General features: G+C 72.3%; 103 protein-coding genes, 7 tRNA genes and 3 pseudogenes (1 of these 113 only partly in view). 75 read left to right on the top strand and 38 right to left on the bottom strand.

The window, feature by feature from the left end:
- The 3 genes from ACIOWN_RS08940 to ACIOWN_RS08930 all read left to right on the top strand — a co-directional run.
- A protein-coding gene (locus tag ACIOWN_RS08940; RefSeq protein WP_362346930.1) for a PadR family transcriptional regulator crosses the window boundary here: on the top strand, positions 1–356 show its 3' portion. It extends 292 nt beyond the left edge of the window; the window shows 356 of its 648 coding nt (coding positions 293–648); its start codon lies off the left edge, out of view; the stop codon is at positions 354–356.
- Between the two features lie 196 nt (positions 357–552).
- Positions 553–1,581 carry an ATP-binding cassette domain-containing protein gene (locus ACIOWN_RS08935; protein ID WP_362346931.1) on the top strand — a complete coding sequence of 343 codons (1,029 nt, stop codon included), beginning with the start codon at positions 553–555 and terminating at the stop codon, positions 1,579–1,581.
- Positions 1,578–2,354, top strand: coding sequence for an ABC transporter permease (locus ACIOWN_RS08930; protein WP_362346933.1), 777 nt, complete (start codon positions 1,578–1,580; stop codon positions 2,352–2,354). Before ACIOWN_RS08935 ends, ACIOWN_RS08930 begins: the two co-directional genes overlap by 4 nt.
- A 56-nt stretch (positions 2,355–2,410) precedes the next feature.
- Here the strand turns inward: ACIOWN_RS08930 and ACIOWN_RS08925 are convergent, their stop codons facing one another.
- A complete protein-coding gene (locus ACIOWN_RS08925; protein WP_362346935.1) occupies positions 2,411–3,256 on the bottom strand; it encodes a siderophore-interacting protein in 846 nt (281 codons plus the stop codon).
- A 100-nt stretch (positions 3,257–3,356) separates the two neighbouring features.
- Positions 3,357–4,286: a 5'-3' exonuclease gene (locus ACIOWN_RS08920; RefSeq protein ID WP_362347232.1), complete on the bottom strand. Its 930-nt coding sequence runs from the start codon at positions 4,284–4,286 to the stop codon at positions 3,357–3,359.
- A 203-nt stretch (positions 4,287–4,489) separates the two neighbouring features.
- On the opposite strand from ACIOWN_RS08920, the gene ACIOWN_RS08915 reads away from it, so the two are divergent.
- The 4 genes from ACIOWN_RS08915 (at position 4,490) to ACIOWN_RS08900 (ending at position 9,764) form a co-directional block, all read left to right on the top strand.
- Positions 4,490–5,578 carry a glycine betaine/L-proline ABC transporter ATP-binding protein gene (locus ACIOWN_RS08915; protein WP_362346937.1) on the top strand — a complete coding sequence of 363 codons (1,089 nt, stop codon included), beginning with the start codon at positions 4,490–4,492 and terminating at the stop codon, positions 5,576–5,578.
- The gene (locus ACIOWN_RS08910; RefSeq protein WP_401981234.1) at positions 5,571–8,186 is read left to right on the top strand and encodes an ABC transporter permease/substrate binding protein; all 2,616 of its coding nucleotides are present in this window, start codon (positions 5,571–5,573) and stop codon (positions 8,184–8,186) included. The genes ACIOWN_RS08915 and ACIOWN_RS08910 overlap by 8 nt, the downstream gene beginning before the upstream one ends.
- Positions 8,187–8,478: 292 nt before the next feature.
- Entirely contained in the window at positions 8,479–9,045 is a 567-nt protein-coding gene (locus ACIOWN_RS08905) for a helix-turn-helix domain-containing protein (protein ID WP_100567780.1), read from the top strand.
- Positions 9,045–9,764, top strand: coding sequence for a helical backbone metal receptor (locus ACIOWN_RS08900; protein ID WP_362346940.1), 720 nt, complete (start codon positions 9,045–9,047; stop codon positions 9,762–9,764). Before ACIOWN_RS08905 ends, ACIOWN_RS08900 begins: the two co-directional genes overlap by 1 nt.
- Here ACIOWN_RS08900 and ACIOWN_RS08895 read toward each other — a convergent pair.
- Positions 9,676–10,848, bottom strand: coding sequence for a TDT family transporter (locus ACIOWN_RS08895; protein ID WP_401981230.1), 1,173 nt, complete (start codon positions 10,846–10,848; stop codon positions 9,676–9,678). The genes ACIOWN_RS08900 and ACIOWN_RS08895 overlap by 89 nt on opposite strands.
- 70 nt (positions 10,849–10,918) lie before the next feature.
- Between ACIOWN_RS08895 and ACIOWN_RS08890 the strand changes: the two genes are divergently transcribed.
- Complete coding sequence (locus ACIOWN_RS08890; protein ID WP_362346943.1) at positions 10,919–11,878, top strand: LysR family transcriptional regulator; 960 nt, start codon at positions 10,919–10,921, stop codon at positions 11,876–11,878.
- Positions 11,879–12,025: 147 nt separating this feature from the next.
- Here ACIOWN_RS08890 and ACIOWN_RS08885 read toward each other — a convergent pair whose 3' ends face one another.
- Entirely contained in the window at positions 12,026–13,228 is a 1,203-nt protein-coding gene (locus ACIOWN_RS08885; protein WP_362346945.1) for an amino acid deaminase/aldolase, read from the bottom strand.
- 1,383 nt (positions 13,229–14,611) lie between these two features.
- Here ACIOWN_RS08885 and ACIOWN_RS08880 point away from each other — a divergent pair.
- Both ACIOWN_RS08880 and mycP read left to right on the top strand, forming a co-directional pair.
- The gene (locus ACIOWN_RS08880; RefSeq protein ID WP_362346947.1) at positions 14,612–15,442 is read left to right on the top strand and encodes a hypothetical protein; all 831 of its coding nucleotides are present in this window, start codon (positions 14,612–14,614) and stop codon (positions 15,440–15,442) included.
- On the top strand, positions 15,439–16,650 hold the full coding sequence (gene mycP, locus ACIOWN_RS08875; protein ID WP_401981226.1) for a type VII secretion-associated serine protease mycosin: 1,212 nt from the start codon (positions 15,439–15,441) through the stop codon (positions 16,648–16,650). The genes ACIOWN_RS08880 and mycP overlap by 4 nt, the downstream gene beginning before the upstream one ends.
- Before the next feature lie 29 nt (positions 16,651–16,679).
- Here the strand turns inward: mycP and ACIOWN_RS08870 are convergent, their stop codons facing one another.
- Entirely contained in the window at positions 16,680–17,402 is a 723-nt protein-coding gene (locus tag ACIOWN_RS08870) for a hypothetical protein (RefSeq protein WP_401981391.1), read from the bottom strand.
- A 138-nt stretch (positions 17,403–17,540) separates the two neighbouring features.
- On the opposite strand from ACIOWN_RS08870, the gene ACIOWN_RS08865 reads away from it, so the two are divergent.
- A complete protein-coding gene (locus ACIOWN_RS08865) occupies positions 17,541–18,341 on the top strand; it encodes an SseB family protein (protein WP_362346949.1) in 801 nt (266 codons plus the stop codon).
- Between the two features lie 47 nt (positions 18,342–18,388).
- Here ACIOWN_RS08865 and ACIOWN_RS08860 read toward each other — a convergent pair whose 3' ends face one another.
- Positions 18,389–18,757 (bottom strand): DUF1844 domain-containing protein, encoded by a 369-nt coding sequence (locus tag ACIOWN_RS08860; protein ID WP_100567787.1) that lies wholly within the window; start codon positions 18,755–18,757, stop codon positions 18,389–18,391.
- A gap of 379 nt (positions 18,758–19,136) precedes the next feature.
- Here ACIOWN_RS08860 and infC point away from each other — a divergent pair.
- From infC to ACIOWN_RS08815, 9 genes and pseudogenes are all read left to right on the top strand, one after another.
- Positions 19,137–19,800, top strand: a pseudogene (gene infC / locus ACIOWN_RS08855) (translation initiation factor IF-3).
- A gap of 111 nt (positions 19,801–19,911) precedes the next feature.
- Complete coding sequence (rpmI, locus tag ACIOWN_RS08850) at positions 19,912–20,106, top strand: 50S ribosomal protein L35 (protein ID WP_007829094.1); 195 nt, start codon at positions 19,912–19,914, stop codon at positions 20,104–20,106.
- A gap of 114 nt (positions 20,107–20,220) precedes the next feature.
- Positions 20,221–20,604, top strand: a complete 384-nt coding sequence (gene rplT, locus ACIOWN_RS08845; RefSeq protein ID WP_004002577.1) for a 50S ribosomal protein L20 — start codon at positions 20,221–20,223, stop codon at positions 20,602–20,604.
- Positions 20,605–20,771: 167 nt separating this feature from the next.
- The gene (locus ACIOWN_RS08840) at positions 20,772–21,635 is read left to right on the top strand and encodes an RNA methyltransferase (RefSeq protein ID WP_362346951.1); all 864 of its coding nucleotides are present in this window, start codon (positions 20,772–20,774) and stop codon (positions 21,633–21,635) included.
- A gap of 50 nt (positions 21,636–21,685) precedes the next feature.
- Complete coding sequence (locus ACIOWN_RS08835; RefSeq protein ID WP_362346952.1) at positions 21,686–22,831, top strand: ATP-binding protein; 1,146 nt, start codon at positions 21,686–21,688, stop codon at positions 22,829–22,831.
- A gap of 158 nt (positions 22,832–22,989) precedes the next feature.
- On the top strand, positions 22,990–24,111 hold the full coding sequence (gene pheS, locus ACIOWN_RS08830) for a phenylalanine--tRNA ligase subunit alpha (protein WP_362346954.1): 1,122 nt from the start codon (positions 22,990–22,992) through the stop codon (positions 24,109–24,111).
- A complete protein-coding gene (pheT, locus tag ACIOWN_RS08825; RefSeq protein ID WP_362346956.1) occupies positions 24,111–26,624 on the top strand; it encodes a phenylalanine--tRNA ligase subunit beta in 2,514 nt (837 codons plus the stop codon). The genes pheS and pheT overlap by 1 nt, the downstream gene beginning before the upstream one ends.
- 373 nt (positions 26,625–26,997) lie before the next feature.
- Positions 26,998–28,338 (top strand): transcriptional regulator, encoded by a 1,341-nt coding sequence (locus ACIOWN_RS08820; RefSeq protein WP_100567793.1) that lies wholly within the window; start codon positions 26,998–27,000, stop codon positions 28,336–28,338.
- Positions 28,339–28,433: 95 nt separating this feature from the next.
- Entirely contained in the window at positions 28,434–28,979 is a 546-nt protein-coding gene (locus ACIOWN_RS08815) for an NUDIX domain-containing protein (protein ID WP_362346958.1), read from the top strand.
- Between the two features lie 18 nt (positions 28,980–28,997).
- Here ACIOWN_RS08815 and ACIOWN_RS08810 read toward each other — a convergent pair whose 3' ends face one another.
- Together ACIOWN_RS08810 and ACIOWN_RS08805 are read right to left on the bottom strand one after the other, a co-directional pair.
- Entirely contained in the window at positions 28,998–29,255 is a 258-nt protein-coding gene (locus ACIOWN_RS08810; RefSeq protein WP_100567795.1) for a hypothetical protein, read from the bottom strand.
- A gap of 182 nt (positions 29,256–29,437) precedes the next feature.
- Positions 29,438–30,310, bottom strand: a complete 873-nt coding sequence (locus ACIOWN_RS08805) for a 3-hydroxybutyryl-CoA dehydrogenase (RefSeq protein WP_141362612.1) — start codon at positions 30,308–30,310, stop codon at positions 29,438–29,440.
- A 171-nt stretch (positions 30,311–30,481) separates the two neighbouring features.
- On the opposite strand from ACIOWN_RS08805, the gene ACIOWN_RS08800 reads away from it, so the two are divergent.
- The gene (locus tag ACIOWN_RS08800) at positions 30,482–31,726 is read left to right on the top strand and encodes a glycoside hydrolase family 10 protein (RefSeq protein ID WP_401981220.1); all 1,245 of its coding nucleotides are present in this window, start codon (positions 30,482–30,484) and stop codon (positions 31,724–31,726) included.
- A 1-nt stretch (position 31,727) separates the two neighbouring features.
- Here the strand turns inward: ACIOWN_RS08800 and ACIOWN_RS08795 are convergent, their stop codons facing one another.
- Both ACIOWN_RS08795 and ACIOWN_RS08790 read right to left on the bottom strand, forming a co-directional pair.
- A complete protein-coding gene (locus tag ACIOWN_RS08795) occupies positions 31,728–31,928 on the bottom strand; it encodes a DUF1918 domain-containing protein (protein ID WP_100567798.1) in 201 nt (66 codons plus the stop codon).
- A gap of 184 nt (positions 31,929–32,112) precedes the next feature.
- Positions 32,113–33,027 carry a DMT family transporter gene (locus ACIOWN_RS08790; protein WP_362346962.1) on the bottom strand — a complete coding sequence of 305 codons (915 nt, stop codon included), beginning with the start codon at positions 33,025–33,027 and terminating at the stop codon, positions 32,113–32,115.
- Here ACIOWN_RS08790 and ACIOWN_RS08785 point away from each other — a divergent pair.
- The gene (locus ACIOWN_RS08785; RefSeq protein ID WP_362346964.1) at positions 33,026–34,471 is read left to right on the top strand and encodes a PLP-dependent aminotransferase family protein; all 1,446 of its coding nucleotides are present in this window, start codon (positions 33,026–33,028) and stop codon (positions 34,469–34,471) included. The genes ACIOWN_RS08790 and ACIOWN_RS08785 overlap by 2 nt on opposite strands.
- Positions 34,472–34,502: 31 nt before the next feature.
- Here ACIOWN_RS08785 and ACIOWN_RS08780 read toward each other — a convergent pair whose 3' ends face one another.
- Complete coding sequence (locus ACIOWN_RS08780) at positions 34,503–34,976, bottom strand: DUF6314 family protein (RefSeq protein ID WP_401981389.1); 474 nt, start codon at positions 34,974–34,976, stop codon at positions 34,503–34,505.
- Positions 34,977–35,067: 91 nt separating this feature from the next.
- On the opposite strand from ACIOWN_RS08780, the gene argC reads away from it, so the two are divergent.
- The 5 genes from argC to ACIOWN_RS08755 all read left to right on the top strand — a co-directional run bounded on the left by argC (position 35,068) and on the right by ACIOWN_RS08755 (position 40,116).
- On the top strand, positions 35,068–36,096 hold the full coding sequence (gene argC / locus ACIOWN_RS08775) for an N-acetyl-gamma-glutamyl-phosphate reductase (RefSeq protein WP_362346968.1): 1,029 nt from the start codon (positions 35,068–35,070) through the stop codon (positions 36,094–36,096).
- Positions 36,093–37,244: a bifunctional glutamate N-acetyltransferase/amino-acid acetyltransferase ArgJ gene (gene argJ / locus ACIOWN_RS08770; RefSeq protein WP_362346970.1), complete on the top strand. Its 1,152-nt coding sequence runs from the start codon at positions 36,093–36,095 to the stop codon at positions 37,242–37,244. The genes argC and argJ overlap by 4 nt, the downstream gene beginning before the upstream one ends.
- A 163-nt stretch (positions 37,245–37,407) precedes the next feature.
- The gene (gene argB, locus ACIOWN_RS08765) at positions 37,408–38,337 is read left to right on the top strand and encodes an acetylglutamate kinase (RefSeq protein WP_362346971.1); all 930 of its coding nucleotides are present in this window, start codon (positions 37,408–37,410) and stop codon (positions 38,335–38,337) included.
- 35 nt (positions 38,338–38,372) lie between these two features.
- Entirely contained in the window at positions 38,373–39,557 is a 1,185-nt protein-coding gene (locus tag ACIOWN_RS08760; RefSeq protein WP_362347237.1) for an acetylornithine transaminase, read from the top strand.
- Between the two features lie 19 nt (positions 39,558–39,576).
- On the top strand, positions 39,577–40,116 hold the full coding sequence (locus ACIOWN_RS08755) for an arginine repressor (protein WP_100567805.1): 540 nt from the start codon (positions 39,577–39,579) through the stop codon (positions 40,114–40,116).
- A gap of 24 nt (positions 40,117–40,140) precedes the next feature.
- On the opposite strand, the gene ACIOWN_RS08750 is transcribed toward ACIOWN_RS08755, so the two are convergent.
- The 5 genes from ACIOWN_RS08750 to ACIOWN_RS08730 form a co-directional block, all read right to left on the bottom strand.
- Complete coding sequence (locus tag ACIOWN_RS08750) at positions 40,141–40,878, bottom strand: FAD:protein FMN transferase (protein ID WP_401981387.1); 738 nt, start codon at positions 40,876–40,878, stop codon at positions 40,141–40,143.
- 55 nt (positions 40,879–40,933) lie between these two features.
- A complete protein-coding gene (locus ACIOWN_RS08745) occupies positions 40,934–41,794 on the bottom strand; it encodes an FMN-binding protein (protein ID WP_401981215.1) in 861 nt (286 codons plus the stop codon).
- A 73-nt stretch (positions 41,795–41,867) separates the two neighbouring features.
- Positions 41,868–43,250 (bottom strand): ferredoxin reductase family protein, encoded by a 1,383-nt coding sequence (locus tag ACIOWN_RS08740; protein ID WP_362346975.1) that lies wholly within the window; start codon positions 43,248–43,250, stop codon positions 41,868–41,870.
- 73 nt (positions 43,251–43,323) lie between these two features.
- A complete protein-coding gene (locus ACIOWN_RS08735; protein ID WP_362346977.1) occupies positions 43,324–43,791 on the bottom strand; it encodes an FMN-binding protein in 468 nt (155 codons plus the stop codon).
- A gap of 7 nt (positions 43,792–43,798) precedes the next feature.
- A complete protein-coding gene (locus ACIOWN_RS08730; protein ID WP_362346979.1) occupies positions 43,799–45,151 on the bottom strand; it encodes a ferredoxin reductase family protein in 1,353 nt (450 codons plus the stop codon).
- Between the two features lie 154 nt (positions 45,152–45,305).
- Here ACIOWN_RS08730 and ACIOWN_RS08725 point away from each other — a divergent pair, with 154 nt between their 5' ends.
- Positions 45,306–46,055, top strand: coding sequence for a response regulator transcription factor (locus ACIOWN_RS08725; RefSeq protein ID WP_362346980.1), 750 nt, complete (start codon positions 45,306–45,308; stop codon positions 46,053–46,055).
- Positions 46,056–46,057: 2 nt separating this feature from the next.
- Positions 46,058–47,596, top strand: coding sequence for a HAMP domain-containing sensor histidine kinase (locus ACIOWN_RS08720; protein ID WP_362346982.1), 1,539 nt, complete (start codon positions 46,058–46,060; stop codon positions 47,594–47,596).
- Here the strand turns inward: ACIOWN_RS08720 and ACIOWN_RS08715 are convergent.
- The 3 genes from ACIOWN_RS08715 to ACIOWN_RS08705 form a co-directional block, all read right to left on the bottom strand.
- Positions 47,583–48,281, bottom strand: coding sequence for a L,D-transpeptidase family protein (locus ACIOWN_RS08715; RefSeq protein ID WP_362346984.1), 699 nt, complete (start codon positions 48,279–48,281; stop codon positions 47,583–47,585). The two genes, ACIOWN_RS08720 and ACIOWN_RS08715, sit on opposite strands and share 14 nt — an antisense overlap.
- Positions 48,282–48,284: 3 nt before the next feature.
- Entirely contained in the window at positions 48,285–48,872 is a 588-nt protein-coding gene (locus ACIOWN_RS08710; protein ID WP_362346986.1) for a pyridoxamine 5'-phosphate oxidase family protein, read from the bottom strand.
- A gap of 117 nt (positions 48,873–48,989) precedes the next feature.
- Positions 48,990–49,859: a hypothetical protein gene (locus ACIOWN_RS08705; RefSeq protein ID WP_401981209.1), complete on the bottom strand. Its 870-nt coding sequence runs from the start codon at positions 49,857–49,859 to the stop codon at positions 48,990–48,992.
- 237 nt (positions 49,860–50,096) lie between these two features.
- On the opposite strand from ACIOWN_RS08705, the gene ACIOWN_RS08700 reads away from it, so the two are divergent.
- From ACIOWN_RS08700 to ACIOWN_RS08680, 5 genes are all read left to right on the top strand, one after another.
- Positions 50,097–51,290: an argininosuccinate synthase gene (locus ACIOWN_RS08700; protein WP_362346989.1), complete on the top strand. Its 1,194-nt coding sequence runs from the start codon at positions 50,097–50,099 to the stop codon at positions 51,288–51,290.
- Between the two features lie 108 nt (positions 51,291–51,398).
- Complete coding sequence (argH, locus tag ACIOWN_RS08695; protein WP_362346991.1) at positions 51,399–52,826, top strand: argininosuccinate lyase; 1,428 nt, start codon at positions 51,399–51,401, stop codon at positions 52,824–52,826.
- A 73-nt stretch (positions 52,827–52,899) separates the two neighbouring features.
- Entirely contained in the window at positions 52,900–53,871 is a 972-nt protein-coding gene (locus ACIOWN_RS08690; RefSeq protein WP_401981205.1) for an aldo/keto reductase, read from the top strand.
- Between the two features lie 92 nt (positions 53,872–53,963).
- Positions 53,964–54,530 carry a helix-turn-helix domain-containing protein gene (locus ACIOWN_RS08685; protein ID WP_362346995.1) on the top strand — a complete coding sequence of 189 codons (567 nt, stop codon included), beginning with the start codon at positions 53,964–53,966 and terminating at the stop codon, positions 54,528–54,530.
- Positions 54,527–56,038 carry an MFS transporter gene (locus ACIOWN_RS08680; protein ID WP_362346997.1) on the top strand — a complete coding sequence of 504 codons (1,512 nt, stop codon included), beginning with the start codon at positions 54,527–54,529 and terminating at the stop codon, positions 56,036–56,038. The genes ACIOWN_RS08685 and ACIOWN_RS08680 overlap by 4 nt, the downstream gene beginning before the upstream one ends.
- Before the next feature lie 40 nt (positions 56,039–56,078).
- Here the strand turns inward: ACIOWN_RS08680 and ACIOWN_RS08675 are convergent, their stop codons facing one another.
- On the bottom strand, positions 56,079–56,750 hold the full coding sequence (locus tag ACIOWN_RS08675) for a lysophospholipid acyltransferase family protein (protein WP_362346999.1): 672 nt from the start codon (positions 56,748–56,750) through the stop codon (positions 56,079–56,081).
- Between the two features lie 483 nt (positions 56,751–57,233).
- On the opposite strand from ACIOWN_RS08675, the gene ACIOWN_RS08670 reads away from it, so the two are divergent.
- Positions 57,234–58,424: a glycerophosphodiester phosphodiesterase gene (locus ACIOWN_RS08670; RefSeq protein ID WP_362347001.1), complete on the top strand. Its 1,191-nt coding sequence runs from the start codon at positions 57,234–57,236 to the stop codon at positions 58,422–58,424.
- Between the two features lie 226 nt (positions 58,425–58,650).
- Complete coding sequence (locus ACIOWN_RS08665; protein WP_401981202.1) at positions 58,651–59,148, top strand: GNAT family N-acetyltransferase; 498 nt, start codon at positions 58,651–58,653, stop codon at positions 59,146–59,148.
- A gap of 21 nt (positions 59,149–59,169) precedes the next feature.
- Here ACIOWN_RS08665 and ACIOWN_RS08660 read toward each other — a convergent pair whose 3' ends face one another.
- A complete protein-coding gene (locus ACIOWN_RS08660; RefSeq protein ID WP_100567820.1) occupies positions 59,170–59,601 on the bottom strand; it encodes a hypothetical protein in 432 nt (143 codons plus the stop codon).
- 1 nt (position 59,602) lies between these two features.
- The gene (locus ACIOWN_RS08655; protein WP_362347005.1) at positions 59,603–59,962 is read right to left on the bottom strand and encodes a hypothetical protein; all 360 of its coding nucleotides are present in this window, start codon (positions 59,960–59,962) and stop codon (positions 59,603–59,605) included.
- Positions 59,963–60,567: 605 nt separating this feature from the next.
- Here ACIOWN_RS08655 and ACIOWN_RS08650 point away from each other — a divergent pair.
- From ACIOWN_RS08650 to ACIOWN_RS08615, 8 genes are all read left to right on the top strand, one after another.
- Entirely contained in the window at positions 60,568–61,614 is a 1,047-nt protein-coding gene (locus ACIOWN_RS08650) for a methionine ABC transporter ATP-binding protein (RefSeq protein ID WP_401981199.1), read from the top strand.
- Entirely contained in the window at positions 61,611–62,348 is a 738-nt protein-coding gene (locus ACIOWN_RS08645) for a methionine ABC transporter permease (RefSeq protein ID WP_362347009.1), read from the top strand. Before ACIOWN_RS08650 ends, ACIOWN_RS08645 begins: the two co-directional genes overlap by 4 nt.
- Before the next feature lie 79 nt (positions 62,349–62,427).
- Positions 62,428–63,270 (top strand): MetQ/NlpA family ABC transporter substrate-binding protein, encoded by an 843-nt coding sequence (locus ACIOWN_RS08640; protein WP_362347011.1) that lies wholly within the window; start codon positions 62,428–62,430, stop codon positions 63,268–63,270.
- A gap of 176 nt (positions 63,271–63,446) precedes the next feature.
- Positions 63,447–64,085, top strand: coding sequence for a GNAT family N-acetyltransferase (locus ACIOWN_RS08635; RefSeq protein ID WP_362347013.1), 639 nt, complete (start codon positions 63,447–63,449; stop codon positions 64,083–64,085).
- Positions 64,086–64,215: 130 nt separating this feature from the next.
- Positions 64,216–65,424 (top strand): precorrin-6y C5,15-methyltransferase (decarboxylating) subunit CbiE, encoded by a 1,209-nt coding sequence (cbiE, locus tag ACIOWN_RS08630; RefSeq protein ID WP_362347015.1) that lies wholly within the window; start codon positions 64,216–64,218, stop codon positions 65,422–65,424.
- Between the two features lie 346 nt (positions 65,425–65,770).
- A complete protein-coding gene (cobT, locus tag ACIOWN_RS08625) occupies positions 65,771–69,529 on the top strand; it encodes a nicotinate-nucleotide--dimethylbenzimidazole phosphoribosyltransferase (protein ID WP_401981196.1) in 3,759 nt (1,252 codons plus the stop codon).
- Between the two features lie 427 nt (positions 69,530–69,956).
- Entirely contained in the window at positions 69,957–71,189 is a 1,233-nt protein-coding gene (cobA, locus tag ACIOWN_RS08620; protein ID WP_401981193.1) for a uroporphyrinogen-III C-methyltransferase, read from the top strand.
- Positions 71,190–71,232: 43 nt separating this feature from the next.
- Positions 71,233–72,051, top strand: a complete 819-nt coding sequence (locus tag ACIOWN_RS08615; RefSeq protein WP_362347020.1) for an RNA methyltransferase — start codon at positions 71,233–71,235, stop codon at positions 72,049–72,051.
- A gap of 57 nt (positions 72,052–72,108) precedes the next feature.
- Here the strand turns inward: ACIOWN_RS08615 and ACIOWN_RS08610 are convergent, their stop codons facing one another.
- The gene (locus ACIOWN_RS08610; RefSeq protein WP_401981190.1) at positions 72,109–73,455 is read right to left on the bottom strand and encodes a protein kinase; all 1,347 of its coding nucleotides are present in this window, start codon (positions 73,453–73,455) and stop codon (positions 72,109–72,111) included.
- A gap of 569 nt (positions 73,456–74,024) precedes the next feature.
- Here ACIOWN_RS08610 and ACIOWN_RS08605 point away from each other — a divergent pair.
- The gene (locus ACIOWN_RS08605) at positions 74,025–74,219 is read left to right on the top strand and encodes a hypothetical protein (protein WP_100567830.1); all 195 of its coding nucleotides are present in this window, start codon (positions 74,025–74,027) and stop codon (positions 74,217–74,219) included.
- A 205-nt stretch (positions 74,220–74,424) separates the two neighbouring features.
- On the opposite strand, the gene ACIOWN_RS08600 is transcribed toward ACIOWN_RS08605, so the two are convergent.
- The 5 genes from ACIOWN_RS08600 to ACIOWN_RS08580 all read right to left on the bottom strand — a co-directional run bounded on the left by ACIOWN_RS08600 (position 74,425) and on the right by ACIOWN_RS08580 (position 74,887).
- Positions 74,425–74,496: transfer RNA gene (locus tag ACIOWN_RS08600), tRNA-Val, on the bottom strand.
- Between the two features lie 37 nt (positions 74,497–74,533).
- Positions 74,534–74,605, bottom strand: a tRNA-Val gene (locus tag ACIOWN_RS08595).
- 25 nt (positions 74,606–74,630) lie between these two features.
- Positions 74,631–74,702 (bottom strand) — tRNA-Val (locus ACIOWN_RS08590).
- A 1-nt stretch (position 74,703) separates the two neighbouring features.
- Positions 74,704–74,777: transfer RNA gene (locus ACIOWN_RS08585), tRNA-Cys, on the bottom strand.
- A 37-nt stretch (positions 74,778–74,814) separates the two neighbouring features.
- Positions 74,815–74,887, bottom strand: a tRNA-Gly gene (locus tag ACIOWN_RS08580).
- Positions 74,888–75,064: 177 nt separating this feature from the next.
- Between ACIOWN_RS08580 and ACIOWN_RS08575 the strand changes: the two genes are divergently transcribed.
- The 3 genes from ACIOWN_RS08575 (at position 75,065) to ACIOWN_RS08565 (ending at position 77,927) form a co-directional block, all read left to right on the top strand.
- The gene (locus ACIOWN_RS08575; RefSeq protein ID WP_401981187.1) at positions 75,065–76,114 is read left to right on the top strand and encodes a chorismate-binding protein; all 1,050 of its coding nucleotides are present in this window, start codon (positions 75,065–75,067) and stop codon (positions 76,112–76,114) included.
- A gap of 5 nt (positions 76,115–76,119) precedes the next feature.
- Complete coding sequence (locus ACIOWN_RS08570; RefSeq protein WP_362347026.1) at positions 76,120–76,941, top strand: aminodeoxychorismate lyase; 822 nt, start codon at positions 76,120–76,122, stop codon at positions 76,939–76,941.
- Between the two features lie 161 nt (positions 76,942–77,102).
- Entirely contained in the window at positions 77,103–77,927 is an 825-nt protein-coding gene (locus ACIOWN_RS08565; RefSeq protein ID WP_362347028.1) for a GNAT family N-acetyltransferase, read from the top strand.
- A 59-nt stretch (positions 77,928–77,986) separates the two neighbouring features.
- Here ACIOWN_RS08565 and ACIOWN_RS08560 read toward each other — a convergent pair whose 3' ends face one another.
- On the bottom strand, positions 77,987–78,517 hold the full coding sequence (locus ACIOWN_RS08560) for a DsbA family protein (protein ID WP_401981186.1): 531 nt from the start codon (positions 78,515–78,517) through the stop codon (positions 77,987–77,989).
- Positions 78,518–78,704: 187 nt separating this feature from the next.
- Here ACIOWN_RS08560 and ACIOWN_RS08555 point away from each other — a divergent pair, with 187 nt between their 5' ends.
- Positions 78,705–79,157, top strand: a complete 453-nt coding sequence (locus tag ACIOWN_RS08555; RefSeq protein WP_362347032.1) for a hypothetical protein — start codon at positions 78,705–78,707, stop codon at positions 79,155–79,157.
- 138 nt (positions 79,158–79,295) lie between these two features.
- Positions 79,296–79,448: a hypothetical protein gene (locus ACIOWN_RS08550; protein ID WP_361412767.1), complete on the top strand. Its 153-nt coding sequence runs from the start codon at positions 79,296–79,298 to the stop codon at positions 79,446–79,448.
- 104 nt (positions 79,449–79,552) lie between these two features.
- Here the strand turns inward: ACIOWN_RS08550 and ACIOWN_RS08545 are convergent, their stop codons facing one another.
- Both ACIOWN_RS08545 and ACIOWN_RS08540 read right to left on the bottom strand, forming a co-directional pair.
- Positions 79,553–80,113 carry a CGNR zinc finger domain-containing protein gene (locus ACIOWN_RS08545; RefSeq protein ID WP_362347033.1) on the bottom strand — a complete coding sequence of 187 codons (561 nt, stop codon included), beginning with the start codon at positions 80,111–80,113 and terminating at the stop codon, positions 79,553–79,555.
- A 226-nt stretch (positions 80,114–80,339) separates the two neighbouring features.
- Positions 80,340–80,753: an SsgA family sporulation/cell division regulator gene (locus tag ACIOWN_RS08540; protein ID WP_004002642.1), complete on the bottom strand. Its 414-nt coding sequence runs from the start codon at positions 80,751–80,753 to the stop codon at positions 80,340–80,342.
- Between the two features lie 192 nt (positions 80,754–80,945).
- Between ACIOWN_RS08540 and ACIOWN_RS08535 the strand changes: the two genes are divergently transcribed.
- The 4 genes from ACIOWN_RS08535 to ACIOWN_RS08520 all read left to right on the top strand — a co-directional run bounded on the left by ACIOWN_RS08535 (position 80,946) and on the right by ACIOWN_RS08520 (position 82,448).
- Positions 80,946–81,410: a TIGR02611 family protein gene (locus ACIOWN_RS08535; protein WP_401981183.1), complete on the top strand. Its 465-nt coding sequence runs from the start codon at positions 80,946–80,948 to the stop codon at positions 81,408–81,410.
- Between the two features lie 80 nt (positions 81,411–81,490).
- A tRNA-Val gene (locus tag ACIOWN_RS08530) sits at positions 81,491–81,562 on the top strand.
- Between the two features lie 328 nt (positions 81,563–81,890).
- On the top strand, positions 81,891–82,337 hold the full coding sequence (locus tag ACIOWN_RS08525) for an SRPBCC family protein (protein ID WP_362347036.1): 447 nt from the start codon (positions 81,891–81,893) through the stop codon (positions 82,335–82,337).
- Between the two features lie 39 nt (positions 82,338–82,376).
- Positions 82,377–82,448, top strand: a tRNA-Val gene (locus ACIOWN_RS08520).
- A 45-nt stretch (positions 82,449–82,493) separates the two neighbouring features.
- Here ACIOWN_RS08520 and ACIOWN_RS08515 read toward each other — a convergent pair.
- Entirely contained in the window at positions 82,494–83,222 is a 729-nt protein-coding gene (locus ACIOWN_RS08515; RefSeq protein WP_100567839.1) for a 3'-5' exonuclease, read from the bottom strand.
- A gap of 184 nt (positions 83,223–83,406) precedes the next feature.
- Between ACIOWN_RS08515 and ACIOWN_RS08510 the strand changes: the two genes are divergently transcribed.
- From ACIOWN_RS08510 to ACIOWN_RS08495, 4 genes are all read left to right on the top strand, one after another.
- The gene (locus ACIOWN_RS08510) at positions 83,407–83,973 is read left to right on the top strand and encodes a DUF4365 domain-containing protein (protein WP_362347240.1); all 567 of its coding nucleotides are present in this window, start codon (positions 83,407–83,409) and stop codon (positions 83,971–83,973) included.
- Positions 83,970–85,196: a hypothetical protein gene (locus ACIOWN_RS08505; protein ID WP_362347037.1), complete on the top strand. Its 1,227-nt coding sequence runs from the start codon at positions 83,970–83,972 to the stop codon at positions 85,194–85,196. Before ACIOWN_RS08510 ends, ACIOWN_RS08505 begins: the two co-directional genes overlap by 4 nt.
- Before the next feature lie 135 nt (positions 85,197–85,331).
- The gene (gene thrS, locus ACIOWN_RS08500) at positions 85,332–87,308 is read left to right on the top strand and encodes a threonine--tRNA ligase (protein WP_362347039.1); all 1,977 of its coding nucleotides are present in this window, start codon (positions 85,332–85,334) and stop codon (positions 87,306–87,308) included.
- An 88-nt stretch (positions 87,309–87,396) separates the two neighbouring features.
- On the top strand, positions 87,397–87,942 hold the full coding sequence (locus ACIOWN_RS08495) for an HIT domain-containing protein (protein WP_362347041.1): 546 nt from the start codon (positions 87,397–87,399) through the stop codon (positions 87,940–87,942).
- 20 nt (positions 87,943–87,962) lie between these two features.
- On the opposite strand, the gene ACIOWN_RS08490 is transcribed toward ACIOWN_RS08495, so the two are convergent.
- Both ACIOWN_RS08490 and ACIOWN_RS08485 read right to left on the bottom strand, forming a co-directional pair.
- Positions 87,963–89,630 (bottom strand): hypothetical protein, encoded by a 1,668-nt coding sequence (locus ACIOWN_RS08490; protein WP_362347043.1) that lies wholly within the window; start codon positions 89,628–89,630, stop codon positions 87,963–87,965.
- A 169-nt stretch (positions 89,631–89,799) separates the two neighbouring features.
- On the bottom strand, positions 89,800–91,998 hold the full coding sequence (locus ACIOWN_RS08485) for an elongation factor G-like protein EF-G2 (RefSeq protein WP_362347044.1): 2,199 nt from the start codon (positions 91,996–91,998) through the stop codon (positions 89,800–89,802).
- Between the two features lie 225 nt (positions 91,999–92,223).
- On the opposite strand from ACIOWN_RS08485, the gene pgsA reads away from it, so the two are divergent.
- The 15 genes from pgsA (at position 92,224) to ACIOWN_RS08410 (ending at position 107,569) form a co-directional block, all read left to right on the top strand.
- Positions 92,224–92,952: a phosphatidylinositol phosphate synthase gene (pgsA, locus tag ACIOWN_RS08480; protein ID WP_362347242.1), complete on the top strand. Its 729-nt coding sequence runs from the start codon at positions 92,224–92,226 to the stop codon at positions 92,950–92,952.
- Entirely contained in the window at positions 92,949–93,878 is a 930-nt protein-coding gene (locus tag ACIOWN_RS08475) for a phosphatidylinositol mannoside acyltransferase (RefSeq protein WP_362347046.1), read from the top strand. The genes pgsA and ACIOWN_RS08475 overlap by 4 nt, the downstream gene beginning before the upstream one ends.
- Positions 93,875–95,038: a glycosyltransferase family 4 protein gene (locus tag ACIOWN_RS08470; RefSeq protein WP_362347047.1), complete on the top strand. Its 1,164-nt coding sequence runs from the start codon at positions 93,875–93,877 to the stop codon at positions 95,036–95,038. Before ACIOWN_RS08475 ends, ACIOWN_RS08470 begins: the two co-directional genes overlap by 4 nt.
- Before the next feature lie 75 nt (positions 95,039–95,113).
- Positions 95,114–95,656: a hypothetical protein gene (locus ACIOWN_RS08465; protein ID WP_362347049.1), complete on the top strand. Its 543-nt coding sequence runs from the start codon at positions 95,114–95,116 to the stop codon at positions 95,654–95,656.
- Positions 95,657–95,795: 139 nt separating this feature from the next.
- Entirely contained in the window at positions 95,796–96,710 is a 915-nt protein-coding gene (gene pdxS, locus ACIOWN_RS08460; RefSeq protein WP_358737491.1) for a pyridoxal 5'-phosphate synthase lyase subunit PdxS, read from the top strand.
- A gap of 27 nt (positions 96,711–96,737) precedes the next feature.
- Positions 96,738–97,343 (top strand): pyridoxal 5'-phosphate synthase glutaminase subunit PdxT, encoded by a 606-nt coding sequence (gene pdxT / locus ACIOWN_RS08455; RefSeq protein WP_362347051.1) that lies wholly within the window; start codon positions 96,738–96,740, stop codon positions 97,341–97,343.
- Positions 97,344–97,391: 48 nt separating this feature from the next.
- Positions 97,392–98,144, top strand: a complete 753-nt coding sequence (locus tag ACIOWN_RS08450) for a YebC/PmpR family DNA-binding transcriptional regulator (protein WP_362347053.1) — start codon at positions 97,392–97,394, stop codon at positions 98,142–98,144.
- Positions 98,145–98,319: 175 nt separating this feature from the next.
- Positions 98,320–98,922 carry a crossover junction endodeoxyribonuclease RuvC gene (gene ruvC, locus ACIOWN_RS08445; protein WP_401981175.1) on the top strand — a complete coding sequence of 201 codons (603 nt, stop codon included), beginning with the start codon at positions 98,320–98,322 and terminating at the stop codon, positions 98,920–98,922.
- Positions 98,919–99,524, top strand: coding sequence for a Holliday junction branch migration protein RuvA (ruvA, locus tag ACIOWN_RS08440; RefSeq protein ID WP_100567853.1), 606 nt, complete (start codon positions 98,919–98,921; stop codon positions 99,522–99,524). The genes ruvC and ruvA overlap by 4 nt, the downstream gene beginning before the upstream one ends.
- Before the next feature lie 15 nt (positions 99,525–99,539).
- Entirely contained in the window at positions 99,540–100,622 is a 1,083-nt protein-coding gene (gene ruvB, locus ACIOWN_RS08435) for a Holliday junction branch migration DNA helicase RuvB (protein WP_362347057.1), read from the top strand.
- A gap of 164 nt (positions 100,623–100,786) precedes the next feature.
- Entirely contained in the window at positions 100,787–101,269 is a 483-nt protein-coding gene (gene yajC / locus ACIOWN_RS08430) for a preprotein translocase subunit YajC (RefSeq protein ID WP_362347059.1), read from the top strand.
- A 133-nt stretch (positions 101,270–101,402) separates the two neighbouring features.
- Positions 101,403–103,163 carry a protein translocase subunit SecD gene (gene secD / locus ACIOWN_RS08425; protein WP_362347061.1) on the top strand — a complete coding sequence of 587 codons (1,761 nt, stop codon included), beginning with the start codon at positions 101,403–101,405 and terminating at the stop codon, positions 103,161–103,163.
- 1 nt (position 103,164) lies between these two features.
- Positions 103,165–104,283, top strand: a complete 1,119-nt coding sequence (gene secF / locus ACIOWN_RS08420; protein WP_401981171.1) for a protein translocase subunit SecF — start codon at positions 103,165–103,167, stop codon at positions 104,281–104,283.
- Positions 104,280–104,819 carry an adenine phosphoribosyltransferase gene (locus tag ACIOWN_RS08415; RefSeq protein WP_362347064.1) on the top strand — a complete coding sequence of 180 codons (540 nt, stop codon included), beginning with the start codon at positions 104,280–104,282 and terminating at the stop codon, positions 104,817–104,819. The genes secF and ACIOWN_RS08415 overlap by 4 nt, the downstream gene beginning before the upstream one ends.
- A 233-nt stretch (positions 104,820–105,052) precedes the next feature.
- Positions 105,053–107,569, top strand: coding sequence for a bifunctional (p)ppGpp synthetase/guanosine-3',5'-bis(diphosphate) 3'-pyrophosphohydrolase (locus ACIOWN_RS08410; protein WP_362347065.1), 2,517 nt, complete (start codon positions 105,053–105,055; stop codon positions 107,567–107,569).
- Positions 107,570–107,659: 90 nt separating this feature from the next.
- Here ACIOWN_RS08410 and ACIOWN_RS08405 read toward each other — a convergent pair whose 3' ends face one another.
- Positions 107,660–108,889: a DUF349 domain-containing protein gene (locus ACIOWN_RS08405; protein WP_401981169.1), complete on the bottom strand. Its 1,230-nt coding sequence runs from the start codon at positions 108,887–108,889 to the stop codon at positions 107,660–107,662.
- 146 nt (positions 108,890–109,035) lie between these two features.
- Entirely contained in the window at positions 109,036–109,869 is an 834-nt protein-coding gene (locus ACIOWN_RS08400) for a peptidylprolyl isomerase (protein WP_362347067.1), read from the bottom strand.
- A 166-nt stretch (positions 109,870–110,035) separates the two neighbouring features.
- Here ACIOWN_RS08400 and ACIOWN_RS08395 point away from each other — a divergent pair, with 166 nt between their 5' ends.
- Together ACIOWN_RS08395 and hisS are read left to right on the top strand one after the other, a co-directional pair.
- Positions 110,036–110,749 carry an MBL fold metallo-hydrolase gene (locus ACIOWN_RS08395; protein WP_362347069.1) on the top strand — a complete coding sequence of 238 codons (714 nt, stop codon included), beginning with the start codon at positions 110,036–110,038 and terminating at the stop codon, positions 110,747–110,749.
- A gap of 13 nt (positions 110,750–110,762) precedes the next feature.
- Positions 110,763–112,025, top strand: coding sequence for a histidine--tRNA ligase (hisS, locus tag ACIOWN_RS08390; protein WP_362347071.1), 1,263 nt, complete (start codon positions 110,763–110,765; stop codon positions 112,023–112,025).
- 71 nt (positions 112,026–112,096) lie between these two features.
- Here the strand turns inward: hisS and ACIOWN_RS08385 are convergent.
- Together ACIOWN_RS08385 and ACIOWN_RS08380 are read right to left on the bottom strand one after the other, a co-directional pair.
- Positions 112,097–112,450, bottom strand: a pseudogene (locus ACIOWN_RS08385) (ABC transporter permease); the annotation flags it as partial.
- Positions 112,451–112,778, bottom strand: a pseudogene (locus ACIOWN_RS08380) (ATP-binding cassette domain-containing protein); the annotation flags it as partial.
- Between the last annotated feature and the right edge of the window lie 77 nt (positions 112,779–112,855).

Raw genomic sequence — 112,855 nt, 5'->3', positions numbered from 1 at the left:
TGGCCGTGCCGGCCAAGGAGTACCCGATCTTCGAGACCGCGCTCTCCCTGCTGGGGGCGCTGCCCCCGGACGACGTCCTGCGGCTGCTGGAGGAACGGCTGACCGCCCTGGAGATGCGGGTGGCGAGCGGACGGGCGGTGCTGGACAAGCTCCACGAGACGCTGCCGCGCCTGTTCCTCATAGAGGTCGAGTACCACCAGCACATGGCCGAGGCGGAGACGGAGTGGGTCCGCGGCTTCGCCCGCGAGATCCGCGAGGGCTCGCTGCCGGGCGTCGAGGGCTGGCGCCGGTTCCACGAGACGGGGGAGATCCCCGCGGAGTTCAAGGAAGCCGAGGAACGCCACTACCAGAAGTGAACTTGTCATGAGACAGACCCCGGCAGGGCTGTTGCAGCAGTCCCGCCGGGGTTTCGAACCCCGAAGCCGAATCCACCGTGAGGCTTCTCCGGGCGATCGAGGTGCGGCACACCCAGGATAGCCCGGCGCTCTCACGTGGATCATTCGGCGATCTTCGCCACCCGTCCACGCACCACTCATCCAGGAGAGCTCCGCCATGAGTCCCACCCGGGCACCCGCCGTCGAGGCGCGCGGGCTGACCAAGACCTATTCCGGCGACGTCACCGCCCTCAACGGCATGGACATCACCGTCGAGCCGGGTACCGTCTTCGGTCTCCTCGGCCCGAACGGCGCCGGCAAGTCCACCACCGTCAAGATCCTCACCACTCTGGCCCGCCCCGACTCCGGCGAGGCGACCGTGGCCGGCCACGACGTGCTGCGCCACCCGGACCGGGTGCGGCGCGCCATCGGCGTGGTCGCGCAGAACTCCGGCGCCGACCCGGTCGCCACCGGCCGCGAGAACCTCCGGCTCCAGGGCAGGCTCTACGGTCTGAAGGGCGCCGGCCTGGACCGGCGGGCCGACGAACTGCTGGAGCGGTTCAGCCTCGCCGACGCCGCCCGCCGCCCGGTCAAGGGCTACTCCGGCGGCATGCGGCGGCGCCTGGACGTCGCTCTCGGACTGGTGCACCGGCCCGAGGTCCTCTTCCTCGACGAGCCCACCACCGGCCTCGACCCGGAGGCCCGTACGGCGATGTGGGACGAGATCGGCCGCCTGGCCGGCGAGGAGGGACTGACCATCCTGCTCACCACCCACTACCTGGAGGAGGCCGACCGGCTCGCCGAGCGCATCGCCATCGTCGACCGCGGCCGGGTCGTCGTCGAGGGCACCCCGGACTCCCTCAAGGGCGAACTGCGCGGCGACGCGGTCCACATGGAACTGCGGGCGGCGGTAGGCGAGGCCGGGCGCACGCTGCTCGCCGGCACCCTGGGCTCCCTGCCCGGCGTGCACGAGGTGCTGATCGACGGGCGCCGGATCAGCGCCCGCGCCGACGACGGAGCCGCCGCGATGCCCGCGCTCCTCGCAGGCCTGGAGCGCGCCGGAGTCACCGTGACCGCGGCGACCGTGGCCCGCCCCTCACTCGACGACGTCTACCTCCGCTACGCGGGCCGCCGTTACGCCGAGGCGGAGGCCGAGAGCGGAGCCGCCGGCGCCGAGGCCCTCGCCCTCGCCGGAGGTGCCCGATGAGCACCGCGATCTCCCAGACCTGGTACATGACCCAGCGTCAGATGATGGTGTTCGCGCGCCAGCCCGCCTACGCGGTCATCACCCTGATCCAGCCCGTGATCTGGCTGTTCCTGTTCGGCAGCCTCTTCAGGAAGGTCGTCGAACTCGGCGGCTTCGGCACCACCTCGTACCTGGACTACCTGGTACCGGGCGTGGTCGTGATGAGCGCGCTCAGCTCCAACATGTGGGCCGGCATGGGCACGTTGGAGGAGATCCAGCGCGGCACCCTCAACCGGTTCCTGACCACCCCGGTCAGCCGGGCCGCCCTGATGAACGGCAACGTGGTCCACAACGGCCTGGTCACCGCCCTTCAGTCGGTCGTCATCGTGCTGCTCGGCCTGCTGGGCGGGGCCGACTTCCCCGGTGGCGTCGGCGGCGTCCTGATCCTGGTGCTCGCCTCGGTGCTGCTCGGCACGGTCTTCGGGGCGTTGTCCAACGCGCTCGGCATGCTTGTGCAGGAGCGGGAGTCCATCATCGGCATCAACACCTTCCTGCTGCTGCCGCTGACGTTCCTGTCCTCCGCCTTCATGGCCCCCGCGCAGATGCCCGGCTGGATGCGCCACATCGCCGACTTCAACCCGCTCAACTGGGCGATGGTGGCGGGCCGTTCCGCGATGTCCGCGCATCCCGACTGGAGCGTCGTGGGGAGCCGGGGCGGCGCGCTGCTGGCCCTCGCGGTGGCCGCGGTATGGCTGTCCATACGGACGTTCCACTCCTACCAGCGGTCGGTCTGAGCCACGCGAAAGCGGCGGCGGTACCGACCCGGTACCGCCGCCGCTTCGTGCGTGGCTCACGCGGCCGGCGCCGCGCCCTCCTGCTCCGCCTCGATCCGGGCGTTCCAGTCCCGCTTGGAGGCCTGCCAGCCGTCCTCGTCGTGGCCGAGCCGCCAGTACCCGGAGATCGACAGGCTCTCGCGGGGAACGGAGTGCTCGACCCGCAGCAGCCGGCGCAGCTCCTTCACGAACCCGGCCTCGCCGTGCACGAACGCGTGCACCCGGCCCTCGGGGAACGGCAGCGCCCGTACGGCCTCCACCAGCGCCCGGCCGACCGGCCGCTCGCCGCGGTGCAGCCAGACCACCTCCACGTCGGAGTCGATCTTCTGCTCCTCCTCGGGGCCCGCGACCTCGATGAAGGCGTGGGCCGTCGCACCCTCGGGCAGTGCCTCCAGAGAGCGTGCGATCGCCGGCAGGGCGCTCTCGTCACCGGCCAGCAGGTGCCAGTCGGCGCTCGCGTCCGGGGCGTAGGCGCCGCCGGGACCGAGGAAGCGCACGGTCTCGCCGGGGCGCGCCAGCAGCGACCAGGGGCCGGCCAGCCCCTCGTCGCCGTGGATGACGAAGTCCAGGGTCAGCTCGCGGTGGCCGGGGTCCCAGGCGCGCACCGTGTACGTCCGGGTCACCGGCCACTGCTCGCGCGGCAGCTCCTCGCGGATCCGCTGGAGGTCGAAGGGCTCGGGATAGGTGACGCCGTCGGGCGGGAACAGCAGCTTGACGTAGTGGTCCGTGCAGCTGTCCGCCGAGAAGTCGGCCAGGCCGTCCCCGCCGAGCACCACGCGCTGCATGTGCGGGGTCAGCCGTTCGGTCCGGACGACCTGCGCGGAGTGGGTCCTGCGCTGCTTGCGCGCCGGACGTTCTGCCATGACGGCCTCCCAGTTCCCCTTGCTTAGGTTTACCTAAGTTAACACTTCTCCCCGGCGAGTACCCCTCCCGTCCGGGGAGCGGCGGGTGTCGCCGCGGCCGTCACGCCCCCAGCGTGGTCAGCAGCCGCTGAAGTGAACCTCCCAGGCCCCAGCGGGCCGCCAGCTCCTCGAGCGCCGCCGGATCGCGCGGGACGCGCGGCAGCGCCGTGTCCACGTCCGGCAGCGGGACGTCGGCTGCGACGCGCACGACCTTCGGCGCCACCGCGAGATACGGCCGCGCCTCGTCGAGCCGCCTGCGCTGCGACGGCGTGAGCTTCGCCTTCGGGTCGTCGACTGCCGCCATGATCCCCGCCAGGTCGCCGAACTCGGTGAGCAGCCTGGCCGCCGTCTTCTCGCCGATGCCGGGCACGCCGGGCAGCCCGTCGCTCGGATCGCCGCGCAGCAGCGCCAGATCCGCGTACCCCGGGCCGTCGACCCCATACTTCTCCCGCAGCGCCGCCTCGTCGGTGGCCTGAAGCGTGCCGACGCCCTTGACCGGGTACAGCACCCGGATCCCGCGGGCGTCGTCCACCAGCTGGTACAGGTCCCGGTCGCCGGTGACGATGTCGACCGGGCCGCCCGCCCGCGCGGTGAACGTGCCGATCACGTCGTCCGCCTCGTACCCCGCCACGCCCACCCGGGCGATGCCCACCGCGTCCAGGACCGACTCGATCACCGGGACCTGCGGGGACAGCGTGTCCGGCACCTCCTCCTCGTCCGGGCCGCCGGTGTGCTCCACGGCCACCCGGTGCGCCTTGTAGGAGGGGATCAGCTCCACCCGCCAGGCCGGACGCCAGTCCGCGTCCATGCACGCCACCAGGCGGTCGGGCCGGTGGTCCCTGACCAGCCGGTCGATGAAGTCGAGCAGCCCGCGCACGGCGTTCACCGGCGTGCCGTCCGGGGCCCTGATCGACTCCGGGACGCCGAAGTAGGCGCGGAAGTACAGGGAGGCGGTGTCGAGGAGCATCAGTCGTCCGGTCACGTCCCGCATCATGCCGTACGGCACCGACAGTCACCCGACGGCGGAAACCGTGCATTCCCGGTGGCCGTGAGGCGAGGGCATTGTGAACCAGGCCACGTTTGGTTTGAGCCAAAAGGGTCTGGGCAGGCGCGCCTCGGATCGAAGGTGGTTGCTTTCCTCAACTGTTAGCGGCCCTCTGCGTCCTGTCCCTGGCCCCGAGACAAGAGGTACGCGTGTCTTCAAGACTTCAGGCCCAGCACCTGTTCAAGGTGTTCGGCCGACGACCGGACGAGGCAGTGGAAAAGCTACGGCAGGGTGCCGACCGCGAGGATCTGCGCGCCGGCGGTACCACCGCCGCCGTCATCGACGCCTCGTTCAGCGTCGATCCCGGCCAGATCTTCGTCGTCATGGGCCTGTCCGGATCCGGCAAGTCCACGCTCCTGCGGATGCTCAACGGGCTGCTGGAGCCGACCGCGGGCACCGTCAGTTTCGACGGCCAGGACCTGACCGCGCTCAGCGACCGCGAGCTGCGCGAGGTCCGCTCCAGGAAGATCAGCATGGTCTTCCAGCACTTCGCGCTCTTCCCGCACCGCAGCGTCCGCGAGAACGCCGCCTACGGTCTGGAAGTGCAGGGCGTGCCCCGCGCCGAGCGCGAACGCCGCGCCGACGAGGCGCTCGCCCTGTGCGGTCTGGCCGGCTGGGAGTCCTCCTGGCCCGACGAGCTCTCCGGCGGCATGCAGCAGCGGGTTGGCCTGGCCCGCGCCCTGGCCACCGACGCCGACCTGCTGCTGATGGACGAGTCCTTCAGCGCCCTGGACCCGCTGATCCGGCGCGACATGCAGGACCAGCTTCTCCAGCTCCAGAAGACGCTCAAGAAGACGATCGTCTTCATCACGCACGACCTCAACGAGGCCATGCGCCTGGGCGACCGGATCGCCGTCATGCGCGACGGCCGCATCGTGCAGACCGGCACCGCCGAGGACATCCTGCTGCGCCCCGCCGACGACTACGTCGCCTCCTTCACCCAGGACGTCGACCGGTCCCGGGTGCTGACCGCGGAGTCGGTCATGGACCGCGACGTGCGCGGTGACGAGGCGGACTGCGGCTGCGACACCGCGACCCCGCACACCCCGTTCACCGAGCTGTGCGCGATCAGCGCCCGCGTGCCCCACCCGGTCGCCGTGCTGGACGAGGACCACGACCTGGTCGGCATCGTCCCGCGCCGGCGGCTCGTCGGCTTCCTGGGCGACGAGCAGAGCACCCAGGTGAGCTGCGACGCGCCGCGGGACAAGGGCGGCGACAAGGCGGTGGCCCGTGCCTAGGATCCCGCTCGGCGACTGGGTCAACTCCGCGGTCGACTGGCTGCTCGGCCACATGTCCTGGCTCTTCGACTTCTTCAAGGCCGTCTTCACCGGCACCTACGACGGCATCAACGCCGTCCTCCAGGCGCCGCAGCCGCTGCTGCTCGCGGGCATCTTCGCCGTGCTCGCCTGGTGGCTGCGCGGCTCCCTCGCCGGAGTGCTCACCTTCGTGGGGTTCGCGTTCATCGACTCCATGGAACTGTGGTCGGACGCGATGGTGACCCTGGCACTGGTCCTCGTCGCCACGATCATCGCGCTGGTCGTCTCCGTGCCGGTCGGCATCTGGGCGGCCCGTTCGGACCGGGTCAGCGCCGTCGTCCGGCCGGTCCTGGACTTCATGCAGACGCTGCCCGCGATGATCTACCTCATCCCGGCCATCCTGTTCTTCGGCACCGGAGCCTCCGCGGGCATCGTCGCCACCCTGATCTTCGCCCTCGCGCCCGGCGTCCGCATGACGGAGCTGGGCATCCGCCAGGTCGACAAGGAACTGGTGGAGGCGGCCGAGGCGTTCGGCACCACGCCCCGCAACACGCTGCTGCGCGTCCAGCTCCCGCTGGCGCTGCCCACCGTGATGGCCGGCGTCAACCAGGTGATCATGCTCGGTCTGTCCATGGCCGCGATCGCCGGCATGGTCGGCACCGGCGGCCTCGGCGGCGACGTCAACGAGGCCATCGGCCAGCTCAACGTCGGTCTCGGCTCCGAGTCCGGTATCGCCATCGTGATCCTCGCGATCTACCTCGACCGCATGACGAGCGCCCTGGGCACCGAGGTCTCGCCGCTCGGCCGGCGTGCCGCCGCCAAGGCACGGGCCGCCAAGGGCCTGAAGATCTGGTCCTACCGGCCGCAGCCGCAGATCGCCGTGATCGGCGTGGTGGTCCTCGCCCTGGTCGCGGGTGGCATGGGCCTCTTCGCGGGCGGCGGCAGCGCGACGGCCGCCGGTGACGACGGCGACGTCGGCCACGGCAAGAAGATCACCATCGGATACATCCCGTGGGACGAGGGCGTCGCCTCCACCTTCCTGTGGAAGGAGGTCCTCGAACAGCGCGGCTACCAGGTCGATGCCCGCCAGTTCGACGCCGGGCCGCTCTACACCGCGCTCGCCCAGGGCAACGTCGACTTCGAGACGGACTCCTGGCTGCCGACGACCCACGCCCAGTACTGGAAGAAGTACGGCAGCGAGCTCGACGACCTCGGCTCCTGGTACGGGCCGACGTCCCTGGAGCTGACCGTCCCCTCGTACATGAAGGACGTGAACTCGCTCGAGGACCTCAAGGGCAAGGCGTCCGCCTTCGGCGGGAAGATCACCGGCATTGAGTCCAGCGCCGGCATGATGGGCCTGCTCAAGAGCAAGGTCCTCAAGGACTACGGCCTGGACAAGGAGTACAAGGTCGTCGACAGCTCCACGCCCGCCATGCTGGCCGAGCTCAAGCGCGCCTACAGCAAGAAGGAACCGGTCGTCGTCACGCTCTGGTCGCCGCACTGGGCGTACAGCGACTACGACCTGAAGAAGCTGAAGGACCCCAAGGGCTCCTGGGGCAAGGGCGACGGCGTGCACACGCTGGCCCGCAAGGGCTTCGCGGACGAGGACCCGGTCGTCGGCGACTGGCTGAAGAACTTCAAGCTGACCGAGAAGCAGCTCACCGGCCTCGAGGCCGAGATCAACAAGGCGGGCAAGGGCCGCCAGCAGGACGCCGTGCGCGCCTGGCTCAAGGACAACCCGGGCCTCGTCGACAAGCTCGCCCCGCTGCCCGGGGGCTCCGACGCCAAGCCGGCCGAGGCCAAGCGCACCCTGAACGTCGCCTGGTTCCCGTGGGACGAGGACATCGCCGTCACCCACCTGTGGAAGAACGTCCTGGAGCGCCGCGGCTACCGGATGAACATGAAGCAGATGGACGTGGGCCCGGTCTACACGGGCCTCGCCGGCGGCGACATCGACCTCAACTTCGACGCCTGGCTGCCCTACGCCCAGAAGAACTACTGGGACAAGAGCAAGGACAGGCTCAAGGACCTCGGCACCTGGTACGAGCCGACCTCCCTGGAGATCGCCGTGCCCTCCTACGTCAAGGACGTGAAGTCCCTGGAGGACCTCAAGGGCAAGGCGTCCACCTTCGGCGGGAAGATCATCGGCATCGAGCCGGGCACCGGCGAGATGGACCTGCTGAAGACCAAGGTCCTGCCCGGCTACGGCCTGGACAAGGAGTACAAGGTCGTCGACGGCTCCACGCCCGCGATGCTCGCCGAGCTCAAGCGCGCGTACGCCAGGAAGCAGCCCGTGGCCGTGGTGCTGTGGTCGCCGCACTGGGCGTACAGCCGCTACGACCTCACCAAGCTCGCCGACGACAAGAAGCTCTTCGGCGAGGGCAACACCGTGCGCACCATCTCCAGCGCCAAGTTCCCCGAGCAGTACCCGCAGCTCACCGAGTGGATCAAGAACTTCCGGATGAGCGAGGACGAGCTCGGCAGCCTGGAGAGCGAGATCAATCAGCGCGGTCAGGGCCACGAGGACGAGGCCGTCGCCGCCTGGCTGAAGCAGCACCCCGACATCCCGGCGCGGATGACCCCGCAGTAGCCTCCGCTCCGGACACCGCCGAAGGGGCGGGCCGCCCCGCATCGTCCGCGATGCGCGGGACGGGCCCGCCCCGCACGCTTGTCCACAGGAGGATTCCGGCCAACCGTGCGGAGCCACCCCCACGCACCCCGGACCCGCGCGATCCTTACAGGCATGTGACGGCGACAGGAAACTGTTTGCCGGACATGCGTAGGGTGCAGAGAACCCATCAGAAGGAGAGCGCCCGGAACCGGGCCCGCGGGCAGTGGCCCCGCGAACAGCGGACCGACGAGCGAAGGAGGGAGCCGGAGCGATGGGCGACAACAAAGAGCGGCCCCTCCGGGTGGGCGCGGCCGTCCGGCGGCGCCGCCGCGCGCTGGGGCTCACCCTCGCCGTGGTGGCCGACCGCAGCGGTCTGTCGGTCCCCTTCCTGAGCCAGATCGAGAACGACCGGGCCCGGCCCAGCCAGACCTCCCTGGAGAAGGTCGCAGACGCCCTGCGCACCACCGCCGTGGAACTGCTCGCGGCGGCCGACCCGGCGTGCAGCGTCGACGTCGTACGCGCCGAGGTCACCGAGCTGGAACCCGAACCCCGGGTGCGCTCCCTGGTGCGCGGCCACCACCAGCTGCACGCCTCGGAGTTCACCGGCGACCACGACGCCGGCCGTGAATTCCAGCACCGCAACGACGAGTTGATGTACGTCGCCGACGGAGCGGTGGAGATCGAGGCGGAGGGCCGGGCCTACCGGCTGGTGCGCGGCGACACGATGTACCTGACCGGCGGGGTCCGCCACCGCTGGCGGGCGACCGTGCCCGACACCCGGGTGATCGTGGTCGCGGTCGCCGAGCACATCGAGGCGGTACAGGACCGGTCGCGCTGATGCGGGTCGTCTCGCTGGTCCCCTCGCTCACCGAGGCGGTGGCCGTGTCCCTGCCCGGCGTGCTCGTCGGCGCCACCGACTGGTGCACGCATCCGGCGGACCTCGAGGTGGCCCGGGTCGGCGGCACCAAGAACCCCGAGGTGGACCGGATCGCCGCCCTCGCCCCCGACCTGGTGATCGCCAACGAGGAGGAGAACCGCAAGCCCGACCTCGACGCCCTGCGCGCGGCGGGCCTGGACGTCCTGGTGACCGAGGTCAGGGACCTGCCGCAGGCCTTTCGTGAACTGGCCCGGGTGCTGCGCGCGTGCGGCGGGACCGCCCGCCCCCGGTGGCTGGACGAGGCCGAGGCCGCCTGGGCGTCGCCGCCCCTGCCGCCGCGCCGCACGACGGCCGTCGTACCGATCTGGCGGCGGCCCTGGATGGTGCTGGGCCGGGACACCTTCGCGGGTGACGTCCTGGCCCGCCTGGGCGTCGACCACCTCCACGCCGGGCACGCCGAACGCTATCCGCGCGTCCCGCTGGAGGAGTTGCGCGCGGCGGCCCCGGACCTCGTCGTCCTGCCGGACGAGCCGTACCGGTTCACCGCCGACGACGGCCCCGAGGCTTTCCCAGGACTGCCCTGCGCGCTGGTCAGCGGGCGGCACCTGACGTGGTACGGGCCGTCGCTGGCGCGGGCTCCGCGGGTACTGGGCGAGGCGCTGCGAGCAGCGCGCCGCTGACCAGCCCGCGGGCGGTGTGCACGCCCGCGGCGGCCCAGGCCGTCACCAGGACGGCGTACAGAGCGACCGCGAGGGCGCCGCAGGCGGCGAGGTGGGTGTGCCGGGCGAGGGCCGCGGCGCCGGTGACGCAGGTGCCCACCGGGAAGGTGAACGACCACCAGGTCATCGCGAAGCCCATGCCCTGGCGGACGGCGCGCAGCACCTGGGCGGCGGCGAGGGCGAACCACATCAGCGCGAACCCCATCACCGGGACGCCGTACAGGACGGCGAGCACGCCGAAGCCCCCGGCGTACGGGGCCGGCACGACACCGGGGGCCATGTCCGCGAACGCGCCGACGGCGGTCGTGGACTGCCCGAGCGGGCCGAGGACCAGGAACAGCGTCGGGGTCAGCGCGAGCGGCAGCGGGCCCGCCGTGACAAGGCGGCCGAAGATCACCGGCAGGACGACCAGGGTCGCGAGCAGGCTGAGCCCGAACATCGCCACACACGCCAGGAGCAGGGTCGCCCGCGCCTGCCCGGCCGGCAGGTGCGGCACGAGGGCGGGCCCCAGGGCGGCGGACACCATGGGCGCGACCAGCGGCAGCAGCCACACGGGCGTCGCCTGGTGCGGCTCGATCCGGTGGTGCACGACCATCAGGTACGGCACGGCGACGGCGGCCGCGAGCCCGACGGCCGTACCGGCGGTGAACAGCACGGTGTCCAGGGCCACCGCGGCGGGAACGCCGATCCAGTCCCGCCCGACGGACAGCGCGCCGCCGCCGACCGCCAGCAGGGCCATGGACAGACAGCCGTAGAACGGCGCGGCCGCCGCGTCCAGCAGATGGGCGCGGGCCTGGTCGCGGTGGTGGATCCAGTGCAGGGTGCGGGCGGTCAGCAGGACCATGAGCCACACGAGCGAGAGGGCCCACACGGCGGCGCACACGGTACGCAGTCCGGGGACGTGCGGCGGCAGCGCGGCGCCCGCCGTGCCGACGGCGGCGGTGCCCATGACGGAGGCGTACCAGTTGGGGCCCAGATGACGGACGGCGGGGACACGGGGCCGGGGTGCGGCCTGCGGGGGCAGGGAGTGGGCTGCGGTGACCATGACTCGAGGTTTTCCCGGTCCATACGCTCCCACCAGGGGGTTTGTGTCTATCACGACATAAGCTGGCTTTATGAGGAGCACCGAGAGCACCCAGAGGGCCGAGGCGAACGGAGGGGCCGGCGCGGGCCGGCGGCCGGGGACCTCGCTGGCGCACCGGGTTCCCGACCTGGGCGCGCTGGAGCTGCTGCTGGCGGTGGCGCGGCTGGGGAGCCTCGGCGGGGCGGCGCGGGAGCTGGGCATCACCCAGCCGGCGGCGAGCAGCCGGATCCGCTCCATGGAGCGGCAGCTCGGCGTGGCGCTGGTGGACCGCTCGCCGCGCGGATCGCGGCTGACGGACGCCGGGGCCCTGGTCACCGACTGGGCGCGGCGCGTCGTGGAGGCGGCGGAGGCCTTCGACGCGGGCGCGCAGGCGCTGCGGGACCGGCGGGACTCGCGGCTGCGGGTGGCGGCGAGCATGACGATCGCGGAGTACCTGCTGCCGGGCTGGCTGATCGCGCTGCGCGCCCGGCGGCCCGACACCGCGGTGTCCCTGCTCGCCGGGAACTCGGCGGTGGTGGCCGAGCGGCTGCTGGGGGGCGAGGCGGACCTCGGCTTCGTGGAGGGAGTGTCGGTGCCGTCCGGTCTCGACTCCGTCGTGATCGGCCACGACCGCCTGCTCGTGGTGACCGCCCCGGCCCACCCGTGGGCCCGGCGGCGGCGCCCGCTGTCCGCGGAGGAGCTGGCCACCACGCCGCTGATCCTGCGCGAGAAGGGCTCCGGCACCCGGCAGGTTCTGGACGCGGCGCTCGGCGGCCTGGCACGCCCGCTGATCGAGCTGTCCTCCACGACGGCGGTGAAGGCGTCCGCGGTGAGCGGAGCGGGCCCGGCGGTGCTCAGCGAACTCGCGGTGGGCGAGGAACTGTCCCTGCGCCGCCTCGTCCCCGTCCCCGTCGACGGCGTGACCCTCGAACGCGACCTGCGAGCGGTCTGGCCCACCGGCCACCGGCCGGCCGGCCCGGCCCGCGAACTGCTGTCCTTGACGCGGACGTGAGGTGAGCACCCCCCACCTGGAACGCCGGCCCGACGGCACGGTCCGGACCGGGCACCGGCGCGCCTCCGGAATGGCTGGGCAACCGTCCCCGGCACCACCCACCGGCGTGGGACCGGCGCGGGTCGCCGCCGCCCCTTGAGGCCCGGGCTACAGGAAGGTGTGTCCCTCGCCCCGGTACGTCGGCACGGCAGCCGTCACACGATCGCCCTCGACGAGACGCAGCGTGTCGAACCGTTCGCACAACTCGCCCGCCTTGGCGTGCCGGAACCACACCTTGTCGCCGATCAGCAGGTCGTCGGCGGGGGTGCCGAGCAGCGGCGTCTGCACCTCGCCCGCCCCCTCCTGAGGGTCGTAGCGCAGCCCCTCGGGCAGGTACGGCACCGGGAGCCGGTCCGCGCCGGGCGCGCCGGAGGCCGGGTAGCCGCCGCCCAGGACCGTGACGACCCCGACCCCCGGGCGCCGGACGACGGGCAGGGCGAACAGCGCCGCCGGACGGCCCCGGAACGACGTGTAGTTGTCGAAGAGCCGCGGGACGTACAGCCCGGAGCCCGCGGCGATCTCGGTCACCGCGTCCTCCGCCGCCGTGTGCTGCACACTGCCGGTGCCACCGCCGTTCACGAACTCCAGGTCCGGCGCCACGGCCCGGACCGCACGCACCACCGCGGCACGCCGCTCGGCGAGTTCCCCGCGTGCCGCGGCCTGCATCAGCCGGATCGCGCGTGAGCGCAGCGGCCGTCCCGCGACCGCGTCGCCCACGCCCGCCACATGGCCCTCGTAGGCCATGATCCCCACGAGCGCGAACCCCGGGCGGCGGGCCACCGCACGGGCCATGTCGGCGACCTGGGCGGGGGAGTGCAGCGGGGAGCGGCGCGCGCCGACCCGTACGCGCCCGCCGAGCAGCCGCAGTGAGGTGTCCAACTCCAGGCAGACCCGCACGACTTCGCCTCCGCCCCCGCGCGCGGCGTCGATCAGGTCCAGTTGCGCGGGGTCGTCCACCATCACCGTGACGGCGCGGGCGAGTCCGGGGTCGGCGGCGAGTTCGGCGTAGGCGGCGCGGTCGGCGGACGGGTAGGCCAGCAGCACGTCGTCGAAGCCGGAACGGGCCAGCCACAGGGACTCGGCGAGCGTGAACGACATGATGCCCGCGAAGCCGTCCTTCGCCAGGGCGCGTTCGAGCAGGGCCCGGCAGCGCACGGACTTGCTGGCGACCCGGACCGGCTTGCCGCCGGCCCGGCGGACGAGGTCCTCGGCGTTGGCGTCGAAGGCGTCCAGGTCCACGATCGCGACAGGGGCGTCGAGTTGGGCGGTGGCCCGGTCGTAACGGGCCCGGTCGGCGGCGCGCGGAGTCATGGACGCAGCCTGCCAGACCTGATTACCGCGGGGTAGGGGGATGTTCCGGGCAGATCCCCCCTGGCCTCGCGGACTGGTTCCCGCCGGGGCCGGGGCAGCCCGTAGAGTGACGCGCACGCACGGCTGAACCAGGAAGTGATTCCGGCCGCGGCGTTGAGCCGGGATGGCGGTTCGCTCGTACGGGTATGCGTGTCCGGTGACGACGAGTCCGCGCCGGGCGGGGCGACGAGGACGACCGTGCCCGGTGAAACGGCACGGGCACGAGGAAACGGGGGGTGCATGAGCACGGAAGCGCGCCACGCCCCCGTCCCCTCACAACCCGTCGGGCCCACGGGCGGCGACGGCGACCCGAACACACCGGCCCCCGCCACCGACGGCCCACCCGACGAGCCCACGCCCGCCGCGGGCGCGACACGGCCGGCGCCCGGCGGCGGTACGTCCGCGCAGGCGCGGGGTGCGTCAACGGGTCCCACGGCTTCGAGCCTGAACGCTCCCCGGCGTGGGACTCCGGCGGGTTCCGGCGCTTCGGGCACGGGGGGCTCCTCTCCTGTTGCGACAGACGGAGGAGCGGCTGGTCCGGACACGGACGGCCGGGCGGGGTACGGCACCGGCTTCCCGCCGCCTCGCACCGGCCCCGGCGCCGACGGCGCCCAGGCCGCCACCGACTCCCGTCCCCGTTTCCCGGACTTCCGTCCCCCTTCCCGCCGCGGCGCCACGCCCGCCGCGACACCGCCCCCCGCGACACTGCCCCCTCCCCCCGCCTCGGCCCGCTTCCCGGACGCACCGCCGACAGCCGGCAACGAGACGCGGCCGGGCACCGGGCCCGCGACGTCCGACCCCGCCGGGGGAAGCCGCGCCACGGTCCCCCAGGCGTCCCCCGACACCCGCGGCGGCGCCGCGGGCCGTTCCGCGGCCGCGCCGACGACGCCCGGGGCCGGCCCTTCGGGCGGGCGGGGCTCCGCCGACGAAGCGTCAGAAAGCGCGGCCGCCGGGGCCGGGAGGGCCACCACTCGCTTCCCCGGGGAGCAGGCGATCCCCGGCCAGCGCGAAGACGGGAACATACCCCCGCGCCCAGGACATCGCCCCTCGACGGCGGCGCGCGGCAGCGGCGCGCCCGTCGAGAGCGCGTCGGAGACGACCAGGCGTCTGCGCCCCGTCCCCGCCCAGCACCCGGCGCCGAGCGCACCGCCCCGCCCGACGACGCCTCCGTCCGCACGTGACCCCAGGCCGGACGCCGCCTTCGGTGCCTCCCCGCTCGGCGGGACGGCGAGCACGAGCCGGGCGCGACCGTCCGCTGCCTACCTGAGCGCCCCCGCCGCGACACCCCCGCGTGCCACGGGTACCGCTCCCGCACCCGACCCGGCGCTGTCCTGGAGCGCGGCCATGGCCCCGGCGACGGGACTCGGAATGGGGTTCGGGGAGCCGGAGGCGTACGACCGGAGGACCCGGGCGACCGGTGCGCTGATACGGCCGCGGGTCGCCGTCGCCGCCGCCTGCATGGTGCTGGGGCTCGGGCTCACCGGCGGCGCCGTGACCGGCAGCTGGCTCACCGGGGAACCGGGGAAGCCCGGCGCGGCGGGCGGCTTCGCCACGGCGGGCGCCATGTGGCACAGCGTCCCCGTCGACCAGCTCTTCCCGCCCACCGTGGACGGCCACGGCGCCGGACCCGGCGGAGCCGCCCGCACCTGGACCCGTGTCGCCGTCGCCCCGGACAGCGGCTGTGCGGGCGCCTTCGACCCGCTGCTGCGCAAGGCCCTCGCCCCCGTCGGCTGCGCCCGGCTGCTGCGCGCCACCTACACGGACGCCACCCAGAGCTACGTCACCACCGTGGGCCTGCTCTTCACCAAGGCCGACGCCCCCGCCATGACCTCCCTCGCCACCCGCTTCGAGAACGAGGGGCTCGCCCGGCGCACCGACCTCGTGCCGCGCCCGTACGCCGCCAAGGGCACCGTCGCCGCGGCCTTCGGCGACAAGCAGCGCGCGTCATGGACCGTCTCCGTACTGACCGAGGCCCCGGTGGTCGTCTACGCCGTCTCCGGCTGGGCGGACGGCCGCGCCGCCGGCCCCCCGGAGCCCGCCGCCGACGCGACACGGTCGGGAGCCACCACAGCCGCAGCCCAGGCAGGCCTCGGCAACGAGGCCCAGGGTCTCGCCGACCGCATCGGACGGGGCCTGCGACAGACCGTCAAGTCCGCCACGGAGGAGCCCTCGTGACAGCCGCCGTGCCGCCCGGGAACCGCAGGCCGCGCAGGACGCTCGCGGTCGGCGTACCGAGCGTGTTCCTCGCCGCCTGCCTCGCCCTCGTGCCGTCCGCCGTCGCGCACGCCGACAGCATCCGCTCCCAGCAGTGGGGCCTCGACGCCATGCACACCCAGGAGGCCTGGCGCACCACCCAGGGCAAGGGCATCACCGTCGCCGTCCTGGACACCGGCGTCGACGACGACCACCCCGATCTGCGCGGCAACGTCCTGCCCGGCAAGGACATGATCGGCTTCGGCGCGCGGCGCGGCGACCGGCCCTGGGCCCGCCACGGCACCGCCATGGCCGGCATCATCGCCGGTCACGGCCACGGCCCCGGCAACGCGGACGGCGTCCTCGGCATCGCGCCCGAGGCCAGGATCCTGCCCGTGCGGGTGATCCTGGAGGAGGACGACTCCGCCCGCGGCAAGGCCCGCAGCAGCCGGGGCAACGCCCTCGCCGAGGGCATCCGCTGGGCCACCGACCACGGCGCCGACGTCATCAACCTCTCCCTCGGCGACGACTCCGACTCCGCGCACCCCGAGCCCGCCGAGGACGAGGCCGTCCAGTACGCGCTGGGCAAGGGCGCCGTCGTCGTCGCCTCGGCCGGCAACGGCGGCGAGAAGGGCGACCACGTCTCCTACCCGGCGGCCTACCCGGGTGTGATCGCCGCGACCGCCGTGGACCGCTTCGGCACCCGTGCCTCCTTCTCCACCCGCCGCTGGTACGCGACGGTCAGCGCGCCCGGGGTGGACGTCGTCATCGCCGACCCCGACCAGCGGTACTACGAGGGCTGGGGCACGAGCGCCGCCTCCGCCTTCGTCTCCGGCGCCGTCGCCCTCATCAGGGCCGCCCACCCCGGCCTGACCCCCGCCCAGATCAAGAAGCTCCTGGAGGACACGGCCCGCAACGCCCCGGCCGGCGGCCGTGACGACTCCCGCGGCTTCGGCATGATCGACCCCGCCGCCGCCATCAGGGCCGCGGGCCGCCTCAAGCCCGAGGGCCTGACCGCGGCGTCCTACGGCGAGCGCTACTTCGGCCCCGGCCCCGACTCCGCCGAGTCGTCCGCCACCGCCTCGGGCTGGGCGGGCCCCCTCGCGGGCAGTGCGGGGGGAGTGATGCTGGTCGTGGCGATCGTCCTGTGGCGCGGCCGCCGCGAGGAGGGAAGCGGCTTCCGGCTGTAGAGCCCAGGTCTCCCGGCCACGGCCGGGGATCACGCCCTCCGGCCGTACGCCGACACCGCCGACCGGGCCGCCTCCTCCACCAGGGCGATGCCCTGCTCCTTCGTCGGGTTGCCGCTGGACAGGGCGGCCACCAGGTAGTCGTCGCCGCCGGCCGTCACCCGCCCGATGCTGTTGACGACCCACAGACCGGTCGCGTCACGCGGCATCCAGCCGTTCTTCAGGGCCCACCCGGAGCCGTCGGCGGCGGCCGACACGCCCCAGTCCTGGCCCGGGACGATCCGCCCCATGAGCCCCTGAACGTACGTCCGCGAGGCCCCGCTCAGCTCCGAGCGGGCGCCGAACACCTGCTCCAGCAGCACGAGCTGATCGGCGGCCGTGGTGCGGGTCAGACCCCACAGCGGACCGTCGCCGCCGCTGGTCCGCGTGAGTCCGAACCGCTCGTTCGCCGCGTTCAGGCCGTCGGCGCCGCCGATCTCCCGCCACAGCGCCGACGCCGAGTCGTTGTCGCTGCTCCCGATCATCTCGGCCGCGTACGTCCGCTCCCGCGCGGTCAGCCGCCGCCCCGTGTCCTGGGCCCGCAGCAGCAGGGCCGCCAGGATGTCCACTTTGACGATGCTCGCCGTGTCGAACACGGCGTCGCCGTACCCGGCGTTCACCCCGGAGCCGAGGTGGCGAACCGCCACCGCCACGGTCGCGCTCCCGGTCACCGGCACCGGCACCGGCACCGGTACCGGCCCCGGCGCTCCGCCCACCGTCTCCACCGTCCGCCTCCCCGAACCCGGCCTGTCCGCCGCCGACGATACGGGGCCCGAAGGTCCCTCGGGAGACCTCCGGCAGATGGGCCAGGGGACCCTGAGAGAGCGGCCACCGTCCCGGATAGGGTCGGCGTCGTGGCGATGAAGAACATTCCCGACTCCGGCTTCTCCGACGACGACGGCTCCGCGGATCCCGGGCTCAGCACGGCGCTCACCGCCTGGGCCGCGGACCGCACCGCCGTGGGACCCGTCCTTCAGGCGCTCAGGAGCGCCCGGCTGCTCGTGCCCGTGGTGGCCGTCCTCGGCGAGGTCGAGGAGGTCGACGAGGAGGAGCGCGAAGCTCCTCGGAAGGGTGGTGGTGGGAGACGGAAGGGCGGGCTGCGCCGCGAGAAGACCAGCGAGATGGCCGTCCCCACCCTCAAGGCCGGTCACCGCACCGCCCTGCCCGCCTTCACCTCCACCGACGCCCTGGCCCGCTGGGAGCCGGACGCCCGGCCCGTGGCCGTACGGCTGCACCAGGTCCTGGAGGCCGCCGCGCACGAGAAGGCGGACACGGTGGTGCTGGACATGGCAGGCCCGGTGCCGTTCGAGCTGACCGGACCCGCCTTGCTCGCCCTCGCCGAGGGCCGTACGACGACCGACCCGCTGGCCGACCCGGCCGTCGTCACCGCGGTGCGGGAGGCCGTCGCCGCGGAGCCCGCCGTGCTGCGCGCCCACCTCGGGCGGGGGCGGGCCGACGGAACCCTGGCGCTGGTGCTCGACCCGTCCGTCCCCACCGCCCCCGCCGAGGCCGCCCGCGCCGTCGCCGAGCGGCTCGCCGCCAGCGAGACACTGAGGGCCCGCCTGGTGCGCGGCCTCGACCTGGCACTGCTGCCGGCCGGGGCGACGCCGCCCGGCGAGCCCTTGTACGTGAAGGAGCGGGGATCGGCTGCGTGACGCAGCGCTGATCGGCTGAGACAGGATCCGGGGACCGGCGGGAGCGGTCAGCCGTAGATCGGGCCGGTGTACTTCTCGCCCGGGCCCTGACCCGGCTCGTCCGGGACGACGGAGGCCTCGCGGAAGGCCAGCTGCAGCGACTTCAGGCCGTCGCGCAGCGGTGCCGCGTGGAAGGAGCTGATCTCGGTGGCGCTCGCGTCCAGCAGGCCCGCGAGCGCGCCGACCAGCTTGCGTGCCTCGTCCAGGTCCTTGTACTTGTCGCCCTCCTCGGTCAGACCGAGCTTCACGGCGGCGGCGCTCATCAGGTTGACGGCGACCGTCACGATCACCTCGACCGCCGGCACCTCCGCGATGTCGCGGGTCATGGCGTCGAAGTCGGGCTGCTCGGCGGGGCCGGAGGGGGAGGTCTCACTCATGCCCCACACGATAGGTGCAGGACGGGGGCGTTTCGGCAGCGAGGCCCGGACAGCTTGAATTAGCCCTTCACCATCGATCCTGCTAGCCTTGTGTGACGACCGGCTGGACGTGTATGCGCGAGGTGAAAGCCAAGGCATACGGGCCCGGCCCACAAGTGGAGGCTTCGAACTCCCACCTGACCGCCCTCAGGGCGGCGGGTCACCGGTCAGACGGTCCCGTCCCAGCGGCGGTGATCCGTCCGAAGTGCGCCCCGCGGCCATCGCGGCGGTCGTTCCGGTAGTTCGAGGAGCCCCGCCTGTGATCGTCCGGGGCATTTTTCGTGCTTCGGCGCGGTTAGGTCTGTCGAACACAGAGTACGCGGCCGTCCGCCAGACCGCCGTGTGGTGCTAACCGAGGAGGATCCATCAGCGCCGAGCCCCGCATCAACGACCGGATTCGCGTTCCCGAGGTGCGACTTGTCGGTCCCAGTGGCGAGCAGGTCGGCATCGTGCCGCTCGCGAAGGCACTGGAGCTTGCGCAGGAGTACGACCTGGACCTGGTCGAGGTCGCGGCGAACGCCCGTCCGCCCGTCTGCAAGCTCATGGACTACGGGAAGTTCAAGTACGAGTCGGCCATGAAGGCCCGTGAGGCGCGCAAGAACCAGGCGCACACGGTCATCAAGGAGATGAAGCTCCGGCCGAAGATCGACCCGCACGACTACGACACCAAGAAGGGTCACGTCGTCCGGTTCCTCAAGCAGGGCGACAAGGTCAAGATCACGATCATGTTCCGTGGTCGCGAGCAGTCCCGGCCCGAACTGGGCTACCGGCTGCTGCAGCGGCTCGCGGAGGACGTCCAGGACCTCGGCTTCGTGGAGTCGAACCCGAAGCAGGACGGCCGCAACATGATCATGGTTCTCGGTCCGCACAAGAAGAAGACCGAGGCGATGGCCGAGGCCCGCCAGGCGCAGGAGGCCCGCAAGGCCGACGCGAAGGCCAACCCGGGCCGCTCGCAGAACGCCGCGGACGCCGAGGCGCCGGCCGAGGAGCACGCCGAGGCGTGACCCCCGGGACCTCCCGGTCCCAGGACGTAACCGATACAAGAGCGACGCTCCACCGTGCCCGGTTCTCGCGACCGGGCATCGGAGCGCCACCTACGAGGAGAGAACGGCGCTATGCCGAAGAACAAGTCGCACAGCGGTGCCAGCAAGCGCTTCAAGGTCACCGGCTCCGGCAAGGTGCTCCGTGAGCGCGCCGGCAAGCGCCACCTGCTCGAGCACAAGTCGTCCCGTCTGACGCGTCGCCTCACCGGCAACGCCGAGATGGCCCCGGGCGACGCCAAGAAGATCAAGAAGCTTCTCGGCAAGTGACGCGGCGGCGCGTGATCGCCCCGCGATCCCCGCGCCCCGTACGTCAGAACCGGGACCCAATCGTTTCCGGGCCGTGTGAGGACACCCACGGCCCCGCTACAAGGAGTTAATCAAGTGGCACGCGTCAAGCGGGCAGTCAACGCCCACAAGAAGCGCCGGGCGATCCTCGAGCAGGCCTCCGGCTACCGCGGTCAGCGTTCGCGCCTGTACCGCAAGGCCAAGGAGCAGGTCACCCACTCGCTGGTCTACAACTACAACGACCGCAAGAAGCGCAAGGGCGACTTCCGTCAGCTGTGGATCCAGCGCATCAACGCCGCTGCCCGCGCCAACGGCATCACGTACAACCGCTTCATCCAGGGTCTGAAGGCCGCGAACGTCGAGGTCGACCGCAAGATCCTGGCCGAGCTGGCCGTCAACGACGCCGGCGCGTTCGCCGCGCTCGTCGAGGTCGCTCAGAAGGCCCTGCCGAGCGACGTCAACGCGCCCAAGGCAGCGTGACGCGGCGCCGGCCCGGCCGGCGCGCGATCCATACGGACCCGTGGGCTCTGCCTGCGGGTCCGTCGTATGTGTGCGCCGTGCGGTGACCGAGGCACGTCCGGCACCGCCCGGGACCGCGGGCTGATCGCCGCCGCGGCGGAACGTTCCTACCGAAGGTGAAGCTCTCCATGGCCCCCGCCACCCCTGACCTGATCTCCCCCCGCTCGCCCCGCGTCTCGGCAGCGCGGCGGCTGGCCAAGCGGAACTTCCGGGGCAAGGAGCGGCTGTTCCTCGCGGAGGGGCCGCAGGCCGTGCGGGAGGCGGCGGCGCACCGGGCCGGCGACACGCCCACCCTCGTCGAACTGTTCGCCACGGTCGAGGCCGCCGAACGGTACGCCGACATCGTGGGCGAGGCCCGTGCCGCGGGAGCCCGGATCCACCTCGCCGCCGACGACGTCATCGCCGACATCTCCACCACCGTCACCCCGCAGGGACTCGTCGGCGTCTGCCGGTTCCTCGACACCCCCTTCGAGGACGTCGTCGCGGCCCGCCCGAAGCTCGTCGCCGTCCTCGCCCATGTGCGCGACCCCGGAAACGCGGGCACCGTCCTGCGCTGCGCCGACGCCGCCGGAGCCGAGGCGGTCGTCCTCACGGACGCCTCCGTCGACCTCTACAACCCCAAGGCCGTCCGGGCCTCCGTCGGCTCCCTTTTCCACCTGCCCGTGGCCGTCGGCGTCCCCGTCGAGCGGGCCGTCGCCGCGCTCAGGGACGCCGGGGTGCGCATCCTCGCCGCCGACGGCGCGGGCGAGGACGACCTGGACGACGAGCTCGACCACGGCACCATGGGCGGCCCCACCGCCTGGGTGTTCGGCAACGAGGCCTGGGGCCTGCCGGAGGACACCCGCGCCCTCGCCGACGCCGTCGTACGCGTTCCGATCCACGGAAAGGCCGAGAGCCTGAACCTCGCGACCGCCGCCGCCGTATGTCTGTACGCGTCGGCCCGTGCGCAGCGCGGCTCCGGAGGATGCCGCTCCGCCACCCGCAACCAGTAGGGTGACCAGCCCGGGGGCCTGCTGCACCGGCTGAGAGGTGGGGTGAGGGGATGAGTGTCGGCACCGGTCGCGCGCCCGGAGCGCGGGACGCGAGACGACCATCCGCGCCCCGGCAGGACGATCCCGCCGGCCTCGGCATCGACCCCGACGACCTGCCCGACGGACTGGTGATCGCCGACGAGCACGGGCGGATCATCTGCTTCAACGCCGCCGCCGCCCGGATCAGCGCCGTACCCGCCGATCAGGCCCTGGGGCAGCCCCTGGAGGAGGCGCTGCCCCTGGAGGACCTGGAGGGGCGCCGCTGGTGGCAGCTCACCGACCCCTACGGAGGCCTGGCCATCCGGGTGGGCCAGCCCGAGCGCAACCTCCTGCTGCACGGCGGCCGGGAGGTCCTCGTCTGCGCGAAGTACGTCCGCACCCACCCCACCGGCCCGGTCCGCCGCGTCGTCGTCTCGCTGCGCGACACCGAGGCTCGCCGCCGCACCGAGCGCAGCCACGCCGAGCTGATCGCCACCGTCGCGCACGAGCTGCGCTCGCCGCTGACCTCCGTCAAGGGCTTCACGGCGACCCTGCTCGCCAAGTGGGAGCGGTTCACCGACGACCAGAAGCGGCTGATGCTGGAGACCGTCGACGCCGACGCGGACCGCGTCACCCGGCTCATCGCCGAACTGCTCGACATATCCCGCATCGACTCCGGCCGGCTCGAGGTGCGCCGCCAGCCCGTCGACATGGGCGCCGCCGTCGGACGGCACGTCCAGGCGTACGTCGCCGCCGGCCAGCCGGCCGACCGGTTCCTGGTGCGGATCGAGAAGCCGCTGCCCGAGCTGTGGGCCGACCCCGACAAGATCGACCAGGTGCTGAGCAACCTCGTGGAAAATGCCGTGCGGCACGGCGAGGGATCCGTCACCATCGATGTCACACCGGCGCCGTCCCCACGGGAGGGGGACGACGCGGGCAACACCGCCACGTCGGTCACGGTGAGCGACGAGGGACCCGGCATCCCGGAGGAGTCCATGAACCGTGTCTTCACCCGCTTCTGGCGGGGCAGCAAGCGCGGCGGCACCGGTCTCGGGCTCTACATCGTCAAGGGCATCGTCGAGGCGCACGGCGGCACCATCGCGGTCGGCCGCGCCCGAGGGGGCGGCGCGGAGATCCGATTCACCCTGCCCGTGGGCACCCCGGCGCACCTGCTCTGAGCACCCGCCGAGGCCCCACGGGCGCATTCGCTTTCCCCGGCCCCGTTAGACTCGGCCTTTGGCACCTTTGTGTCCCGAAAGCCGTGACGATCTGTCCGCGAGTCGGTGCGAGTCGGTGACGGGGACCTCCAGCCAGCCAATCGGAAGCACGGGAAGAGATGTCGGCACCCAATAAGTCGTACGACCCTGTCGAGGTCGAGGCGTTGAAACCGGAAGAGATCGAGCGCATGCGGGACGAGGCGCTCGCCGCCTTCGCCGCCGCGGACTCCCTCGAAGCGCTCCACGAGGCAAAGGTCGCCCACACCGGCCCCGCCTCCCCGCTCTCTCTCGCCAACCGCGAGATCGGCGCCCTGCCCCCGCACGCCAAGGCGGACGCCGGCAAGCGGGTGGGCATGGCCCGCGGCGCGGTGAACAAGGCCCTGGCCGGCCGCCAGAGCGAGCTCGAGGCGGAGCGTGACGCCCGTGTGCTGGTCGAGGAGGACGTCGACGTCACGCTGCCGTACGAGCGCGTGCCGGCCGGCGCCCGCCACCCGCTGACCACGCTCTCGGAGCGCATCGAGGACGTCTTCGTGGCCATGGGCTACGAGGTCGCCGAGGGCCCGCAGGCCGAGGCCGAGTGGTTCAACTTCGACGCCCTGAACATCGGCCCGGACCACCCGGCCCGCGGCGAGGCCGACACCTTCTTCGTGAAGGGCCCCGAGGGCGGCAGCGAGTCCGGTGTCGTGCTGCGCACCCACACCTCGCCCGTGCAGATCCGCTCCCTGCTCGAACGCGAGCTGCCGGTCTACGTGATCTGCCCCGGCCGCGTCTACCGCACCGACGAGCTGGACGCCACCCACACGCCCGTCTTCCACCAGGTCGAGCTGCTCGCCGTGGACGAGGGCCTGACCATGGCCGACCTCAAGGGCACCCTGGACCACATGGTGCAGTCCCTGTTCGGCGAGGGCATGAAGACCCGGCTGCGGCCGAACTTCTTCCCCTTCACCGAGCCGTCCGCCGAGATGGACATGGTGTGCTACGTCTGCCGCGGCGAGTCGGTGGGCAACCCCGACCGCCCCTGCCGCACCTGCTCCTCCGAGGGCTGGATCGAGCTGGGCGGCTGCGGCATGGTCAACCCCAGGGTGCTGACGGCCTGCGGCGTCGACCCGGAGAAGTACAGCGGGTTCGCCTTCGGGTTCGGCATCGAGCGGATGGCGATGTTCCGCCACAACGTCGAGGACATGCGAGACATGGTCGAAGGTGACGTCCGGTTCACCCGGCCGTTCGGGATGGAGATCTGATGCGGATCCCGCTTTCTTGGCTGCGGGAGTACGTCGACCTGCCGGCGACGGAGACCGGGCGCGACGTCCAGGCCAAGCTCATTTCGGCCGGCCTGGAGGTCGAGACCGTCGAACAGCTCGGCGCCGACCTCAAGGGGCCGCTCGTCGTCGGCCAGGTGCTGACCATCGAGGAGCTGGAGGGCTTCAAGAAGCCGATCCGCTTCTGCACCGTCGACGTCGGGCAGGCCAACGGGACCGGCGAGCCGCAGGAGATCGTCTGCGGCGCCCGCAACTTCGCCGTCGGCGACAAGGTCGTCGTGGTGCTGCCCGGCGCCACGCTGCCCGGCGGCTTCTCCATCGCCGCCCGCAAGACCTACGGCAAGACCTCGCACGGCATGATCTGCTCCAGCGACGAGTTGGGCATGGGCGACGACGGCACCAAGGGCATCATCGTGCTGCCGCCGGAGACCGAGGTCGGCAAGGACGCCATCGAGCTGCTCGAGCTGGTCGACGAGGTCCTAGACATCGCCGTCACCGCCAACCGCGGCGACTGCCTGTCCCTGCGCGGTGTCGCCCGCGAGACCGCCATCGCCTACGGCCTGCCGCTGCGCGACCCCGCCCTGCTCGACGTACCGGCGCCGAACGCGTTCGGCTACGCCGTGCGGATCGACGAGCCGCACGGCTGCGACCGCTTCACCGCGCGCACCGTCTCCGGCCTCGACCCCGAGGCGCGCTCCCCGATCTGGCTCCGGCGCCGCCTCCAGAAGGCCGGGATGCGCCCCATCTCGCTGGCCGTCGACATCACCAACTACGTGATGCTGGAACTCGGCCAGCCGCTGCACGCCTACGACCGCAAGCTGGTCCAGGGCACGATCGGCGTGCGCCGGGCCGAGGAGGGCGAGAAGTTCACCACCCTCGACGGCGTCAAGCGGACGCTGCACGCCGAGGACCTGGTCATCACCGACGAGCGCGGCCCCATCGGCCTCGCCGGTGTGATGGGCGGCGCCAACACCGAGATCGCCGATCACGCGGACACCGAGAACGCGACCACCGAGGTCGTCATCGAGGCCGCGCACTTCGACCAGGTCTCCATCGCTCGCACCGCCCGCCGCCACAAGCTGTCCTCGGAGGCCTCCCGCCGCTTCGAGCGGGGCGTCGACCCGCAGGCCGCCTCCGCCGCCGCCCAGCGCACGGTGGACCTGCTGGTCCTGCTCGCGGGCGGCACGGCCGACGCCGGTGTCACCGAGGTCGCCGCGCCCGCGGCTCCGCGCACGATCACCGTGCCGGCCGACCACCCCGACAAGGTCGCCGGAGTCGTCTACGGCCGCGAGGCCGTCGTCCGCCGGCTCCAGCAGATCGGCTGCCAGGTGGAGGGCCAGGACGAGCTGGCCGTCACCGTCCCGTCCTGGCGGCCCGACCTGACGGACCCCAACGACCTGGCCGAAGAGGTCATCCGCCTGGAGGGCTACGAGAACCTGCCCTCCACGCTGCCCCGGCTCCCCTCGGCCCGCGGCCTCACCCACCGCCAGCGGGTGCACCGCCGGGTCGGCCGCGCGCTGGCCGGCGCGGGCTACGTCGAGGCGCCGACCTACCCGTTCGTCGGTGAGCAGGTCTTCGACCAGCTCGGCCTGGAGCCCGGCGACCCCGCTCGCCGCGTGGTCCGGCTGGTCAACCCGCTCAACGACGAGGAGCCCGCGCTGCGCACCACGCTGCTGCCGGGCCTGCTCGGCGCGCTGCGCCGCAACGACGGCCGCGGCAGCCACGACCTCGCCCTGTTCGAGACCGGCCTGGTCTTCCACCCGCGCGACGAGCAGCGGGTCGCCGCCCGGCCGCCCGTCGACCGGCGTCCCACCGACGAGGAGATCGCCGAGCTGAACGCGGCGCTGCCCGAGCAGCCGCGCCATGTGGCCGTGGTCCTCGCCGGCGCCCGTGAGCTGCCCGGCTGGTGGGGCAAGGGCCGCCCGGCCGACTGGGCCGACGCGGTCGAGGCCGCGCGGACCGTGGCCCGTGAGACCGGTGCCGAACTCGTCGTCCGCAAGGGCCAGTACGGCCCGTGGCACCCGGGCCGCTGCGCCGAGCTCGCGGTCGTCGTGGACGGCACCGAGCGGGTCGTGGGCCACGCGGGCGAACTGCACCCGCGCGTGCTCAAGGCGCTCGGCCTGCCCGAGCGCGCCTGCGCGATGGAGCTGAACCTGGACGTGCTGGAGCAGGCCGGCGACGACACCCCGCGGGCGCCGGGCATCTCCACGTTCCCGGTCGCCACGCAGGACGTCGCCCTCGTCGTCGACAGGCCGGTCCCGGCCGCCGACGTCGAGGCCGCGCTGCGCGAGGGTGCCGGTGAACTCCTGGAGTCCATCCGGCTGTTCGACCTCTACGAGAACGCCGAGCAGCTCGGTGAGGGCCGTAAGTCCCTCGCCTACGCGCTGCGCTTCCGCGCGCCGGACCGCACGCTGACCGTGGACGAGGCGTCCGCGGCCCGCGACGCGGCGGTGGCGCTGGCCGCTGAGCGCACGGGGGCGGAGCTGCGAAGCTAGTCGCTCACGCGTTTCAAGCGCGGGGGACTGCGAGTCCGTCGTCGGCCGCGGGTGGTCGGTGTCTGGTCGCGCAGTTCCCCGCGCCCCTTTGCGAGTCGGCCTTGGTCGGCAGGGCGGCCTTGCGCTGCCCGCGGCCGGCAAGGCAACCGTGGCCCCGAGGTGTTGGCCGCAGCGGAGCGGCGCCGTGCCGGGCCGCCGTGCTGTTCGAGGGGGAGCCGGCGGCCCGGACGGCCTCTTGGAGGAGGCGGTTCAGTCAACCGGCCGCGGACTCCGCGCGGCAGCGCGCGTACGGCCCGGATGCGCGTGCTCCGTTCACACCCCGTGTGAAGGCGAACGCACTACGCTGTCGCCACCGAGCCACCGGGGGGCACCCATGCAGCCCAACACACTGCTCGACGCGATCCTGGACGAGGCCGGGATCTCGCACGCGGGCCTGGCAGCGCACGTCAACCAGGAGGGGCGGGCCCGCGGACTCGCCCTCCGGTACGAACACACCGCCGTGGCACGGTGGTTGAAGGGCCAGCGACCGCGCGGCCAGGTGCCCGACCTGATCTGCGAAGTGCTGGCGAGCCGGCTGCGACGGCCGGTCACGCTCGACGACATCGGCCTCGGCGTGCCCGGCGAGCCCTCCGCGCCGCACGCCACCTCGCTGTCCGGGTTCGTCGAGCGCGCCACCGCCCTGTGGCGCTCCGACGAGCAGCAGCGCCCGCACCTCCTCGGAGCCCCCGCCGTGACCGGCACGCCCGCCGTCATGCCGGTGTGGGAGTGGGAGAACCCGCCCGAGGACGTCGACGTCTCCCGCGGTGGCCGGCACCGGGTCACCCTCTCCGACATCGAGATGCTGCGCGCCGCCCGTGCGCACTACGAGCAGATGTACCGCAAGACCGGCGGCGTCGCGACCCGCGGCCGTGTCGTGGGCTTCCTCAACGCCGAGGCCGCGCCGCTGCTGCGCGGCAGCTACACCGACGCCACCGGTCGCCAACTGCACCGTGCTACCGGGGCGTTGGTGGCGATCGTGGGCATCTGCGCCTACGACTCCGACGCGCACGGTCTGGCCCAGCGCTACTTCCACCAGGCGCTCCGGCTCGCCAAGGCCAGCGGGGACCGCGGACTTGGCGCGTATGTGATCGCGCTGCTGGTCAACCAGTCGCTGTTCATGCGGGAGTTCCGTCAGGCCGTCGCCTTCGCCGAGGCCGCGCTGCGCACCGCCGGCCAGCACATCACCCCCGCGCTCGCCTCCGACCTGTACGCGATGCAGGCCAAGGCCTACGCGCACCTGGGCGACGGCACGAGCGCCCTGGCCTGCATCCGGCGCGCGGAGTCCGCCGCCGAACGCATCAGACGCGGACACGAACCCGACGAGACGGGCTATGTCCAGCCCGGCCTGGTCAACGTACAGGTGGCGGAGGCCCTGCTCAGTCTCGGCGACCTGGCCGCCGCCGAGGAGCACGCCGCGGCCGCCGTGGACAATCCCGCGCACGACCGGGGCCGGGTGCACCGGCTGGCCATGCTGAGCACGGTCGAACTGCGCCGGGGCAACGCCGACAAGGCGGTGGACACGGCGGTGCGGATGGCCGAGCAGGCCCGCGGAATGGAGTCGCAGCGGCTGCGGGACAGACTGCGCGCGGTGCGCGAGCACCTGGTGCGCAGCGGCTGCGCCGGCACGGCGGAGGCGGCCGAACTGATCGACGGGGCCCTGCGCGTACCGCTGTGACCGCGGCGCGGTGCTCCCGGAGGCTCTTCGTGCGCCTGCTGCCGGCGCGCTCCTGCTGCGATATTGCCACTGACCCGACGGAAGGTGGCAGAACCGTGCAGTGGACGAAACAGAACGAACAAACTGTGTACGCAAACCGCTGGTTCACCGTCAACCTCGCGGATGTCGCGCTGCCTGACGGCCGGCATCTCGACCACTTCCTGATACGCCTGCGGCCCGTCGCCGTGGCCACGGTGGTGAACGAGGCGGCCGAGGTCCTCCTCCTGTGGCGCCACCGCTTCATCACCGACAGCTGGGGCTGGGAGCTCGCGGCGGGTGTCGTGGAGGACGGCGAGGACATCGCGGCCGCCGCGGCCAGGGAACTGGAGGAGGAGACCGGCTGGCGGCCGGGACCCCTGCACCACCTCATGAGCGTGGAGCCGTCCAACGGACTCACCGACGCCCGGCACCACATCTACTGGTCGGACGAGGGCGAGTACGTCGGACACCCCGTGGACGACTTCGAGTCGGACCGCCGGGAGTGGGTCCCCCTCAAGCTCGTACCCGACCTGGTCGCCCGCGGCGAGGTCCCGGCCGCCAACATGGCGGCCGCGCTACTGCTCCTGCACCACCTCAGGCCGGGCCAGGACACCCGGCCCTGACCGCTGGTGGCCGCGGCACTAGCGTCCGAGGGACTGCCAGACCGCCACGACGAGGGAACCGAGAGCGGTGAGGGCGGCGACCGCGGGCAGCGGCCAGCGCGAGTGTTCCAGTGCGACGAGCCGTGTGCTCACCTCGTCCAGCTCCTTGGCGGTCTCCTCGGTGCGGTGGCTGAGCAGCGCCAGTCCGCCTTCGACGCGGGCGTAGGCCACGTCCAGCCGCCGTCGTAACTCTGCGAGTTCTCCGGGAACGGCGGGATGCTCGGGATCAGTGGTCACAGGTCCGCTCCTTTCCGTAGTCGTCTCACATCCCTTGCATGCGCATCAGGAGTCAACTCCCCTGGTGGTCCCGTGGGGAGCGTGTGTGAGCGGCATATGCGGGCCCGGAGCGCACACGGCGTGTGAATGCCGCGGGCCCGGCACCGTCTCGGTGCCGGGCCCGCGGCCGTCGCTCTGCGTGGTCAGCCGTAGGTGTAGAAGCCGGAGCCGGACTTCCGGCCCAGCCGGCCGGCGTCCACCATGCGCTGGAGCAGCGGGGGAGCGGCGTACAGCGGCTCCTTGTACTCCTCGTACATCGAGTGGGCGACCGAGGCCACCGTGTCCAGGCCGATCAGGTCCGACAGCCTCAGCGGGCCCATCGGGTGGGCACAGCCCATCTCCATGCCGTTGTCGATGTCCTCGCGGCTGGCGATGCCCGACTCGAACATCCGGATCGCCGAGAGCAGGTACGGGATCAGCAGCGCGTTCACCACGAAGCCCGATCGGTCCTGGGCGCGGATCGCGTGCTTGCCGAGCACCTTCTCGGTGAACAGCTGCGCCCGGCTCAGCGTGCCCTCGGAGGTGGTGAGCGCCGGGATCAGCTCGACGAGCTGCTGCACCGGGGCGGGGTTGAAGAAGTGGATGCCGATCACCTGGTCGGGCCGCGCGGTGGCGACGGCCAGCCTCACCAGCGGGATGGAGGAGGTGTTGGAGGCCAGGATCGCGTCCGGCCGGGTCACCACCTGGTCCAGGACCTGGAAGATCTCGGTCTTGACCTGCTCGTTCTCCACCACGGCCTCGATCACCAGGTCGCGGTCGGAGAACTCCCCGAGGTCGGTGGTGAAGCTCAGCCGGGCCTGCGTGGCGTCCCGCTCCGCCTCGCTGATCTTGCCGCGCTCGGCCGCCTTGGCCAGGGAGTTGAACAGCCGGGTACGGCCGATCTCCAGGGCCTCGCCGGTGGTCTCGGCGACCTTCACCTCCAGGCCGGCCCGGGCGCACACCTCGGCGATGCCCGCACCCATCTGGCCGCAGCCCACCACTCCGACGCGTGCAATGTCTCCCGAAATGCCGGTCACATCGTCCCTTTCGCAGTTCCTACGGCTGTGGCAGGCGGCCCGTTGTGCGGTGCCTGCTCCGATCGTGCACGTTACCCCCGTGGTGGCCGTGATCGGTCGTCCGGGTCGTGCATGCTGGCCCGGAGAACGATCCGTGACCACGCGGATCCACGGCGTACGGGGAGTGCCCGGATGGCCCGAGTGACACGGCGGTCGTTCACCGTGGCGGCGCTGTCGACCCTGGCGGTGACCGGTGACGCGGCCACCGCGTCGGTCGGCACCGGGACCGACCGGCAGGGCCGTGCCACGGTCACCGGGATGCGCGGCATGTGGCTGGCGACCGTGCGCAACCGCGACTGGCCCTCACGCCCCGGGCTGAGCGTGGCCCGCCAGCGCGGCGAGCTGACCGCGCTGCTCGACGTGGCCGTGCGGCGCCGGCTCAACACGGTGATCCTCCAGGTGCGCCCGGCGGCCGACGCGCTGTGGCCCTCGCCCCACGAGCCGTGGTCCCAGTACCTCACCGGCACGCAGGGCAGGGACCCCGGCTGGGATCCGCTGGGCACGGCGGTGGCGGAGGCGCACGCCCGCGGGCTGCGGCTGCACGCCTGGTTCAACCCCTACCGGGTCGCCGTGCACGACGACCCGTCCGTGCTGGCCGCCGCGCATCCGGCCCGCGAGAATCCCGGCTGGGCGGTCCGCCACGCAGGGGGCCTCTACTACAACCCCGGGCTGCCCGAGGTCCGGGCCTTCGTGCTGCGGGCGATGCTCGACGCGGTGTCCAGGTACCCGGTGGACGGCGTCCACTTCGACGACTACTTCTACCCCTATCCGGTGCCGGGCCGGACCTTCGACGACGACGCCGCCTTCCAGCGGTACGGCGGCTCGTTCGCGAGCCGGGCCGACTGGCGGCGCGACAACATCGACCGGCTGGTCCGCGAGGCGGCCGCGGGCGTCGCCGCCGCCCGCCCCGGCACACCGTTCGGTATCAGCCCCTTCGGGGTGTGGCGCAACGCCTCCGCCGACCCGCGCGGCTCGGACACCCGGGCCGGCGTGCAGGCGTACGACGACCTGTACGCGGACACGCGCAAGTGGGTCACGGAGGGCTGGATCGACTACGTGGTGCCCCAGCTGTACTGGAACATCGGCTTCACCACCGCCGACTACGCCGTCCTGCTGCCCTGGTGGGCCGAGGCGGCGCGGGGCAGCCGCACGCAGCTGTACGTGGGCGAGGCGCTCAACAGGGCCGGTGACCCCACGCAGGACGCCGCGTGGCAGGACCCCGACGAACTGTCCCGCCATCTCGGCCTCGCGGCCGGGCACCCGGAGGTGCGCGGACACGTCTTCTTCGCCGCGAAGGAGGTCGCGGCCGACCCGTCCGGAGCGATGGCGCGGGTCGTCGCCGACCACTACCGCAGGCCGGCGCGACCCCCGCGCTGACTCAGTGGTGTTCGTAGTCCTTCCTGTGGCGGACCTGGCAGTCGGGGCCGGGTGACATCACGGCCTCGTGCCCGTCCGGGAAGCGGACGCGGTACGGCGGGTTGCCCTCCGTGCCCATGACCTCGACGATTTCGCTGATCTGGTCGTGCTGGCCGACCACCCTGCCGTGCTGGACGAGCTGGTCGCCCACGGTTGCGCGCATCTGCGGGGCCTCCTCACCATGTGCGGGAGCGGCGGTCCTCGACTTCCGAGTCCGGTCCTCGACTTCCGAGTCCGGTCCTCGACTTCCGAGTCCGGTCCTCGACTTCCGAGTCTACGGTGCGGAGCGCGGCCGGAACCGGTGAGCGGCCGGGCCGGTGTGCGGTCGGCACCGGGTGAACGCCGGTTCAGCCGCGCGCCCGCTGGGTGACGGCGATGCAGACGAGCACGGCGACGGCCGTCACGGGGGCGGCCGCTGTGAGGTGCTCGCCGAGCAGCAGCACCGACCACACCAGTGTGAGCAGGGGTTGGGCGAGCTGCAACTGGCTCGCCCTGGGGATGCCGACGGCGGCCATGCCCCGGTACCAGACGACCAGCCCGAGGAACTGCGAGCCCGCCGCCACCCAGAGCAGCCCGGCCACGCTGTGGACGCCCAGCCGCACGGGCTCGTGCGCCAGCGCCAGCGCGGCCACGGGCACGGTGAGCGGCAGGCACAGCACCAGCGCCCAGCCGATGACCTGCCAGCCCGGCATGACGCGGGCCAGGCGGCCGCCCTCGGTGTAGCCGGCGGCGCACACCAGCAGGGCGCCGAACAGGTAGCCGTCGGCGGTGGTCAGCGCGCCGCCGCTCTGCTGCACGGTGAAGGCCACCACGGCCGCCGCGCCCGCCAGCGCCGCCGCCCAGAACGTGCGCGAGGGGCGGATGCCGAACCGCAGCGCGGAGAGCAGCGCCGTGGTGAGCGGCAGCAGGCCCACGACGACGGCGGCGTGCGCGGTGCTGGAGGTCTCCAGGGCGAGCGTGGTGAGCAGCGGGAAGCCGAGGACCACTCCGGCGGCAACGACCGCGAGGCCGGGCCAGTGCCGGCGGGCGGGCGGCGGTACGCGCAGCGCCAGCAGGCAGCCGCCCGCGAGGACGGCGGCGAGCACACTGCGCACGGCCACCAGGGACCAGGGTCCGAAGCCCTCCAGGCCCCAGGCGGTGGCCGGGAAGGTCAGGGAGAAGGCGACCACGCCGAGGGCCGCCTGCAGGGTGCCGGCGCGCGGCTGGGCCGGGGCATCCACCGCTATCGGTGTCGCTGCGGTAGCGCTACTCTGTGCTCTCATGCAACAGCGTAGCAGCGTCGCAGAACTCGCAGAAAGGCTGCGACGGGAACTGGACCGCTACTCACCTGGTGGAAAGCTCCCGTCGAGCCGGGCCCTCGTCGAGCGGTACCGGGTCAGTCCCGTGACCGTCTCGCGGGCTCTGTCGCAACTGGCGGCCGAGGGCCTGGTGGTCACCCGCCCCGGCGCCGGTGCCTTCCGCGCGGCGGCGCGCGAGGCGGCCGCTCCCGCCGGGGACACCTCCTGGCAGGAGGTCGCGCTCAGCGCGGACGGTGCAGCCGATCTCGTGCCGCGCACGGTGGACGCCTCCGGCGTCACGGTGTCGCTGGCCGCCCCGCCGCCGGGCGTGATCGAGTTCAACGGGGGCTATCTGCACCCCTCGTTGCAGCCCGAGCGGGCCATGGCCGCCGCGCTGTCCAGGGCCGGCCGCCGTCCCGGGGCGTGGGGGCGGCCGCCGCTCGAGGGGCTGCCGGAACTGCGCGAGTGGTTCGCGCGGGACATCGGCGGACCGGGTGGGACGGTCACCGCCGCCGAGGTCCTGATCACCGCGGGCGGCCAGTCCGCGCTGACCACCGCCCTGCGCGCCCTGGCCCCGCCCGGTGCCCCGGTGCTGGTCGAGTCGCCCACCTACCCCGGCATGCTGGCCATCGCCCGGTCCTCCGGGCTGCGGCCCGTGCCCGTGCCCGTCGACGCGGACGGGGTGAGGCCGGAACTGCTCGCCGACGCGTTCCGGGCCACCGGCGCCCGCGTGTTCGTCTGCCAGCCGCTGTTCCAGAACCCCACCGGCGCCGTCCTCGCCCCCGGCCGGCGCGCGCGGGTGCTGCGGACGGCCCGCGAGGCCGGCGCCTTCGTCGTCGAGGACGACTTCGTACGGCGGCTCGCGCACGAGGACGCCGGTACGCTGCCGCCCCCGCTCGTCGCCGGCGACCCGGACGGGGTCGTGGTGCACGTCGGCTCGCTGACCAAGGCCACCGCGCCCAGCTTCCGGGTGAGCGCGCTGATCGCGCGCGGCCCGGTGCTGGAACGGCTGCGCGCCATCCAGGTCGTCGACACGTTCTTCGTGCCCCGGCCGTTGCAGGAGGCCGCCCTGGAACTGGTCGGCTCACCCGCCTGGCCGCGCCATCTGCGCATGCTCGCCGCGGAGTTGAGGAGCCGCCGGGAGGCGCTGACCAGCGCGCTGCGGCAGCACCTTCCCGAACTCGCCCTGTCCTGCGTCCCGTCCGGCGGCTACCACCTGTGGCCGCGCCTGCCCGACGGCACGGACGAGGCCGCCGTGACCGCCGCCGCCCTGCGCGCGGGCGTCGCGCTCACCCCCGGACGCCCGTACTTCAGCGCCGAACCCCCGGCCGCGCACGTGCGGTTGAGCTTCGCCGCGGTCGGCGGCACGGCGGAGATCACCGAGGGTGTGCGCCGCCTGCGGACGGCCTGCGCGGAGGCGCTGCCCTGACGGACACCCCGCCGGGGCACGGACCGCCGGGTCAACGGGGGTTTCCGTCCTCGCGCGCGTAGTCCGTCGTCAGGACCAGGTCCTTCGCCGGGCCGCCCACGCGCCACACCGTGCGCCAGTGCCCGGCGTCCCGGACGGTGAACTCGCCCCGGTAGAGATCCGCCGCGCACGGATGCCCGGCCAGGTGCCGCCCGGAGCGCAGGTCCAGGTCGTGGAAGGGCCGCCCGTCCGCGAAGCGCACGTCGGCCGTGCCCGGCACGCTCCCGGGCAGGAAGCGCAGCGTCCGCTCGGCGGGCCGGGCCACCCCCTGCCAGACGAACGTGCCGGACTCCCGGTGCAGCAGCCCGCCGCCGTCCAGGGCGCCGAACACCGTCGTGCCGGTGAACTCCCCGGTCCCGCCGCCCGCCAGATCCCGCACCGACCGCCGCACCCACCAGGTCCCGGCCAGGTACGCCAGTACGTCAGGCACCGGCAGGAACCCGCCCCGCACCGCTCGCTCGTCCATGTCCACCCGCTCACGGTACGACGGCCGCCCTCGATTCCGTTGCATAAACGTGCAGCAATACGTATAGTCATGCCATCGAGGAGGAGGGCTCATGGCTGTACGTGTGGCGGTCGCCGGAGCGAGTGGGTACGCGGGCGGAGAAGCGCTGCGCCTGCTCCTGGCGCACCCCGGGACCGAGATCGGCGCCCTGACCGGGAACTCCAATGCCGGAGAGCGGCTCGGTGCCCTGCAGCCGCATCTGCTGCCCCTCGCCGACCGCGTCCTGGAGGAGACCACCCCCGAGGCCCTCGCCGGGCACGACGTCGTCTTCCTCGCCCTGCCGCACGGCCGGTCCGCCGCCGTCGCCGAGCAACTGGGCCCCGATGTCCTCGTCATCGACATGGGCGCCGACTTCCGGCTGAAGGACCCCGCCGACTGGGAGCGCTTCTACGGCTCCCCGCACGCCGGGACCTGGCCCTACGGCCTCCCCGAACTCCCCGGTGGCCGCGCCGCGCTGGCCGGTGCCCGGCGCATCGCGGTGCCCGGGTGCTACCCGACCGCCGCCTCCCTCGCCCTCTTCCCCGCCTACGCGGCCGGACTCGCCGAGAGCGAGGCGGTGATCGTCGCCGCCTCCGGCACCTCCGGCGCGGGCAAGGCGGCCAAGCCGCACCTGCTCGGCTCCGAGGTCATGGGATCCATGTCCCCCTACGGGGTCGGCGGCCTGCACCGGCACACCCCGGAGATGATCCAGAACCTCAGCGCGGCGGCGGGGGAGCACGTCACCGTGTCCTTCACCCCCACCCTCGCGCCGATGCCCCGCGGCATCCTCGCCACGTGCAGCGCCAAGGCCCGGCCCGGGGTCACCGCCGACTCCGTGCGCGCCGCCTACGAGAAGGCCTATGCCGACGAGCCCTTCGTCCACCTCCTCCCCGAGGGGCGCTGGCCCGCCACCGCCTCCGTGTACGGCTCCAACGCCGTGCAGATCCAGGTGGCGTACGACCCCGCCGCGCACCGCGTCGTCGCGATCAGCGCCATCGACAACCTGACCAAGGGCACCGCGGGCGGCGCGGTGCAGAGCATGAACATCGCCCTCGGGCTTCCCGAGGACCTCGGACTTTCCACGATCGGAGTCGCACCGTGAGTGTCACGGCAGCCAAGGGATTCCAGGCGGCGGGCATCGCCGCCGGGATCAAGGAGAACGGCAACCCGGACCTGGCCCTCGTGGTCAACACCGGGCCCCGCCGCGCCGCCGCGGGCGTCTTCACCTCCAACCGCGTCAAGGCCGCCCCGGTGCAGTGGTCCGAGCAGGTACTCAAGGACGGCAGGCTCTCCGCGGTCGTCCTCAACTCCGGCGGCGCCAACGCCTGCACCGGCCCCAAGGGCTTCCAGGACACCCACGCCACCGCCGAGAAGGCCGCCGACGTGCTCGGCGTCGGCGCCATCGACGTCGCCGTCTGCTCCACCGGCCTGATCGGCGTCCTGCTGCCCATGGACAAGCTGCTGCCCGGCGTCGAGGCGGCCGCCGCCCGGCTCTCCGAGCACGGCGGCGAGAAGGCCGCCATCGCCATCAAGACCACCGACACCGTCCACAAGACGTCCGTGGTGACCAAGGACGGCTGGACCGTCGGCGGCATGGCCAAGGGCGCCGGCATGCTCGCCCCGGGCCTGGCCACCATGCTCGTCGTGCTCACCACGGACGCCGACCTGGAGGCCGACGCACTCGACAAGGCACTGCGCGCCGCCACCAGGGTCACCTTCGACCGGGTCGACTCCGACGGCTGCATGTCCACCAACGACACCGTGCTGCTGCTCGCCTCCGGCGCCTCCGGGGTCAGCCCGGCCCACGAGGAGTTCGCGGAGGCCGTGCGGGCCGTGTGCGACGACCTCGGGCAGCAGCTGATCCGGGACGCCGAGGGTGCCAGCAAGGACATCAAGGTCGAGGTGGTCAACGCGGCGAGCGAGGAGGACGCCGTGGAGGTGGGCCGCTCCATCGCCCGCAACAACCTCCTCAAGTGCGCCATCCACGGCGAGGACCCCAACTGGGGCCGCGTCCTGTCCGCCATCGGCACCACCGGGGCCGCCTTCGAGCCGGACCGGCTGAACGTCGCCATCAACGGCGTCTGGGTCTGCAAGAACGGCGGCGTGGGCGAGGACCGCGAGAAGGTCGACATGCGCTACCGCGAGGTCCACATCGTGGCGGACCTCGCGGCAGGCACCGAGTCAGCGACGATCTGGACCAATGACCTCACGGCCGACTATGTCCACGAGAACAGCGCCTACTCCTCTTGACGTGCCCGCTTGGTTGTCGCGGGTCCTCGCCGTCACCGACGAGGGTTCCTGTTTCACAGGCGAGTGCTCGCCCCGGGACGTGCCCGGCACAAGTCTTACCTCGCCTCCGCAGGCCAACACCGCCCGCCCGGCGGCTGATCCGAGATCTTTCCGAAAGTCGGTTATGACGGTCAATCACTCAGAAGAGGGAAAGTCCCAGACCCGTAAGCACACTGCCTTGCCCAAGGCCAAGATCCTCATCGAGGCGCTGCCCTGGCTGACCCGGCACCACGGCAAGATCGTCGTCATCAAGTTCGGCGGCAACGCCATGGTGGACGAGGAGCTGAAGGCGGCCTTCGCCCAGGACGTCGTGTTCCTGCGGCACGCCGGCCTGAGGCCCGTCGTCGTGCACGGCGGCGGCCCCCAGATCAGCCGGGCACTGGACAGGCACGGCATCGTCAGCGAGTTCAAGGCGGGTCTGCGGGTCACCACCGAGGAGGCCATGGACGTCGTACGGATGGTGCTGGCCGGGCAGGTGCAGCGGGAGCTCGTGGGCCTGCTCAACCAGCACGGGCCGTTCGCCGTCGGCCTCACCGGCGAGGACGCGCACACCATCACCGCCACCAAGCACACCCCGGAGATCGACGGCGAGCCGGTCGACATCGGGCGGGTGGGCGAGATCACCCGTATCGACACCGGCGCGATCGAGGCGCTGCTCGCCGACGGCCGTATCCCGGTCGTCTCCTCGATCGCCCGCTCCGAGGACGACGGGCATGTCTACAACGTCAATGCTGATACGGCGGCTGCGGCACTCGCTGCGGCACTGGGCGCCGAGACCCTCATGGTCCTCACCGACGTCGAGGGCCTCTACGAGGACTGGCCGCATTCCGACGAGGTGATCAGCCGACTGACCGCGAGCGAGCTGGAGAAGCTGCTGCCGGAGCTGTCCTCCGGGATGGTGCCGAAGATGCGGGGCTGCCTGCACGCGGTGCGCGGCGGCGTGACCACCGCCCGCGTCATAGACGGCCGGGTCCAGCACTCGATCCTGCTGGAGATCTTCACCGACGAGGGCATCGGCACGATGGTCGTGCCGGACGGACAGGGGGAGTCGTGAGCAATCAGGACGTGAGCAACCAGGGCAGCCAAGAACTGAGCAACCAGGCACTGGCCGCGCGCTGGCAGGGCGCGCTCATGAACAACTACGGCACCCCGCGGCTCGCCCTCGTCCGCGGCGAGGGCGCGAGGCTGTGGGACGCCGACGGCCGGGAGTACGTCGACTTCGTCGGCGGCATCGCGGTCAACGCGCTCGGCCACGCCCACCCCGCCGTCGTCGAGGCCGTCGGCCGGCAGATCGCCTCCCTCGGCCACGTCTCCAACCTGTTCATCGCCGAACCGCCCGTCGCCCTGGCCGAACGGCTGCTCCAGCTCTTCGGCCGGGACGGCAAGGTGTTCTTCTGCAACTCCGGCGCCGAGGCCAACGAGGGCGCTTTCAAGATCGGCCGGCTGACGGGCCGCCCGCACATGGTCGCCACCGAGGGCGGCTTCCACGGCCGTACGATGGGCGCCCTCGCGCTCACCGGCCAGCCCGGCAAGCAGGAGCCGTTCCTGCCGCTGCCCGGCGAGGTCACCCACGTGCCCTACGGGGACGCGCGGGCCCTGGCCGCCGCGGTCACGGAGGAGACCGCCCTCGTCGTCATCGAGCCCGTCCAGGGCGAGAACGGGGTCGTGGTGCCCCCGCCCGGCTATCTGAAGGCGGCCAGGGCGATCACGGCGGCCACCGGTTCGCTGCTGGTCCTCGACGAGGTGCAGACCGGCATCGGGCGCACCGGGCACTGGTTCGAGTACCAGGCCCACGAGGGCGTCCTGCCGGACGTCGTGACGCTCGCCAAGGGCCTGGGCGGCGGGCTGCCGCTCGGCGCCACCGTCGCCTTCGGCCGCGCCGCCGACCTGCTCCGGCCCGGTCAGCACGGTACGACCTTCGGCGGCAACCCGGTCGCCTGCGCCGCCGGACTCGCGGTCCTGGACACGATCGCGGGCGAGGGACTGCTGGAGAACGTCAAGCGGCAGAGCGAGAAGCTGCGCGAGGGGATCGAGTCGCTGGGCCACCCGCTGGTCGCCCACGTCCGGGGCGCGGGCCTGCTGCTGGGTATCGTGCTCACCGAGCCGCGCGCGCCCCAGGCGCAGCAGGCGGCTCAGGAGGCCGGTTTCCTGGTGAACGCGCCCGCCCCCGACGTCGTACGGCTGATGCCGCCGCTGAACCTCGGCGACGACGAGGTGGACGCCTTCCTCGGAGCGCTGCCCGGCGTCCTGGACGTGGCAAACGGGGACGGATGATCCGGAGAATGAGACGACGATGAGCCAGGCGCAGAACGGTCAGACCGAGGCCGGGCCGGCGGTGCCGCAGACCCGCACCGCACGCCACCGCCGGATCGTGGACATCCTCAACCGGCAACCGGTGCGCTCGCAGAGCCAGTTGGCGAAGCTGCTGGCCGACGACGGACTGAGCGTCACCCAGGCGACGCTCTCCCGCGACCTGGACGAGCTGAACGCGGTGAAGATCCGCAACACCGACGGCGACCTCATCTACGCGGTGCCGAGCGAGGGCGGTTTCCGCACTCCGCGCGCACCGCTGGGGGAGTCGGTGAAGGAGGAGCGGATGCGGCGGCTCTCGCAGGAGCTGCTGATCTCCGCGGAGGCCTCCGCGAACCTCGTGGTCCTGCGCACGCCTCCGGGTGCGGCGCAGTTCCTCGCCTCGGCCATCGACCAGGCCGAGCTGCACGACATCCTGGGGACCATCGCCGGCGACGACACGCTGCTGCTGATCAGCCGGGACCCCACGGGGGGACAGGCGCTGGCGGACCACCTGCTGAGGCTGGCCCAGAACGGTCAGTGAGCCCGGCGCGGGTCCTGCCGGTCCTCAGCCGAGACGGGCGGCGAGGCCGTGCGTGCACCTGACCTCGTCGCCCGCCGTGATCAGCAGCGCCTCCACGTCCGGCAGCGACTCCAGCCAGGCCAGGCCCTCGCGGGAGCCCATGGCGAACGCGGCCGTCGCCCAGCAGTCCGCCCAGGTCAGGCTGGGGGCGACCACGGTGACCGCGACCAGGTCGGTGACCGCCGACCTGCCGGTGCGCGGGTCGACGATGTGCGCGCCGCGCTCGGCCGTGCCCGACGTCGCCACCGCCAGCTCGCCGGCGCCCGCGGCGGAGACCACCGCCGCGAGTCCGCCGGGGCGCAGCGGGTCCGAGACACCCACGCGCCAGGGCCGGTGCACCTCGGGCGAGCCGAGCAACTGCACGTCCCCGCCACCGTTGACGCTGACCCCGCTCACCCCCGCCGCCGCGATCCGCCGGGCGGCCCGTTCGGCGGCCCAGCCCTTGACGATCCCGGTGGGATCCAGGCTGCCCTCGTAGCGCAGGCTGAACCAGCCCTCGCTGACGCGTTCGGCCTCGGCGCCCAGTTCGAGCACCTCGGCGACCTCGGGGTCGCACTCCGCCACGGTGAGCTCGCCGCGCGCCAGGCGGGAGACCTGGCTGTCGTCGCGGTAGGTGCTGAACACCTCGTCCGCGTGGTGCAGTTCGGCGACCGCCTCGTCCAGTGCCGCCGCCACCGCGTCGGACCGGCCGCCGCGCACGTCGAAGGAGAAGACGGTCCCCATGACCTCCTCCGCGTGCCGCACCGCGGCGGGACCCCCGGCCGGCCCGGACACGGCCTCAGCCACCGGCCTTGTCCAGTGCCGACTGGAGCGACTTCTTGTAGCCGCCGCTGGTGTAGGTCGCTCCGGAGACGGTGTCGATGTCCGCGCTCTGCGCGGCCACGGCCTCCTGGTTGAGCTTGGGCACGGCCAGTTCGCTCTTCTGGCCGCTGAGCCCGCCCTGCGGTGCCTGTACGGCCTCGGCCTTGGTGATCCTGCCGTCGCTGACCGTGATCCGGACCTGCACCGGGCCGTAATCGGTCTGGGCGGTGTCGCCCGTGACGGTACGGGCCTGGGCGGCTCCGGAACCGGCGGCCCCCGAGGAGGACGAACCTGACGGCGCACCGGACGAGGAACCGGACGGCGCACCGGACGAGGAACCTGACGGCGCGCCGGAGGACGAGCCGGACGGCGCACCGCTCGTCTTCATCCTGTCCAGCGCCGACTGGAGCGACTTCTTGTAGCCGCCGCTGGTGTAGGTCGCTCCGGAGACGGTGTCGATGTCCGCGCTCTGCGCGGCCACGGCCTCCTGGTTGAGCTTGGGCACGGCCAGTTCGCTCTTCTGGCCGCTGACCCCGCCCTGCGGCGCCCGCACGGCCTCCGCCGCGGTGATCCTGCCGTCGCTGACGGTCAGCCGCACCTGCACGTCGCCGTACTCGGTCCGGGCCACGTCGCCCGTGACGGACTGCGTGCCCGTCCGCTGCGCGCCGCTGCCGCCCTGCGGTGCCTCCTGGGCCGCCGCGGTCTGCTGCGGCGCCGCGCCGGCCGCCGAGGCGGAGGCGGGGTCCGAGGCCGGCTTCAGCGACAGCAGCAGCACGATGCCGGACACGGTCGCGGCGCCGGCCAGCACGGCACGTCGGATGGGATGGCTCTTCCTCATCGCCGATGAGCTCCTGAATTCCGTGAGTCCCGTAAGTCCTGTGGTGTCCGCGGACGTTCCGCGTGCCCGTCGCTCACATCTCGAACGACTCGTGATGGATGCGGCGGGCGGGGACTCCCGCGCCGCGCAGTGCCTCGTACACCGACTGCGCGAACCCGGGCGGGCCGCACATGAAGACGTCGTGGCGGTCGATGTCGGCGATCTTGCGGCGCAGCGACTCGGCGGAGATGTCGGGGCGTTCCCCGTCCGGGCTGTTCACCGCGTACATCAGCCGGGCGCCGCGCTCGTCGGCGATCTTCGCCAACTCGCCCCACAGGGCCAGCTCCTGGGTGCTGTTGGCCCGGTACAGCAGGGTGATGTCGCCGGCCGCGCCGGGCAGCGTCTCGAACAGCGCCCGCATCGGCGTGATGCCCACCCCGCCCGCCACCAGCAGCACCTTGCCGCGGCTGCGCCGGGACGCGGTGAGCGCGCCGTACGGTCCCTCCGCCCACACCCGGGTGCCGGGGGTGAGTTCGCGCAGCCCGGCGCTGTGGTCGCCGATCGCCTTGACGGTGATGCGCAGCAGTCCGGGGCGGGGCGCCGCCGACAGCGAGTAGGGGTGGGAGGAGAACCGCATGCCCGGCGCCAGGAACCGCCAGCGGAAGAACTGCCCGGCCTCCGCGCCCATCCGGTGCAGCTTGTGGCCGGCGATCAGCACCGACACGATGCCCGGCGCCTCCTCGATCACCGCCTCCACCCGCATGCGGTGGCGCAGGTTCAGCCGGATCGGGGTGATGATCCGGTACCAGAGCACCAGCGCGGTGACCACGCCGTACAGGCCGTACCAGAAGGTCCTGGCGACCGGCTCCACGGCGAAGTCGTTGCCGGTGGTGATCTGGTGCCAGAACGTCAGGAACACCGCGGCATAGGTGAACAGGTGCACGTGGTACCACGTGTCGTACGGCATCCGGCGGCGCACCGGGCCGATCGAGACCAGTCCGATGACCACCAGCAGACCGGTGCCGATCGCGGCCTTGCCCATGTCGGGCAGTTGCTCCACGGACTCCACGGTCTGCCCCACGATGTCGCTGAGCGACTTGCCGCCGAGGAGCGCGTAGCCCCACATGGTGAGGAAGACGTGCGCGAGGACCAGGCAGAGTGTGTACCGGCCGGTCATGGCGTGCCAGCGCGCGACCCGGTCGGAGCCCACCCGCCGCTCAAGGGCGGGCACCCGCGCCATCTGGAGCACGACCAGCGCCATCAGATAGCCGGCGAGCAGGCCGGTGATCCGGCCCGCGTTCAGAACCCTCCCGGCGGTGCCGTCGATGGACGGGGTGTTCGTCCACCACAGCCAGATGACGCCGGCCGCGCCCGCCCAGACGGCGGCCAGCAGCAGGACGGCGGGGGAGCGGCGCGGCCGGATGCGGCGCATCGTCTGGCGCCGGGCGGCGCGGCCGCCTGCGAGCGTGGTGGTCACGGTTCCTCCGTGGACGGAATCAAGGGGGGCATGGTCCCTTGGCCCTGGAATACGTGCCACGACGGCCCCGCGTTCAGCGTCCGGACGAGGTTCGGCGCCCGGCCGTGTCCAGCGCGGACTGGAGCGAGCGGCGGTATCCGTCACTGGTGTACGTCGCCCCCGAGACGGTGTCGATGTCCGCGCTCTGCGCCGTCAGCGCCTCCCCGCGCAGCCGCGGGACGGCGTAGCCGCTGATCTCCCGGTCCCGGGGGTTGCCGGAGGGCTGGGCGAGCGCGGTCACGTCGGTGATCCGGCCGTCGACGAGCGTGACCCGCACCTGGACCGGACCCCACCGGGTCCGCACCGTCTCACCGGTGACGGTCCTGGTACCGCCGGCCGTGCCGGACGAGCTCGAACCGCCGGACGGGGCCGGCGCGGGGTCCGCGGCGATCCGCGGCGGCGTGTGCGGCTTGAGCGACAGCAGCATCACCAGCCCGGAGACGGTGGCGGCGCCCGCCAGCACGACGCGGCGCAGCGGACGGTTCTTCCTCAACGCGTGCAACGGGGCCTCACAGTTCGAACGACTCGTGGTGGATACGGCGGTCCGGCACCCCGGCGGCGCGCAGCACCTCGTACACGTCGCGGGCGAAGGCGTGCGGGCCGCAGATGTAGACGTCGTGGCCCGCCAGGTCGGAGACGGCCGCGCGCAGCGACTTCGGGGTGAGGCGGGGGCGTTCGCCGCGCGGGCCGTTGAGCGCGTACAGCACCCGGCCGCCGCGCCACCGCGCTATCGCCTCCAACTCGCCGCCCAGGGCCAGGTCCTGGGCCGTGCGCGCCCGGTACAGCAGGGTGACGTCGCCGGGCAGCGTCTCGAACAGGGCGCGCAGCGGCGTGATGCCGACCCCGGCGGCGATCAGCAGGGACCGGTGCGACGTGCGCCGGTCGGCGGTCATCGCCCCGTAGGGACCCTCCGCCCACACCCGGGTGCCCGGCCGCAGCAGCGGCACGGCCGCGCTGTGGTCGCCGAGCGCCTTCACCGTGATGCGCAGCAGGTCCGGACGGGGCGGAGCCGACAGGGAGTACGGCGTCGAGGTCCAGCCCATGCCCTCGGCGAGGAACCGCCAGCGGAAGAACTGGCCCGGCCGCGCGCCCAGTTCGTCCAGCCGGTGGCCGCGCACGACGACGGAGTACACACCCGGCGCCTCCATGTGCACCGCCTCGACGCGCATCCCGTGGCGCAGGTTGAGCCGTACCGGGACCAGGATCCGGAACCACACCACCAGGGCCGCGACGCCCAGGTACAGCGTGTACCAGAAGGCCGTGGCCGGGCCGTGACCGGTGAACTCGGCGCCCAGCGCCACCTGGTGGCCGAAGGCCAGGAACACGGCGGCGTAGGTGAGCAGGTGCGTGTAGTACCAGAACTCGTGGCTGGCCCGGCGGCGCACCGCGCGCGCCGAGGTGACACCGACCGCGAACAGGATCACGGTCCCGGCTCCGGCCTTCAGCATCTCCGGGTAGTGCAGCACCACCGTGACCGCCTCTCGCAGGACGGAGGAGCCGTCCTGCGCGGCGTACCCGGCGAGGGTCAGCACCACGTGCACGACCAGCAGGCACACCGTGTAGCGCCCGGCCATCGCGTGCCAGCGTGCCACCCGGTCCGAGCCGATCCGGCGCTCCAGCAGCGGCACCCGCGCCATCAGGCCCACCAGCACCGCGCACGCGTACCCGCACAGCAGGCCGGCGATCCGCCCGGCGCCGGTCAGCAGGCCCGCCGTCCCCACGACGGAGTCCGTGTCCCGCCACCACAGGAGGAGCACCGCGGCGGCTCCCGCCCACAGCAGCGCCAGCACCGCGCCCGCCGGGGAGCGCCGGCGCGCCACCGGCACCGGCGGTGCCGCCCGCCGCTCGTACACCGTGGTCATCCGCTCTCCCGTCCCTTCGCCGGTCCAGGACGCCACTGTGCGGGGCGAACCTCTGAGACAGCTCTGAGCCGCGGGTCGTGTGGCCCCACTCACAGGAAACTCAGAGGGGCCCTGCTCGCCGCACGGGCCGGTCACCGGCGATGCTGGAGGGGCCATGGACACCTCCCGCCCGAGCCCTCCCGGCCTGCCCGCCCTCACCCGCCCCGACGGCACCCCCGTGCGCGTCCTCGTCGTCGACGACGACCCCGACCTCGCCGAAGTGCTGTGCGGAGCCCTTCGATACCAGGGCTGGGAGGTTCGCGCCGCGGGCGACGGGGCCTCGGCCGTCGCCGCGGCCCGCGAGGCGCAGCCGGACGCCGTCGTGCTCGACGTGATGCTCCCGGACACCGACGGTTTCGCCGTGCTGCGCGAACTGCACACCGTGCGGCCGGACGTCTGTGTGCTCTTCCTCACGGCGCGGGACGCGGTGGAGGACCGTATCGCGGGGATCACCGCGGGCGGCGACGACTACGTGACCAAGCCGTTCAGCCTGGAGGAGGTGGTCGCCCGGCTGCGCGGACTGCTGCGCCGCGCCGGCCTGGCCCGGCAGCCGGCCGACGGCCCGCGGCTGACCGTGGGCGACCTGGCCATGGACGAGGACGCCCGCGAGGTCACCCGGGCCGGAGAGCTGATCGAACTGTCCCCGACCGAGTTCGAGCTGCTGCGCTTCCTCATGCACAACCCGCGCCGGGTGCTGAGCAAGGCGCAGATCCTCGACCGTGTGTGGTCCTACGACTTCGGCGGCCGGGCCCATGTGGTGGAGCTGTACATCTCCTATCTGCGCAAGAAGGTGGACGCCGGACGCGCACCCATGATCCACACGGTGCGCGGGGCCGGGTACGTCCTGAAGCCGGCGGCACGGTGACCATGGCACCAAGCGCGTCGACACCGCGGACACGGCGGCTGCCCCGGCCGCGCACCCTGCGGGCCCGGCTCACCTTCGGCCTGGTGGTGCTGCTGGCCGTCGCCTGCGCCGCCGTCGGCGTGGCCGCGGTCCTCGAACTGAACGGCTTCCTCACCGGCCGGATCGACCAGCAGCTCCAGCAGGCCGGACCGGGCTTCCCGGAGAGCCTGGAGCACGGCACCGCCACGCCGGCCAGGCCCTCCGACCACGACGGCGACGAGCGCGGCGACACCCGCCGCCAGGCCGCCGGCACCTTCGGCGCCCGGCTCCTCGGCGGCACGGTGACCCACGCCGCCGTCGTCCCCTCCGGGTCCCGTCCCGGTTTCGACGTCACCCTCACCGGCGCCGACCGCGGCGCACTGGCCGCGCTCCCGGTGGACCGCGGCGGGCACACGGTGCGCCTGTCCGACCTGGGCGAGTACCGGCTGGCGGCCTGGCCGGGCCGGGACGGCGACGTGCTGGTCACCGGTCTGCCGATGGCGCCGGTGCGGGCCGCGGTCCACCGGCTCGAACTGGTCGCGGGGACCGTCTCGGGGCTCGCCCTGGGCGTCGCCGGGGTCGCCGGCGCCCTCTGGGTGCGCTGGTCGCTGCGCCCGCTGACGCGGGTCGCGGAGACCGCCGCCCGGGTCAGCGAGCTGCCGCTCGCCAGCGGCGAGGTCGCGCTGCCGCCCCGCGCGCCGCGCGCCGACCCGCGCAGCGAGGTCGGGCGGGTCGGCGCCGCCTTCAACCGGATGCTCCACCACGTCGAGGACGCGCTGACCAAACGGCACGCCAGTGAGGAACGGCTGCGCGGCTTCGCCGCCGACGCCAGCCACGAGCTGCGCACCCCGGTCGCCACGGTGCGCGGCCACGCCGAACTCGCCCTGCTGCACCCGGGACCGGTGCCGCCCGAGGTCACCCGGGCCCTGGAACGCATCGCCGCCGAGTCCGCGCGCATGGGCGAGATGGTCGACGAGATGCTGCTCCTGGCCCGGCTGGACGCCGGGCGTCCCCTGGAGCGACGCCCGGTCGACCTGACCCGCCTGGTCCTGGACGCGGTGACGGACGCCAGGGCGGCGGGTCCGGAGCACCGCTGGACGCTGGAGCTGCCGGAGGAACCGGTGACGGTGACCGGTGACGCCCACCGGCTCCAGCAGGTGCTGGCCAACCTGCTGGCCAACGCACGTGCGCACACACCCACGGGCACCAAGGTGACGGTGTCCCTGGACCTGGAATCCGCAGCTGAGCCGGCCCCGGAGAGTGCCGCCTGGGCCGTCCTGCGGGTGCACGACGACGGGCCCGGCGTCCCCGAGGAGGTCCAGCCCGGTGTCTTCGAGCGCTTCACCCGGGCCGACCGCCGCCGCACCGACTCCTTCGGCGGCGCCGGGGCGGGCCTCGGCCTGTCGATCGTGGCGGCCGTGACGGAGGCCCACGGCGGCGCTGTCGGGCTGGACAGCCGCCCCGGCTCCACGGCCTTCACCGTCCGGCTGCCGGCGGACGGCGGCGGGGTCAGTAACGGCTGATCGCGGTCGCCCCTCCCGCCGTGCCGATCGCGATGTGCGGCCGGCGCGCGGGATCCGCCCACGCCAGGATCCGCCGCATGGCCTCCCGGGGCACCGACACACAGCCGGCCGTCGCCCCGCGCCCGTTGACGTGCAGGAAGATTCCCGCTCCCCGGCCGCGCACCGGACGGGAGTAGTTGAAGCCGATGACGAGCGCGTGCGCGTACTGCGTGGGGTACTCCACCAGGTGCTCGGACGCGGTGGCCCGGCAGTCGGCGGGACGCGGCCGGGTCCACCGGTTGTAGGAGCGTGAGTCGTTGTCCTGGCACCACCAGGAGTCCGGGCCCACCCGCCGGTACCGCAGCCGGGTCCCGCCCGGCGCGGCGTCGGTCCCGAAGGCGAACGGCAGGTGGTACAGCCCGGTCGGCGTCGTGTCCGTGTCCTGCCGCCGCGCCGTCCCCTCGACGAGGCCCTTCGCGCCGAACCTGGCCGGTGCCGAACCGGCCCGCACCCAGCGCCCGCCGCGCAGGTCCCACCAGGTGACCGTGCCCGTGGTGGCGCCGGTGCCGGCCGCCTGTGCGGTGATCAGCTGGGTGCCGCCGCCGGTGTCGCGCAGCCGGGCCGGCAGCGGCACCTCGCCCGCGGGCGCGGCACCGAGCGTGAGCAGGGACAGGGCGGCGAGGATCGCGGCGGCACCGGGACGCATGGATCAGACCGTAGACGGCGGCAGCGGCAACGGCAGCCCGGGCAGTCCGTCCAGGCTGCTGGCCACGTGCTCCTTCCGGGTGAAGTAGTCGCTCAGCGAGGCGTCGTCCTCGCGCGCGAAGCGCCTGCCGTGCAGATCGCGGTCCGCCTCGTACGCCATGAAGGGCACCGCGTACCCGCAGGTGTCCCGCACGAGTTCGGCGTGCACGACGATGATCGCGCGCAGTCCGTGCCGTGCCGGGTCGATGTCGGGGAAACGGGTGAGGAGTTCGCCGAAGCGCGGGTCGTCGCGGAAGACGGGCTCGCCCCGGCCGTGGACGCGCACGATGCCGGGCGGGCCCTGGAAGGCGCACCACATCAGGGTGATCCGGCCGTTCTCCCGCAGATGGGCGATGGTCTCCGCGTTGGACCCGGCGAAGTCCAGGTAGGCCACGGTGCGCTCGTCGAGCACCGCGAAGGAGCCCGTGAGGCCCTTGGGGGACAGGTTGACCGTACCGTCGCCGGAGAGCGGGGCGGTCGCGGTGAAGAACAGGGGCTGCTGCTCGATGAACGTACGCAGCCTGCCGTCTATGCGCTCATACGTCTTTCCCATGTCCAACGATTATCGGGGGAAGCTCTTTCGCTTGTCTAAGGAATTACGGCCTCCGCTCGCCCCACCGTGGCCGCCCCGGCCGGCGCTTCCTCGGGGCGGCCACGGCTGCCTGTCACCTCACTTGGTGAGGGTGCAGGCGGCCAGGGAGTCCAGTCCCTGCGGCTTGGCCGCGGTTCGTCCGATGGAGATGGCGATCCGGTCGATGGTGGCCACGCGCTTGTCCTTGAGCGGGCCGAGGATGGCGTTCTGCACGAAGTTGGGCCCGCCCTGGCCGACGGTGTCGACCAGGCGCTTGTCGGCCTCCTGGATCTGGGTGTCCAGCAGGGCGAGGTTGCGGTCGATCTCGGCCTGGGCGGAGGCGGGGACCGCGGGGAGCTGCGACCTCACGTCGGGGCAGGTGATGGTGCCCGCCGCCGTGCCGGTGCCGGCGTCGCCCGTGTTGCCGCCTGTGTTACCGGCGTTGCCTGTGTCGCTGTTGTTTCCTGTCGCCGCGCCCGCCGCGTTGCCGTCGTCGCCGCCGACGGTGCCGGTCACGCCACCCTGGTTCAGGGTGCAGGGCGCGAGCGCGTCCAGGCCCTGCGGCCTGGCCGCCGTGCGGCCGATCGCCGTGGCCATCCGGTTGATGGTGGCCACGCGCTTGTCCTTGAGCGGGCCGAGGATGGCGTTCTGCACGAAGTTGGGCCCGCCCTGGCCGACGGTGTCGACCAGGCGCTTGTCGGCCTCCTGGATCTGGGTGTCCAGCAGGGCGAGGTTGCGGTCGATCTCGGCCTGGGCGGAGGCGGGGACCGCGGGGAGCTGCGACCTCACGTCCGGGCAGGTGATCGTGCCGGGGCTCGCCAGGGTCCGGGCGTTCTGGGCGCCGCCCTGCCCGGACGTCTCCCCGGCCAGCGCGGAACCGGCGATGACCGCGCCGGAGAGCACCACTGCGGCGGCGCCGCCGATGAACGCGACGCGGCGCTTGTCGTACTTCGGAAGAGCCCTGGACATGGGGGTGCGTCACTCGGGTCGGGGGACAGGTCGGGAGATGGGTTGTGGCGAACGCGGCGCCTGCGTTCGAACCAGAGATACGGGAAAGCGGTTGCCCCTGTTCAAGGAGTGACGAGGGAATTCCGAAAGCACCCTTCGAAACCCCCTGACGCCCGGACACGCCCGCCGGAGATTGACGAACCATGCAGAGTTCTGCATACTCATGCATGTCAGCGAATGCAGTGTGAGGAGAATCCCGTGACCGAGCGCGTCGTACTCGCCTACTCGGGCGGTCTGGACACCTCCGTCGCCATCGGCTGGATCGCCGAGGAGACGGGCGCCGAGGTCATCGCCGTTGCGGTCGACGTCGGCCAGGGCGGCGAGGACCTGGACGTCATCCGCAAGCGCGCGCTCGCCTGCGGTGCCGTCGAGGCCGAGGTCGCCGACGCCAAGGACGAGTTCGCCGACGAGTACTGCCTCCCGGCGATCAAGGCCAACGCCCTCTACATGGACCGCTACCCGCTGGTCTCCGCGCTGTCGCGGCCGACGATCGTCAAGCACCTGGTCGCCGCCGCCGACAAGCACGGCGCCGGCATCGTCGCCCACGGCTGCACCGGCAAGGGCAACGACCAGGTCCGCTTCGAGGCCGGCATCGTCGCCCTCGCCCCCGGCCTGAAGTGCATCGCCCCGGTCCGCGACTACGCGATGACCCGGGACAAGGCCATCGCGTTCTGCGAGGAGAAGGACCTCCCGATCGCGACCACCAAGAAGTCCCCGTACTCCATCGACCAGAACGTCTTCGGCCGCGCCGTGGAGACCGGCTTCCTCGAGGACATCTGGAACGCGCCGATCGAGGACATCTACGAGTACACCCAGAACCCGGCCGTCGCCCGCGAGGCCGACGAGGTGATCATCACCTTCAAGGAGGGCGTCCCGGTCGCCATCGACGGCAAGCCCGTCTCCGTCCTCCAGGCCATCCAGCAGCTCAACGAGCGCGCCGGCGCCCAGGGCATCGGCCGGATCGACATGGTCGAGGACCGTCTCGTCGGCATCAAGTCCCGCGAGGTGTACGAGGCTCCGGGCGCCATCGCCCTGATCACCGCCCACCAGGAGCTGGAGAACGTCACCGTCGAGCGCGAACTCGCCCGCTACAAGCGGCAGGTCGAGCAGCGCTGGGGCGAACTGGTCTACGACGGCCAGTGGTTCTCCCCGCTCAAGCGCGCCCTGGACGGCTTCATCAACGAGGCCAACCAGCACGTCTCCGGCGACGTCCGCATGACCCTGCACGGCGGCCGCGCGGTCGTCACCGGCCGGCGTTCCCAGGAGTCGCTGTACGACTTCAACCTCGCCACCTACGACACCGGCGACACCTTCGACCAGGCCGCCGCCAAGGGCTTCATCGACATCTACAGCCTGTCGTCGAAGATCGCCGCCAAGCGCGACCTCGTCTGAGCGGGTAAGCGCGTACGGGTCCCCTCATACGCATCAGCCTGACAGCCGCCTCCTCACCTGCAAGGGTGGGGAGGCGGTCGCACAGAGACACTTCCGAGGAGCAACGCAGTGAGCAGCAACAGCGGTGACGTACGGCTCTGGGGCGGCCGTTTCGCCGACGGTCCCGCCGAGGCCCTGGCGAAGCTGTCCGCGTCCGTCCACTTCGACTGGCGCCTCGCGCCCTACGACATCGCCGGCTCCCGCGCCCACGCGCGCGTGCTGCACAAGGCCGGACTGCTCGACGACGACGAACTGCGGCGCATGCTCGCCGGCCTCGACCGGCTGGAGGCGGACGTCGCCGACGGCTCCTTCACCGGCACCATCGCCGACGAGGACGTGCACACCGCCCTGGAGCGCGGCCTGCTGGAGCGCCTCGGCGCCGACCTCGGCGGCAAGCTGCGCGCCGGCCGGTCCCGCAACGACCAGGTCGCGACGCTCTTCCGGATGTACCTGCGCGACCACGCCCGGATCATCGGCGCCCTGATCGCCGACCTCCAGGACGCGCTCATCGGCCTGGCCGAGGCCCACCCGGACGTGGCCATGCCCGGCCGCACCCACCTCCAGCACGCCCAGCCGGTCCTGTTCGCCCACCACGTCCTCGCGCACGTCCAGTCCCTGTCGCGGGACGCCGAGCGGCTGCGCCAGTGGGACGAGCGCACGGCCGTGTCGCCGTACGGCTCCGGCGCCCTGGCCGGTTCCTCCCTCGGCCTGGACCCGGAGGCGGTGGCGCGCGACCTCGGCTTCGAGCGCGGCAGCGCCGGCAACTCCATCGACGGCACCGCCTCCCGGGACTTCGTCGCGGAGTTCGCCTTCGTCACCGCGATGATCGGTGTGAACCTCTCCCGGATCGCCGAGGAGGTGATCATCTGGAACACGAAGGAGTTCTCCTTCGTGACCCTGCACGACGCCTTCTCCACCGGCTCGTCGATCATGCCGCAGAAGAAGAACCCGGACATCGCCGAGCTGGCGCGCGGCAAGTCCGGCCGGCTGATCGGCAACCTGACCGGCCTGCTCGCCACCCTCAAGGCCCTGCCGCTCGCGTACAACCGCGACCTCCAGGAGGACAAGGAGCCCGTCTTCGACTCCTGCGACCAGCTGGAGGTCCTGCTGCCGGCCTTCACCGGCATGATGGCCACCCTCACCGTGCACCGCGAGCGCATGGAGGAGCTGGCCCCGGCCGGCTTCTCGCTGGCCACCGACATCGCCGAGTGGCTGGTCAAGCAGGGCGTGCCCTTCCGGGTGGCGCACGAGGTCGCAGGCGAGTGCGTGAAGGCCGCCGAGGCCGAGGGCAAGGAACTCGACGAGCTGACCGACGAGCAGTTCGCCAAGATCTCCGCCCATCTGACGCCCGAGGTGCGCACCGTCCTCAACGTCCCCGGCGCCCTCGCCTCCCGCAGCGGGCGCGGCGGCACCGCGCCGAGCGCGGTCGCCGTGCAGCTCGCCGAGGTCAAGGCGGACGTGGCGGCACAGCACCAGTGGGCGGACGCCAGGAAGTAGTCCGCCCGCCTCCGGGGCCCTCGCGGGTTACGTTGGTCCACAGCCGTAAGGAACCGACCGAACGGAGCCCGCGATGCCCTTCGCCAGACTGGCCTCGGCCACGACCCCCACGTGCCACATCGGTCTGGGGCTGGCCGCCGTCGGGCGTCCGGGGTACATCAACCTCGGCCGCGAGAAGGACCTCCCGGCCGACCGCACGGTGGACGCCCTGCGCGAGCGCACCCGTGAACTCCTGGACGCCGCCTACGCCCAGGGCGTCCGCTATGTCGACGCCGCCCGCTCCTACGGCCGTGCCGAGGAGTTCCTCGCCGACTGGCTCAGGTCCCGCCCCGAGGTCGACGACGTCGTCGTGGGCAGCAAATGGGGCTACACCTACACCGCCGACTGGACCACCGACGCCGACCGGCACGAGGTCAAGGACCACAGCCTCGCCGCCTACGAGCGGCAGCGCGCCGAGACCACCGGACTGCTCGGCGACCGGCTCGACCTCTACCAGATCCACTCGCTGACCCCGGACAGCCCCGCGCTCACCGACAAGGAACTCCATGCCAGGCTGGCCGAGGCCGCCGCGGGCGGCCTCACGATCGGCTTCTCCACCAGCGGTCCCGCACAGGCCGACACCGTCCGCGCCGCGCTCGCCGTGACGGTCGACGGCGCCCCGCTCTTCCGTACCGTCCAGTCGACGTACAATGCCCTGGAGACCTCCGCCGGTCCCGCCCTGGCTGAGGCGCACGACGCCGGACTGACGGTGATCGTCAAGGAGGGCATGGCCAACGGGCGGCTCTCCGAGCCGAACGCCCCCGAGCCGCTCGTGGAGGTCGCCCGCGAGACGGGCCTGGGCTGCGACGCGGTCGCCCTCACCCTGATCCTGCGCCGGCCGTGGGCCGGTGTGGTCCTGTCCGGCGCAGCCACTTTGGGCCAGCTCGCCTCCAACCTGCACGCTCCGGCCGTCGACCTCGACGAGGACCAGCTCGCCCGCCTCGGCGCCCTGGCCGAGGAACCCCGGACCTACTGGGAGCGGCGAGGGCGGCTTCCCTGGCACTGAGCGCCCCGACGACACCCTCTTCGAGCACGCACCCGTGAGACGCCTACGCCTATTGTGAGACAGCATTGTCTCATGCGGGGTATTGTTGTCTCATGGCTGTCGATCGTGAACACGTGCTGCGCAGCGCAGCCATCCTGCTCGCCCACAAGTCCACCGCCACCATGGACGAGGTCGCCAAGGCGGCCGGGATCAGCCGGGCCACGTTGCACCGCCAGTTCGCCGGACGCGACTCGCTCGTCAGGGCGCTGGAGGCGCTCGGCATCGCCGAGTGCGACGCCGCCCTCGACGCGGCCCGCCTCGGGGAGGGACCGGCCGGTGACGCCGTGCGGCGCCTGGTCCGTGCGATCGAACCGGCGGCCGGGCTGCTCTCCTTCCTCTACACGGAGAACCAGCTGTTCGAGGGCGAGGAGCAGAACGAGGGCTGGGCCCGGCTCGACGAGCGCATCTCCGAGGTCTTCCGGCGCGGCCAGCTCAGCGGCGAGTTCCGTATCGACCTCACCCCCGCCTGGCTCACCGAGGCACTCTTCGGGCTCATCGCCTCCGGCGCCTACGTCGTGCTGAGCGGCAAGGTCGCCCCCAAGGACTTCCAGCACATGATCACCGAGCTGCTGCTCGGCGGCGCACTGCGCACGGACACATCACGGAACGAGGAATCATGACCAGCACCCTGCAGCCGGCTCGCGCGGCGGAGGTGGAGCAGCGGCCGGGCCGCTGGCTCGCGCTCTCCGTCCTCGCGCTCGCCGTGCTGCTGGTGGCCGTCGACGCGACCGTACTCGGTCTCGCGACCCCCTTCATCAGTGAGGACCTCAGGCCCTCGGGCACCCAGCTGCTGTGGATCGGCGACGTCTACTCGTTCGTCATCGCCGGTCTGCTCGTCTCCATGGGCAGCCTGGGCGACCGCATCGGCCGCAAGCGCATCCTGCTCGGCGGCGCCACCGCGTTCGGCGCGGTCTCCGTGCTCAACGCCTACGCCGCCACACCGGAACTGATGATCCTGGCCCGGGCGCTGCTCGGCGTCGCGGGCGCCACCCTGATGCCGGCCACGCTCGCCCTGATCCGCAACCTCTTCCACGACCCGCGCGAGCGCAGCCTCGCCGTCGGCATCTGGGGCGCCACCGCCTCCGGCGGCACGGCCGCCGGCCCGATCGTGGGCGGCCTGCTGCTCGAACACTTCTGGTGGGGCTCGGTCTTCCTCATCAACCTGCCCGTGATGGCCGTCCTCGTCCTGGTCGGCCTCAGGACCCTGCCCGAGTCCCGCAACCCCGACCCGGGCCCGTGGGACCTGGTGAGCGTCGTGCTGTCACTGGTCGGCGTCGTCGGCGTCGTCTACGCGGTCAAGGAGGCCGCCGCAGGAGGATTCACCTGGCCGGCCCTGGCCACGGGCGCGCTGGGCGTGGCCGCGCTGTACGGCTTCGTCCGCCGCCAGCTCACGCTGCCGAAGCCGCTCCTTGACATGCGGCTCTTCCGCAGCCGGGGGTTCTCCGGCGCCGTCCTCGCCGACCTGCTGACCGTGCTCGGCATGTCCGGTCTGGTGTTCTTCCTGTCCCAGTACCTGCAACTCGTCCAGGGCAGGCGTCCGTTCGAGGCGGGCCTGGCCGAACTGCCCGCCGCCGCGGGCGCGGTGGTGGCCGGACTGCTCGCCGGGCGGGCGGCCCGGCGCTTCTCGGTGCGGAGCGTGGTCTCCGGCTCGCTGGCCGCCATCGGACTGGGGCTGGCCGTGCTGACGACGATCGGCGGGACCACCGGCTACCCGCTGCTGGGCGCGGCCCTGCTGGTGGTCGGCGTCGGCGCCGGCTTCTCCTTCACGGTGACCGCCGACGTGATCCTGTCCAGTGTGCCCAAGGAGCAGGCGGGTGCCGCCTCGGCGGTCTCCGAGACGGCGTACGAACTGGGCGCGGCCCTCGGCATCGCGCTGCTGGGCTCCATCGTGACCGGCGTCTACCGCGGCTTCACCGGCCCGGCGGGCACGCCGACGGCCGCCCACGAGTCGCTGGGCGGCGCGGTCGAGGCGGCGGCGAGCCTGCCGGCGCGCACCTCGGAGGCTCTGCTCCACGCGGCCAGGGAGTCCTTCGTGCACGGCCTGCACCTGGCGTCGGGAGCGGGAGCGGCGGTACTGCTGGCGACGGCGGTCGCGGCGTGGTTCCTGCTGAAGGGCCAGAAGCTCTGAACGCGGCCGGCCGCCGGAGCCCGGCCCGGCCGGCGACGGCCTACGCGGCCTTCGCCTTGGTCGCGTAGATGTCGACGTACTCCTGTCCGGACAGGCGCATGACCTCCGCCATCACCGAGTCGGTCACGGCCCGCAGGACGTAGCGGTCCCGGTCCATGCCCTCGTACCGGGAGAACTCCATCGGCTCGCCGAAGCGGACGGTGACGCGGCCCGGCCGGGGCAGGCCCGTGCCGCCCGGCTGGAGCTTGTCGGTGCCGATCATGGCGAACGGGACCACGGGGGCCCCGGTCATCAGGGTGAGCCGGGCGATGCCGGTGCGGCCGCGGTACAGGCGGCCGTCGGGGGAGCGGGTGCCCTCGGGGTAGATGCCGAACATCCGGCCCTCCTCCAGTACCCGTCGGCCGGTCATCAGCGCGGCCACCCCGCCCCGGCCGCCGTCACGGTCGACGGGGATCATGCCGACGCCGGTGAAGAACCAGGCCATCAGCCGGCCCTTGAGGCCCTTCCCGGTGACGTACTCGTCCTTGCCGATGAAGCAGACCTGACGGTCGCAGACCAGCGGCAGGATCATCGAGTCGATGAAGGTCAGGTGGTTGCCGGCGAGGATCACCGGGCCGTCGCCCGGGATACGCTCCGCGCCCTCCACCTGGGGGCGGAACATCAGGCGCATGATCGGACCGAGCACTGCCTTGATGAGCACGAAGCGGGACAACGGGCCCTCCGGTGTCTGGAGATGTCGAGGGATTGTTCATGAGTCTGTGCAGGTGAGGACGATACTCGCGGCCCCGGGCCGAATGCACATCGGGCTCACCGGCTCTTACGCACTGTTGACATACGTTTACCTGCGACGAAGGTGTGTTTCGCCCCGGTCACCCGAACGGAGCGATGTGATGGAGGTCGCTCGCCGTCCGGGAGGGGAACGGATGTCCGTGGTGTCCGCCTTCGGCCGGCCGGCCGCGCCTCGGGACCGCGCCCCCGCACCCGAGTACGCCTTCCCGGGACGGGTCGTGACATGCCGACGGATCGTCACCCGTTCGGCCCAAGACGCCCCTTGTGTCCCGTGCTGCCTCCCGTATCCCGTGCGGCCTCAGGCGACACCCTGCGTCACGCGGGTGTTCGCCACGTGGTCTCCCGTCCGTAATCGGTGCCCGCCTACGATCGGCGCGCACGGACGACACGAGACCAGGAGGCGGTCATGGGTACGCGGGAGTCGGACGAGCAGGGACGCGGGACGGGACGCCGGGCCGTGCTCGGGGCCGTGGTGCTGGGCGCGGGCGGAGCGGTCCTCGGACTGCCCGGCGCGGCCGGAGCCGCCCAGGGCGAGGGCGGCGGCCACAAGGGCGGCGGGCTGAAGAGCCTGCCCGTGCCGACGATCGTCGGCCACCGGGGCGCCAGCGGCTACCGGCCCGAGCACACCTTCGGCTCCTACGAGCTGGCCCTCGACCTCGGCGCCCATGTCGTCGAGGCCGGTGACCTGGTACCGACGAAGGACGGTCACCTCGTGTGCCGGCACGAGCCGGAGATCGGCGGCACCACGGACGTCGCCGACCACCCCGAGTTCGCCGCCCGCAGGACCACCAAGACCCTGGACGGGGTGCCCACCACCGGCTGGTTCACTGAGGACTTCACCCTCGCCGAGCTGAAGAGGCTGCGCGCGGTCGAGCGCGTCCCGGCCAACCGCCCCCACAACACCCTCTACAACGGCCGGTGGGAGATCCCCACCTTCGAAGAGGTCCTGAAGTGGCAGGACGAGCAGACCCGCAAGCGCGGCCGGCAGGTGTGGATCTACCCCGAGACCAAGCACCCGACGTACTTCCGCAAGCTGGGCCTCGGCCTGGAGGAGCGGGTCGCCGCGCTGCTGCGCAAGCACGGCAAGGACAGGAAGGACTCCCCGGTCATCCTCCAGTCCTTCGAGCCGACCAGCATCCAGCGGCTGAACCGGCTCGTCGGCAACCCGCTCGTCGTGCTGCTGTCGGACGCCGGCAGCCGTCCCTGGGACTTCGTCGAGACGGGCGACCGGCGCACGGTCGCCGACCTCGTCACGCCCAAGGGCCTGAAGGAGATCGCCTCCTACGCGCAGGGCATCGGCCCGACCGTCGACCTGGTCGTCCCCAAGGACGCGGACGGCAACCTCACCAGGCCGAGCACCCTCGTCCGGGACGCGCACGCCGCGGGTCTGATCCTTCACCCCTACACCGTCCGCAACGAGAACCCGTTCCTGCCGCCGAAGTTCCGCAAGGGCACCGCCGCCGACGCCTACGGTGACGTCTTCGGCCTGTTCCAGGCCTACTTCGCCACCGGCATCGACGGCATCTTCACCGACAACGCCGACACCGGACTGCTCGCCCGCGAGGACTTCCTGAGCGGCCGGCACGGCAACCGCTGAACCCCGCCGCCCCGTTCGGGCCTCCCACGGTCGTCCCGGCAGCCCGCGCCGGGACGGCCGCGTCGTTCCCGGTGAGTTGGGTATCTCACAGGGCAACCCGGTCCTGGAACATCCCAGTTGTACGAGATGCCGGTAAAGGTGGCTCGGGCGGGAGGTTGCGGCCCGCGCGACGCGGGGATAGGAGTGGGGAACGAACGGCGATCAAGTGAGCGGGAGGCATGCGCACATGGGCATGAGCGTGACCATCTCTGCGGCGGCCGAACAGGACGCGGAGCAGATCTTCAGGCTGCAGTACCTCTGCTTCCAGAGCGAGGCCGCGCTGTACGGCAACTACCGCATCGCCCCGCTCGTCGAGAGCCTCGACGCGATCCGTCACGAGCTCGCCGCGGACTGCGTCTTCGTGGCGCGCCTCGGCGACGAGGTGGTCGGCTCGGTGTGCGGCCGGGTGGCCGAGGACGGCGCGGCCCTCATCAGCAAGCTCTGCGTCCACCCGCGCCTCCAGGGGCACGGCATCGGCGCCCGGCTGCTGCGCGCGGCGGAGTCCGCGCTGGCCGAGGAGCACGGCGCCACCAGGTTCCGGCTGCACACCGGGCACCGCAGCGAGGGCAACCTGCGCCTGTACCGGCGCGTGGGCTACCAGGCGGTCGGCACCTCCCGGGGCGCCGACGGCGTACTGATGATCGTCCTGGAGAAGCCGGACGTCAGCTACGCGGCGACCGCGTAGTACCAACGGCCGGGACCCGGCTCAGGCCGCCTGCGGCTGCTGCTTCCGCGCCTTGCGCAGCCAGTACAGGGCGGACAGCGGAAGCAGCACCGGGATGAAGACGTAGCCCCGGCCGTAGTCCGACCACACGGTCGCGTCCGGGAACGCGGACCGGTCGAGCAGCGTCCAGGTGCCGACCGTCAGCACGCCCACCAGCTCGGCGACGCAGCACGCCAGCGCGGCCCTGCGCGCCTTCTCCCCGCCGCGCACCAGCGAATACGTGATGAAGCCGTACACCACTCCGGCCACCGCGGACAGCGAGTAGGCGAGCGGCGCCCGGTCGAACTCGGTGGCGATCTGGTAGACGGAGCGGGAGACCGCGCCGACGACCATCACGCCGTACAGCCAGACCAGCAGGGTGCCCGGACCGCTGATGAGCCGCTGCCCGGCCGGCTTCTCCTCCACGGCGCTCATCTCACCTTCCCCAGATGTCATAGAGCCGCACCTCCAGGACGGCGAGGACCACTCCGCCCGCCGCGGCCGTCACCGAACCCCAGCGCGTCCGCTCGGTCAGCGACATGAGCCCGGCCGCCGGGACGCACGCGAAGGCTCCCAGCAGATACGCGACGAAGATCGTCGTGCCCTGCGCCGGCTTCTCGCCCCGCGCCAGCGCCACGACCCCGATCACCAGCTGGACCAGGGCCAGCAGCGACACCACCGCCATCCCGATGAGGTGCCAGTCCTTCGTCGGCTGGTCACGGTGGGCCGCCCAGCCGCACCATGCGGCGAGCAGCAGCGCGGCGACGCCGGTCACCAGCGTCAGGGCATCAAGCATGCCGCCGAGCCTATTACGGGGCGAACGGCCCGCCGCGCCCGGCCCGTACCGGCGCACCCGGATCGCCCGCCGGTACGACACCCCAGCTGCGGCGCCGTGGCGTTGGCCACAGTGGGGTGGGCGCCCTGCCCGCCCCGACCGTCCGGACGGGTGCCCGCAGGCCTTGTCCGCACTGGTCACCGGCGCGAAACCCCAGGTCCGTGCCGTCCCGCTCAGGTGTCCACGTGTGTCCAGCATGCGGACAGCGGTGCCCATCGGAGTCCCTGTCTCTGCTTTACTGACCGCATGACCACGACGAGCGACCGCACCCCTGCGACCGAGGCGACTGTGCCGCCCGGTGCTCGTATGTGTCCTGCACGTCGAATGTGCGCCTTCTAGAGGGCCCCTGCACCAGCTGAGCCTCGCGCCCCGAAGCGAGAGCCCGCTCATGTCCACGCCCGCGTCCGGTCCGTCCGGCGCCCGCGGCTGAGCCACGCCCCCGCGCACACGTTTCTCCCGGTTTGAGCATCTCTGCGAGAGTCGTGCCGCGTTCTGGCGCCCCCGACCATGAATGCCGTGCCCGGCGCCCGCGACGCGCCGCGCACACGACAGTGACGGAAACCCACGTGATCACCACATCGGGCCTCACCAAGGTCTACAGCTCGCGCGGTCGTGAGATCACCGCGCTCGACGGTGTCGACCTGCACGTCCGCGAGGGCGAGGTGTACGGCGTCATCGGCCAGTCCGGCGCCGGCAAGTCCTCGCTCATCCGCTGCGTCAACCTGCTGGAGCGCCCCACCTCCGGCACGGTCACCGTCGCAGGGCAGGACCTCACCGCCCTGGCCGGCCGCGGCCACCGGGCGGGCAAGGAGCTACGGCGGGCGCGCAGCCGGATCGGCATGGTCTTCCAGCACTTCAACCTGCTGTCCTCGCGCACCGTCCAGGACAACGTCGAACTGCCCCTGGAGATCCTCGGCACGTCCGGGAAGGAACGTTCCCGCAGGGCGCTCGAACTCCTCGACCTCGTCGGCCTCGCCGACAAGGCCCGGGCCTACCCCGCGCAGCTCTCCGGCGGCCAGAAGCAGCGCGTCGGCATCGCCCGCGCCCTCGCCGGCGACCCCAAGGTTCTGCTGTCCGACGAGGCCACCAGCGCCCTCGACCCGGAGACCACCCGCTCCGTGCTCCAGCTGCTGCGCGACCTGAACCGGCAACTCGGCCTGACCGTCCTCCTCATCACGCACGAGATGGACGTCGTGAAGTCCGTCTGCGACTCGGCGGCGCTCATGGAGAACGGCCGCATCGTCGAGTCGGGCACGCTGACCGAACTCCTCGCCACCCCGGGCTCCGAACTGGCCGCCGCGCTCTTCCCGGTCGGCGGCGAGGCCTCCGCCGCCGACCGGACCGTCATCGACGTCACCTTCCACGGCGAGAGCGCCACCCAGCCCGTCATCTCGCAGCTGTCCCGCACGTACAACATCGACATCTCGATCCTCGGCGCCGCCATCGACACGGTCGGCGGCCTCCAGGTCGGCCGGATGCGCATCGAACTGCCCGGCCGCTACGAGGACAACGTGGTGCCCATCGGCTTCCTGCGCGAACAGGGCCTGCAGATCGACGTCGTCGACCACACCCCGGCCGTCCGGCCGGAGCTGGTGAAGGATGGTGCCAAGTGACCTGGTTCGAAATGCGGCCCCTGCTGTCCCAAGCCAGTTGGGACACCCTCTACATGGTCGGCTGGTCCACGCTCATCGCCGTCGTCGGCGGACTGCCCCTCGGCGTCCTGCTGGTCCTCACCGACCGGGGCGGGCTGCTCCAGAACGTGGTCGCCAACAAGGTGATCGGGCAGGTCGTGAACATCACCCGCTCGATGCCGTTCATCATCCTGATGGTGGCCCTGATGAGCTTCACCCGCTTCGTCACCGGCACCACGATCGGGCGTGAGGCCGCCATCGTGCCGCTGGCCATCGGCGCCATCCCCTTCTTCGCCCGGCTCGTCGAGACGTCCGTCCGCGAAGTGGACGGCGGCCTGGTCGAGGCCGTCCAGTCGATGGGCGGCAACACCTGGACCATCGTCCGCAAGGTCCTCGTCCCCGAGTCCCTGCCCTCGCTGATCGCCGGCACCACCACCACGATCGTCGCCCTCATCGGCTACTCCGCGATGGCCGGCACCGTCGGCGCCGGCGGCCTCGGCGACATCGCCATCCGCTACGGCTACCAGCGCTTCGACACCCAGCTCATGTGGATCACCGTGGCCATCCTCGCCGTGGTCATCTCGGCCATCCAGTTCGCCGGCGACGCCGCCGCCCGCGCCCTGCACCGCCGCTCCGGCCGCTCCGGCCCCGGGCCGAGGCTCCGGCTGCTCAAGGCCGGGGAACCCGCGGCCACCGGCGTCGGCAAGGCCGCCTGAAGCTTCCTCCTCCCATCTCCCCGTGTCCGGGGCCCATCCCCGTATCCGGGGCCGCACCACCAAAGGAAAGGCACTTTTCGTGCGTAACACCACCAAGATCACCGCTGCTGTCCTCGCCGCCGGAGCCCTCACCCTCGGGCTCACCGCCTGCGGCTCCGGCTCGGACTCCGGTTCCTCCAAGGCCGACGCGAACGCCACGCTGACCGTCGCCGCCACCCCCACCCCGCAGGGCGAGATCCTCGCCTACGTCAAGGACCACTTGGCGAAGAAGGCCGGCCTGAAGCTGGAGGTCAAGGAGTTCACGGACTACGTGACCCCCAACACGGCCGTCCAGCAGGGCCAGGTCGACGCCAACTACTTCCAGCACAAGCCGTACCTCGACGACTTCAACAAGAAGAACGGCACCGACGTCGTGCCGGTCCCCGGCGGCACGGTGCACCTGGAGCCGCTCGGTGTCTACTCCCAGAGCGTCAAGAAGCTGGGCGACCTGAAGAAGGGCGCCACCGTCGCGCTGCCCAACGACACCACCAACGAGGCCCGCGCCCTGAAGCTGCTCGAGGCAGGCGGCGTCATCAAGCTCAAGGCGGGCGCCGGGTACGACGCGACCCCCAAGGACATCGCATCCAACCCGAAGAACATCCAGTTCAAGGAGCTGGAGGCGGCCCAGCTGCCGCGTTCCCTCGGTGACGTCGACGCCGCGGTGATCAACGGCAACTACGCCCTCGAGGCCAAGCTCAGCCCGGCCAGGAACGCCATCGCCGCCGAGTCCGCCAAGGGCAACCCGTACGCCAACTTCCTCGCCGTGAAGAAGGGCAACGAGAACGACCCGCGGATCGAGAAGCTCGCCCAGCTCCTCACCTCGCCCGAGGTGAAGAAGTTCATCGAGGACAAGTACGACGGCGCGGTCGTCCCGGCGTTCTGATCCGCGCGACCGTCACCCGCACGACGCACGGGGTCCGCGCCCTCACCGGGTGGGGTCCACCCCCACGCCGTTCCGGCGGTGGGGGTGGACCCCGTAGTGCGGTTCGGTGCTTTCATGCTGCATGCTGGGCAGTTCAGCAGGCCCTGACGGTTCTTCCGAAGGTTACGGAGCGGCGCATGAACAGCACCTTCCCCAACATCTCCATCAGCACGGAGCGGTTGGTGCTGCGTCCCCTCGAGGAGGACGACGTACCCGCCCTGGCCGCGATGATGAACGACGAGCAGGTCGCGGCCTGGACCGACGTCCCCCAGCCCTTCAGCGAGGACGGCGCCCGCACCTGGATCACCGAGTACGCCCCCGCCGAGCGCACCGCGGGCCGGGGTCTCGACCTCGCCGTCACCGAGTTCCTCACCCAGCGGCTGGTCGGCGTCGTCCAGCTCACCAAGGCCGACTGGCACGTGCGGTCCGCGGAGCTGTCGTACATCGTCGCGCCCTGGGCACGCGGCGAGGGGTACGCCGCCGAGGCCGCGCTCGCCACCGCGCAATGGCTCTTCGGGGACCAGAAGTTCGAACGCATCGAGCTGCGCACGGCCGCCGACAACACCGCCTCCCAGCAGGTCGCCCAGAAGATCGGCTGCATCAGCGAGGGCGTCCTGCGCAACGCCTGCATAGCGCACGTCCGCACCGAGGACGGCACCTGGACCGACCTGCGCACCGACTTCATCGTGTGGAGCCTGCTGCCGGAGGACCTGGAGGGCGCCGGCGAGCAGCTCGCCGAGTCCGGCGGCTACACCTCCTTCCCGGAATGGAACTGAGCCGTCCGGACCCGCGGGCGCACCCGCCCCGCCCCGCCGCGCGTCCGGCAGCTCCACCGGGTACGCTCGCGGAACACGCTCTCGGGCGTCCGTACCCCGACGACCTGCGCAATCCTGGAGACTGACGACGATGGCCGACCGGGTCACGGTGATCGGCTGGGACGGTTCGCCGCTGACCGACGCGGCACGCGGCGCCCTGGGCGCCGCCACCCTCGTGGCAGGCGCGGCGCACCACCTGGCGCTGCCCGAAGTACCACGCACCGCCGAGCGCATCCGCCTCGGCAGCGTCGCCCTCGCCGCCCGCCGTATCGCCGCCCACCGCGGCACCGCGGTGGTGTTCGCCGACGGCGACCCCGGCTTCTTCGGAGTCGTACGGACCCTGCGGGCACCCGAGTTCGGCCTGGAGGTCGAAGTCGTCCCCGGCGTCTCGTCGGTGGCCGCCGCCTTCGCCCGCGCCGGAATGCCCTGGGACGACGCCCAAGTGGTCGTCGCGCACAAGCGCACCCTGCGACGCGCGGTGAACGTGTGCCGCGCCCACGCCAAGGTCGCCGTACTCACCGCCCCCGGCGCCGGACCCGCCGAACTCGGCCTGCTCCTCGACGGGGTCCACCGCACCTTCGTCATCTGCGAGGAACTCGGCACCGAACGCGAACAGGTCACCGTCGTCACCTCCGACAAGGCCGCCGACCACACCTGGCGCGACCCCAACGTCGTCATCGTCATCGGCGGCCCCAGTGGCACCGAGGGCGGCGGCTGGATCGCCGGGGACGACGCCGGCCACGGGCCGCGCGGCTGGACCCAGCCCGCCGAGGCCTACGGCGGCGGACTCGGCGAGGGGGAGACCGATCTGCTCCGGGCCGCCCAACTCGCCCACCTCGGACCGCGCGTCGGCGACCTGGTGTGGGACATCGGCTGCGGCGGCGGCGCCTTCGCCACCGAGGCCGCGCGCGGCGGCGCGGCCGTCATCGCCGTCGACCGGGACCCGCGGGCCTGCGCCCGCACCGAGTCGGCCGCGCACCGCTTCGGCGTCCGGACGCAGGTGGTGCACGGCACCGCCCCGCACATCCTGGAGAACCTGCCCGAACCGGACGTCGTCCGCGTCGGCGGCGGGGGAGCGGCCGTGGTCTCCGCGGTCGCCGACCGGCGGCCGCAGCGGATCGTCGCCCACGCCGCGACCCGGGACGCCGCCGAACTCATCGGCCGCGACCTCACCGAGCACGGATACCGGGTCGACTGCGCCCTGCTCCAGTCGGTCGCGCTCGACACCCGCGCCTGGAACGAGACGGAGCGCAGCGTCGTGTTCCTGCTCAGTGCCGTACTGCCCGAGCGTGCCCCGTGATCGGATTGTCCTACCGCGCGCGGTAGGCTGGCGGATTGTTGTACCGCACCGGGTGGTCCGGAAGTTCGTTCGTCAATGTCCGGAAAACCCACCCGATTCAGGGCGGGTGTGGTACGGCAGACCCGGAGCACGCGCGACGTGGCGCAGTCCACAGCGGCCCGTCGCGGATCACGCTGTCACGGCGGCCGGACGACCGCGAGAATGCCACTCAATGGCTTTGTCGCCTTTTCCGGGCGGGTTGTTCGTGCCGCAGGGCGCGGACGCTCGTTCTTCACTGGGGGCGGTCGGTGCGCCGTTCCGGGTGAGCTGGTCGTAGGAGCACGAAACCGATGGGCGAGGGGTACGCATGACCGACACCGGCCAGGTCCCGGGCGAGGGACTGCCGGAGAGCGCAGGCATGGTGGAACAGCCGGGCGTTCCCGCGCACGGTGCGTACGCCTACCTCTCCGAGGCTCCCGCCAGGGACGAAGACCTGCTGCTGCCGGGCTCCCACGGAGCATGGGGCAACGAGGTGTCCCCGCCCGCCCCGGAGCCGGTCCTCGAAGCCGTCCACCAGCCGGGCCCGCACGAGACGGCCGGCCGTGACACCGGCTCCGTCGACCTCGGCGGCGTGCGGCACCCCGACCCGACGGCCACGCCGGCGGCCGGGATCCCCGCGGCCGTGCCTCCGCGCCGGCCACTGCACCTCGGCCCGCCGATTCCCGACGCCTCCGCGAGCCCGGTCCGTTCCCTGGCCGACCGCGGCCCCGCGGACGCGCCGCTCCGCCGGCCCGGACCCCCCGCGGCAGGCCCCGAGTACCTCGACGTCCCGCAGACACGCGAAACGGCCCCGCAGGGCGCGGCGCCCTGGGGCGCCCGGCCCACCGTGGTGGCCTCTCCGGCCGGCGCCGGGGCGCCACCCTCGGAAGCGGTCGCCCCCGGGGCGGGACCGCAGCCGGAGGACGCCGGTATCGCGGTGCCGGTGGACGCGGTCGAGGCCGCCGGCGCGCCTGAGGGTGGGTCACCCCTGCCCGTGGGTGCCGTGGCCGGGGGTGTGCCCGCGGGTCAGGTGCCGGGCGCGGTGCCGCAGTCGGAGGGTGCCGGTGTCGCTGTGCCTGAGGGCGGGTCAGCTCTGCCTGAGGGCGCTGTGGCCGGGGTTGTCGCGGGTGCGGCTCAGGTGCCGCAGTCGGAGGGTGCCGGTGTCGCTGTGCCTGAGGGCGGGTCAGCCCTGCCCGAGGGCGCCGTCGCAGGGGTTGTCGCGGGTGCGGGTCAGGTTCCGGCCGGGGAGCCCGGGCCGGAGGCTGACGTCGCCGCGGTCGCCCCGGACGCGGGCCAGGTGCCGGACGGTGGGCGGATGCCCGAGGCCGGACCGGGGCCCGAGGGTGCAGGCGTCGCTCCCGGTGCCCCTGTTCCGGTGACCGGGGTGGCGCCAGGCGGCGCGGCCGAACCCGCCGCTCCGGGCACCGCGCAGGTGGCGGAGGGCGTGCAGGCGCCCCAGAACGGCGAGGCTCCTGGAGGCGCGGCCGAGGCCGCGTCGGCGGGTGGACCCGCCCACGCCGTGGCCGCCGCCGAGACGACGCACACGACCGGAACCGGCCCCGAGGGCGCGCAGGCCGAGCCCGCGCCCGTCCACGCCCCGGAAGCGGCCGCCGAGCAGACCGCGCCGGCCGAGGCCGTGCAGGCGCGGGCAGCCGCGGGCGGCATCGCCGAGGCCCCCGTGGCGGCGGACGGACCGGCCGAGGCCGCCCAGTCGCCTGCTCAGGCAGCCGACGCTTCCGACGCCGCGCCCGTCCCGGCGACCCCCGCCGAGGCCACCGCCGCGCCCGTCCCCGTCATGGAGCAGCCGGAGGCGCCCACCGCCGCGGAGGCCGGCCCGCAGGTCGCGGCCGAGGCTGCCGCCGCACCTGCCGCGGATCACATCGCGGACGCCGCTGCCCAGGACGCGGACGCTCCCCGTCCCGTCGACGCAGCCGTCCCGGCCGTCGCCCCCGAAACGGCCGGGTCCCAGCCCGCCGAGCCGGACGCGACGACGTCCGCGGACCCGGCCCCGGGCGAGCACAGCGAGGGCGCGTACCTTCACCCCGGCGTCCCGCTTCAGCCCCAACCCGGCCAGACCCTCGGAGAGTTCGTGCCCGTCGAGGGGTCGGTGCCCACCGCCCCACACCTGGCCCCGACCCCGCCGCACCCCATCGCCGTCCCGGCGGACCAGCTCGCCCGCGAGGAGCCCGTCGTCACGGTCCCCGCGCCGCGCGACGGCGACGCCCCCGCCGCGTCCGGCGAGGAGCCCGCGCCCGAGGCCGTCCAGCACGCGGACGACCTGGACACCCACGGCGCCGACCCACAGGTCCGGGAGGAGACCGCGGCCGAGGAGACGGAGGCACCGCGGCCCACCGGCCCGGCCGCGCCCGGCTACGACGAGGCCGAGCGGGAGGCCGTGCTCAGGGTGATGCGCGAGCGCCGCGACATCCGCAACGGCTTCCGCCCCGACCCCATCCCGCACGAGGTGCTGCGGCGCGTCCTGGAGGCCGCCCACACGGCACCGTCCGTGGGCCACTCGCAGCCCTGGGACTTCGTCGTCATCCGCTCCGACGAAACCCGCCAGGCGATGCACGAGCTGGCGGTGCGCCAGCGCGACGCGTACGCCAAGTCGCTGCCCAAGGGCCGGGCGAAGCAGTTCAAGGAAATGAAGATCGAGGCCATCCTCGACACCCCCGTGAACATCGTCGTCACCGCCGACCCGACCCGCGGCGGCCGGCACACCCTGGGCCGCCACACCCAGCCGCAGATGGCGCCGTACTCCTCCGCGCTCGCGGTCGAGAACCTCTGGCTCGCGGCCCGCGCCGAGGGCCTCGGCGTCGGCTGGGTGAGCTTCTTCGACGAGCGCGAGATGGTCCGTGTGCTCGGCCTGCCCGAGCACCTGGAGGTCGTCGCCTACCTGTGCGTGGGCTACGTCGACGAGTTCCCGGACGAGCCGGAGCTGATGCAGGCGGGCTGGTCCAAGCGCCGCCCGCTGTCCTGGGTCGTGCACGAGGAGACGTACGGCCGTCGCGCCCTGCCGGGTGAGGACCCGCACGACCTGCTCGCCGAGACCGTCGCGCAGATCCGCCCGCTGGACGCCAAGGCGCTCGGCGAGGCCTGGGAGCGGCAGAAGCGGATGACCAAGCCGGCCGGCGCGCTCGGCATGCTGGAGATCATCTCCGCGCAGCTCTGCGGCCTGTCCCGCCAGTGCCCGCCGCCGATCCCCGAACCCGCGGCCGTGGCGGTCTTCGCCGGCGACCACGGTGTGCACGCCCAGGGGGTCACCCCCTGGCCGCAGGAGGTCACCGCCCAGATGGTGGCCAACTTCCTCGGCGGGGGAGCGGTCTGCAACGCCTTCGCAGCCCAGGTGGGCGCCGAGGTCTGCGTCGTCGACGTGGGCGTCGCCGCCGACCTCCCGGCCACGCCGGGTCTGGTGCCCCGCAAGGTCCGCGCCGGCACCTCCGACATGAGCGCCGGGCCCGCGATGACCCGCGAGGAGGCCAAACAGGCCATCGAGGTGGGCATCGAGACCGCCCGCGACCTGGTGGCGGCCGGGAACAAGGCACTCCTCACCGGTGAGATGGGCATCGCCAACACCACGGCGTCCGCCGCCCTCATCTCCGTCTTCACGGGCGCCGAGCCCGCCGAGGTCACCGGCCGGGGCACGGGCATCAACGACGAGACCCTGGCCCGCAAGACCGACGTGGTCCGCCGCGTACTGGAACTGCACCAGCCGGACCCGGCCGACCCCATCGGCGTACTCGCCGCGATCGGCGGCTTCGAGCACGCGGCCATGGTCGGTCTGCTGCTGGGCGGCGCCTCCCTGCGCACGCCGGTCATCCTGGACGGCGTCAGCGCCGGCGCCGCCGCCCTGGTCGCCCGCGCCATCGCCCCCGAGGTGCTGGCGGCCTGCATCGCCGGTCACCGCAGCGCCGAACCGGGCCACGTCGCCGCCCTCAACAAGCTCGGTCTGCGCCCCCTGGTCGACCTCGACCTGCGCCTCGGCGAGGGCACGGGCGCGCTGCTCGCCCTGCCGCTGGTGCAGAGCACGGCCCGGGCGATGCACGAGGTGGCCACGTTCGACTCGGCGGGAGTCACGGAGAAGTAGCCCACGCGGAATCCGTGATTCCGCGACCGCGGGGCACTGCGGTGGACGGACGCGCCCACGGTGCGTCCACCACCACGCCGGGGCGCTGCCCACAGCCGCACCCGGCTCTGCCGCGGTGGTGCCCATGGGCCCGTACCCGGCCGCGCCGGGGCGGTGCGCGGGGCCCGTACCCGGCCGTGCCGCGGTGATGGTCCCGCACCGGCCCCGGCTGCGCCGGGGCGGTGCCCCGGGCCCGCGCTCGGCCCTGCCGCGGCTGTGTCCACGGTCCACGTCCCCCACCCGGCCATGCCGGTTCGGTGGCCGTGGCCCACGTCCCGCCCCCGGTCCGGCAGCCCAACCACCGGACGCCCGGTCCACCGCACCACCCGACCGCGTAAAATCCGCACGTCAGGGCTACCGCACCGCCGCCGCAAGAGGAGCTCGCCCCATGGCCGAACACCCCGCCTACCCCGTAGGCCTCCGCCTGACCGGCCGCCGTGTGGTCGTCCTCGGCGGCGGGCAGGTCGCCCAGCGCCGCCTCCCGGCGCTCGTCGCGGCGGGGGCGGACATCGTCCTCGTGTCGCCCGAGGCGACCCCCTCCGTGGAGGCGATGGCGGACGCGGGCGAGATCACCTGGAGGCGGCGGCCGTACGAGGACGGCGACCTCGCCGACGCCTGGTACGCCCTGATCGCCACCAGCGACCACGACGCCAACACGCGCGCCTCGGCCGAGGCGGAGCGCCTGCGCGTGTGGTGCGTCCGCTCCGACGACGCCGACGCCGCGACCGCCTGGACCCCGGCCACCGGCCACAGCGAGGGCGTCACCGTCGCGGTGCTCACCACCAGCGCTCGCGGCCGCGACCCCCGGCACACCGCGGCCATCCGCGACGCGGTCGTGGAAGGCCTGCGCGACGGCACGCTGGTCGCCCCGCACCACCGCACCCGCACCCCCGGCGTCGCCCTGGTCGGCGGCGGCCCCGGCGACCCGGACCTGATCACGGTCCGCGGCCGCCGGCTGCTCGCCGAGGCCGACGTCGTCATAGCCGACCGGCTCGGCCCGCGCGACCTGCTCGCCGAACTCCCGCCGCACGTCGAGGTGATCGACGCCGCGAAGATCCCCTACGGCCGTTTCATGGCCCAGGAGGCGATCAACCAGGCCCTCGTCGAGCACGCCAAGCAGGGCAAGTCCGTGGTCCGGCTCAAGGGCGGAGACCCGTACGTCTTCGGCCGGGGCATGGAGGAGGTCAAGGCACTCGCCGAGGCCGGCGTTCCCTGCACGGTCGTCCCGGGCATCTCCAGCTCCATCTCGGTCCCGGGCGCGGCCGGCATCCCGGTCACCCACCGCGGGGTCGCCCACGAGTTCACCGTGGTCAGCGGGCACGTGGCACCCGACGACGAGCGTTCCCTGGTTGACTGGCCGTCCCTGGCCGCGCTCACCGGCACGCTCGTCGTCCTGATGGGCGTCGACAAGATCGGCCGGATCGCCGAGACGCTCGTGGCCCACGGCAAGTCCCCCGACACCCCGGTGGCCCTGGTCCAGGAGGGCACGACGGCCGCCCAGCGCCGGGTCGACGCCACGCTCGCGACGGTCGCCGAGACCGTACGCGCGCAGGACGTCAGGCCGCCTGCCGTCATCGTCATCGGCGAAGTCGTCGCGGTGGGCCCGCGAACCGACACGTGACCCCGTCCGACCGCCCCATCATCAGGACAAGGCAGTGACACCCGTGGCCGAACTCATCACCGTCGAGGACCCCGACGACCCGCGCCTGCGCGACTACACGGACCTGACCGACGTGGAGTTGCGCCGCAGGCGCGAACCCGCCGAGGGCCTGTTCATCGCCGAGGGCGAGAAGGTCATCCGCCGGGCCGGGGACGCCGGGTACGAGACGCGCTCGATGCTGCTGTCGGCGAAGTGGGTCGACGCCATGCGCGACGTCATCGGCGAACTCGCCGCACCTGTTTACGTGGTGAGCCCGGAGCTCGCCGAACGGGTCACCGGCTACCACGTCCACCGCGGTGCCCTCGCCTCCATGCAGCGCAAGCCGCTGCCCACCGCGGCCGAGGTGCTGCGGACGGCCCGCCGGGTCGCGGTCATGGAGTCCGTCAACGACCACACCAACATCGGCGCCATCTTCCGTTCCGCCGCCGCCCTCGGCATGGACGCCGTCCTGCTCTCCCCGGACTGCGCCGACCCGCTCTACCGCCGCAGCGTGAAGGTCTCCATGGGCGCGGTCTTCTCCGTGCCGTACGCCCGTCTCGACAGCTGGCCGGGCGGCCTGGAGCCGGTGCGCGAGGACGGTTTCACGCTGCTCGCCCTCACCCCCGACGACCGGGCCAAGACGCTGGACGAGGCCGCCCCGCACCGCATGGACCGGGTCGCCCTGATGCTCGGCGCCGAGGGCGCCGGCCTGTCCCCCCGAGCTCTGAAGGCCGCCGACGAGTGGGTCCGCATCCCCATGTCGCACGGCGTCGACTCCCTGAACGTGGGCGCCGCGGCCGCGGTCGCCTTCTACGCGGTGGCAACAGGCCGCCCCCAGCAGTAGATCCGGCCCGACGAGCGGGGGACGTGCCCGTCCGGCCGCCCCGGCGGCTCCCGCCGCCTACGCGTGCCCGGGCGGGGGTGACTCCGCCGCCCGCGCGTGTGCGGGCCGCTGGTCCCGGGAGCCTTCGCCGCCCAGCCCCCGCGTGGGTCCCTGGCAGCCCTGGGCTGCCGCGATGCCGAGGGCGACCAGGAGCGTCACCACCACGAACACGGTCAGACGCTGCCGCAGCAGACGCGGGTTGGCGGGCCGCAGACCGCTCGACGTGCCCCGCGGGCCCGCCCGCACGGAGCCGTCGCGCCGTACCGGACGGCTGCCCGTGCCCGAGCGTGAACCGCCCCGGGACGGTGGCGCCGGGCGCGGACCGCCGCCCCGGGACTTGCCGCCCGTGCGGGATGACGCGCCGCCCCGCGACGGAGGGACGGGAGTGCCCGGGGAGGAGCCGGGCGGGCGCCGCCGGGCCCGCCCCTGCTCGGTGTGACCGGGGCGCTGCCGCCCCGGGTGGCTGTCGACCAGGGGACCGGTCGACCGGTCCGCCTCCGCGGCACGCGGCGCGGACGCCCGCGCCTCACCCAGGTCCTGTGCCTCGCGCGCGGCGATCTCCTTCAGCCGCAACGACAACTGCAGCGTGCTGGGCCGTTCCTCGGGGTCCTTCGCCAGACACGCCCGGACCAGCGGAGCGAGCGCGTCCGGCACCCCGTGCAGCTGCGGCTCCTCGTGCACCACGCGGTACAGCATCACCTCGGAACTGCCGTGCCCGAACGGCGAGTCGCCCGTGGAGGCGTACGCGAGCGTCGCCCCCAGCGCGAACACGTCGGTGGCCGGGGTGACGGCAGCGCCGCGCACCTGCTCCGGGGCGAGGAAGCCCGGGGAGCCGACCGCGGTGCCCACGTGCGTGAGCGTGGAGGCACCGGTGGCCCAGGCGATGCCGAAGTCGATGATCCGCGGTCCCTTGGGGGACAGCAGGATGTTGGAGGGCTTGAGGTCCCGGTGCACCACCCCGGCCTCGTGCACGGCGACCAGCCCCTCGGACAGCGCGGCCCCGACCGCCGCCGCCTCCGCCGTGCTCAGGGCGCCCTCTTCGGCCACCTTGTCGTGCAGGGAGGGTCCGGGCACGTACTGCGTGGCGAACCACGGCCGGTCCGCCTCCAGGTCCGCGGCCACCAGCCGCGCCGTGCACCCGCCCCGGATCCGCCGCGCCGCCGAGACCTCCCGCGCGAACCGCGAGCGGAACTCCTGATCCTCCGCCAGGTCCGGCCGGATGACCTTCAGCGCCACTCGCTGGCCCTTCCGGTCGGAGCCCAGGTAGACCACGCCCATCCCGCCCGCGCCGAGCCGTCGGTGAAGCCTGAACGAGCCGACGACGCGCGGGTCCTCGCGCCTCAGGCGCATCATCGCCATGTTCATCCCCGCTGCCCGGTCCCTGTGACGAGCCTCAGCTTACGTATCCGGGACCGCTCGCGCGCAGAGGCCGCGCCCTCTCGACCCGATCGATTGTCCGCGCGGGACACCGGATTTGACGCCCGGTCAACGAACCTGCGCAGGGCTTCCTCGGGGCGTTCCAAGATCCCAACCCCCCGTCGGAGGAAGGAGGTTGGACCAGTACCCGAAGGCGGTGGGTACGGGTGGCGGACGGCCCCCGCCGACGGGGGGAGCGGGCCCCGCGCCGGGGAGCGGCCGAGGTGAGCGAAGTCACGCACAGCGGGTGGGGCTCGTCCGGCGGCCCGGTGAGGGCGGCGGTGCCGCTGACGACCCCTCCGGGAAGACCCCCAGGCCCGGAGTCACGTCTCCACCCAGGGGAGTAGTCCCCAGCTCACGGCTCATCCTCCGGGAGGCCTCCCAATCGGTACGAGGGCATGACGTCCCGGATGCGCCGCGCACCTAGATTTGAGGTCAAGCGGCGGGTGCGGCACTCGTCCCCCGAGGTCAAGCACCCGCCGCTGCCAACGACAACCGAGACGGTCAGGAGAGGGACCATGGCCCTGACGGCACCGCGGACACTGCTCCGCACCCAGGAGCGCCTCACGCGCCCCCGTCGTACGGGCCGCCGCCACCCCCTGGTGGCGACGCTGATGGCCCTTCCCCTGGCGGCCCTGCTCCTGCTCGTCTTCGACGGCTGGAACACAGTGGCCACACAGGCGTCGTCCGTGGGTGTGATGCTGGGGCGCTGAGCGGCGACCCCAGGCCCGGAAGAGCGGTCCGGGCGGGGACATCCCACCCATGAAACCCCGTGGGGACGGGGGTGCGGCGGACGGCAGAATGCCGGCGCAGCTGGGGAGCTGCGCCGGCATTGCTCTGTTCCCGGGCGGCCCGGCCGCCGCTGCGCGGAACGACGATACCCCCGGCCGTACGCGACGGCCGGGGGTATCCGGTGTGTGGACGATACTGGGATTGAACCAGTGACCTCTTCCGTGTCAGGGAAGCGCTCTCCCGCTGAGCTAATCGTCCTGGGGACCAGCGTCGTGGATAGGGACCACGGGCCCTGTGCGCGATACTGGGATTGAACCAGTGACCTCTTCCGTGTCAGGGAAGCGCTCTCCCGCTGAGCTAATCGCGCGGGTAAGGATCTTCGGCAGATCCAGTGGACGATACTGGGATTGAACCAGTGACCTCTTCCGTGTCAGGGAAGCGCTCTCCCGCTGAGCTAATCGTCCTTGGAGGTGGAGACGGGATTTGAACCCGTGTAGACGGCTTTGCAGGCCGTTGCCTCGCCTCTCGGCCACTCCACCAGGAGTACGGGGACCCGGGAGGTCCCCTCTTCCTGCGAGCGGACGACGAGGCTCGAACTCGCGACCTCAACCTTGGCAAGGTTGCGCTCTACCAACTGAGCTACGTCCGCCTGTCGTTTCGTTCCGCTTGCGCGGCCCGGCGACGTGTTGAACTCTAGCGGATTCCCGGGCCAGCACAAAAACGCGTTTGCGCAGCGTGCTGCGCTGCGTCCGCTCGGCGACCCGGCCGGCGCCCGGAACGACACGCCCGGACGGCCCGGAGCGGCGCCCGTCCTAGACTCGACGGCGTGCTCGACCTGCTACCTCTTGCCCGTTTCGGCGACCGTGTCGCCACCGGCCTGACCGATGTCACCAGCGATCCCGCGGCCCTGGACTCCAGCGGTTTCTGGGCCGTCGCCGCGGACTACGAGGGCCGGCTGACCTGCGCCCGCTTCCGTGACGTACGGGAGGAGTCCGTGCCCGCCCCCGTCCCGGGCCGGTGGCGCGGCCCGGCGGCCGGCGACTGGACCTCTTCCCTCGACCGCACCGCGTACACGGCGGGCGTGCGCCGTATCCGCGAGCACATCGCGGCCGGCGAGGTCTACCAGGTGAATCTCTGCCGCGTCCTCGGCGCGCCGGTCGCCCCCGACGCCGACGTGGACGCCCTGACCGCCGTACTGGCCCGCGGCAACCCGGCCCCGTACGCCGGAACGATTCGCCTGCCCGGGCACGGGGTGGAGATCGCCACCGCGTCCCCCGAGCTGTTCCTGCGCCGCGACGGCCGGACGGTCGAGTCCGGCCCGATCAAGGGCACCGCCCGCACCGAGGCGGAACTCCTTGCCAAGGACCACGCCGAGAACGTGATGATCGTGGACCTGGTCCGCAACGACATCGGCCGCGTGTGCGCCACCGGCAGCGTCACCGTCCCCGACCTCTGCGTCGTCGAGAAGCACCCCGGACTGGTCCACCTGGTCTCCACGGTCCGCGGCGAGCTCTGCGACGGCGCCGGCTGGCCCGAGCTGCTCGACGCCGCCTTCCCGGCCGGCTCGATCACCGGGGCTCCCAAGTCGAGCGCCCTGCGGATCATCGACGCCCTGGAGACCGCCCCCCGCGGCCCCTACTGCGGCGGCATCGGCTGGGTCGACGCCGACCGCGGGACCGGCGAGCTGGCCGTCGGTATACGCACCTTCTGGATCGACCGCGCCGGCGGGACGCCCGTCCTGCGTTTCGGCGCCGGCGCCGGGATCACCTGGGACTCGGACCCCGAGGGCGAGTGGCGGGAGACCGAGCTGAAGGCGGCCCGGCTGCTCGCGGTAGCGTCTGGCACGTATGAGGACAGTGGAGAGGGACTGAGGTAGGACCAGTGAAGCTTTGGCTCGACGGAGCACTGCGGGACTTCGAGTCCGCCCGTGTCTCCGCGTTCGACCACGGACTGACCGTGGGCGACGGCATCTTCGAGACGGTGAAGGCGGTCGACGGAAAGCCGTTCGCGCTCACCCGCCACCTGGACCGGCTCACCCGGTCCGCCCGCGGCCTCGGCCTGCCCGACCCCGACCACGACGAGGTGCGCCGCGCCTGCGCCGCCGTGCTGGAAGCCAATCCGATGCCGCTGGGCCGGCTGCGCATCACCTACACCGGAGGCCACGGCCCCCTCGGCTCCGACCGCGGTGACCGGGGTCCGACCCTGCTGGTCGCCCTCGGCGAGACCACCCGCCGCGCCGACTCCACCGCCGTCGTCACGGTGCCCTGGACCCGCAACGAGCGCGGCGCGCTCACCGGCCTGAAGACCACCTCGTACGCCGAGAACGTCGTCGCGCTCGCCCGCGCCCACCAACACGGCGCCACTGAGGCCCTGTTCGGCAACACCGTGGAACGGCTCTGCGAGGGCACCGGCTCCAACGTCTTCGTGGTCCTCGACGGGGAGATCCACACCCCGCCGCTCGCCTCCGGCTGCCTCGCCGGTATCACGCGCGCCCTCACGATCGAGTGGACGGGCGCGAAGGAGACCGACCTGCCGCTGGACGTCCTGAGCCGGGCCGAGGAGGTCTTCCTCACGTCCACCCTGCGCGACATCCAGGCCGTCCACCGCGTCGACGACCGCGAACTGCCCGGCGCGCCGGGCCCGGTGACCTCCAAGGCCATGCGGATCTTCGACGAACACGCGGCCCACCGCCTGGATCCCTGAAGCCTCTCGTTTGGAGGGCCTCTCATTTGGATCATGCCGGGCTCCCTGATCCGGCCTGCTCCGAACGAAAGACCCTGGAGCGCCCGGCAACGGAACGCCCCGACCCGGAAGCGGGACACAATCGGCTGCCACACCGCCTCGCAGCGGGTAGAACAACCCTGATGACCACGACCCTGCGGCCGACCGAGCCGCTGCAGCAGAACGCCGACGGCACCCGTTCACGCCGCTACCAGGTGTGCGTGAACAGCCGCCCGGTCGGCGCGATACACCTCGCCACGCACCCCGTCTTCGGGCCCTTGGTCGCCAGGGTCCTCGGCCTGCACATCGACGAACCGGACCGCGGCCGGGGCCGCGGCACGGTGGCCGCGCTCGCCGCCGAGGAGGTGGCGCGCGGCTGGGGCTGCAAGCGGATGGAGGCCTCCGTGCCCGCCGACGACGAGGCCGCGGTCCGGCTGGCCACGGCGCTCGGCTACGTCGAACGCAACCGCGGCATGGAGAAGCAGCTCGGCGCCGACGCCCCCGAACTGCCCGCCGGCAGCCGGGGCAGGCCCATGACCCCGGCCGAGTACGGGCCCTGGCACGAACACGGCAAGGCCGCCTACGCGCGGAGCTGGACCGACCGCGGAGTGCCGGCCGACGAGGCATGGGCCAAGTCAAAGGACGACCACGCCCGGCTGCTGCCCCAGGGCCCCGACACCCCGGGCATGCTGCTCAGCGTCCTGGAACACGAGGGCACCCCGGTCGGCACCCTGTGGGTGGCGGTCATCGAGGACCGGGCCTACGTCTACGACGTCGAGGCCGACGCGCGCTTCCGCGGCCGCGGCCACGGCCGCTCCCTGATGCTGCTGGCCGAGGCCCAGGCACTGGCCGCCGGCCGGCACGTCCTGGGCCTCAACGTCTTCGCGGGCAACACCCCGGCCGAGCGGCTGTACGAATCCCTCGGCTACCGGCCCGTGGTGCGCGCCGTCTACAAGGAACTGCTCTGAGACACCTCTTCGGCGTCCCGTGGAGCGGGGGACGGGGACCGGGGGGACGGACGGGCCGGTCAGCTCCCCTGCCCGGCCTCGGCCAGCAGCCGGTCCACGATCTCCTCGACGCGCTCGCGCAGCCCCTCCTGGCTCTTGCCGCCGTCCAGGCGCTCGCCCCCCACCACGTACGTCGGCGTGCCGGTCACGCCGATCGCCTTGCCCTCGGCGTGGTCGGCGTCGACGATCAGGATGTGCCGGCCGTCGATCAGCGCGGTGTCGAACTCCTCGGCGTCCAGGCCCAGTTCACGGGCCACCTCGATCAGGACGGGCTCGCCCTCGCGGGCCAGCCGCTCGACCCGGCCCAGCACCGCCTCCACGTACGGCCACCCCTGCCCCTGCTCGGCGGCCTCCTCCGCGGCCTGCGCGGCGGCGAAGGAGTGCGGGTGCTTCTCCAGCGGGAAGTGCCGCAGCCGCAGCTCCAGCCGGTCCCCGTACCGGGCGCGCAGGGCACGCAGTTCGTCGAGCGCGGTACGGCAGTCGGGGCACTGCAGCTCGCACCAGACGTCGAGAACCGGGACAGGGGCGTGCGCGGAGGAGGAGTCGCTCATGCGGACAGTCTTCCAGGCCCGTCGGGGGCGGCCCAACCGGGATCACGCGTGGTGGCCCCGGGACCTGCGGAGGAGGCGACCCGGAGATCTCCCTGAAGTCCGCTCGGGACATGGCCTCCCCGCGGGTTGGCGGTGCAGGATGGAAGGGACGAACCACCCCGACCGGTGAGCCCGCCTGGAGGACCGGATGATCGCCGAGACCGTATGTTCCGCCGTTTCCGCGGCCGGCCTGGGCATCGCCGCGGTGACGGCCTACCGGCGGCGCTTCCTCGCGGCGGCCCGTATCGCCGCCTACTCCCTGATTCCGGTCGCCCTGGCGATGACCGGCGTCGTCGGCTGGCTCGCCGGCACCGCCTTCAGCCCGACCGCCTGGGCGGGCTTCGGCCTGCTCGGCGCCGCCTGGCTGCTCTTCGCGTCGACCCGCGCGGTGGAGCGTCGCCGCGGCGGCACACGCAAGGAGCGCAAGGAGGCGGCCCGGGCCGCGGAGCGGGGCGCGGTGGCCCCGGCGGCGTCGGCGCCCTCACTGGGACCGGGGCAGGCCGCCCGCTCGTCCGGCAGGCCCGCCGCGAAGCCGGCGGCGTCCGGGGGCGACGACGACTTCAGCGACATCGAGGCGATCCTGAAGAAGCACGGCATCTGACGGTGATCACGGGTGGACGCGCAAGTGATCACGGTCCGCGCCGAAGCGGACCGAAGATCACGGAGTCCGGCTGACTCCCGCACATTCCTGGTGTGTTGATCGCGTACCGCTGGGTGGCTGCGTCATCATCGCCCCGAGATGGTGGACACGACACAGAGCGAGTCCGCGCCCCCTCAGGACGAGCCGCGCGGATGTCTCTTCGCCCTTTCCCAGCCGCCGCTGATGATCTTCCTTGCGGTGATCGGGTGTCTGCTGCTCATGGCTTCGTTGCACGACCTGCTGTTGCTGTGAGCCGTACGCGTGGGTCCCCGGCGCCACCCGCCGGGGACCACGACAACCATCGACGGTGGCCCCGTGACCCCGGCCCCCGGCCGGTCCGTCGTCCGGCTCTCCGCTCAGCCGGCCGCCTCCTTGCGGCGAGCCCGGTAGGCGGCCACATGCAGACGGTTGCCGCACGTGCGGCTGTCGCAGTACCGCCGCGAGCGGTTGCGGGACAGATCGACGAAGGCACGCCGGCAGTCGGGAGCCTCGCAGCGCCGCAGCCGCTCCCGCTCCCCGGCCACCACGAAGAACGCCAGCGCCATCCCGCAGTCGGCGGCCAGGTGGTCGGCCACGGAGGCGCCGGGCGCGAAGTAGTGGACGTGCCAGTCGTACCCGTCGTGGTCCGTCAGCCGGGGCGTGGTGCCCGCGGCGGCCACCAGCTCGTTGATCATGCCCGCCGCAGTCCGGCAGTCGGGGGCCGCGAAGATCCCCGCGAACCGGCCACGGATCCTGCGCACCGCGGAGAGATCGAACTCCGACAGCACCCCCACGTCGCTCATCCTGTGGTTGCGGACGAATTCCCCGAGCGCCGCGACGTCCGCCAGCCCGTCCGGCGCCGCTTCGTCCTCCGGCGCGGTGTTCACCAGATCCACCACGGTGTCCAGCGCGCACCGGGTGTCGTGGGTGATCAGCACGTTTCGCTCCCTGGCCTGGGCATCGGGCACACGCCCGCCGATGCAGGCCGATGGTAGTGGCTCCACGCGCCCCCGAGCAGCGCACGACGCCGCCGCGGCCACGCGCGCACACCGGCACCAGCCTCCGCGGGAGACCGGTACCGGTGTGCTCGCGTATGCGGTTGTCCTGGCCCGAGCCGTCTCCCCGAGTGGACGGCAACGGGCAGCTTGAAGGGCCTCGACGGGCCTAACTCTCCGCGAGGATGTGCGACAGCTCCTGATCCAGATCGAAATGCCGGTGTTCCGTGCCGGGGGGCACGGCCGCGTCCGTTCGCTTCAGGAAGGACTCCAGGGCCCGCGCCGGGGCCTCGAGCAGGGCCTCGCCCTCCGGAGAGCTCAGGGCGATGCACACGACGCCCTGGCCATGGCTGCGGGACGGCCAGACACGGACGTCTCCGGTGCCCGTGGGCCGGTGAAGACCCTCGGCGAGGAGGTCGCGGGCGAACACCCACTCGACGGTCTCCTCGGCTCCGGTGTGGAAGGTGGCGTGCACGGCGTAGGGGTCGGCCGTGTCGTACCGCAGGCCTGCGGGGACAGGCAGGGAGGACTCGCTCGATACAACGAGGCGCAGGTGCAGCTCGCAGCTGACCGTGGTGTTCATAAGCGCCAGGGCCTTTCGCTCAGTGTGCGCTCGGGGATTCGCACGTCGGCGAAATCGACATGCCACCTACGATGCCGTTGTAAACCCCTCTGAGTGTTTTGCTTGGCTTTACGTAACTCTTCCGGCCGAGGGTGTGTTCGTACGGTACGCCCATTGCGGTGACCGGATTCTCGTCCGGTACGGTGGCAGCGTATGAATACGCGGAGTGACGAACCGGACCGCCCCGCCAAGGAACCCGGACGAGTGAACGCCGAGGCGGAGGCGGGCGAGGGGCGTGACCGGCGGGGGCTGGGCTCGCGGGCTCCCGCGTTCGTCCGGTCACACCGCGTGCTGCACCTGAGCTGGCAGGCCGGGATCTTCGCCGCCGGACTCCTGGTCGTGATCGCCGGGATCGTCATGCTCCCGCTGCCCGGACCCGGCTGGCTGGTGATCTTCGGCGGCATGGCGATCTGGGCCACCGAGTTCGTCTGGGCCCAGCTCGCGCTGCGCTGGACCAAGCGCAAGGTCACCGAGGCGGCCCAGCAGGCGCTCGACCCCAGGGTGCGCCGCCGCAACATCACGCTGACCGTGATCGGCCTGGTGATCGTCGCCACGCTGGCCGGGGTGTACCTGTGGGGGGTCGGCCCGGTGCCGCCCTGGAGGGCCGTCGGCCGCTGAGCGCGGCACACGCGGGCCGGGCGCTCGCCGGACCATGGTCCCGGGCACCCCTGACATGCGGTAATGTTCTCCCTGTGCCCGGGCGATTAGCTCAGTGGGAGAGCGCTTCGTTCACACCGAAGAGGTCACTGGTTCGAACCCAGTATCGCCCACCCGGAACCGGCGGCCCGTCTGCGATCAAGCGGACGGGCCGCCGTCGTATGCGCGGGGCGGGGGAGGGTGCGGTGACGATCCGTTACCTGTGAGCGGAGCGCCGGCGAACGCGCAGTAGAAGTGGACCGGCCCATCCCGTCCTGCGCGATGAAGGTATTCGAGGATCAAGGAGAAGGCCGACTTCCAGGGCCGTACCCCATTCAGGGAGAAGTTCCGCAAGGGGTCTTCGGCGGAAATCCACGGACGCAATTCCAAAACGCCGTCACCTTTCTTCCCGGGCACGGAAGGAGAGGTCCGGACGGCCGCCGTTCACGTCAGACTCGTTCCATGGACTGGACCCACTACCGCTTCCGCACCCGGTGGACCCTCCCCGCGCCGCCGGACGCCGTCTACCGGGCGCTGGAACGGATCGAGGACTACCCGAGCTGGTGGCGGCAGGTGCGCGAGGTGACCCGCACCGGCCCGACGGCCGGTGTCGTCCGGATCCGTTCCCTCCTGCCCTACGACCTGACCTTCACCGCACGCGAGGTGCGCCGGGACCTGGCCGCCGGAGTCCTGGAGGCCGTGCTCACCGGGGACGTCGACGGCTGGGCACGGTGGACGCTCACCGCGCACGGCACCGGCACCCTCGCCGTCTACGACCAGGTCGTCGACGTGCGCAAACCGCTGCTCAGGCGGTTCGCCGTGCCGGGCCGGCCCGCCTTCCGCGCGAACCACCGGCTGATGATGCGGGCCGGCCGGCGCGGACTGGCCGCCCACCTGGAAGCGGTTTGAACGAACACCCCGGGGGCCTGTATGGTTCAGTGCGTTCCCGGGCGATTAGCTCAGTGGGAGAGCGCTTCGTTCACACCGAAGAGGTCACTGGTTCGAACCCAGTATCGCCCACCGGGTAAGGCCGGTCCGCGAAGGCGGACCGGCCTTTTCTCATCCTCAGGCGGCCGCCGCCGGCAGTTCCGGACGCAGCGGCCACGACGGATCCACCGTCTCCTCCGTCCCACTGCGCGCGAACCACGCCTGCAGACCGCGCGCCTGAGCCGCGTGCCAACCCGTCTGCAGCGTGTGCAGTTCCGCCGGGGTCAGCCGCTCGAGGCGGGCCGCGAAGCGGCGGCCCAGCGAGCGGACCACCTCCAGCGCGGCCAGGGCGTCCGCCGCCGCGTCGTGCGCGTCCTGAAGAGCCACGTCGTAGTGCGCGCACAGGTCGGTGAGCGTGCGCCTGCCCTTGCGGTAGCGGTCGAGATGCTTGTCCAGCACCCGCGGGTCCAGCACCCGCAGCGGCGACGCCTCGAACCAGCGCTCCAGCGACGAGGCCCGATGGCGGCGCAACTCCCGGTCCAGCAGCGTCAGATCGAACGGAGCGTTCATCACCACCAGCGGGCGGCCCAGCGCGGCCTGCTCCGCCAGTTCCTCGGCCATCTCGTACATCACCGGCGCCGGCCAGCGCCCGTTCAGCTGGAGATGCTCGTCGGTCAGCCCGTGCACCGCCCTCGCCGCCTCCGGCACCGGCACGCCCGGGTTCACCAGCCAGCGGTGCACCCGCGGCCGGAAGCCCGGGGCGTCCTGGACGACGAGGGCGGCCGACACGATGCGGTCGGTCTCCACGTCGACGCCCGTCGTCTCCGTGTCGAAGGCGGCCAGAGGCCCCTCGTACCAGCTCGTCATAGGCCCACAACTCCTCGGTCCACGAGGGCAGCTGACGCGCCGTCCGCCGCGTCCGCCCGCTGCCCGTTTGGTGATACCCGGGCTGTTTGCGCCGTACGCCGGAAGGAGACAACAGGAGTGCGGGTCTTTGCAGTTCACGGGCCCGCAGCGGGGATACACCAAGCACGGAAGGCTGTTGGTCGCCATGGTGATGGCACAGCCCGAGCGGGGCGGGCTGCTGCCCGAGCGCGCGAGCGCCCCACGGGGCACACTCGCCACCACCGCCTGCATGGAGACACTCCAGGTGGGCTATCTGCACGCGGTCGCCGCGGCGGCCGGCTGCTCACTGTCCCAGCCCTTTCCCGACAGCGGCATCGACTGGCACGTCAGCCACAGCGCCCCCGGACACACCGTCGACGACGAGGTGACCATCAAGGTGCAGCTGAAGTGCACCTACCAGCTACCGCCCAACCCCCCAGGCCGGTTCTTCTCCTTCACGCTCGACAACGCCCACCTGGCCAAGCTCGCCCGCACCCCGGTCACGGTGCACAAGATCCTCGTCGTCATGATCGTGCCCCGGTCGCAGGACCAGTGGCTGCGCGCCGGCCACGACCGGCTCGACCTCAGGCACTGCTGCTACTGGGTCAACCTCGCCGGCCACCCCCTCACCGGCCGGCACCGCACCACCGTGCGGATCCCGACCTCGCGCATCTTCGACGACCGGGCCCTGTGCGAGATCATGACGCGGGTCGGAACGGGAGGCAGACCATGACGCACCGCCCCCTCGACGAGCCCCTGCGACCGGTACGGCCGCATTTCGCCGACGCCCACCGCAGCCGTCTCCCCGCCCCCTCCGACGTCGACCCCGCCGTCCTCGGGACCCTGCTCCACCGGCACGGCTGGCAGCGGCGCGGCGGCGCCGCCGGCCGCTACGGCCGCTGGACCCCGCCCGGGCCCGGCGGCACCGGCACCAGCCTGCTGGTACCCGAGAGCCGCGCCCTCCCCGACAGCGACGACCTGCTCGGCGAGGCCCTTGACGCCCTCGCCCGCAGCGGCACGCCCTCCGCGCGCGAGGTACTGGTCGCCCTCACCCTGCCCAGCGACGAGATCCGCTGGTGGCGGGACGTGCCCGAGGGCCCGGCAGACGCCGCCGGCTGGACCGTCGAGGAACGGCTGCGCGGCGCCGCCCGCCAGATGCTGCTCGCCGCCGCGCTCGCCACACGCGCGCGTGCCGGCTACCACGGCGCCCGCCACCGGCGCTCGGCCGCCACCTCCCTGGACCACGTTCTCGTCGGCTCCGCCGCCGACGGCCGCGGCCTGACCGCCTTCGTGCCCGTCGACCCCGGCCGGCCTCTTGCCGTCCGCCTCCACCAGGCCCTGTACGCCGTCCGCGAGGCCGTCGACTACCGGCGGGCCACCGGCGCCATGGACGCCTTCGACGGTGCCGTCCGCGCGGGCGCCAGCCGTGAACTCACCGAGGCCGTCGTCGCCCTCGTCCGCGGCACCGAGGGCGCGCGCGTCTCCGTGGCGTGGGCGCCCGCGGCGGGCGTACCCGCGGACTGCGCGGCCGCCGCCGAGGCCGTCGAGTTCTCGCCGGGCGACCTGCCCGTACTGCGCGAGGCCGGCGCCCGCTACCTGCGCGCCGAGCCGTCGGTGCCCACCCGGATCACCGGCACCGTGGTGCGGATGCGCAGAGCGCACCCACGCGGCGAGGGCACCGTACGGCTCCGGGTGCTCGCGGGCGCCGAAGTGCCGTACGTGCGCGTGACCCTGGACGAGGAGGACTACCGCGTCGCCGGACACGCCCACCTCGTCGGACTGCCCGTGCGGGTGCTCGGGCGGCTGGAGAGCCGCGGCGGCTTCCGCCGGCTCACCGGTGCCTCCGGCGTCGTGCCCGTGGAGGTGGACGACGAGGAGCGGGACCGGCTGCTGAAGTCCCTGCACGAGGATCTCGACTACTTCGAGGAGGTGTGCGGCGGGGACGACCGCGACTGACGGCCAGGTACGACCGTGACCGATCGTGGACCGTGCGTAATCGTTTCGCGGTGGAAGGCCCGGGGTCGGTACGATCCCAGTCATGCGCGCGCTCCAGGTATGGCGCCGCACCCCACCTGCAGTCAGGAGAGACCGGTGTCAGACGTCCGTGTGATCATCCAACGCGATTCCGAGCGGGAAGAGCGCACGGTGACGACGGGCACCACGGCCGCCGACCTCTTCGCCGGCGAGCGCTCGATCGTTGCCGCGCGCGTCGACGGGGAACTCAAGGACCTCGCCCACGAGGTCGAGGACGGCGAGACCGTCGAGGGTGTGGAGATCTCCTCCGAGGACGGCCTCAACATCCTGCGCCACTCCACCGCGCACGTCATGGCGCAGGCCGTGCAGGAGCTCTTCCCCGAGGCCAAGCTGGGCATCGGCCCGCCCGTCAGGGACGGCTTCTACTACGACTTCGACGTCGAGAAGCCCTTCCACCCCGATGACCTCAAGGCCATCGAGAAGAAGATGCAGGAGATCCAGAAGCGGGGCCAGAAGTTCTCCCGCCGTGTCGTCAGCGACGAGGCCGCCCGCGAGGAGCTGGCCGACGAGCCGTACAAGCTGGAGCTGATCGGCCTCAAGGGCTCCGCGTCGCACGACGACGGCGCGGACGTCGAGGTCGGCGCCGGCGAGCTGACGATCTACGACAACCTGGACGCCAAGACCGGCGAGCTGTGCTGGAAGGACCTCTGCCGGGGTCCCCACCTGCCCTCCACCCGGCTGATCCCCGCGTTCAAGCTGATGCGCAACGCCTCGGCGTACTGGCGCGGCAACGAGAAGAACAAGCAGCTCCAGCGCATCTACGGCACCGCCTGGCCGTCCAAGGACGAGCTGAAGGCGCACCTCGAATTCCTCGCCGAGGCCGAGAAGCGCGACCACCGCAAGCTGGGCAGCGAGCTGGACCTGTTCTCCATCCCCGAGCAGATCGGCTCCGGCCTCGCCGTCTTCCACCCCAAGGGCGGCATCATCCGCCGTGTGATGGAGGACTACTCGCGCCGCCGCCACGAGGAGGAGGGCTACGAGTTCGTCTACACCCCGCACGCGACCAAGGGGAAGCTCTTCGAGACCTCGGGCCACCTGGACTGGTACGCCGACGGCATGTACCCGCCCATGCAGCTCGACGAGGGCGTGGACTACTACCTCAAGCCCATGAACTGCCCGATGCACAACCTGATCTTCGACGCGCGCGGTCGGTCCTACCGTGAACTGCCGCTGCGGCTCTTCGAGTTCGGGACCGTGTACCGGTACGAGAAGTCGGGCGTCGTGCACGGTCTGACCCGCGCCCGCGGCTTCACCCAGGACGACGCGCACATCTACTGCACCCGCGAGCAGATGGCCGACGAGCTCGACAAGACGCTCACCTTCGTGCTGAACCTGCTGCGCGACTACGGTCTGACCGACTTCTACCTGGAGCTCTCGACCAAGGACCCGGAGAAGTACGTCGGCAGCGACGAGGTCTGGGAGGAGGCCACCGAGACCCTGCGCCAGGTCGGCGAGAAGCAGGGCCTCCAGCTCGTCCCGGACCCGGGCGGCGCGGCGTTCTACGGCCCGAAGATCTCCGTCCAGGTCAAGGACGCGATCGGCCGCACCTGGCAGATGTCGACGGTCCAGCTCGACTTCAACCTGCCCGAGCGCTTCGACCTGGAGTACACGGCCGCGGACGGCTCCAAGCAGCGCCCGGTCATGATCCACCGCGCGCTCTTCGGCAGCATCGAGCGGTTCTTCGCGGTGCTCCTTGAGCACTACGCGGGTGCGTTCCCGGCCTGGCTGGCACCCGTGCAGGCGGTCGGGATCCCGGTGGGCGACGCGCACGTGGAGTACCTCCAGAAGTTCGCCGCGGACGCGAAGAGGAAGGGCCTGCGGGTCGAGGTGGACTCCTCGTCGGACCGCATGCAGAAGAAAATCCGGACGGCACAGAAGCAGAAGGTGCCGTTCATGATCATCGTCGGCGACGACGACATGAACGCGGGCACGGTGTCGTTCCGCTACCGCGACGGTTCGCAGGAGAACGGCATCCCGCGTGACGAGGCGCTTGCGAAGCTCGTTGATGTGGTGGAGCGCCGCGTGCAGGTGTAGTTGCTCCCCGCCTGCGCGGGGGTCGGCCCCCGGGGAAGATCCCGGGGGCCTTTCCCGTTCCCTCAGAGCGTCGCCATATGCTGCACGCATGATGAGTGAGCCGGAAGAGCAGCTGGGAGTGGGAACGCCCGACGCGTTCCAGCGTTTGTGGACGCCGCACCGGATGGCCTACATCCAGGGCGAGAACAAGCCGAGCGGCCCCGGTGCCGGCGACGGCTGCCCCTTCTGCTCGATCCCGGCCAAGTCCGACGAGGACGGTCTGATCGTCCGGCGCGGCGAGCTGGTGTACGCGGTGCTCAACCTCTACCCGTACAACGGCGGCCACCTCATGGTCGTGCCCTACCGCCATGTCGCCGACTACACCGACCTGACGGAAGCGGAGACCGCGGAACTCGCGGAGCTCACCAAGCAGGCCATGACGGCGTTGCGCAGCGCCTCCGGTGCTCATGGTTTCAATCTGGGCATGAACCAGGGCACGGTCGCCGGCGCCGGTATCGCCGCCCATTTGCACCAGCACGTCGTCCCCCGCTGGGGCGGTGACACCAATTTTCTGCCCGTGATCGGCCACACGAAGGTGCTGCCGCAGCTCCTCGCCGACACCCGAAAGATGCTCGCGGAGGCCTGGCCGGCGTAGCCCGCTCGGCGGGCCGCGCCTCACGCGTCGTACGAGTCGGCCTTCTTCGGTGACGCGTCCTGGACGGCGCCGCTGAGGACCGAGGAGCGGGAGCCGAACTTCTCGACGTTCACGCCGTTCTCCTTGAGGACCTTGAGCGCGGCGGCGTGCACCACCCGCAGGACCGGGGTGGCGGCGCGCAGCGCGTCGTCGGCCATGAAGCGGTGCCGCCAGGGCTGGTCGGCCCAGGCGTGCCGCAGGCCGAACGGCTCGGGCAGGGTGAGGCTGCCGCCGAGCCACTTCAGCAGGGGCGGGTACCAGGACAGGGGCGCGCGGGCGGCGAGCCGTACCACCTCGTCGGCGTCGATCAGGGGCAGTTTCACCGTCCGGGTCTCCCAGAAGCGGAGCGCCTTCTGGACCGTCTTCTCCCTGGCCGCCGGCTTCTGGTTGAACAGGGGGTTGACCGGTCCGAGGGCGTGGCCGGTGACCTCGATGCGCAGGGTGTCGTGCAGCACGGTCACGGTGACCAGCATGGTGATCACGAGGTGGCCGTCCCAGAGGGTCCACTGCACGCCGAGGTAGTGGCGGTCGCCGCTGCCGAACTGCTGCTTGTTGCAGATGTCCTGTATGGCGTGGGTCTTGACCGTGTACGTCTCGACATCGGTGCCGCTCGGCCGGGAGACCTCCTTGGCGTTCTCCCCGATGGGGGTGACGACCCAGTGGGTGACGGTCGGCTTGGGGAAGCCGCCGGTGTTGATGGAGGTGCGTTCGAGCATGGCCAGGCCGCCCTGGATCGCGGTGATGACGTCCCAGCTGCGGAAGGGGTGGAACTCCTTGCCCGGATCTGCGGAGACGAGTTCCTCGGCCAGCTGCCAGCTTCCCCAGCGCGTGCCCATGCCGAGTATGCCCTTGGGCCCTGCGTAGAAGACGGAGTTGGAGCGTTGTTCGGCGCTGAGCCGGGCGAGTTCCTTGCGGACCTGTTCGGCCGCGTCGCCGGGGTTGCCCGGTACGGCCTCGGGGATCTTGGCGCCCACGCCGCCGCCGCTCAGCAGGCCCGACCAGCGCTCGCGCAGTTCGCGAGCGGAGCGTTCGCAGATCTGCTTGGCCCAGAACCAGCCGACCACGGGCATGACGACAGCCGCGCGTGCGTACCACGCCCAGAAGTCGCTGAAGGGCATCTTGACCAGGAAGAGCACGGCGAGTGCGGCGACGGCGACCAGCAGGGTGTTGGCGAGGGCGCCGGCGCGCTTGTCCTCCCGCTTGCTGACGTTGGCGCGCAGGGTGAACACCAGCAGCCATACGAGGAGGCCGGGCAGGAAGAGCAGCCCGCACAGCACGGTCACGGCCGTCAGCCAGTTGTCGCGGTCGCGGCGGATGCGGTGGGCCGCGAGGCAGTGCTCCACGACGACCTGGGGCTCGAGGCCGAAGGACTGGATGAGCGGTGCCCGTCCGGCGCCCAGCATGCGGTCGATCACCGCGCGGGAGAAGGCCTCGCCGAACCGTGGACGGAAGATCTTCGCCCACGGGCGCGGGAGGCTGACCTTGGACTGGTGCCATTCGTTGTCCGCGTCCAGGATCTTGGTCACTTCGTCGTCCCGGTACGCGGCCGCGGCGAGCGAGTTGGTCGCCGCCGTCTGTCCGGCCGTGCCGGACAGGGGCACCTGTGCCCCGGGACTGAAATCGAATCCGTCCGTCACTTCCGCCCCCATTGCCGCCGCTCCTGCATCTGCGGCCTTCCCGGCTTCCCTGCCCCGCACACCTGTTGATCAGGTCATCAGGGTATCGGCAGCGGCGCGCGCGGACAGGCGGACGGCCGGAGCCGTCCACCTGCCCGCAACCATGCGTTCCAGTGCACCGGTTGTGCGCCGGGTGCGCCGACTATGAAGCTTCGCGCTCCTGTTGGCGTACGCGGTCGGCAACCTGGGGCGGCATCGGCTCGTGCCGCACGTAGCGGCGGTCGAAGCGGGCCGTGCCGTGGGACAGGGAGCGCAGGTCGATCGCGTACCGGCCGATCTCGATCTCGGGCACCTCGGCGCGGATCAGGGTGCGGCCGCTGCCCACCTGTTCGGTGCCGAGGACCCGGCCGCGCCGTCCGGACAGGTCGCTCATCACGGGGCCCACGTAGTCGTCGCCGACCAGCACGGTCACCTCGGCCACCGGCTCCAGCAGGTGGATCCGCGCGTCGGCGGCGGCCTCCCGCAGTGCCAGCGCGCCCGCCGTCTGGAAGGCCGCGTCGGAGGAGTCCACCGAGTGGGCCTTGCCGTCGAGCAGGGTGACCCGTACGTCGATCAGCGGGTGGCCGGCGGCGACGCCCTTGGCGGCCTGGGTCCGTACGCCCTTCTCCACCGAGGGGATGAACTGCCGCGGCACGGCTCCGCCGACGACCTTGTCGACGAACTCGATGCCCGATCCGCCCGGCAGCGGTTCCACCTCGATCTCGCAGATGGCGTACTGGCCGTGGCCGCCGGACTGCTTGACGTGCCGTCCGCGCCCCGCGGACCGGTCCGCGAACGTCTCCCGCAGTGAGACCCGGTGCGGTACGACGTCGACCTGGACGCCGTAGCGGCTGCGCAGCCGTTCCAGGGCGACGTCGGCGTGGGCCTCGCCCAGGCACCACAGCACCACCTGGTGGGTGTCCTGGTTCTGCTCCAGGCGCATCGTCGGGTCCTCCGCGACCAGCCGGGCCAGGCCCTGGGAGAGCTTGTCCTCGTCCGGTTTGCTGTGAGCCTGGATGGCCAGGGGCAGCAGCGGGTCGGGCATCTGCCAGGGCTCCATCAGCAGCGGGTCGTCCGTGGCGGAGAGCGTGTCGCCGGTCTCCGCTCGGCCCAGTTTCGCCACGCACGCGAGGTCGCCGGCGATGACGTGCGTCACGGGGCGCTGCTGTTTGCCGAAGGGCGTGGACAGGGCGCCGACCCGCTCGTCGACGTCGTGGTCCTCGTGCCCGCGGTCCGCCAGGCCGTGCCCGGAGACGTGCACCGTCTCGTCGGGGCGCAGGGTGCCGGAGAAGACGCGGACCAGGGAGACCCGGCCGACGTACGGGTCGGAGGACGTCTTGACGACCTCGGCGACCAGCGGCCCGTCCGGGTCGCACGGCCGCAGTTCGCGCGGGCCGCCGCCGACGGTGGTGACGGCGGGTGCCTCGTGCTCCAGCGGGGTGGGGAAGCCGCGGGTGACCAGTTCCAGGAGTTCCACGGTGCCGATGCCCTGCTTGGCGCCCTCGGCGGCGGGCGCGGCGGCCAGGACGGGGAAGAACGCCCCGCGTGCGACGGCCCGTTCGAGGTCCTCGATGAGCGTCTTGACGTCGACCTGTTCGCCGCCGAGGTAGCGGTCCATGAGGGTCTCGTCCTCGCTCTCGGCGATGATGCCCTCGATCAGCCGGTTGCGGGCCTCCTCCAGTTGCGGCAGCTGGTCGTCGCCGGGCTCGGACTCCTTGCGCTCGCCGGAGGAGTAGTCGAACAGTTTCTTCGTCAGCAGTCCGACCAGGCCGGTCACGGGTGCGTGCCCGTCGGGTCCCTGCGAGCCGCGCAGCGGCAGGTAGAGCGGCAGTACGGCGTCGGGGTCGTCCGCGCCGAACGCCTCCGCGCACACCCGTGTCATCTCCTCGAAGTCCGCGCGTGCGGCCTCCAGGTGGGTGATCACGATGGCGCGGGGCATGCCGACGGCGGCGCACTCCTCCCAGACCATGCGGGTGGAGCCGTCCACGCCGTCGGAGGCCGAGACGACGAAAAGGGCCGCGTCCGCGGCGCGCAGACCGGCCCTGAGCTCGCCGACGAAGTCGGCGTAGCCGGGGGTGTCGAGCAGATTGATCTTGATGCCGTCCCATTCGACGGGCACCAGGGAGAGCTGCACCGAGCGCTGCTGCCGGTGCTCGATGTCGTCGTAGTCCGAGATGCTGCCGCCGTCCTCCACGCGGCCGGCTCGGTTCACCGCTCCCGCGGTCAGCGCGAGAGCCTCCACCAGGGTCGTCTTGCCCGATCCGGAGTGGCCGACCAGCACCACATTGCGTACGGATGCGGGATGGTCGGCCGCCACTGCCCTGCCGGCGGCTCCGGGGTGGGTCTGCGTCTTGTCGCCCATGATCCTGCCTCCCGTTGAGGGTGAGGTCACTGTGGGCGCGGACACGCGGCACCGCGTGCACTGGCGGCTCCTGCGACGCCCGCGGTCCTTCGAGCTTTCCACTCCCGTCACGTCGCGTCCATACGAGGGACCCGATCCCGCCGCCCGCAGCGCTTGCGCGCGGCCGGCGGCCGGTGCTCGCGGAGTCGGGCGCCAGGCCGCCACGCACGCACGCGCGTGGCTACGATGGGCCAGCCGGTGGCCAGCAGGGGCCGCCCGGCGACACCGACCCTCGGGAAGGCCATGCTGAACAAGTACGCGCGTGCATTCTTCACGCGTGTCCTCACACCGTTCGCCGCGTTTCTCATCCGCCGGGGCGTGAGCCCGGACACGGTCACGCTCATCGGGACCGCCGGAGTCGTCGCGGGGGCGCTGGTCTTCTACCCGCGGGGCGAGTTCTTCTGGGGCACGGTCGTGATCACGCTGTTCGTGTTCTCCGACCTGGTCGACGGCAACATGGCCCGCCAGCTGGGCCGCTCCAGCCGCTGGGGCGCCTTCCTGGACTCCACCCTCGACCGGGTCGCCGACAGTGCGATCTTCGGCGGGTTCGCCCTGTGGTACGCGGGCCATGGCGACGACAACGTGCTGTGCGCGGTGTCGATCTTCTGCCTGGCCAGCGGCCAGGTGGTGTCGTACACGAAGGCCCGGGGCGAGTCCATCGGCCTGCCGGTGGCCGTCAACGGGCTGGTGGAGCGGGCCGAGCGGCTGGTGATCTCGCTGGTGGCGGCCGGGTTCGCGGGCCTGCACAAGTTCGGGGTGCCGGGCATCCAGTACCTGCTGCCGATCGCCCTGTGGATCGTCGCGGCGGGCAGTCTGGTCACGCTGATCCAGCGGGTCGTCACGGTGCGCCGGGAGTCGGCCGAGGCGGAGGCCGGCGCGGCCCGGCGCGAGCAGGGCAGCGGGGCGGCGAAATGACCGTCCGGGAGCGTCTCACCGACGGGCTGTACGGCCTCGGCTGGGGCACCGTGAAGAAGCTCCCCGAACCGGTCGCCGTACGGCTCGGCCGTACGGTCGCGGACCTCGCCTGGAAGCGGCGGGGCAAGGGTGTGCGGCGGCTGGAGGCCAACTACGCGCGCGTGGTGCCCGGCGCGACCCCCGAGCGCCTCGCCGAGCTGTCGCGGGCGGGCATGCGCTCGTACCTGCGCTACTGGATGGAGTCCTTCCGGCTGCCGGCCTGGAGCGCCGAGCGGATCCGGGCGGGCTTCGACCCCAAGGACGTGCACCATCTGACCGACGGCCTGGCGGCCGGCAAGGGCGTCGTCCTCGCCCTGCCGCACCTGGCCAACTGGGACCTGGCCGGCGCCTGGGTCACCACCGCGCTGGACACGCCGTTCACGACGGTCGCCGAGCGGCTGAGGCCGGAGACGCTCTACGACCGGTTCGTCGCCTACCGCGAGGGCCTCGGCATGGAGGTCCTGCCGCACAGCGGCGGCTCCGCGTTCGGCACGCTGGCCCGGCGGCTGCGCGACGGCGGCCTGGTCTGCCTGGTCGCCGACCGTGATCTGTCCTCCTCCGGGGTGGAGGTGACGTTCTTCGGCGAGAGCGCCCGGATGCCCGCGGGGCCCGCCCTCCTCGCCCAGCAGACGGGCGCGCTGCTGCTGCCGGTCACCCTGTGGTACGACGACTCGCCCGTCATGCGGGGCCGGGTCCATCCCCCGGTCGACGTGCCCGGGACAGGTACGCGGGCCGAGAAGACGTCCGTCATGACACAGGCGCTGGCCGACGCCTTCGCCACGGGGATCGCCGAGCATCCGGAGGACTGGCACATGCTGCAGCGCTTGTGGCTCGCGGACCTGGATCCCGGGCGGGGTCCCGCGGCTTCGGGGAAGGCGACGGCGTGAGGATCGGCATCGTCTGCCCCTACTCGTGGGACGTGCCCGGTGGCGTCCAGTTCCACATCCGGGACCTGGCGGAGTACTTCATCGGCCTCGGCCATGAGGTGTCCGTCCTCGCCCCCGCCGACGACGACACCCCGCTGCCGCCGTACGTCGTCTCGGCCGGCCGTGCGGTCCCGGTGCCGTACAACGGCTCGGTGGCCCGGCTGAACTTCGGCTTCCTGTCGGCGGCCCGGGTGCGGCGCTGGCTGCACGAGGGCCGGTTCGACGTGATCCACATCCACGAGCCGACCTCGCCGTCGCTGGGCCTGCTGAGCTGCTGGGCGGCCCAGGGCCCGATCGTCGCCACCTTCCACACCTCCAATCCCCGGTCGCGGGCGATGATCGCCGCGTACGCCATCCTCCAGGCGGCCCTGGAGAAGATCAGCGCGCGGATCGCGGTGAGCGAGTACGCCCGCCGCACCCTCGTGGAGCACCTCGGCGGCGACGCGGTGGTGATCCCCAACGGCGTCGACGTCGACTTCTTCGCCCGCGCCGAGCCGAGGCCGCAGTGGCAGGGGGACACGATCGGCTTCATCGGCCGCATCGACGAGCCCCGCAAGGGCCTGCCCGTGCTGATGAGGGCACTGCCCGCGATCCTCGCCGCCCGTCCGGGGGCCCGTCTGCTGGTCGCGGGCCGCGGGGACGAGGAACAGGCTGTGGAGGGGCTGCCGAGGGAACTGCGCTCGCGCGTGGAGTTCCTCGGGATGGTCAGCGACGAGGACAAGGCGCGGCTGCTGCGCAGCGTCGACCTGTACGTGGCCCCCAACACGGGCGGGGAGAGCTTCGGCATCATCCTGGTCGAGGCCATGTCGGCCGGGGCCCCGGTCCTCGCCTCCGACCTGGACGCCTTCGCCCAGGTCCTGGACCAGGGCAAGGCCGGTGAACTCTTCGCCAACGAGGACGCCGACGCGCTCGCCGAAGCCGCCGTGCGCCTGCTGTCCGACCCGTCCCGCCGGGCGGAGCTGCGCGAACGCGGCAGCACCCATGTGCGCCGCTTCGACTGGTCGACCGTCGGCGCCGACATCCTCTCCGTCTACGAGACGGTCACCGCCGGCGCGGCGGCCGTCGCCGCCGACGAACGCACATCGGGGCTGCGGGCCCGCCTGGGCCTGGCCCGCGACTGATCCCGCCCTCGCCGATCCACCCGGTGCGCGGATCCCCGGCCGCCCGGGCGGGGAGTCCCGGTAGCCTTGCCGCCCGTGACCGTAACGCTCATCTGGATTGTCGTCGCGCTCGTGGCCGTCGGGCTGTACCTGAGCTGGACGGCGGGGCGGCTCGACCGGCTGCACGCCCGTATCGACGCCGCGCGGGCCGCGCTGGACGCGCAGTTGCTGCGGCGGGCCTCGGTGGCGCAGGAAGTGGCCACCTCCGGTGTCCTCGACCCGGCCGCCTCCATCGTGCTGTACGAGGCGGCGCACGCCGCCCGGCAGGCGGAGGAGGACCAACGGGAGGTCGCGGAGAGCGAGTTGAGCCAGGCCCTGCGGGCCGTGTTCGCCGAGCCCCCGCAGGTCGAGGCGGTGCGCGAGGCGCCCGGGGGAGAGGAGGCGGCGCGCGAGCTGAGCGAGGGCGTGCGCCGGGTGCCGATGGCCCGCCGCTTCCACAACGACGCGGTGGGAGCCGCCCGCCGGCTGCGCGAGCACCGCAAGGTGCGGTGGTTCCGGCTGGCGGGACACGCCCCGTTCCCGATGGCCTTCGAGATGGACGACGAGCCGCCGGCGGCCCTCGCGGAGCGGGCCGCCTGACCGGGTACGAGGGGCCCGCTTTCGGGCGGTGCCGGGCGAAAAGGATCCACCGGGTCTCCATTGGCCCTTGCCGTGGACTGGTCCAATCCCGTTTCCTCGGTGGCGCACCACACCCTCTTCTCACCAAGTGAGGTCACCCGTGTCCACCACGATTCCCGACTCCGCCCGGACCCCCGAGACCGGTACCGCCCGTGTGAAGCGCGGCATGGCCGAGCAGCTCAAGGGCGGCGTGATCATGGACGTCGTCACGCCGGAGCAGGCGAAGATCGCCGAGGACGCGGGCGCCGTCGCGGTCATGGCCCTGGAGCGTGTCCCCGCCGACATCCGCAAGGACGGCGGCGTGGCCCGCATGTCCGACCCGGACATGATCGAGGGCATCATCGAGGCCGTCTCCATCCCGGTCATGGCCAAGTCCCGCATCGGCCACTTCGTCGAGGCCCAGGTCCTTCAGTCGCTCGGCGTCGACTACATCGACGAGTCCGAGGTCCTCACCCCGGCCGACGAGGTCAACCACTCCGACAAGTGGGCCTTCACCACCCCCTTCGTCTGCGGCGCCACCAACCTCGGCGAGGCCCTGCGCCGGATCGCCGAGGGCGCGGCGATGATCCGCTCCAAGGGCGAGGCCGGCACCGGCAACGTCGTCGAGGCCGTTCGCCACCTGCGCCAGATCAAGAACGAGATCGCCAGGCTGCGCGGCTTCGACAACCACGAGCTGTACGCCGCCGCCAAGGAGCTGCGCGCCCCGTACGAGCTGGTCAAGGAGGTCGCCGAGCTGGGCAAGCTCCCGGTCGTGCTGTTCTCCGCCGGCGGTGTGGCCACCCCCGCCGACGCCGCCCTGATGCGCCAGCTCGGCGCCGAGGGCGTCTTCGTCGGCTCCGGCATCTTCAAGTCAGGCGACCCGGCCAAGCGCGCCGCCGCCATCGTGAAGGCCACCACCTTCTACGACGACCCGAAGATCATCGCGGACGCGTCCCGCAACCTCGGCGAGGCCATGGTCGGCATCAACTGCGACACCCTCCCCGAGACCGAGCGGTACGCCAACCGCGGCTGGTAAGCACAGGCCCGCAGGTAGAAGAACCCCATGAACACTCCTGTCATCGGCGTCCTGGCACTCCAGGGCGATGTACGGGAGCACCTCATCGCCCTGGCCGCGGCGGACGCCGTGGCCAGGCCGGTGCGGCGCCCCGAAGAACTCGCCGAGGTCGACGGCCTCGTCCTCCCCGGCGGCGAGTCCACCACCATCTCCAAGCTGGCCGTCCTCTTCGGAGTGATGGACCCGCTCCGCGCGCGCGTGCGTGACGGCATGCCCGTCTACGGCACCTGCGCCGGCATGATCATGCTCGCCGACAAGATCCTCGACCCGCGCTCGGGCCAGGAGACCGTCGGCGGGATCGACATGATCGTGCGCCGCAACGCCTTCGGACGGCAGAACGAGTCCTTCGAGGCCGCCGTCGAGGTCAAGGGCGTCCCGGGCGATCCGGTGGAGGGCGTCTTCATCCGCGCCCCCTGGGTCGAGTCCGTCGGCGCCGGGGCCGAGGTGCTCGCCGAGCACGACGGCCACATCGTCGCGGTCCGCCAGGGCAACGCGCTGGCCACGTCCTTCCACCCGGAGCTGACCGGCGACCACCGTGTGCACGCCCTGTTCGTCGACATGGTGCGCGCGAACCGGACACCCGAGTCCTTGTAGGATTCCTGCGTTCGTTACGCAGACGGGTTACGCGAAGGAGACAGGCAGATGTCCGGCCACTCTAAATGGGCCACGACGAAGCACAAGAAGGCCGTCATCGATGCCAAGCGCGGCAAGCTCTTCGCGAAGCTGATCAAGAACATCGAGGTCGCGGCTCGCATGGGCGGCGTCGACCTGGACGGCAACCCGACGCTCTACGACGCCGTGCAGAAGGCCAAGAAGCAGTCGGTGCCGAACAAGAACATCGACTCGGCCATCAAGCGCGGCGGCGGTCTCGAGGCCGGCGGCGCCGACTACGAGACGATCATGTACGAGGGTTACGGGCCGAACGGTGTCGCGGTGCTCATCGAGTGCCTCACCGACAACCGCAACCGTGCCGCCTCCGACGTGCGTGTCGCCATGACCCGCAACGGCGGCTCCATGGCCGACCCGGGCTCGGTGTCGTACCTGTTCCACCGCAAGGGCGTCGTGATCGTGCCCAAGGGCGAACTGTCGGAGGACGACGTCCTGACGGCCGTCCTGGACGCGGGCGCCGAGGAGGTCAACGACCTCGGCGAGTCCTTCGAGGTGCTCAGCGAGGCCACCGACCTGGTGGCGGTGCGCACCGCCCTCCAGGAGGCCGGCATCGACTACGACTCCGCCGACGCCAACTTCGTCCCCACCATGCAGGTGGAGCTGGACGAGGACGGCGCCCGGAAGATCTTCAAGCTGATCGACGCGCTCGAGGACAGCGACGACGTGCAGAACGTCTTCGCCAACTTCGACGTCAGCGACGAGATCATGGAGAAGGTCGAGGCGTAGGACCGCCGCGGATCGCGGGCTTGGACGGGCCGGTGGGGACATTCCCGCCGGCCCGCCGTCGTCGCCGGTGGCACCCGCCGTCGTTGTCGGTGGCAGCGGATAGCCTGACGTCAGGCGAAGATCACTCAAAGATCGCCGCCATGACCACGACCACGTCACGAGGGGAGGGGCACGCGTGCGCGTACTGGGAGTCGACCCCGGACTGACCCGCTGCGGCGTCGGTGTCGTCGAGGGGGTCGCGGGCCGGCCGCTGACCATGCTCGGCGTCGGAGTCGTCCGCACCCCGGCGGACGCCGACCTGAGCCACCGTCTGGTCGCCGTGGAACAGGGGATAGAGCGCTGGCTGGACGAGCACCGCCCCGAATACGTGGCGGTGGAGCGCGTGTTCAGCCAGCACAACGTGCGCACGGTGATGGGCACCGCCCAGGCCAGCGCCGTGGCGATGCTCTGCGCCGCCCGCCGCGGCATCCCGGTCGCCCTGCACACCCCCAGCGAGGTCAAGGCCGCCGTCACCGGCAACGGCCGCGCCGACAAGGCGCAGGTCGGCGCCATGGTCACCCGGCTGCTGCGGCTCGCCGCGCCCCCCAGACCGGCCGACGCCGCCGACGCCCTCGCCCTGGCCATCTGCCACATCTGGCGCGCCCCCGCCCAGAACCGGCTCCAGCAGGCCGTCGCCGCGCACGCGGCCGGACACTCGACGACTACGACGACTACGACGACAAAGACGACTACGACGACTACGACGACTCCGACGACAACGAAAGGCCGTACGGCATGATCGCCTTCGTCAGCGGCACGGTCGCAGCCCTCGCCCCCGACGCCGCGGTGATCGAGGTCGGCGGCGTCGGCATGGCCGTGCAGTGCACCCCTAACACGCTGTCCACCCTCCGCCTCGGCCAGCAGGCCAGGCTCGCCACCTCCCTCGTCGTACGGGAGGACTCGCTGACCCTGTACGGCTTCGCGGACGACGACGAGCGCCAGGTCTTCGAACTGCTCCAGACCGCCAGCGGCGTGGGACCGCGGCTCGCCCAGTCGATGCTGGCCGTGCACACGCCCGACGCGCTGCGCCGCGCCGTCGCCACCGGCGACGAGAAGGCCCTCACCGCCGTCCCGGGCATCGGCAAGAAGGGCGCCCAGAAGCTCCTCCTCGAGCTCAAGGACCGGCTCGGCGAGCCCGTCGGCGCACCCGCCGTCGGCACCCCGGTCACCCAGGGCTGGCGCGACCAGCTGCACGCGGCCCTGATCGGCCTCGGATACGCCACCCGCGAGGCCGACGAGGCGGTGACCGCCGTGGCACCCCAGGCCGAGGCCGCCGGGGGCACGCCCCAGGTGGGCCAGTTGCTCAAGGCGGCCCTGCAGACCCTGAACCGAGCCCGCTGAGCCAGGAGTACGTGAGTGAACTGGGACGACACGACCGACACGCCCGCCGCCGGCCCCGCGGCGGAGCGGCTGGTGGGCTCCGCCGCGGACGGTGAGGACCAGGCCGTCGAGGCCGCGCTGCGCCCCAAGGACCTGGGCGAGTTCATCGGCCAGGAGAAGGTCCGCGAACAGCTCGACCTCGTGCTGCGCGCAGCCCGGGCGCGCGGCGCCACCGCCGACCACGTGCTGCTGTCCGGCGCCCCCGGCCTGGGCAAGACCACCCTGTCCATGATCATCGCGGCCGAGATGGACGCCCCCATCCGCATCACCTCGGGCCCCGCCATCCAGCACGCCGGCGACCTCGCGGCCATCCTGTCCTCCCTCCAGGAGGGCGAGGTGCTCTTCCTCGACGAGATCCACCGCATGTCGAGGCCCGCCGAGGAGATGCTCTACATGGCGATGGAGGACTTCCGGGTCGACGTGATCGTCGGCAAGGGACCCGGCGCCACCGCCATCCCGCTCGAACTGCCCCCCTTCACCCTCGTCGGCGCCACGACGCGCGCCGGACTGCTGCCGCCCCCGCTGCGCGACCGCTTCGGCTTCACCGCCCACATGGAGTTCTACGGGCCCGCGGAGCTGGAGCGCGTCGTCCACCGCTCGGCGAACCTCCTGGACGTCCGGATCGAGGGCGACGGAGCCGCCGAGATCGCCGGCCGCTCCCGGGGCACCCCGCGCATCGCCAACCGCCTGCTGCGCCGCGTCCGCGACTACGCGCAGGTCAAGGCCGACGGGACCATCACGCGCGAGATCGCCGCCGCGGCCCTGGCCGTCTACGAGGTCGACGCCCGCGGCCTCGACCGGCTCGACCGGGCGGTCCTCGAGGCCCTGCTGAAGCTGTTCGGCGGCGGTCCGGTCGGCGTGTCGACGCTCGCGGTCGCCGTGGGGGAGGAGCGCGAGACCGTCGAGGAGGTCGCCGAGCCCTTCCTCGTCCGCGAGGGCCTGCTCGCCCGCACCCCGCGCGGCCGTGTCGCCACGCCCGCGGCCTGGGCACATCTCGGCCTGACCCCGCCCGGCACGCAAGCTGCGGGAAACGGACAACAGGGCCTGTTCGGGGCGTGAGGGCTGCGGTATTGGCCCGGGGAGGAACCCAGGTGTCATGCTGAGCGTTGTTCATGCATGCGGACTCGCCTAGACTCCGCCGTTGCCGCCTTTGTAGGCAGTACACATACCCCCAACCAATCAGGCCGCTCCCCAGCGCGGTCGTGTGAAGGAAGTTCCGACCCGTGAGTCTCGTGACCCTCCTCCCGTTCATCGTGCTCATCGGGGCCATGTTCCTGATGACCCGGTCGGCCAAGAAGAAGCAGCAGCAGGCCGCGGACATGCGCGACCAGATGCAGCCCGGTAGTGGTGTCCGCACCATCGGGGGCATGTACGCCACGGTCAAGGAGGTCAACGACGACACGGTCCTCCTCGACGCGGGCCCGGGCGTCGAGCTGCTGTTCGCCAAGAACGCGATCGCGACCGTCCTGACGGACGACGAGTACAACCGCATCGTCCACGGCATCGAGCACGACCTGAAGTCCGACGCCGACCTCGTCCCCGACGACGCCTCCTCCCTCACCGGTACCGACGAGCCCGCCGACGCCTCCGACGACAAGGCCGTCGACCTCGGCAAGAAGGACGCGGCCGAGGAGCCGGCGGACGCCGCCGAGGCGAAGGCCGAGGACGAGCCGAAGAAGACCGACGGCGACGCCGAGACGAAGTAGTCACCACCCAGGGCGCGCGGCACCACCTGCGCGTGCCCTGGGTCGCGTCGACTTCACGCGGGATTCCGACACCATGTGATGGCCGTAGCCGAGCCCACCGGCGAGGAACGGCCCGAGAGGGAGTAACTAAAAGGTGGCTGTATCCAAAAAGGGACGCAGTGCGAGCGCCCAGAGCAAGCCGGGGCGCTCGCTGGCCCTCATTCTGATCGCCATCGTGGCGCTCACGGGAGGCATGTTCCTCACGGGCAACACCGCTCCGCGCCTGGGCATCGACCTGGCCGGCGGTACGAGCATCACGCTCCGGGCGGTTCCGGAGCGCGGTCAGGAATCCGCGATCAACAAGGCCAACATGGACACGGCCGTCAACATCATGGAACGGCGTGTCAACGGCCTCGGTGTCTCGGAGGCCGAGGTTCAGACCCAGGGGAACGACAACATCATTGTCAACATCCCCAAGGGCACCAACTCCAAGCAGGCGCGGGAGCAGGTCGGCACCACCGCCAAGCTGTACTTCCGTCCGGTACTCGCCACCGACATCTCCGGCGCCCCCCCGGCCGAGCCGTCGCCGAGCACCTCCCACAAGGCGACCGACAAGTCCACCGGCGGGGCGACCCCCTCCGGCTCCCCGAGCCCCTCGGCCTCCGAGACCCAGCAGGGCCGCCCGGTCACCGGCGCCCTGACGGCGGACGCCACCCCGTCCGCCGGCGGATCCCCGTCCGCCTCGACGAGCGCGTCGGCCCCGGCCGCCGCCAGCCCGTCCCCGAGCGGCGCCTCCGGTGACGCGAACAGCAAGCTCCAGGCCGAGTACGCCACCCTGGACTGCAGCAAGCAGTCCGTGCGCGCCACCGCGGGCAAGGGCGTGCTGCCCACCGAGTCGACGGTCGCCTGCGGCAAGAACTCGCAGGGCCAGTGGCAGAAGTACCTGCTCGGCCCCGCCGCGGTGGACGGCACCGACGTGAAGAAGGCGGACGCCGTCTTCAACACGCAGAACGGCTCCGGCTGGATCGTGACCATGGAGTTCACCTCCAAGGGCGCCAAGAAGTTCGCCGACATCACCGGCAAGCTGGCCCAGAACCCCTCGCCGCAGAACCAGTTCGCCATCGTCCTGGACGGCGACGTCGTCTCCGACCCGTACGTCCACGAGGCGCTGACCGGCGGCAGCGCGGAGATCTCCGGCCACTTCACCCAGGAGAGCGCGCAGGGCCTCTCCAACATGCTGTCCTACGGCGCGCTGCCGCTGACCTTCAAGGAGGACAGCGTCACCACCGTCACCGCCGCGCTCGGCGGTGAGCAGCTGCACGCCGGCCTGATCGCCGGCGCCATCGGCCTCGCCCTGGTCGTGATCTACCTGGTGGTCTACTACCGCGGGCTGGCGATGATCGCCATCGCCTCCCTGATGATCTCCGCGGTCCTCACGTACACGCTCATGTCGCTGCTCGGCCCGACCATCGGCTTCGCGCTGAACCTGCCGGCCGTGTGCGGTGCGATCGTCGCGATCGGTATCACCGCGGACTCGTTCATCGTCTTCTTCGAACGCATAAGGGACGAGATCCGCGAGGGCCGCTCGCTGCGCCCCGCCGTGGAGCGCGGCTGGCCGCGGGCCCGGCGCACGGTCCTCGTCTCGGACTTCGTGTCGTTCCTGGCCGCCGCCGTGCTGTTCATCGTGACCGTCGGCAAGGTGCAGGGCTTCGCGTTCACGCTCGGTCTGACCACGCTGCTCGACGTGGTCGTCATCTTCCTGTTCACCAAGCCGCTGATGACGATCCTCGCCCGCCACAAGTTCTTCGCCAGCGGCCACACCTGGTCCGGTCTGGACCCCAAGCGCCTGGGTGCGAAGCCTCCGCTGCGCCGCACCCGCCGGTCCTCCGCCCCCATCGAGACGAAGGAGGCGTGAGGTGTCCAAGCTCGGCAACCTCGGCGCCCGACTGCACCATGGTGAGGTCGGCTACGACTTCATCAAGAACCGCAAGATCTGGTACGGCGTCTCGATCCTGATCACCATCACGGCCATCCTGGGCCTGGCGGTGCGCGGCCTGAACATGGGCATCGAGTTCCAGGGCGGCGCGGTCTTCACCACGCCGAAGCACATGAGTGCGTCGGTGGCCCAGGCCGAGGACTTCGCCCACGGCGCCTCCGGCCAGGAGTCGATCGTGCAGAAGCTCGGTGACGGCAGCCTGCGCATCCAGATCGCCGGCATCGAGACCGGGAAGTCCGACCAGATCAAGGAAGCCCTGGCCAAGGACCTGAAGGTCAACCCGGAGCACATCAACGCCGACCTGGTCGGTCCGAGCTGGGGCGAGCAGATCGCCAACAAGGCCTGGCAGGGCCTGGCGATCTTCATGATCCTGGTCGTGATCTACCTGGCGATCGCGTTCGAGTGGCGCATGGCCCTGGCCGCGCTCGTCGCGCTGATCCACGACCTGACGATCACCACCGGTGTCTACGCCCTCGTGGGCTTCGAGGTCACGCCCGGTACGGTGATCGGTCTGCTGACGATCCTCGGTTACTCGCTCTACGACACGGTCGTCGTCTTCGACAGCCTCAAGGAGCAGACGAAGGACATCACCCGGCAGACCCGCTGGACCTACAGCGAGATCGCGAACCGCTCGATCAACGGCACGCTGATCCGTTCCATCAACACCACCGTGGTGGCGCTGCTGCCGGTGGCGGGCCTGCTGTTCATCGGCGGCGGTGTGCTCGGCGCGGGCATGCTGAACGACATCTCGCTGTCGCTGTTCGTCGGCCTCGCGGCCGGTGCGTACTCCTCGATCTTCATCGCCACGCCGCTCGTCGCCGACCTCAAGGAGCTCGAGCCGCAGATGAAGGCCCTCAAGAAGCGCGTCCTCGCCAAGCGGGCGCAGGCGGCGGCGCAGGGCGAGCCCCTGGACGCGGAGCCCGCCGGCGGCACCGCCGGTGACGACGAGGAGGACGCGGCGCCTGCCGTGGTGGGTCCGCGCGACCAGTCCGTCTCCCGCGGCCGTGGCCGCGGCCGGCCCTCGGGGAAGCGCCGATGACCGACATCCAGGAGCTGCTGCTCAGCCGCATCCGTGACGTGGCCGACTATCCGGAGCCGGGGGTGATGTTCAAGGACATCACCCCGCTCCTGGCCGACCCGGCGGCGTTCGCCGTCCTCACGGACGCGCTGGCGGAGGTGGGCACGCGGGAGGGGGCGACGAAGGTCGTCGGCCTGGAGGCCCGCGGCTTCATCCTCGGCGCCCCGGTCGCGCTCCGCGCGGGGCTCGGCTTCATCCCCGTGCGCAAGGCGGGCAAGCTTCCCGGAGCGACGCTGAGCCAGGCGTACGACCTGGAGTACGGCTCGGCGGAGATCGAGGTCCACGCCGAGGACCTGAGCGCCGGGGACCGTGTCCTCGTCGTCGACGACGTGCTCGCCACAGGCGGTACGGCGGAGGCGTCCATCCAGCTCATCCGGCGGGCCGGCGCGGAGGTCGCCGGAGTGGCGGTGCTGATGGAACTCGGTTTCCTCGGCGGCCGCGCCCGTCTGGAACCGGCGCTGTCGGGGGCCCCGCTGGAGTCCCTCCTCCGCCTCTGATTCCACGGAGAAGCCCGGGGCTGTCGCCCCGGGCTTCTCCGTTTTCCGGTGTTGTTTCCGGTGTTGCCGGGTTGCGCCCCGGAGTGCGGGTACCGGAATCATGTGTCCGGGTTGTGTGTTTGTACCGTAAACGGTCCTTCGATCGGGCTGGAGGGGATCCTGTGGCTGTGGATCGCTACCATGGGGGCTCCGGAGCCTGACCGGGGGACCCGGATCGCGCACGAGGAGTCCTCTTGCCAGACGAGGCCCAGCCACTGACCGCCGCCAAGCCCGAGTCCGCCTCGGCGCCCGCGGCGAAGCCCGCGCAGCACGCGAAGAGCGACAACCGTGGGACGGCCGAGCACGCCCAGTCCGCCCCCGTCGGCAAGACGGGTGAGGCCGCGCGTCCCAAGCCCGCGCAGCCCGTCGTGCGCCCCTCCGCGGGCCAGCCCGGCCGCTCCGGCTCCTCGAACCGCGTCCGCGCCCGCCTCGCCCGCCTCGGCGTGCAGCGCGCCAACCCGTACAACCCGGTGCTCGAGCCGCTGCTGCGGATAGTGCGCAGCAACGATCCGAAGATCGAGAACTCGACCCTGCGCCAGATCGAGCGCGCCTACCAGGTCGCCGAGCGCTGGCACCGCGGCCAGAAGCGCAAGAGCGGCGACCCGTACATCACGCACCCGCTCGCCGTCACCACCATCCTCGCCGAGCTCGGCATGGACCCGGCCACCCTGATGGCGGGGCTGCTGCACGACACCGTGGAGGACACCGAGTACGGCCTCGACCAGCTGCGCCGCGACTTCGGCGACACCGTCGCCCTGCTCGTCGACGGCGTCACCAAGCTGGACAAGGTCAAGTTCGGCGAGGCCGCGCAGGCCGAGACCGTGCGCAAGATGGTCGTCGCCATGGCCAAGGACCCCCGCGTCCTGGTCATCAAGCTCGCCGACCGCCTGCACAACATGCGCACCATGCGCTATCTCAAGCGGGAGAAGCAGGAGAAGAAGGCCCGCGAGACGCTCGAGATCTACGCCCCGCTCGCCCACCGGCTGGGCATGAACACCATCAAGTGGGAGCTGGAGGACCTCGCCTTCGCGATCCTCTACCCGAAGATGTACGACGAGATCGTCCGCCTCGTCGCCGAGCGGGCCCCCAAGCGCGACGAGTACCTCGCGATCGTGACCGACGAGGTCCAGGCCGACCTGCGCGCCGCGCGCATCAAGGCGACCGTCACCGGCCGCCCCAAGCACTACTACAGCGTCTACCAGAAGATGATCGTCCGCGGCCGCGACTTCGCGGAGATCTACGACCTGGTGGGCATCCGCGTCCTCGTCGACACGGTCCGCGACTGCTACGCCGCCCTCGGCACCGTGCACGCGCGATGGAACCCGGTCCCCGGCCGGTTCAAGGACTACATCGCGATGCCCAAGTTCAACATGTACCAGTCGCTGCACACGACGGTCATCGGCCCCAACGGCAAGCCGGTCGAGCTGCAGATCCGCACCTTCGACATGCACCGCCGCGCCGAGTACGGCATCGCCGCGCACTGGAAGTACAAGCAGGAGGCCGTGGCCGGCGCCTCGAAGGTGCGCACCGACGCGCCGAAGCCCGCCGGCAAGGCCGGCAAGGACGCGGGCGCCATCAACGACATGGCGTGGCTGCGGCAGTTGCTGGACTGGCAGAAGGAGACCGAGGACCCCGGCGAGTTCCTGGAGTCGCTGCGCTTCGACCTGTCCCGCAACGAGGTCTTCGTCTTCACGCCCAAGGGCGACGTCATAGCGCTCCCGGCCGGCGCCACCCCGGTCGACTTCGCGTACGCCGTCCACACCGAGGTCGGCCACCGCACCATAGGGGCGCGCGTCAACGGCCGGCTCGTGCCGCTGGAATCGACCCTGGACAACGGCGACCTGGTGGAGGTCTTCACCTCCAAGGCGGCCGGCGCCGGACCCTCCCGCGACTGGCTCGGCTTCGTCAAGTCCCCGCGCGCCCGCAACAAGATCCGGGCCTGGTTCTCCAAGGAGCGCCGGGACGAGGCGATCGAGCAGGGCAAGGACGCCATCGTCCGCGCGATGCGCAAGCAGAACCTGCCGATCCAGCGCATCCTGACCGGCGACTCACTGGTCACGCTCGCGCACGAGATGCGCTACTCCGACATCTCCGCGCTCTACGCGGCGATCGGCGAGGGGCACGTCTCCGCGCAGAACATCGTGCAGAAGCTGGTGCAGGCGCTCGGCGGCGAGGAGGCGGCCACCGAGGAGATCGACGAGAGCGTGCCGCCCTCGCGCGGACGCGCCCGCAAGCGCCGCTCCAGCGCCGACCCGGGTGTCGTCGTCAAGGGCGTCGACGACGTCTGGGTCAAGCTGGCCCGCTGCTGCACTCCGGTGCCCGGCGACCCGATCATCGGGTTCGTCACGAGGGGTAGTGGTGTATCGGTTCACCGCAGTGACTGCGTCAACGTGGAGTCACTGTCGCGTGAGCCGGAGCGCATCCTCGACGTCGAGTGGGCGCCCACCCAGTCCTCGGTCTTCCTGGTCGCCATCCAGGTCGAGGCCCTCGACCGCTCCCGCCTGCTCTCGGACGTCACACGCGTGCTGTCCGACCAGCACGTCAACATCCTCTCCGCGGCCGTCCAGACCTCCCGCGACCGCGTCGCCACCTCCCGCTTCACCTTCGAGATGGGCGACCCCAAGCACCTGGGACACGTCCTGAAGGCCGTACGGGGCGTGGAGGGCGTCTACGACGTCTACCGCGTCACCTCGGCACGCAGCCGGGCATAGCCGACACAGAGAACGGCCGAGGGCCCCCGTAGGCGCTACGGGGGCCCTCAGCCGTACGCGAAGGCGTCGCCGGATACAGCGCGGCAGTGGTCAGCCGCCGAACTCCTGCAGACCCTTCAGGGCCTGGTCCAGGAGCGCCTGGCGGCCCTCCAGCTCCTTCTCCAGCTTGTCGGCCCTGGCGTTGTTGCCCTGGGCACGGGCCTGCTCGACCTGCCCCCGGAGCTTGTCCACGGCGGCCTGGAGCTGACCGGTCAGACCCTCGGCCCGCGCCCGCGCCTCCGGGTTCGTACGGCGCCACTCGGCCTCCTCGGCCTCCTGGAGGGCCCGGTCGACCGTGTGCATCCGGCCCTCCACCCGCGGACGGGCGTCGCGCGGCACATGGCCGATGGCCTCCCAGCGCTCGTTGATCGAGCGGAAGGCGGCCCGGGCGGCCTTCAGATCCGTGATCGGCAGGAGCCTCTCGGCCTCCTCGGCCAGCTCCTCCTTCAGCTTCAGGTTCTCCGCCTGCTCCGCGTCCCGCTCGGCGAACACCGAGCTGCGGGCGGCGAAGAAGACGTCCTGGGCACCGCGGAAGCGGTTCCACAGATCGTCCTCGTGCTCCCGCTGGGCACGGCCGGCGGCCTTCCACTCCGTCATCAGCTCGCGGTAGCGGGCCGAGGTGGGGCCCCAGTCCGTCGAGCCGGACAGCGCCTCGGCCTCGGCGACCAGCCGCTCCTTCGCCTTGCGCGCGTCCTCACGCTGAGCGTCGAGTTGCGCGAAGTGCGCCTTGCGCCGCTTGGAGAACGCCGACCGGGCGTGCGAGAAGCGGTGCCACAGGTCGTCGTCGGACTTGCGGTCCAGACGCGGCAGCCCCTTCCAGGTGTCCACCAGCGCGCGCAGCCGCTCCCCGGCCGCCCGCCACTGGTCGGAACGGGCCAGTTCCTCGGCCTCCGTGACCAGCGCCTCCTTGGCGTGCCGGGCCTCGTCCGCCTGCCGGGCGCGCTGCGCCTTGCGCTCCTCACGGCGTGCCTCGACCGTCTCGACCAGCTTGTTCAGCCGGGCACGCAGCGCCTCCAGATCACCGACCGCGTGGTGCGCCTCGACCTGCTCCCGCAGATGGTCGACGGCGACCTGGGCGTCCTTCGCCGACAGGTCGGTGGTCTGCACTCGCTTCTCGAGGAGGCCGATCTCGACAACCAGGCCCTCGTACTTGCGCTCGAAGTAGGCCAGTGCCTCCTCGGGGGAGCCGGCCTGCCAGGAACCGACGACCTGCTCGCCGTCGGCCGTACGCACGTACACGGTCCCCGTCTCGTCGACGCGGCCCCACGGGTCGCTGCTCACAGCGCCTCCTCCACATGATGCCTGCGGAGGGCCTCGAAGCTCCCCCGGGCATCGTCCACAGTTTCGTCACCGCCAACATAGGCGACCGGCGGGTGGCCTGTCCGCATCCAGCGCGACCGAAATTTCCCAGCTGGCCGCCGCTGACGTCAGGACTTCGTCACCGTCGCCTTGTTGATCACCACGGTCGCGTTCGGGGCGGTGTTGCCCGTCTGCGGATCGGCGGGCTGGGCACCGGCGTCGGCGATCTTCTTCAGCACCTTCATGCCGGATTCGGAGACGGTGCCGAAGGGGGTGTAGCTGGGCGGAAGCGGACTGTCCTGGTACACCAGGAAGAACTGGCTGCCGCCGCTGTTGGGCTGCGACGTGTTCGCCATCGCCACGGTGCCCGCCGGATAGACGTCGCCCTTCAGGCTTTTGTCCTTGAGGTTCTCGTCGGGAATCGTGTACCCGGGGCCGCCCCGGCCCGTTCCCTCCGGGTCGCCGCACTGCAGGACGTAGATGCCCTCCGCGGTGAGCCGGTGGCACTTCGTGTGGTCGAGGAAGCCCTTGCCGACCAGGAAGTCGAAGGAGTTCACGGTGTGCGGCGCCGCGGAGGCGTTCAGATCCAGGTCTATCGTGCCGCACGTGGTGTCGAGCGCCATCGTGTACTTCGCCGACTTGTCGATCGTCATCGCCGGTTCCTTGTCCCAGCTCAGCTTCTTCACCGAGCCGGCGGCCGGCTTCGCGCACGGGTCCGGGGCCTTGCTGGTGGCCGAGGCGCTGGGGGTGACCTCCGCGCTCGCGTTGGCCTTGTCGTCCTTGCCGCTCTTCATCACCCCGGTCGTGTACAGCGCGACACTGCCGATGAGGACCACGCCGAGTACCGACGCGATCACGGAGTTCCTTACGCGTGCCTTGCGCCGCGTGGCGGTGCGCCGCTGCTGCTGCCGCAAGAACTTCTCCCGGGCGAGCTGACGTCGCCGCTGCTCCTGGCTGACCACCGCGTTCTCTCCTCAGCGTCTCGTGTGTCCACCGGTACGGGTGCGTCGTTCGAGGCGGGCACCCGCGTGTGACCCGTACCGTATATGGGTTCGCTGAGGATCCGGCAGCGCCGGTAGGCTCTGACAACAGCTTCAGCCGCCCGTATCGACACAACGAAGGACGATCGTGCTCATTGCCGGGTTCCCCGCCGGGGCCTGGGGGACGAACTGTTATCTCGTCGCCCCCGCCGCCGGTGAGGAGTGCGTGATCATCGACCCCGGCCACCAGGCCGCCCAAGGCGTCGAGGAAGCGATCAGGAAGCATCGGCTCAAGCCCGTCGCCGTCGTCCTCACCCACGGCCACATCGACCATGTCGCCTCGGTCGTCCCGGTGTGCGGCGCGCACGACGTCCCGGCCTGGATCCACCCGGCCGACCGGTTCATGATGAGCGACCCCGAGAAGGCGCTCGGCCGTTCCATCGGCATGCCGCTGATGGGCGAGCTGACCGTGGGGGAGCCGGACGACGTCCGGGAGCTGGCCGACGGCGCCGAACTGGAGCTGGCCGGCCTGGAGTTCTCCGTCGCGCACGCGCCCGGCCATACCAAGGGGTCGGTGACCTTCCGGATGCCCGAGGCCGCGGACATCCCGCCGGTCTTCTTCTCCGGGGACCTGCTGTTCGCCGGCTCCATCGGACGCACCGACCTGCCCGGCGGTGACATGGCCGAGATGCTCGATTCGCTGGCCCGCGTGTGCCTGCCGCTCGACGACTCGACCGTGGTGCTGTCCGGCCACGGCCCCCAGACGACCATCGGCCGCGAGCGCGCCACCAACCCGTATCTGCGGCAGGTGGCCGCCGGCCCGGGAGCGGACCTGGACGGCGCTCCCCGACGAGGAATGTGACGAGAGACCTCCCGTGAGCACCTTCAAGGCCCCCAAGGGCACGTACGACCTGATCCCGCCGGACTCCGCCAAGTTCCTGGCGGTCCGCGAGGCGATCGCCGCCCCGTTGCGCGACTCCGGCTACGGCTACATCGAGACCCCCGGCTTCGAGAACGTGGAGCTTTTCGCGCGCGGGGTCGGCGAGTCCACCGACATCGTGACCAAGGAGATGTACGCCTTCGAGACCAAGGGCGGCGACCGGCTCGCGCTGCGGCCCGAAGGCACCGCGTCCGTCCTGCGTGCCGCCCTGGAGGCCAACCTCCACAAGGCCGGCAACCTGCCGGTCAAGCTGTGGTACTCCGGCTCCTACTACCGCTACGAGCGTCCCCAGAAGGGCCGTTACCGCCACTTCTCGCAGGTCGGCGCCGAGGCGATCGGCGCGGAGGACCCGTTCCTGGACGCCGAGCTGATCATCCTGGCGGACCAGGCGTACCGCTCGCTGGGCCTGCGCGAGTTCCGCATCCTGCTCAACAGCCTCGGCGACAAGGAGTGCCGTCCGGTCTACCGGGCCGCGCTCCAGGACTTCCTGCGCGGGCTGGACCTGGACGAGGACACCCGCGCCCGGATCGACATCAACCCGCTGCGCGTCCTGGACGACAAGCGGGAGTCGGTCCAGAAGCAGCTCACGGGCGTCCCGCTGCTGCGCGACTACCTGTGCGACGCCTGCAAGGCGTACCACGAGGAAGTGCGGTCGCTCCTGGAGGCCCAGGGCGTCGCCTTCGAGGACGACGCCAAGCTGGTCCGCGGACTCGACTACTACACCCGCACCACCTTCGAGTTCGTGCACGACGGGCTCGGATCCCAGTCCGCGGTGGGCGGCGGCGGCCGGTACGACGGCCTGTCCGAGATGATCGGCGGCCCCGCCCTGCCGTCGGTGGGCTGGGCGCTGGGCGTGGACCGCACGGTCCTGGCCCTGGAGGCGGAGGGCGTAGAACTCCAACTCCCGGCGACCACCAGCGTGTTCGCGGTCCCGCTCGGCGAGGAGGCCCGCCGGGTGCTCTTCGCGAAGGTCTCCGAACTGCGCAAGGTGGGCATCGCCGCCGACTTCACCTACGGCCACAAGGGACTCAAGGCAGCCATGAAGGCGGCCAACCGGTCCGGTGCCCGTTTCGCGCTCGTCGCGGGCGAACGCGACCTCGCCGACAGCGTCGTCCAGCTCAAGGACATGGAGTCCGGCGAGCAGACGGCGATCGCGGTCAACGAGATCGTCGCGGAACTGGAAGCCCGCCTCGGCTGACGCTCTCACGCAAGGGCGCCGGTGCCCGTCCGGGCACCGGCGCCCTTCGCCGTCGCGGCCTTCTTCCGGGCTCAGCCCACCCGCCGGTCCTTCCAGCGGAACGTCAGCAGGCACAGCACCAGTCCGCCGGCGCACCAGGCCGCGAGCACCAGGAAGATCCAGGAGAAGTGGAACCACCGGGTCGCGTCCGAGGGCAGACGGACGCCGTACAGCGTGGTGCCGACGAACAGCGGGATCGCCGTCTCCAGTACGCCGGTGAAAAGAACCAGCCAGATTTTCCCCAGGAAGTACGCGGTCGGCGGCATCGGCATGCCGCGCAGCCGGCGCAGCACCTTCTCGTCCCGTTCGACCGCGATCGACATGCCCAGGGACTGGAAGCTGGTCGACATGATGCCCGAGGCCACCATGGACGGGACGTAGAGCTGCCGCGGGTAGTACCGGGCGAAGTGCCGCACGGTCTCGCGGACCGTCAACTCGGCGGGCGCCGATTCGTCCTGCCAGACGATTCCGACGCGTGAGCGCCACGCGCGCGTGGCGCTCGCCGGGTCCGCCCCCAGGACGTCACCTCACCCGCGTCCCGTGAGCGGTGGCCCTGGATGATCTCCACCGTCGTGCTCTTGCCCGCGCCGTTGGGCCCGAGCAGCCCCAGGACCTCGCCCTTCCTGATCGCCAGGTCCATCCCGTCGACCGCGGTGACGCCCCGTACCGCTTGCGCAGCCCCCGTACGCCCACCGCGAGGTCGCTCACCGTCATGGTCCGATCATCGTCCGGAACCGAACGTTCGGGTACGGCCGTGCATACTCCGTCTCGCCACCTGACGGTGTCCACAC

The sequence above is a fragment of the Streptomyces sp. NPDC087787 genome (assembly GCF_044743035.1).
GTDB lineage: Bacteria > Actinomycetota > Actinomycetes > Streptomycetales > Streptomycetaceae > Streptomyces.
This window is presented reverse-complemented; position numbering and strand designations above follow the sequence as displayed.

Excerpts from the sequence above, each read along its gene's own strand:
- ACIOWN_RS08785 (WP_362346964.1), top strand. The coding sequence starts at position 33,026 with ATGCAACAGCGTAGCAGCGTCGCAGAACTCGCAGAAAGGCTGCGACGG.
- ACIOWN_RS08415 (WP_362347064.1), top strand. The coding sequence starts at position 104,280 with ATGACCGACATCCAGGAGCTGCTGCTCAGCCGCATCCGTGACGTGGCC.
- ACIOWN_RS08800 (WP_401981220.1), top strand. The coding sequence starts at position 30,482 with ATGGCCCGAGTGACACGGCGGTCGTTCACCGTGGCGGCGCTGTCGACC.
- pheT (WP_362346956.1), top strand. The coding sequence starts at position 24,111 with ATGCGGATCCCGCTTTCTTGGCTGCGGGAGTACGTCGACCTGCCGGCG.
- ACIOWN_RS08485 (WP_362347044.1), bottom strand. The coding sequence starts at position 91,998 with ATGGGCGACAAGACGCAGACCCACCCCGGAGCCGCCGGCAGGGCAGTG.
- ACIOWN_RS08835 (WP_362346952.1), top strand. The coding sequence starts at position 21,686 with ATGAGTGTCGGCACCGGTCGCGCGCCCGGAGCGCGGGACGCGAGACGA.
- ACIOWN_RS08930 (WP_362346933.1), top strand. The coding sequence starts at position 1,578 with ATGAGCACCGCGATCTCCCAGACCTGGTACATGACCCAGCGTCAGATG.
- ACIOWN_RS08560 (WP_401981186.1), bottom strand. The coding sequence starts at position 78,517 with ATGAGCGACTCCTCCTCCGCGCACGCCCCTGTCCCGGTTCTCGACGTC.
- ACIOWN_RS08780 (WP_401981389.1), bottom strand. The coding sequence starts at position 34,976 with ATGGACGAGCGAGCGGTGCGGGGCGGGTTCCTGCCGGTGCCTGACGTA.
- ACIOWN_RS08655 (WP_362347005.1), bottom strand. The coding sequence starts at position 59,962 with ATGCTTGATGCCCTGACGCTGGTGACCGGCGTCGCCGCGCTGCTGCTC.
- ACIOWN_RS08705 (WP_401981209.1), bottom strand. The coding sequence starts at position 49,859 with ATGTCCAGGGCTCTTCCGAAGTACGACAAGCGCCGCGTCGCGTTCATC.
- ACIOWN_RS08860 (WP_100567787.1), bottom strand. The coding sequence starts at position 18,757 with ATGAGTGAGACCTCCCCCTCCGGCCCCGCCGAGCAGCCCGACTTCGAC.
- ACIOWN_RS08880 (WP_362346947.1), top strand. The coding sequence starts at position 14,612 with ATGGCCCCGGCGACGGGACTCGGAATGGGGTTCGGGGAGCCGGAGGCG.
- cbiE (WP_362347015.1), top strand. The coding sequence starts at position 64,216 with ATGGCCGACCGGGTCACGGTGATCGGCTGGGACGGTTCGCCGCTGACC.
- ACIOWN_RS08725 (WP_362346980.1), top strand. The coding sequence starts at position 45,306 with ATGGACACCTCCCGCCCGAGCCCTCCCGGCCTGCCCGCCCTCACCCGC.
- ACIOWN_RS08535 (WP_401981183.1), top strand. The coding sequence starts at position 80,946 with ATGAATACGCGGAGTGACGAACCGGACCGCCCCGCCAAGGAACCCGGA.
- ACIOWN_RS08795 (WP_100567798.1), bottom strand. The coding sequence starts at position 31,928 with ATGCGCGCAACCGTGGGCGACCAGCTCGTCCAGCACGGCAGGGTGGTC.
- ACIOWN_RS08730 (WP_362346979.1), bottom strand. The coding sequence starts at position 45,151 with ATGACCACGGTGTACGAGCGGCGGGCGGCACCGCCGGTGCCGGTGGCG.
- ACIOWN_RS08710 (WP_362346986.1), bottom strand. The coding sequence starts at position 48,872 with ATGGGAAAGACGTATGAGCGCATAGACGGCAGGCTGCGTACGTTCATC.
- rpmI (WP_007829094.1), top strand. The coding sequence starts at position 19,912 with ATGCCGAAGAACAAGTCGCACAGCGGTGCCAGCAAGCGCTTCAAGGTC.
- argC (WP_362346968.1), top strand. The coding sequence starts at position 35,068 with ATGGCTGTACGTGTGGCGGTCGCCGGAGCGAGTGGGTACGCGGGCGGA.
- ACIOWN_RS08840 (WP_362346951.1), top strand. The coding sequence starts at position 20,772 with ATGGCCCCCGCCACCCCTGACCTGATCTCCCCCCGCTCGCCCCGCGTC.
- ACIOWN_RS08450 (WP_362347053.1), top strand. The coding sequence starts at position 97,392 with ATGTCCGGCCACTCTAAATGGGCCACGACGAAGCACAAGAAGGCCGTC.
- argB (WP_362346971.1), top strand. The coding sequence starts at position 37,408 with ATGACGGTCAATCACTCAGAAGAGGGAAAGTCCCAGACCCGTAAGCAC.
- ACIOWN_RS08495 (WP_362347041.1), top strand. The coding sequence starts at position 87,397 with ATGATGAGTGAGCCGGAAGAGCAGCTGGGAGTGGGAACGCCCGACGCG.
- pheS (WP_362346954.1), top strand. The coding sequence starts at position 22,990 with ATGTCGGCACCCAATAAGTCGTACGACCCTGTCGAGGTCGAGGCGTTG.
- ACIOWN_RS08680 (WP_362346997.1), top strand. The coding sequence starts at position 54,527 with ATGACCAGCACCCTGCAGCCGGCTCGCGCGGCGGAGGTGGAGCAGCGG.
- ACIOWN_RS08790 (WP_362346962.1), bottom strand. The coding sequence starts at position 33,027 with ATGAGAGCACAGAGTAGCGCTACCGCAGCGACACCGATAGCGGTGGAT.
- ACIOWN_RS08820 (WP_100567793.1), top strand. The coding sequence starts at position 26,998 with ATGCAGCCCAACACACTGCTCGACGCGATCCTGGACGAGGCCGGGATC.
- cobT (WP_401981196.1), top strand. The coding sequence starts at position 65,771 with ATGACCGACACCGGCCAGGTCCCGGGCGAGGGACTGCCGGAGAGCGCA.
- ACIOWN_RS08605 (WP_100567830.1), top strand. The coding sequence starts at position 74,025 with ATGGCCCTGACGGCACCGCGGACACTGCTCCGCACCCAGGAGCGCCTC.
- ACIOWN_RS08550 (WP_361412767.1), top strand. The coding sequence starts at position 79,296 with ATGGTGGACACGACACAGAGCGAGTCCGCGCCCCCTCAGGACGAGCCG.
- pdxT (WP_362347051.1), top strand. The coding sequence starts at position 96,738 with ATGAACACTCCTGTCATCGGCGTCCTGGCACTCCAGGGCGATGTACGG.
- ACIOWN_RS08885 (WP_362346945.1), bottom strand. The coding sequence starts at position 13,228 with ATGACTCCGCGCGCCGCCGACCGGGCCCGTTACGACCGGGCCACCGCC.
- ACIOWN_RS08745 (WP_401981215.1), bottom strand. The coding sequence starts at position 41,794 with ATGAGGAAGAGCCATCCCATCCGACGTGCCGTGCTGGCCGGCGCCGCG.
- ACIOWN_RS08670 (WP_362347001.1), top strand. The coding sequence starts at position 57,234 with ATGGGTACGCGGGAGTCGGACGAGCAGGGACGCGGGACGGGACGCCGG.
- ruvA (WP_100567853.1), top strand. The coding sequence starts at position 98,919 with ATGATCGCCTTCGTCAGCGGCACGGTCGCAGCCCTCGCCCCCGACGCC.
- pgsA (WP_362347242.1), top strand. The coding sequence starts at position 92,224 with ATGGGCCAGCCGGTGGCCAGCAGGGGCCGCCCGGCGACACCGACCCTC.
- ACIOWN_RS08635 (WP_362347013.1), top strand. The coding sequence starts at position 63,447 with ATGAACAGCACCTTCCCCAACATCTCCATCAGCACGGAGCGGTTGGTG.
- ACIOWN_RS08525 (WP_362347036.1), top strand. The coding sequence starts at position 81,891 with ATGGACTGGACCCACTACCGCTTCCGCACCCGGTGGACCCTCCCCGCG.
- ACIOWN_RS08510 (WP_362347240.1), top strand. The coding sequence starts at position 83,407 with ATGGTGATGGCACAGCCCGAGCGGGGCGGGCTGCTGCCCGAGCGCGCG.
- ACIOWN_RS08505 (WP_362347037.1), top strand. The coding sequence starts at position 83,970 with ATGACGCACCGCCCCCTCGACGAGCCCCTGCGACCGGTACGGCCGCAT.
- ACIOWN_RS08490 (WP_362347043.1), bottom strand. The coding sequence starts at position 89,630 with ATGGGGGCGGAAGTGACGGACGGATTCGATTTCAGTCCCGGGGCACAG.
- ACIOWN_RS08665 (WP_401981202.1), top strand. The coding sequence starts at position 58,651 with ATGGGCATGAGCGTGACCATCTCTGCGGCGGCCGAACAGGACGCGGAG.
- ACIOWN_RS08555 (WP_362347032.1), top strand. The coding sequence starts at position 78,705 with ATGATCGCCGAGACCGTATGTTCCGCCGTTTCCGCGGCCGGCCTGGGC.
- ACIOWN_RS08895 (WP_401981230.1), bottom strand. The coding sequence starts at position 10,848 with ATGGTCACCGCAGCCCACTCCCTGCCCCCGCAGGCCGCACCCCGGCCC.
- ACIOWN_RS08690 (WP_401981205.1), top strand. The coding sequence starts at position 52,900 with ATGCCCTTCGCCAGACTGGCCTCGGCCACGACCCCCACGTGCCACATC.
- ACIOWN_RS08565 (WP_362347028.1), top strand. The coding sequence starts at position 77,103 with ATGACCACGACCCTGCGGCCGACCGAGCCGCTGCAGCAGAACGCCGAC.
- ACIOWN_RS08755 (WP_100567805.1), top strand. The coding sequence starts at position 39,577 with ATGAGCCAGGCGCAGAACGGTCAGACCGAGGCCGGGCCGGCGGTGCCG.
- ACIOWN_RS08540 (WP_004002642.1), bottom strand. The coding sequence starts at position 80,753 with ATGAACACCACGGTCAGCTGCGAGCTGCACCTGCGCCTCGTTGTATCG.
- ACIOWN_RS08685 (WP_362346995.1), top strand. The coding sequence starts at position 53,964 with ATGGCTGTCGATCGTGAACACGTGCTGCGCAGCGCAGCCATCCTGCTC.
- ACIOWN_RS08905 (WP_100567780.1), top strand. The coding sequence starts at position 8,479 with ATGGGCGACAACAAAGAGCGGCCCCTCCGGGTGGGCGCGGCCGTCCGG.
- ACIOWN_RS08475 (WP_362347046.1), top strand. The coding sequence starts at position 92,949 with ATGACCGTCCGGGAGCGTCTCACCGACGGGCTGTACGGCCTCGGCTGG.
- ACIOWN_RS08890 (WP_362346943.1), top strand. The coding sequence starts at position 10,919 with ATGAGGAGCACCGAGAGCACCCAGAGGGCCGAGGCGAACGGAGGGGCC.
- ACIOWN_RS08720 (WP_362346982.1), top strand. The coding sequence starts at position 46,058 with ATGGCACCAAGCGCGTCGACACCGCGGACACGGCGGCTGCCCCGGCCG.
- ACIOWN_RS08715 (WP_362346984.1), bottom strand. The coding sequence starts at position 48,281 with ATGCGTCCCGGTGCCGCCGCGATCCTCGCCGCCCTGTCCCTGCTCACG.
- ACIOWN_RS08515 (WP_100567839.1), bottom strand. The coding sequence starts at position 83,222 with ATGACGAGCTGGTACGAGGGGCCTCTGGCCGCCTTCGACACGGAGACG.
- ACIOWN_RS08925 (WP_362346935.1), bottom strand. The coding sequence starts at position 3,256 with ATGGCAGAACGTCCGGCGCGCAAGCAGCGCAGGACCCACTCCGCGCAG.
- cobA (WP_401981193.1), top strand. The coding sequence starts at position 69,957 with ATGGCCGAACACCCCGCCTACCCCGTAGGCCTCCGCCTGACCGGCCGC.
- ACIOWN_RS08900 (WP_362346940.1), top strand. The coding sequence starts at position 9,045 with ATGCGGGTCGTCTCGCTGGTCCCCTCGCTCACCGAGGCGGTGGCCGTG.
- ACIOWN_RS08660 (WP_100567820.1), bottom strand. The coding sequence starts at position 59,601 with ATGAGCGCCGTGGAGGAGAAGCCGGCCGGGCAGCGGCTCATCAGCGGT.
- ACIOWN_RS08750 (WP_401981387.1), bottom strand. The coding sequence starts at position 40,878 with ATGGGGACCGTCTTCTCCTTCGACGTGCGCGGCGGCCGGTCCGACGCG.
- ACIOWN_RS08935 (WP_362346931.1), top strand. The coding sequence starts at position 553 with ATGAGTCCCACCCGGGCACCCGCCGTCGAGGCGCGCGGGCTGACCAAG.
- ACIOWN_RS08920 (WP_362347232.1), bottom strand. The coding sequence starts at position 4,286 with ATGCGGGACGTGACCGGACGACTGATGCTCCTCGACACCGCCTCCCTG.
- ACIOWN_RS08610 (WP_401981190.1), bottom strand. The coding sequence starts at position 73,455 with ATGAACATGGCGATGATGCGCCTGAGGCGCGAGGACCCGCGCGTCGTC.